General features: G+C 40.8%; 121 protein-coding genes (1 of these 121 only partly in view). 90 read left to right on the top strand and 31 right to left on the bottom strand.

Annotated features, from left to right (window positions below):
• The 4 genes from NST59_RS06685 to NST59_RS06700 all read left to right on the top strand — a co-directional run.
• Positions 1–285, top strand: partial view of a polysaccharide biosynthesis protein gene (locus NST59_RS06685; protein WP_039178095.1) — the 3' end only. The gene continues 1032 nt to the left of window position 1, outside the view; 285 of the gene's 1317 nt are visible here — the last part of the coding sequence; its start codon lies beyond the left edge, outside the window; the stop codon is at positions 283–285.
• 54 nt (positions 286–339) lie between these two features.
• On the top strand, positions 340–828 hold the full coding sequence (stoA, locus tag NST59_RS06690) for an endospore biogenesis thiol-disulfide oxidoreductase StoA (protein WP_039178098.1): 489 nt from the start codon (positions 340–342) through the stop codon (positions 826–828).
• A 289-nt stretch (positions 829–1117) separates the two neighbouring features.
• Positions 1118–3037, top strand: coding sequence for a heavy metal translocating P-type ATPase (locus NST59_RS06695; RefSeq protein ID WP_341040539.1), 1920 nt, complete (start codon positions 1118–1120; stop codon positions 3035–3037).
• Between the two features lie 103 nt (positions 3038–3140).
• Entirely contained in the window at positions 3141–4235 is a 1095-nt protein-coding gene (locus NST59_RS06700) for a M24 family metallopeptidase (RefSeq protein WP_341040540.1), read from the top strand.
• A gap of 54 nt (positions 4236–4289) precedes the next feature.
• Here NST59_RS06700 and NST59_RS06705 read toward each other — a convergent pair whose 3' ends face one another.
• Positions 4290–4433, bottom strand: a complete 144-nt coding sequence (locus NST59_RS06705) for a hypothetical protein (protein ID WP_162842493.1) — start codon at positions 4431–4433, stop codon at positions 4290–4292.
• 93 nt (positions 4434–4526) lie between these two features.
• Between NST59_RS06705 and NST59_RS06710 the strand changes: the two genes are divergently transcribed.
• The 10 genes from NST59_RS06710 to NST59_RS06755 all read left to right on the top strand — a co-directional run bounded on the left by NST59_RS06710 (position 4527) and on the right by NST59_RS06755 (position 16082).
• Positions 4527–5516: a LacI family DNA-binding transcriptional regulator gene (locus tag NST59_RS06710; RefSeq protein WP_247544242.1), complete on the top strand. Its 990-nt coding sequence runs from the start codon at positions 4527–4529 to the stop codon at positions 5514–5516.
• Positions 5517–5571: 55 nt separating this feature from the next.
• Positions 5572–6426 (top strand): glucose PTS transporter transcription antiterminator GlcT, encoded by an 855-nt coding sequence (glcT, locus tag NST59_RS06715; protein ID WP_039178106.1) that lies wholly within the window; start codon positions 5572–5574, stop codon positions 6424–6426.
• Between the two features lie 201 nt (positions 6427–6627).
• Complete coding sequence (gene ptsG / locus NST59_RS06720; RefSeq protein ID WP_341040541.1) at positions 6628–8727, top strand: glucose-specific PTS transporter subunit IIBC; 2100 nt, start codon at positions 6628–6630, stop codon at positions 8725–8727.
• Between the two features lie 93 nt (positions 8728–8820).
• Complete coding sequence (locus NST59_RS06725; RefSeq protein ID WP_003211078.1) at positions 8821–9087, top strand: phosphocarrier protein HPr; 267 nt, start codon at positions 8821–8823, stop codon at positions 9085–9087.
• Positions 9087–10805, top strand: coding sequence for a phosphoenolpyruvate--protein phosphotransferase (gene ptsP, locus NST59_RS06730; protein WP_039178109.1), 1719 nt, complete (start codon positions 9087–9089; stop codon positions 10803–10805). The genes NST59_RS06725 and ptsP overlap by 1 nt, the downstream gene beginning before the upstream one ends.
• Positions 10806–10905: 100 nt before the next feature.
• The gene (locus NST59_RS06735) at positions 10906–11148 is read left to right on the top strand and encodes a transcriptional regulator SplA domain-containing protein (RefSeq protein WP_044331928.1); all 243 of its coding nucleotides are present in this window, start codon (positions 10906–10908) and stop codon (positions 11146–11148) included.
• 82 nt (positions 11149–11230) lie between these two features.
• Entirely contained in the window at positions 11231–12259 is a 1029-nt protein-coding gene (gene splB / locus NST59_RS06740; protein ID WP_047203061.1) for a spore photoproduct lyase, read from the top strand.
• Between the two features lie 116 nt (positions 12260–12375).
• Positions 12376–14337: a methyl-accepting chemotaxis protein gene (locus NST59_RS06745; RefSeq protein WP_039178114.1), complete on the top strand. Its 1962-nt coding sequence runs from the start codon at positions 12376–12378 to the stop codon at positions 14335–14337.
• A gap of 73 nt (positions 14338–14410) precedes the next feature.
• Positions 14411–15196, top strand: coding sequence for an SDR family oxidoreductase (locus NST59_RS06750; protein ID WP_341040542.1), 786 nt, complete (start codon positions 14411–14413; stop codon positions 15194–15196).
• Between the two features lie 13 nt (positions 15197–15209).
• On the top strand, positions 15210–16082 hold the full coding sequence (locus tag NST59_RS06755; protein ID WP_341040543.1) for an NAD(P)-dependent oxidoreductase: 873 nt from the start codon (positions 15210–15212) through the stop codon (positions 16080–16082).
• 106 nt (positions 16083–16188) lie between these two features.
• Here the strand turns inward: NST59_RS06755 and NST59_RS06760 are convergent, their stop codons facing one another.
• Positions 16189–16989 (bottom strand): CAP domain-containing protein, encoded by an 801-nt coding sequence (locus NST59_RS06760; protein ID WP_039178119.1) that lies wholly within the window; start codon positions 16987–16989, stop codon positions 16189–16191.
• 337 nt (positions 16990–17326) lie between these two features.
• Here NST59_RS06760 and NST59_RS06765 point away from each other — a divergent pair, with 337 nt between their 5' ends.
• Positions 17327–19453 carry a peptidoglycan D,D-transpeptidase FtsI family protein gene (locus NST59_RS06765; protein WP_126681757.1) on the top strand — a complete coding sequence of 709 codons (2127 nt, stop codon included), beginning with the start codon at positions 17327–17329 and terminating at the stop codon, positions 19451–19453.
• A 156-nt stretch (positions 19454–19609) separates the two neighbouring features.
• Positions 19610–21439, top strand: coding sequence for a PAS domain-containing sensor histidine kinase (locus tag NST59_RS06770; protein WP_059376958.1), 1830 nt, complete (start codon positions 19610–19612; stop codon positions 21437–21439).
• A gap of 25 nt (positions 21440–21464) precedes the next feature.
• Here the strand turns inward: NST59_RS06770 and NST59_RS06775 are convergent, their stop codons facing one another.
• Complete coding sequence (locus tag NST59_RS06775; protein WP_024426854.1) at positions 21465–22634, bottom strand: aminotransferase A; 1170 nt, start codon at positions 22632–22634, stop codon at positions 21465–21467.
• A 293-nt stretch (positions 22635–22927) separates the two neighbouring features.
• Between NST59_RS06775 and NST59_RS06780 the strand changes: the two genes are divergently transcribed.
• Positions 22928–23812 (top strand): cation diffusion facilitator family transporter, encoded by an 885-nt coding sequence (locus tag NST59_RS06780; RefSeq protein ID WP_106025229.1) that lies wholly within the window; start codon positions 22928–22930, stop codon positions 23810–23812.
• Between the two features lie 64 nt (positions 23813–23876).
• On the opposite strand, the gene NST59_RS06785 is transcribed toward NST59_RS06780, so the two are convergent.
• Positions 23877–24029: a hypothetical protein gene (locus NST59_RS06785; protein WP_185847125.1), complete on the bottom strand. Its 153-nt coding sequence runs from the start codon at positions 24027–24029 to the stop codon at positions 23877–23879.
• 301 nt (positions 24030–24330) lie between these two features.
• Between NST59_RS06785 and NST59_RS06790 the strand changes: the two genes are divergently transcribed.
• The 3 genes from NST59_RS06790 to NST59_RS06800 all read left to right on the top strand — a co-directional run bounded on the left by NST59_RS06790 (position 24331) and on the right by NST59_RS06800 (position 27286).
• Entirely contained in the window at positions 24331–24870 is a 540-nt protein-coding gene (locus tag NST59_RS06790) for an RDD family protein (RefSeq protein WP_039178127.1), read from the top strand.
• Positions 24871–24993: 123 nt separating this feature from the next.
• Positions 24994–26304, top strand: a complete 1311-nt coding sequence (locus NST59_RS06795) for an MFS transporter (protein WP_039178128.1) — start codon at positions 24994–24996, stop codon at positions 26302–26304.
• 73 nt (positions 26305–26377) lie between these two features.
• Positions 26378–27286 carry a chemotaxis protein gene (locus tag NST59_RS06800; RefSeq protein WP_024424709.1) on the top strand — a complete coding sequence of 303 codons (909 nt, stop codon included), beginning with the start codon at positions 26378–26380 and terminating at the stop codon, positions 27284–27286.
• 36 nt (positions 27287–27322) lie between these two features.
• Here NST59_RS06800 and NST59_RS06805 read toward each other — a convergent pair whose 3' ends face one another.
• A complete protein-coding gene (locus NST59_RS06805; protein ID WP_327841964.1) occupies positions 27323–27784 on the bottom strand; it encodes a YkyB family protein in 462 nt (153 codons plus the stop codon).
• 235 nt (positions 27785–28019) lie between these two features.
• Between NST59_RS06805 and NST59_RS06810 the strand changes: the two genes are divergently transcribed.
• Positions 28020–28196, top strand: coding sequence for a hypothetical protein (locus tag NST59_RS06810; RefSeq protein WP_180272404.1), 177 nt, complete (start codon positions 28020–28022; stop codon positions 28194–28196).
• A gap of 92 nt (positions 28197–28288) precedes the next feature.
• Here the strand turns inward: NST59_RS06810 and NST59_RS06815 are convergent, their stop codons facing one another.
• Positions 28289–29206, bottom strand: a complete 918-nt coding sequence (locus NST59_RS06815) for an AraC family transcriptional regulator (protein WP_064498384.1) — start codon at positions 29204–29206, stop codon at positions 28289–28291.
• Positions 29207–29319: 113 nt separating this feature from the next.
• On the opposite strand from NST59_RS06815, the gene NST59_RS06820 reads away from it, so the two are divergent.
• A complete protein-coding gene (locus NST59_RS06820; RefSeq protein ID WP_064498385.1) occupies positions 29320–30216 on the top strand; it encodes a DMT family transporter in 897 nt (298 codons plus the stop codon).
• Positions 30217–30397: 181 nt separating this feature from the next.
• Here the strand turns inward: NST59_RS06820 and NST59_RS06825 are convergent, their stop codons facing one another.
• The 4 genes from NST59_RS06825 to NST59_RS06840 form a co-directional block, all read right to left on the bottom strand.
• Positions 30398–30613: a hypothetical protein gene (locus NST59_RS06825; RefSeq protein WP_039178134.1), complete on the bottom strand. Its 216-nt coding sequence runs from the start codon at positions 30611–30613 to the stop codon at positions 30398–30400.
• A 196-nt stretch (positions 30614–30809) separates the two neighbouring features.
• Positions 30810–32087 carry an MFS transporter gene (locus NST59_RS06830; RefSeq protein WP_039178137.1) on the bottom strand — a complete coding sequence of 426 codons (1278 nt, stop codon included), beginning with the start codon at positions 32085–32087 and terminating at the stop codon, positions 30810–30812.
• Between the two features lie 73 nt (positions 32088–32160).
• Positions 32161–32658, bottom strand: coding sequence for a L,D-transpeptidase family protein (locus NST59_RS06835; protein WP_058837781.1), 498 nt, complete (start codon positions 32656–32658; stop codon positions 32161–32163).
• A 156-nt stretch (positions 32659–32814) separates the two neighbouring features.
• Complete coding sequence (locus NST59_RS06840; RefSeq protein ID WP_047203677.1) at positions 32815–33672, bottom strand: metallophosphoesterase; 858 nt, start codon at positions 33670–33672, stop codon at positions 32815–32817.
• Positions 33673–33810: 138 nt separating this feature from the next.
• Between NST59_RS06840 and fadH the strand changes: the two genes are divergently transcribed.
• The 14 genes from fadH to NST59_RS06910 all read left to right on the top strand — a co-directional run bounded on the left by fadH (position 33811) and on the right by NST59_RS06910 (position 44461).
• Positions 33811–34575, top strand: a complete 765-nt coding sequence (gene fadH / locus NST59_RS06845) for a 2,4-dienoyl-CoA reductase (RefSeq protein ID WP_039178144.1) — start codon at positions 33811–33813, stop codon at positions 34573–34575.
• 64 nt (positions 34576–34639) lie between these two features.
• Complete coding sequence (locus tag NST59_RS06850) at positions 34640–35860, top strand: EAL domain-containing protein (protein WP_024426863.1); 1221 nt, start codon at positions 34640–34642, stop codon at positions 35858–35860.
• A gap of 423 nt (positions 35861–36283) precedes the next feature.
• Positions 36284–37180: a manganese catalase family protein gene (locus NST59_RS06855; RefSeq protein ID WP_024424718.1), complete on the top strand. Its 897-nt coding sequence runs from the start codon at positions 36284–36286 to the stop codon at positions 37178–37180.
• A gap of 184 nt (positions 37181–37364) precedes the next feature.
• Complete coding sequence (locus NST59_RS06860) at positions 37365–37607, top strand: YkuJ family protein (RefSeq protein ID WP_003212254.1); 243 nt, start codon at positions 37365–37367, stop codon at positions 37605–37607.
• Positions 37608–37753: 146 nt separating this feature from the next.
• Positions 37754–38269, top strand: coding sequence for a ribonuclease H-like YkuK family protein (locus NST59_RS06865; RefSeq protein WP_039178147.1), 516 nt, complete (start codon positions 37754–37756; stop codon positions 38267–38269).
• A gap of 149 nt (positions 38270–38418) precedes the next feature.
• Positions 38419–38610, top strand: coding sequence for an antirepressor AbbA (gene abbA, locus NST59_RS06870; RefSeq protein ID WP_003210802.1), 192 nt, complete (start codon positions 38419–38421; stop codon positions 38608–38610).
• A gap of 146 nt (positions 38611–38756) precedes the next feature.
• Entirely contained in the window at positions 38757–39200 is a 444-nt protein-coding gene (gene cbpB, locus NST59_RS06875) for a cyclic-di-AMP-binding protein CbpB (protein ID WP_327841965.1), read from the top strand.
• A 97-nt stretch (positions 39201–39297) separates the two neighbouring features.
• Positions 39298–40179, top strand: coding sequence for a LysR family transcriptional regulator (locus NST59_RS06880; RefSeq protein WP_024424721.1), 882 nt, complete (start codon positions 39298–39300; stop codon positions 40177–40179).
• Positions 40180–40301: 122 nt separating this feature from the next.
• Entirely contained in the window at positions 40302–40778 is a 477-nt protein-coding gene (locus NST59_RS06885) for a flavodoxin (protein ID WP_039178153.1), read from the top strand.
• Positions 40768–41661, top strand: coding sequence for a WD40/YVTN/BNR-like repeat-containing protein (locus tag NST59_RS06890; RefSeq protein WP_034281596.1), 894 nt, complete (start codon positions 40768–40770; stop codon positions 41659–41661). Before NST59_RS06885 ends, NST59_RS06890 begins: the two co-directional genes overlap by 11 nt.
• Before the next feature lie 16 nt (positions 41662–41677).
• Positions 41678–42136 carry a flavodoxin gene (locus NST59_RS06895; RefSeq protein ID WP_039178158.1) on the top strand — a complete coding sequence of 153 codons (459 nt, stop codon included), beginning with the start codon at positions 41678–41680 and terminating at the stop codon, positions 42134–42136.
• 109 nt (positions 42137–42245) lie between these two features.
• Positions 42246–42956: a 2,3,4,5-tetrahydropyridine-2,6-dicarboxylate N-acetyltransferase gene (gene dapD / locus NST59_RS06900; protein WP_060699234.1), complete on the top strand. Its 711-nt coding sequence runs from the start codon at positions 42246–42248 to the stop codon at positions 42954–42956.
• Between the two features lie 33 nt (positions 42957–42989).
• Entirely contained in the window at positions 42990–44168 is a 1179-nt protein-coding gene (locus tag NST59_RS06905) for an N-acetyldiaminopimelate deacetylase (RefSeq protein WP_144490623.1), read from the top strand.
• Positions 44169–44218: 50 nt separating this feature from the next.
• Entirely contained in the window at positions 44219–44461 is a 243-nt protein-coding gene (locus tag NST59_RS06910; protein ID WP_024424725.1) for a YkuS family protein, read from the top strand.
• A gap of 22 nt (positions 44462–44483) precedes the next feature.
• Here the strand turns inward: NST59_RS06910 and NST59_RS06915 are convergent, their stop codons facing one another.
• Complete coding sequence (locus NST59_RS06915) at positions 44484–45293, bottom strand: mechanosensitive ion channel family protein (protein WP_268456187.1); 810 nt, start codon at positions 45291–45293, stop codon at positions 44484–44486.
• Positions 45294–45564: 271 nt separating this feature from the next.
• Between NST59_RS06915 and ahpA the strand changes: the two genes are divergently transcribed.
• The 3 genes from ahpA to rok all read left to right on the top strand — a co-directional run bounded on the left by ahpA (position 45565) and on the right by rok (position 47691).
• Positions 45565–46107, top strand: coding sequence for a biofilm-specific peroxidase AhpA (gene ahpA, locus NST59_RS06920; RefSeq protein ID WP_003211758.1), 543 nt, complete (start codon positions 45565–45567; stop codon positions 46105–46107).
• A gap of 82 nt (positions 46108–46189) precedes the next feature.
• Entirely contained in the window at positions 46190–46648 is a 459-nt protein-coding gene (locus NST59_RS06925; protein WP_024424727.1) for a TlpA family protein disulfide reductase, read from the top strand.
• 470 nt (positions 46649–47118) lie between these two features.
• Entirely contained in the window at positions 47119–47691 is a 573-nt protein-coding gene (gene rok, locus NST59_RS06930; RefSeq protein ID WP_024426871.1) for a transcriptional regulator Rok, read from the top strand.
• A 47-nt stretch (positions 47692–47738) separates the two neighbouring features.
• Here the strand turns inward: rok and NST59_RS06935 are convergent, their stop codons facing one another.
• A complete protein-coding gene (locus tag NST59_RS06935) occupies positions 47739–48653 on the bottom strand; it encodes a sigmaE regulated sporulation protein (protein WP_260775893.1) in 915 nt (304 codons plus the stop codon).
• Positions 48654–48737: 84 nt separating this feature from the next.
• Between NST59_RS06935 and NST59_RS06940 the strand changes: the two genes are divergently transcribed.
• Genes NST59_RS06940 through moaD form a run of 6 tightly spaced genes read left to right on the top strand, consistent with a single transcriptional unit; the run spans position 48738 to position 52874 of the window.
• Positions 48738–49319: a molybdenum cofactor guanylyltransferase gene (locus tag NST59_RS06940; RefSeq protein WP_126681759.1), complete on the top strand. Its 582-nt coding sequence runs from the start codon at positions 48738–48740 to the stop codon at positions 49317–49319.
• Positions 49320–49350: 31 nt separating this feature from the next.
• Positions 49351–50367, top strand: coding sequence for a thiazole biosynthesis adenylyltransferase ThiF (locus NST59_RS06945; RefSeq protein WP_126681760.1), 1017 nt, complete (start codon positions 49351–49353; stop codon positions 50365–50367).
• A 9-nt stretch (positions 50368–50376) separates the two neighbouring features.
• Positions 50377–51654 (top strand): molybdopterin molybdotransferase MoeA, encoded by a 1278-nt coding sequence (locus tag NST59_RS06950; RefSeq protein WP_341040544.1) that lies wholly within the window; start codon positions 50377–50379, stop codon positions 51652–51654.
• A complete protein-coding gene (gene mobB, locus NST59_RS06955) occupies positions 51636–52160 on the top strand; it encodes a molybdopterin-guanine dinucleotide biosynthesis protein B (RefSeq protein ID WP_058837773.1) in 525 nt (174 codons plus the stop codon). Before NST59_RS06950 ends, mobB begins: the two co-directional genes overlap by 19 nt.
• Complete coding sequence (locus NST59_RS06960) at positions 52157–52648, top strand: molybdenum cofactor biosynthesis protein MoaE (RefSeq protein ID WP_151284253.1); 492 nt, start codon at positions 52157–52159, stop codon at positions 52646–52648. The genes mobB and NST59_RS06960 overlap by 4 nt, the downstream gene beginning before the upstream one ends.
• Positions 52641–52874, top strand: coding sequence for a molybdopterin converting factor subunit 1 (gene moaD, locus NST59_RS06965; protein WP_039178180.1), 234 nt, complete (start codon positions 52641–52643; stop codon positions 52872–52874). Before NST59_RS06960 ends, moaD begins: the two co-directional genes overlap by 8 nt.
• Positions 52875–52921: 47 nt before the next feature.
• On the opposite strand, the gene NST59_RS06970 is transcribed toward moaD, so the two are convergent.
• Entirely contained in the window at positions 52922–53299 is a 378-nt protein-coding gene (locus tag NST59_RS06970; protein WP_034281609.1) for a Rok-like winged helix domain-containing protein, read from the bottom strand.
• 517 nt (positions 53300–53816) lie between these two features.
• Here NST59_RS06970 and NST59_RS06975 point away from each other — a divergent pair.
• The 8 genes from NST59_RS06975 to lepB all read left to right on the top strand — a co-directional run bounded on the left by NST59_RS06975 (position 53817) and on the right by lepB (position 62100).
• A complete protein-coding gene (locus NST59_RS06975; protein WP_144490617.1) occupies positions 53817–54443 on the top strand; it encodes a YIP1 family protein in 627 nt (208 codons plus the stop codon).
• A gap of 9 nt (positions 54444–54452) precedes the next feature.
• Positions 54453–55550, top strand: a complete 1098-nt coding sequence (locus tag NST59_RS06980) for an efflux RND transporter periplasmic adaptor subunit (protein ID WP_126681763.1) — start codon at positions 54453–54455, stop codon at positions 55548–55550.
• Positions 55547–56248, top strand: coding sequence for an ABC transporter ATP-binding protein (locus NST59_RS06985; protein ID WP_058837769.1), 702 nt, complete (start codon positions 55547–55549; stop codon positions 56246–56248). Before NST59_RS06980 ends, NST59_RS06985 begins: the two co-directional genes overlap by 4 nt.
• Positions 56235–57428: an ABC transporter permease gene (locus NST59_RS06990; RefSeq protein WP_126681764.1), complete on the top strand. Its 1194-nt coding sequence runs from the start codon at positions 56235–56237 to the stop codon at positions 57426–57428. The genes NST59_RS06985 and NST59_RS06990 overlap by 14 nt, the downstream gene beginning before the upstream one ends.
• 318 nt (positions 57429–57746) lie before the next feature.
• Positions 57747–58502 (top strand): DeoR/GlpR family DNA-binding transcription regulator, encoded by a 756-nt coding sequence (locus NST59_RS06995; RefSeq protein WP_039178192.1) that lies wholly within the window; start codon positions 57747–57749, stop codon positions 58500–58502.
• Complete coding sequence (gene pfkB / locus NST59_RS07000) at positions 58499–59410, top strand: 1-phosphofructokinase (RefSeq protein ID WP_039178195.1); 912 nt, start codon at positions 58499–58501, stop codon at positions 59408–59410. Before NST59_RS06995 ends, pfkB begins: the two co-directional genes overlap by 4 nt.
• Before the next feature lie 13 nt (positions 59411–59423).
• Complete coding sequence (locus NST59_RS07005; RefSeq protein ID WP_058837767.1) at positions 59424–61316, top strand: PTS fructose transporter subunit IIABC; 1893 nt, start codon at positions 59424–59426, stop codon at positions 61314–61316.
• A gap of 211 nt (positions 61317–61527) precedes the next feature.
• A complete protein-coding gene (gene lepB / locus NST59_RS07010) occupies positions 61528–62100 on the top strand; it encodes a signal peptidase I (RefSeq protein WP_029706712.1) in 573 nt (190 codons plus the stop codon).
• A 63-nt stretch (positions 62101–62163) separates the two neighbouring features.
• On the opposite strand, the gene NST59_RS07015 is transcribed toward lepB, so the two are convergent.
• Positions 62164–62439: a hypothetical protein gene (locus NST59_RS07015; protein ID WP_041084975.1), complete on the bottom strand. Its 276-nt coding sequence runs from the start codon at positions 62437–62439 to the stop codon at positions 62164–62166.
• A 143-nt stretch (positions 62440–62582) separates the two neighbouring features.
• Between NST59_RS07015 and NST59_RS07020 the strand changes: the two genes are divergently transcribed.
• Entirely contained in the window at positions 62583–64202 is a 1620-nt protein-coding gene (locus NST59_RS07020) for an ABC-F family ATP-binding cassette domain-containing protein (RefSeq protein WP_041084974.1), read from the top strand.
• A gap of 35 nt (positions 64203–64237) precedes the next feature.
• Here NST59_RS07020 and NST59_RS07025 read toward each other — a convergent pair whose 3' ends face one another.
• From NST59_RS07025 to mreBH, 3 genes are all read right to left on the bottom strand, one after another.
• On the bottom strand, positions 64238–65470 hold the full coding sequence (locus NST59_RS07025; RefSeq protein WP_058837765.1) for an aminopeptidase: 1233 nt from the start codon (positions 65468–65470) through the stop codon (positions 64238–64240).
• Positions 65471–65577: 107 nt separating this feature from the next.
• Positions 65578–65709 (bottom strand): protein YkpC, encoded by a 132-nt coding sequence (locus NST59_RS07030; RefSeq protein ID WP_003210922.1) that lies wholly within the window; start codon positions 65707–65709, stop codon positions 65578–65580.
• A 74-nt stretch (positions 65710–65783) separates the two neighbouring features.
• The gene (mreBH, locus tag NST59_RS07035; RefSeq protein WP_024424745.1) at positions 65784–66791 is read right to left on the bottom strand and encodes a rod-share determining protein MreBH; all 1008 of its coding nucleotides are present in this window, start codon (positions 66789–66791) and stop codon (positions 65784–65786) included.
• A 276-nt stretch (positions 66792–67067) separates the two neighbouring features.
• Here mreBH and NST59_RS07040 point away from each other — a divergent pair, with 276 nt between their 5' ends.
• From NST59_RS07040 to ade, 5 genes are all read left to right on the top strand, one after another.
• Positions 67068–67346 (top strand): AbrB/MazE/SpoVT family DNA-binding domain-containing protein, encoded by a 279-nt coding sequence (locus NST59_RS07040; RefSeq protein ID WP_017359400.1) that lies wholly within the window; start codon positions 67068–67070, stop codon positions 67344–67346.
• A 144-nt stretch (positions 67347–67490) separates the two neighbouring features.
• The gene (locus tag NST59_RS07045; RefSeq protein ID WP_058837764.1) at positions 67491–68801 is read left to right on the top strand and encodes an ATP-binding protein; all 1311 of its coding nucleotides are present in this window, start codon (positions 67491–67493) and stop codon (positions 68799–68801) included.
• A gap of 4 nt (positions 68802–68805) precedes the next feature.
• Positions 68806–69642 carry a gamma-glutamylcyclotransferase gene (locus tag NST59_RS07050; protein ID WP_144490616.1) on the top strand — a complete coding sequence of 279 codons (837 nt, stop codon included), beginning with the start codon at positions 68806–68808 and terminating at the stop codon, positions 69640–69642.
• Between the two features lie 37 nt (positions 69643–69679).
• Positions 69680–70348: a potassium channel family protein gene (locus NST59_RS07055; RefSeq protein WP_008345123.1), complete on the top strand. Its 669-nt coding sequence runs from the start codon at positions 69680–69682 to the stop codon at positions 70346–70348.
• A 263-nt stretch (positions 70349–70611) separates the two neighbouring features.
• Positions 70612–72342 carry an adenine deaminase gene (ade, locus tag NST59_RS07060; protein WP_144490615.1) on the top strand — a complete coding sequence of 577 codons (1731 nt, stop codon included), beginning with the start codon at positions 70612–70614 and terminating at the stop codon, positions 72340–72342.
• 92 nt (positions 72343–72434) lie between these two features.
• Here the strand turns inward: ade and rnjA are convergent, their stop codons facing one another.
• A complete protein-coding gene (rnjA, locus tag NST59_RS07065; RefSeq protein ID WP_012009818.1) occupies positions 72435–74102 on the bottom strand; it encodes a ribonuclease J1 in 1668 nt (555 codons plus the stop codon).
• A gap of 5 nt (positions 74103–74107) precedes the next feature.
• Entirely contained in the window at positions 74108–74317 is a 210-nt protein-coding gene (locus tag NST59_RS07070; protein WP_008345114.1) for a DNA-dependent RNA polymerase subunit epsilon, read from the bottom strand.
• 398 nt (positions 74318–74715) lie between these two features.
• Between NST59_RS07070 and NST59_RS07075 the strand changes: the two genes are divergently transcribed.
• Positions 74716–75495 carry a Cof-type HAD-IIB family hydrolase gene (locus tag NST59_RS07075; RefSeq protein WP_059377010.1) on the top strand — a complete coding sequence of 260 codons (780 nt, stop codon included), beginning with the start codon at positions 74716–74718 and terminating at the stop codon, positions 75493–75495.
• Positions 75496–75533: 38 nt separating this feature from the next.
• Here the strand turns inward: NST59_RS07075 and def are convergent, their stop codons facing one another.
• A complete protein-coding gene (gene def, locus NST59_RS07080; protein ID WP_024424751.1) occupies positions 75534–76091 on the bottom strand; it encodes a peptide deformylase in 558 nt (185 codons plus the stop codon).
• Between the two features lie 111 nt (positions 76092–76202).
• A complete protein-coding gene (locus NST59_RS07085) occupies positions 76203–76382 on the bottom strand; it encodes a YjcZ family sporulation protein (RefSeq protein WP_026050085.1) in 180 nt (59 codons plus the stop codon).
• A gap of 233 nt (positions 76383–76615) precedes the next feature.
• Between NST59_RS07085 and NST59_RS07090 the strand changes: the two genes are divergently transcribed.
• The 5 genes from NST59_RS07090 (at position 76616) to lpdA (ending at position 82655) form a co-directional block, all read left to right on the top strand.
• Complete coding sequence (locus NST59_RS07090) at positions 76616–77284, top strand: YkyA family protein (protein WP_144490614.1); 669 nt, start codon at positions 76616–76618, stop codon at positions 77282–77284.
• A gap of 409 nt (positions 77285–77693) precedes the next feature.
• The gene (gene pdhA / locus NST59_RS07095) at positions 77694–78809 is read left to right on the top strand and encodes a pyruvate dehydrogenase (acetyl-transferring) E1 component subunit alpha (RefSeq protein WP_039178223.1); all 1116 of its coding nucleotides are present in this window, start codon (positions 77694–77696) and stop codon (positions 78807–78809) included.
• A gap of 3 nt (positions 78810–78812) precedes the next feature.
• Positions 78813–79790 carry a pyruvate dehydrogenase complex E1 component subunit beta gene (gene pdhB, locus NST59_RS07100; protein ID WP_039178226.1) on the top strand — a complete coding sequence of 326 codons (978 nt, stop codon included), beginning with the start codon at positions 78813–78815 and terminating at the stop codon, positions 79788–79790.
• A 107-nt stretch (positions 79791–79897) separates the two neighbouring features.
• A complete protein-coding gene (locus NST59_RS07105; RefSeq protein ID WP_039178229.1) occupies positions 79898–81238 on the top strand; it encodes a dihydrolipoamide acetyltransferase family protein in 1341 nt (446 codons plus the stop codon).
• 4 nt (positions 81239–81242) lie between these two features.
• Positions 81243–82655, top strand: coding sequence for a dihydrolipoyl dehydrogenase (gene lpdA, locus NST59_RS07110; protein WP_039178233.1), 1413 nt, complete (start codon positions 81243–81245; stop codon positions 82653–82655).
• A gap of 124 nt (positions 82656–82779) precedes the next feature.
• Here the strand turns inward: lpdA and NST59_RS07115 are convergent, their stop codons facing one another.
• Positions 82780–83160 carry a hypothetical protein gene (locus NST59_RS07115; RefSeq protein WP_224929246.1) on the bottom strand — a complete coding sequence of 127 codons (381 nt, stop codon included), beginning with the start codon at positions 83158–83160 and terminating at the stop codon, positions 82780–82782.
• Positions 83161–83476: 316 nt separating this feature from the next.
• Between NST59_RS07115 and NST59_RS07120 the strand changes: the two genes are divergently transcribed.
• Complete coding sequence (locus NST59_RS07120) at positions 83477–83596, top strand: GapA-binding peptide SR1P (RefSeq protein WP_003212464.1); 120 nt, start codon at positions 83477–83479, stop codon at positions 83594–83596.
• Positions 83597–83640: 44 nt separating this feature from the next.
• Here NST59_RS07120 and NST59_RS07125 read toward each other — a convergent pair whose 3' ends face one another.
• A complete protein-coding gene (locus tag NST59_RS07125) occupies positions 83641–85113 on the bottom strand; it encodes an aminotransferase class I/II-fold pyridoxal phosphate-dependent enzyme (protein WP_144490613.1) in 1473 nt (490 codons plus the stop codon).
• A 190-nt stretch (positions 85114–85303) separates the two neighbouring features.
• On the opposite strand from NST59_RS07125, the gene NST59_RS07130 reads away from it, so the two are divergent.
• Entirely contained in the window at positions 85304–85573 is a 270-nt protein-coding gene (locus tag NST59_RS07130; RefSeq protein ID WP_039178240.1) for a UPF0223 family protein, read from the top strand.
• A gap of 27 nt (positions 85574–85600) precedes the next feature.
• Here the strand turns inward: NST59_RS07130 and NST59_RS07135 are convergent, their stop codons facing one another.
• Entirely contained in the window at positions 85601–86236 is a 636-nt protein-coding gene (locus NST59_RS07135; protein ID WP_024426894.1) for a DUF1054 domain-containing protein, read from the bottom strand.
• 287 nt (positions 86237–86523) lie between these two features.
• On the opposite strand from NST59_RS07135, the gene NST59_RS07140 reads away from it, so the two are divergent.
• From NST59_RS07140 to NST59_RS07165, 6 genes are all read left to right on the top strand, one after another.
• Complete coding sequence (locus tag NST59_RS07140; RefSeq protein WP_039178243.1) at positions 86524–86712, top strand: hypothetical protein; 189 nt, start codon at positions 86524–86526, stop codon at positions 86710–86712.
• 133 nt (positions 86713–86845) lie between these two features.
• Entirely contained in the window at positions 86846–87652 is an 807-nt protein-coding gene (locus tag NST59_RS07145; RefSeq protein WP_039178252.1) for an inositol monophosphatase family protein, read from the top strand.
• A 111-nt stretch (positions 87653–87763) separates the two neighbouring features.
• Complete coding sequence (locus NST59_RS07150) at positions 87764–89689, top strand: hypothetical protein (protein ID WP_341040545.1); 1926 nt, start codon at positions 87764–87766, stop codon at positions 89687–89689.
• Positions 89679–89942, top strand: a complete 264-nt coding sequence (locus NST59_RS07155) for a hypothetical protein (protein WP_058837754.1) — start codon at positions 89679–89681, stop codon at positions 89940–89942. Before NST59_RS07150 ends, NST59_RS07155 begins: the two co-directional genes overlap by 11 nt.
• Positions 89942–90460, top strand: coding sequence for a sigma-70 family RNA polymerase sigma factor (locus tag NST59_RS07160; RefSeq protein ID WP_058837801.1), 519 nt, complete (start codon positions 89942–89944; stop codon positions 90458–90460). The genes NST59_RS07155 and NST59_RS07160 overlap by 1 nt, the downstream gene beginning before the upstream one ends.
• A complete protein-coding gene (locus NST59_RS07165) occupies positions 90457–90753 on the top strand; it encodes an anti-sigma factor family protein (RefSeq protein ID WP_058837753.1) in 297 nt (98 codons plus the stop codon). Before NST59_RS07160 ends, NST59_RS07165 begins: the two co-directional genes overlap by 4 nt.
• 41 nt (positions 90754–90794) lie before the next feature.
• On the opposite strand, the gene NST59_RS07170 is transcribed toward NST59_RS07165, so the two are convergent.
• Positions 90795–91430, bottom strand: coding sequence for a hypothetical protein (locus tag NST59_RS07170; protein ID WP_024424766.1), 636 nt, complete (start codon positions 91428–91430; stop codon positions 90795–90797).
• A 275-nt stretch (positions 91431–91705) separates the two neighbouring features.
• Positions 91706–91885: a DUF5325 family protein gene (locus NST59_RS07175; RefSeq protein WP_024426900.1), complete on the bottom strand. Its 180-nt coding sequence runs from the start codon at positions 91883–91885 to the stop codon at positions 91706–91708.
• A 113-nt stretch (positions 91886–91998) separates the two neighbouring features.
• On the opposite strand from NST59_RS07175, the gene typA reads away from it, so the two are divergent.
• On the top strand, positions 91999–93837 hold the full coding sequence (typA, locus tag NST59_RS07180) for a translational GTPase TypA (protein ID WP_024424768.1): 1839 nt from the start codon (positions 91999–92001) through the stop codon (positions 93835–93837).
• A gap of 96 nt (positions 93838–93933) precedes the next feature.
• Positions 93934–94215, top strand: a complete 282-nt coding sequence (locus NST59_RS07185) for a YlaH-like family protein (RefSeq protein WP_044334035.1) — start codon at positions 93934–93936, stop codon at positions 94213–94215.
• Positions 94216–94246: 31 nt separating this feature from the next.
• On the opposite strand, the gene NST59_RS07190 is transcribed toward NST59_RS07185, so the two are convergent.
• Together NST59_RS07190 and NST59_RS07195 are read right to left on the bottom strand one after the other, a co-directional pair.
• Complete coding sequence (locus NST59_RS07190) at positions 94247–94477, bottom strand: YlaI family protein (protein ID WP_341040546.1); 231 nt, start codon at positions 94475–94477, stop codon at positions 94247–94249.
• Between the two features lie 102 nt (positions 94478–94579).
• Positions 94580–95197 carry a YhcN/YlaJ family sporulation lipoprotein gene (locus NST59_RS07195; RefSeq protein ID WP_039178268.1) on the bottom strand — a complete coding sequence of 206 codons (618 nt, stop codon included), beginning with the start codon at positions 95195–95197 and terminating at the stop codon, positions 94580–94582.
• Positions 95198–95337: 140 nt separating this feature from the next.
• On the opposite strand from NST59_RS07195, the gene NST59_RS07200 reads away from it, so the two are divergent.
• Positions 95338–96660, top strand: a complete 1323-nt coding sequence (locus NST59_RS07200) for a PhoH family protein (protein WP_341041010.1) — start codon at positions 95338–95340, stop codon at positions 96658–96660.
• A gap of 15 nt (positions 96661–96675) precedes the next feature.
• On the opposite strand, the gene NST59_RS07205 is transcribed toward NST59_RS07200, so the two are convergent.
• Positions 96676–97158: a hypothetical protein gene (locus NST59_RS07205; protein ID WP_039183087.1), complete on the bottom strand. Its 483-nt coding sequence runs from the start codon at positions 97156–97158 to the stop codon at positions 96676–96678.
• Positions 97159–97278: 120 nt separating this feature from the next.
• Here NST59_RS07205 and glsA point away from each other — a divergent pair, with 120 nt between their 5' ends.
• The 5 genes from glsA to NST59_RS07230 all read left to right on the top strand — a co-directional run bounded on the left by glsA (position 97279) and on the right by NST59_RS07230 (position 105096).
• Positions 97279–98208, top strand: a complete 930-nt coding sequence (gene glsA / locus NST59_RS07210; protein ID WP_034281651.1) for a glutaminase A — start codon at positions 97279–97281, stop codon at positions 98206–98208.
• 122 nt (positions 98209–98330) lie between these two features.
• Positions 98331–98612 carry a YlaN family protein gene (locus NST59_RS07215; RefSeq protein ID WP_003212509.1) on the top strand — a complete coding sequence of 94 codons (282 nt, stop codon included), beginning with the start codon at positions 98331–98333 and terminating at the stop codon, positions 98610–98612.
• A 209-nt stretch (positions 98613–98821) separates the two neighbouring features.
• Entirely contained in the window at positions 98822–100033 is a 1212-nt protein-coding gene (ftsW, locus tag NST59_RS07220) for a putative lipid II flippase FtsW (protein ID WP_039178273.1), read from the top strand.
• A gap of 79 nt (positions 100034–100112) precedes the next feature.
• A complete protein-coding gene (pyc, locus tag NST59_RS07225) occupies positions 100113–103559 on the top strand; it encodes a pyruvate carboxylase (protein ID WP_247544227.1) in 3447 nt (1148 codons plus the stop codon).
• A 100-nt stretch (positions 103560–103659) separates the two neighbouring features.
• The gene (locus NST59_RS07230; RefSeq protein ID WP_341040547.1) at positions 103660–105096 is read left to right on the top strand and encodes a cryptochrome/photolyase family protein; all 1437 of its coding nucleotides are present in this window, start codon (positions 103660–103662) and stop codon (positions 105094–105096) included.
• Positions 105097–105134: 38 nt separating this feature from the next.
• On the opposite strand, the gene NST59_RS07235 is transcribed toward NST59_RS07230, so the two are convergent.
• Positions 105135–106058, bottom strand: coding sequence for a COX15/CtaA family protein (locus tag NST59_RS07235; RefSeq protein ID WP_341040548.1), 924 nt, complete (start codon positions 106056–106058; stop codon positions 105135–105137).
• A gap of 393 nt (positions 106059–106451) precedes the next feature.
• Here NST59_RS07235 and cyoE point away from each other — a divergent pair, with 393 nt between their 5' ends.
• The 6 genes from cyoE (at position 106452) to ctaG (ending at position 112625) form a co-directional block, all read left to right on the top strand.
• A complete protein-coding gene (cyoE, locus tag NST59_RS07240; protein WP_003211774.1) occupies positions 106452–107369 on the top strand; it encodes a heme o synthase in 918 nt (305 codons plus the stop codon).
• Between the two features lie 279 nt (positions 107370–107648).
• Positions 107649–108716 (top strand): cytochrome c oxidase subunit II, encoded by a 1068-nt coding sequence (gene coxB / locus NST59_RS07245; RefSeq protein ID WP_039178282.1) that lies wholly within the window; start codon positions 107649–107651, stop codon positions 108714–108716.
• A gap of 176 nt (positions 108717–108892) precedes the next feature.
• Positions 108893–110764 carry a cytochrome c oxidase subunit I gene (ctaD, locus tag NST59_RS07250; protein WP_039178285.1) on the top strand — a complete coding sequence of 624 codons (1872 nt, stop codon included), beginning with the start codon at positions 108893–108895 and terminating at the stop codon, positions 110762–110764.
• Positions 110764–111384, top strand: a complete 621-nt coding sequence (gene ctaE, locus NST59_RS07255) for a cytochrome c oxidase subunit III (protein WP_024424780.1) — start codon at positions 110764–110766, stop codon at positions 111382–111384. Before ctaD ends, ctaE begins: the two co-directional genes overlap by 1 nt.
• Positions 111385–111386: 2 nt before the next feature.
• The gene (ctaF, locus tag NST59_RS07260; protein ID WP_024426910.1) at positions 111387–111716 is read left to right on the top strand and encodes a cytochrome c oxidase subunit IVB; all 330 of its coding nucleotides are present in this window, start codon (positions 111387–111389) and stop codon (positions 111714–111716) included.
• Positions 111717–111746: 30 nt separating this feature from the next.
• Entirely contained in the window at positions 111747–112625 is an 879-nt protein-coding gene (gene ctaG / locus NST59_RS07265; protein ID WP_144491175.1) for a cytochrome c oxidase assembly factor CtaG, read from the top strand.
• A gap of 68 nt (positions 112626–112693) precedes the next feature.
• Here ctaG and NST59_RS07270 read toward each other — a convergent pair whose 3' ends face one another.
• Positions 112694–113059: a YugN family protein gene (locus NST59_RS07270; RefSeq protein WP_039178290.1), complete on the bottom strand. Its 366-nt coding sequence runs from the start codon at positions 113057–113059 to the stop codon at positions 112694–112696.
• 161 nt (positions 113060–113220) lie between these two features.
• Here NST59_RS07270 and NST59_RS07275 point away from each other — a divergent pair, with 161 nt between their 5' ends.
• The 3 genes from NST59_RS07275 (at position 113221) to NST59_RS07285 (ending at position 115334) form a co-directional block, all read left to right on the top strand.
• Complete coding sequence (locus tag NST59_RS07275) at positions 113221–113643, top strand: CBS domain-containing protein (RefSeq protein ID WP_034663862.1); 423 nt, start codon at positions 113221–113223, stop codon at positions 113641–113643.
• A 122-nt stretch (positions 113644–113765) separates the two neighbouring features.
• Positions 113766–114809, top strand: a complete 1044-nt coding sequence (locus NST59_RS07280) for a CAP domain-containing protein (protein ID WP_058837749.1) — start codon at positions 113766–113768, stop codon at positions 114807–114809.
• Between the two features lie 111 nt (positions 114810–114920).
• Positions 114921–115334, top strand: a complete 414-nt coding sequence (locus tag NST59_RS07285; protein WP_024424279.1) for a YlbD family protein — start codon at positions 114921–114923, stop codon at positions 115332–115334.
• The last annotated feature ends 9 nt before the right edge of the window (positions 115335–115343 follow it).

The raw sequence follows: 115343 nt of genomic DNA on the forward strand, positions 1-115343 counted from the left end.
TATTTACAGCTGCTTTGGCCATACTTTTTATGCCACCTGTTTGTGATGCCGTTTCAAGCGTGTTTAATCGGTATGGGGCTCATCAAAGATGTGTTCCTACATAATATATGGGTGCATGTCGTTTCTTTTTCTATGGTGTATTTCCTCGGTTCAATGGAAAGCTTGAATATGATGGGGGTCATTTTAGGGATGAACACAGGCATGCTGCTTTTGACTGCCCTGCATTATGCGACGATTTGTAAGGAGCTCGGCGTTTCAATGTTTCTTACATTGAAAAAAGCTTGAATGTCATCGCCATCGAGAGGGCAAGCTATAAGAAAACTGGGAAGGAAGATCCTGATGAATCGTAAACATCTACCCGCCAGTCTTCTAATGATGACCATGCTGCTATTTCTAATGAGCGCAGCAGCGGAAGCAAAAGAGCCTGTGATGGCGCCAAGAATAGAGGCACCGACATTAACTGGTGAAATGCAGATGGTTCCCGCAAAAGGGAAAAAGACCATTTTGCATTTTTGGACAACATGGTGTCCGTCCTGCAAAATGGAGCTGCCCGAATTTGAACAGATTGTGAAAGAAAATCAGAGTGATGTTGACATATTGACCGTGAATTTACTAGGTGCTGAACAAAGTAAACATGCTGTTGCCCAATTTGTGAAAGACAGAAGGTTTACATTCCCGATCATACTAGATGAACACGGAGAAATGATGAAGAAGTATCAAATTATCACCATTCCAACGACCTTTTTGATTAATGAAAAAGGAGAAGTGGTGAAAAATCATGTAGGTCCACTGACGAAAAAACAAATTAAAGAGTGGACGAATTCTTAGAAAGAATCCTTTCTGTGAAAGAACCAATTCTGTTGGTTCTTTTTTGTGTTCATTTGCTTTTCATCTGAATACACTGTGCTCAGAAGAAGAAGGAACGGTCTATATCAATAATGATAATTATTATCAAAAAGAAATTATAATAATTATTAATTGAAAATTGTTCAGAACCTGTTATAATGAGTTACAGACCAATAAAAAGCTTGAAACAGCAGAAAATATAGATGGAATAAGAAACGGGCAACGATTGATAATGTGAAAACGATTATCAATTAGAGAGGAGAAAACAATCATGAATGAGAATACAGTACTTTACCAAACGACAAATCAAAAGGAATCGAAATGGTCCTTACATAAATGGGCACAGCACGGAGAATTAATTGCAGCAGGAATATCGGGGATTCTCATTTTAATTGGATGGTTTCTAAAAGATGAGAGCATGTGGAGCATTCCTCTTTTCATCCTGGCATTTGTCATTGGTGGTTTTGCAAAGGCGAAAGAAGGAATTGAAGAAACGATTTCGTCTAAGACCTTGAATGTGGAACTTTTAATGATTTTCGCAGCAATAGGCTCAGCTCTGATCGGCTATTGGGCAGAAGGCGCTATTTTAATTTTTATTTTCTCACTGAGTGGTGCGCTAGAAACGTATACGTCAAATAAAAGCAAGAAAGATTTAACAGCTTTAATGAGCATTGCACCAGATGAAGCAACTTTAATTGAAGAAGATGGTACGACCATTCAAATCGCCGCTTCATCATTAACACCTGGTGACCGTATTATGATCAAAGCTGGGGAACGCATTGCAGCAGATGGTGTGATTTTAAGCGGGAGAACAAGTGTGGACGAATCTGCACTTACAGGCGAATCTGTTCCACAGGAAAAGGGGCAGGGGGAAGACGTATTTGCAGGAACAGTGAACTTAAATGGTTCCTTAACAGTGGAAGTCACTAAACATAATGAAGAAACGCTTTTCCATAAAATTATTAAACTTGTCGAATCTGCTCAAGAAAGTGTTTCGCCAAGCCAAGCATTTATTGAAAAATTTGAGGGTGCCTATGTAAAAGGTGTGCTGATCACCGTCGCAATTTTAATGGTTCTGCCTCATTTTGTACTCGGCTGGAGCATGAGTGAAACCTTCTACCGGGCAATGGTGTTTATGGTCGTTGCTTCACCTTGTGCTCTAGTCGCATCCATAATGCCAGCAGCACTGTCATTGATCTCAAATGGCGCGAGAAATGGAATGCTTGTCAAAGGTAGTGTCTTTTTAGAAAAACTAGGCACAAGTAGCATGATTGCTTTTGATAAAACGGGGACGATTACAAACGGGAAGCCAGCCGTAGAGCAAGTCGTCATCGCTAAAGGACAGGATGAATCTGCTTTTTATCAGGCGCTCTATCAAATTGAGAGTCAATCAAACCATCCATTAGCGAAAGCAATTTCTGATATGGCAAAGGAGCACCAAACAGATAAATCAGTCCATGTCACCATTGAAGAAACCTCTGGATTTGGTGTGAAAGCACAATTAAATGGGGAAACGTGGCGGATTGGGAAGAAAGACTTCGCTGGTAAGGCGTCAATCAACCGCGAGATGGAAGAGACAGGTGATGACCTTTCGGCGCAAGGATACACAGTGGTCTACGTTCAAAAGGGTGAAGAAGTTGTTGGCTGTCTTGGCCTTAAGGATCAAATCAGACCTGAAGCTAAAAAAATGATTCGAGAACTAAATGATTTAGGCATCCAAACCGTCATGCTGACAGGAGATCAGCAAAAAACGGCTGAAGCTATTGCGCAGGAAGCTGGTATCCAAACTGTCGTGGCTGAATGTCTTCCAGATGAAAAGGTACATGAGGTCAATCAATTAAAAAAACAAGGTAATTCAATCATCATGGTAGGAGACGGAATCAATGATGCGCCAGCACTCGCTACAGCAGATGTTGGGGTTGCGATGGGCGGAGGCACAGACGTTGCTTTAGAAACAGCGGATCTCATCTTAATGAAGAACAATTTAAATAACCTAACAAAGATGATCCGTCTTTCAAGAAAAATGAATCGAATCATTAAGCAAAACATTGTTTTCTCATTAACGGTGATCTGTCTGTTAATTTGTGCGAATTTCTTACAAGTGCTTGATTTGCCTTTTGGCGTCATCGGGCATGAAGGAAGTACGATTTTGGTCATTTTAAATGGTCTGCGTCTACTTCGTGCATCTTAATTAATCATCAAGGCGCACTGGATATATGCCAGTGCGCTTTTGTGCGAAATACAGCAAAAACTGATACAATAGACCAGTAGTAAAACGTGTGAGGAGGATCATGATGAACCGAATGAAGAGCTTGTCTTCTTGGCTTAAGAAAGAAGACATTCAAGGTGCATTTATACATACAAAGGAAAATGTGTTTTATCTATCTGGATACTTCACAGAGCCGCATGAAAGAGTGATGGGGCTGTTTGTGTTTCAAGAGGCAGAACCATTTTTTATTTTGCCTAAAATGGAAGTCGAGCAGGCAAAAAATGCAGGATGGTCCGGCGATATCATTGGATATGAAGATCATGAGAATCCATTTGATTTCATTCAATCAGCGATAGAAAAACGAGGTGTTCATGCCGCGCGTCTTGCGATTGAAAAAGAATCGATACCGCTTCAAAGAGCAGAGCAGCTCCAAGCTGTCACGGGGGCAGAAATGTTCGTCCGGGCTGAAGGTGAGCTCAATCAGCTCAGACTGATTAAAGATGCATCTGAAATTGCTACACTCAAAAAAGCGGCACAATTAGCAGATGAAGGTGTAAAAATTGGAGTTAACGCCTTAAAAGAAGGAATCACGGAAACAGAAGTTCTCGCTGTCATTGAATATGAACTAAAGAAAAAAGGCATTCAAGGCATGTCCTTTTCAACCATGGTTCTCTTTGGTGAAAAATCAGGCGAGCCTCATGGAAATCCTGGGCAGGCAGCCTTAAAAAAAGGCGATTTTGTGTTATTTGACCTTGGTGTCATTGTGGATGGATATTGCTCAGACATCACAAGAACATTCATCTATCAGGAAGCTTCTGAAAAACAAAAGGACATTTATCAAACCGTCTTAAATGCAGAAATGGCAGCACTTGAAATGAGTAAGCCTGGCGTTAGAATCGGTGATCTTGACTTAAAAGCCCGCGGGCTCATCACAGAAGCGGGATATGATGAATATTTCCCGCATCGCCTCGGACATGGGTTGGGGGTTTCTGTTCATGAGTTTCCTTCAATGAGTCAGGCAAATGACGACCTTCTGCAAGAAGGTATGGTGTATACGATTGAACCAGGAATTTATGTCCCGGGAGTCGGCGGCGTAAGAATTGAAGATGATGTTCTCATTACGGCAGATGGTCCAGTCACTTTAACCAATTATCCGAAAGAGCTGACAATCATTAAGTAATGAAAAAAATCACGATGAACGTCCAGGTCTTGGAAGCGTCATCGTGATTTTTTATCACTCTTCTCGATCCTTATCAACAAAAAAATCATCAATTGATTGAAACGGTTTGATTTTATGTTCTTTTCCTAAAGGATGTAATGCAAAACGAGCAGAAAACAAAACAGTCATACATAATATAATCCATATGATGAAACCCATCTTGAATTCCCCTTTCCATCCAGTGATTTGTTCAGCTCACATACATCTTAAAGTATGAAACGCTTACCATATCAAGAGAAAGTAGGAGAAAAAATGGCAAACATAAGGGAGATTGCGAAAAGAGCGGGCGTATCTGTGACAACCGTATCACGTGTGTTGAATGAGCATCCTTATGTTAAAGAAGAAAAAAGGGAACGTGTTCTACAAGCGATGGAGGAGCTCAAGTATACGAGAAACATCCAGGCGGTCCATTTAGCGAAGGGCTATTCGAATATGCTTGGCATCGTCCTTCCAAACATTGAACACTCTTATTTCAGCGCACTCGTCACAGGTATTGCAGAAAAAGCACAGGCGCGCGGCATGCATTTTGCTTTATTTCAAACAGGATATGATCCATTAAAAGAAAAAGAAGCGTTAATGAGTTTAAAAGAGCGCCGTGTGGATGGTTTAATATTTTGTTCAAATGCGTTAAGTGATAGGCATATTTTAAAGTGGCAGGAATCAGGACCGATTATATTTTGTCATCCTGCGCCGCACGATCAATGCTCAACCGTGTCGATTGCACATGATCAAGCATTTAAGGAGGGCCTGCATCATTTGGCGGCATGCGGACATCAACGAATTGCGATCGTTCTTGCGAGAACAGAAGGAGCGAATAGCGAGTCGCGCCTTCAGGCCTATCAAGACATGATGCAATCCCTCGGGCAGACCATTGATGAGGAATGGATCATCGAAGGGAAGCTATCCCTGCTTGATGGGAAGCACTTATTTGCAGAATGGCAGAAAATGAAAAATCGCCCTACAGCTTTATTCATTACAAATGACGAAGTCTCTGCAGGCTTTTTATTAGAGGCGCAGCGTCATGACATAAAAGTAGGCGAATCACCAGCCATACTCAGCTTTCAAAATAACCAATTGAGTGAGGCGCTAGGAATTTCCAGCATTCATATTCCCCTCAAACAAATGGGGCAGGAAGCGTTTGACTTGTTTGACCGTGCATTAAAGGGAGGGAAATCAGAGAAAAGAATGTTGCCATTTCGTCTGATTGAGCGAACAACTACCGTTTTGAAAAACAATCGTTGACGCACGTTTCATCTGTTTTGTACGATAAGAGGGATTGAAAAAGAAGGAGGTGGGGATGTTCATGGAATCCTTCACCGTTGATAAAGCGTTAAATAATAATGTCATCATCGCAAGGCACCCTTCTTTGGGCGAAGTAGTTCTGATTGGGAAAGGGATTGGCTTCGGTAAAAAATCGGGGGATGTTCTCGATCAAGACGTGTTTGAAAAAATGTTTGTGTTAAAAAACACGAAAGAACAAACAGAATATAAACAACTGCTTCATCATATTGATGAGAACATGATCGAGCTTGCCAATGACGTCATTTATCATATACGAGAAAAAATGGGACAACGCTTGAATGAGCATATTCATGTTGCACTGACCGACCATATTGCGTTTAGTTTTAAACGGGTGCAGCAAGGCTATGATATCACGAACCCTTTTATGCTTGAGACGCAATCGCTATACCCGAAAGAATACGAGGTCGCAAAGGAAGTCGTTGAACTGATTAACGAGCGGCCAGATGTTAAAACGAAGCTGCCAGAAGGAGAAATTGGCTTTATAGCGCTCCATATCCATTCAGCTTTGACGAATCGGCCTTTATCTGAGGTGAACCGTCATTCGCAGCTGATTACACAAATGGTCCAAGTCATAGAAGATTCATTTCATATGAAAGTGGACAGAGAAAGTATTCATTATTTACGCTTATTACGCCATATTACGTTTTCAATTGAGCGTATTAAACGGGGAGAATCTTTAGAGGAGCCAGAAAAATTGCTTCATCTATTGAAAAATGAATATCCTTTATGCTACAATACTGCTTGGAAAATGATCAAAATTTTGCAACATGCATTGAAAAAGCCTGTACAGGATGCTGAGGCTGTCTACTTGACACTTCATCTGTACAGATTGACAAATAAAATTTCATAGTTTCCTTGAAACGTGTAACTGATTCGATCAGGCATGAGTGACTTAAGGTAAATACAGGATAAGATCCTGTTATTTGCGCAACCTTATATCACCATGCCTTTTTTGCATTTGAAAGTGAAATGTAAACGGTTAATTATGAAATGTACGTCAGGGAGCAGCCCAAATGTATGTTGTAAGCGAAAACAAAAGGAGGTTCAACCAGTGTTTAAATCACTTTTTGGTGTGTTGCAAAAAATTGGACGAGCTCTTATGCTTCCAGTTGCGATCCTTCCTGCTGCCGGTATTTTACTAGCACTTGGGAATGCGATGCAAAATCCGCAGCTGATTGATGTAGCTCAATTTTTAAGCAATGATACAATTCAGCTTGTTGCAAGTGTCATGGAGAATGCGGGGAACATCGTCTTCTCGAATCTTCCGCTATTATTTGCTGTAGGGGTTGCCATCGGTCTTGCTAATGGAGACGGAGTGGCAGGGATTGCCGCTATCATCGGTTACCTTGTCATGAACGTAACGATGAGTGCCGTATTAATGGCTAACGGATCTATTCCATCCGATTCGATCAAATTGGCTAAGTTCTTTAAGGAAAGCCATCCAGCATATGTGAATATGCTCGGTATACCGACCTTGTCTACCGGCGTTTTTGGCGGGATTATCGTCGGGGTATTAGCCGCTTATATGTTTAATAAATTTTACAAGATTGAGCTTCCGCAATACCTTGGCTTCTTTGCAGGTAAGCGTTTTGTTCCAATCGTCACTTCTATTTCAGCACTTATTTTAGGGCTTTTGATGCTAGTCATTTGGCCGCCAATCCAAGGTGCATTGAACTCATTTTCAACAGGACTGCTTGCAGCAAATGAGCCGCTGGCTGCCTTTGTATTCGGAGTCATTGAACGCTCATTAATTCCGTTTGGTCTACACCACATATTCTACGCACCATTCTGGTATGAATTTTTTAGCTATAAGAGCTTATCAGGAGATATTATCCGTGGTGACCAGCGTATTTTCATGGCGCAAATCAAAGATGGTGTTCAGCTGACAGCTGGTACATTCATGACAGGGAAATATCCGTTCATGATGTTCGGTCTTCCAGCAGCAGCTCTTGCGATTTACCATGAAGCAAAACCAAAGAATAAAAAGCTTGTAGCAGGAATTATGGGATCAGCAGCCCTTACTTCTTTCCTAACAGGGATCACTGAACCGCTTGAATTCTCATTCTTGTTTGTAGCACCGATATTATTTGCGATTCACTGTGTATTTGCTGGATTATCCTTTATGATAATGGATATTCTAAATGTGAAAATCGGGATGACCTTCTCAGGAGGGTTAATCGACTTCTTCCTATTTGGTATCCTGCCGAATAGAACCGCTTGGTGGCTTGTCATTCCAGTAGGTCTCGTACTTGCTGTCATTTACTACTTCGGATTTAGATTCGCCATTCGCAAATTTAATCTGAAAACGCCAGGCCGCGAGGATGAAGCAGCAGACGGAGCAATTGAGGCGAAGTCTGAAAAAGGGAATGACTTGCCTTATGAAATCCTTGAAGCAATGGGTGATCAAGAAAACATTAAGCACCTTGATGCTTGTATCACGCGTTTACGTGTTACTGTCAATGATCAGAAGAAAGTGGACAAAGACCGCTTGAAAAAGCTTGGCGCTTCTGGTGTTCTCGAAGTAGGGAACAACATCCAGGCAATTTTCGGCCCGCGTTCTGATAATTTAAAAACACAAATGCAGGACATCATTGCAGGCCGCACGCCTCGTCCAGCGAAAGACCCTTCTGCAAAAGAAGAAGTCAGCCAGCAGGTCGAAGAAGTCATTGCAAAGCCGCTTCAAAATGAACAAGGGGAAGAAATTTTTGCTTCACCAATTACAGGGGAGCTTCATCCAATTACAGATGTACCAGATCAAGTATTCTCAGGGAAAATGATGGGTGACGGTTTCGCTATCTTGCCAACAGATGGAACGGTTGTTTCACCGGTAAGAGGGAAGATCTTAAATGTGTTTCCGACGAAACACGCCATTGGCCTGCAATCTGACGGTGGACTTGAAATTTTAATCCACTTCGGAATTGATACGGTCGGCCTCAAAGGAGAAGGATTTGAAGCATTTGTACAAGAGGGAGATCAAGTAGAAATCGGTCAAAAACTTTTAGAGGTTGATATTGATAAAATTAAGTCTGAAGTACCATCTTTGATGACACCAATTGTATTTACCAACTTAAGTGAAGGACAATTTATTGACCTTCTAGAATCCGGTGAAATCAAAGCTGGACAAGAAAACATCATGAAAATTTCAAAATAATTTTCATAACTGCCGTTCTTGTTAGATGACAAGCTCGGCAGTATGATATAATATTGTGGATGTATTAATTGTATAAAAAGGAGATTGATAAAAATGGCTCAACAAACATTCAAAGTAACTGCAGATTCTGGAATTCACGCACGTCCTGCAACAGTTCTTGTACAAACTGCTAGTAAATATGATGCTGATATCAACTTAGAATATAATGGTAAAACAGTGAACCTGAAATCTATTATGGGTGTAATGTCTCTAGGAATTGCGAAAGGTGCTACAATCACAATCTCTGCTTCTGGTTCTGATGAAAATGATGCACTTGCTGCGCTTAAAGACACAATGAAAAGTGAAGGCCTAGGCGAGTAATGCAACAACTGAAAGGAATCGGTGCTTCAGCAGGCGTTGCAATTGCAAAAGCATATCGTCTGGAAGAACCAGATTTAACAGTTCACCAAAAAGACATCAACGATCCAGAGACAGAAGTGAAGCGTTTTGAAGAAGCAATTCATGTTTCTAAACAAGAACTTGAAGCAATTAAAGAACATGCGCTAAAAGAACTTGGCCAAGACAAAGCAGATATCTTTTCTGCCCACCTTCTTGTGTTAAGTGATCCTGAACTGCTTAACCCAGTAAAGGATAAAATTAGTGCTGACAAAGTAAATGCTGAATTTGCTTTAAAAGAAACAGCGACAATGTTTGTCACAATGTTCGAAGCAATGGACAATGAATACATGAAGGAACGTGCAGCGGATATTCGCGACGTCACAAAACGTGTTATTGGGCATTTGCTAGGCGTTGACATTCCAAATCCAAGCATGATTTCTGAAGAAGTCATCATCATAGCTGAAGATTTAACACCTTCTGATACTGCTCAGCTGAACAGACAATTTGTTAAAGGCTTTGCGACAGATATCGGCGGTCGTACTTCTCACTCAGCGATCATGGCGAGATCTATGGAGATTCCAGCAGTTGTTGGGACAAAAGAAGCAACAAAAACGGTGAAAAACGATGATCTGATCATTGTGGATGGTATTACTGGAGACGTCATCATTCAGCCTTCTGAAGATGAAGTGAAAGCGTATCAAAAAAAGCATGAAGACTACTTAGCTCAAAAAGCGGAATGGGCGAAACTTGTTGACCAGCCAACGGTAACAAAAGACGGCGTTCACGTAGAGCTAGCTGCAAATATCGGAACACCTGAAGATGTAAAAGGTGTACTTGAAAATGGCGGCGAAGCAGTCGGATTGTACCGTACTGAATTTTTATACATGGGCAGAGACCAGCTTCCTACAGAAGAAGAGCAGTTCGATGCGTATAAAACCGTTTTAGAGAAGATGGAAGGGAAAGCAGTGGTTGTTCGCACACTAGATATTGGTGGCGATAAAGAACTTCCTTACTTGCAGCTTCCAAAAGAAATGAACCCGTTCCTTGGCTATAGAGCTATTCGTCTTTGCCTGGAAGAGCAGGAGATTTTCAGAACTCAACTACGCGCCTTACTTCGTGCAAGTACATATGGAAACTTGAAAATCATGTTCCCTATGATCGCGACATTATCAGAATTTAGAGAAGCAAAAGCCATTTTACTTGAAGAAAAAGAAGCATTGGTTGCCGCTGGTACAGACGTTTCTGATTCCATTGAAATCGGAATGATGGTAGAAATTCCATCAACGGCTGTCATCGCAGACCAATTTGCAAAAGAAGTAGATTTCTTCAGTATTGGAACGAATGATTTGATTCAATACACAATGGCTGCTGATCGAATGAACGAACGAGTGTCTTATCTTTACCAGCCTTACAACCCAGCGATTTTACGTCTCATTACGCTTGTGATTGAAGCAGCGCATAAAGAGGGTAAATGGGTCGGCATGTGCGGTGAGATGGCAGGAGATGAAATCGCAATCCCGCTTCTACTCGGATTAGGATTAGATGAATTCTCAATGAGTGCAACATCCATTCTTCCAGCTAGAACACAGCTAAGCAAGCTATCTAAGGAAGAAGCTGCATCATTTAAAGAGCATATTTTATCACTTAGCACAACAGAAGAAGTGGTTGATTTCGTCAAGAAAACATTTCAACAGAACTAAGTGAATGAAAACCAGACAGGTGAAACTGTCTGGTTTTTTTGTCGAATTTTATCATATTGAGTCATATTGGGCAGTGAGAAGGGCACCCTATTATTAAAAAATGGAGGTGACCAGATTGCCTTTCTCAGACTATAAACCAGGTGATCAAGTATATGTCATTTATCGAAATCCACATGCTGCAAACGTAGCACAAATTAAAGAAGCAGAAATTGTTTCACATCCATACAACGAAGAAGAGCTTGCCCTCTTTTTACTTGAAACGTATCATCCACTAGCACCTGATGATGCTGTTTTTCCAACATATGAAGAAGCAGAAGCACTTTATCAAGACTTATTTGAATAAGGGAGATTTTAGAAAGGATAAAAGCCATCCTGTGCGGTTAAAGTAACGGTATAAAAACGTTAAAGGTAAGGATGTGCTTAATATGATCAAACCTTTCGTCCCCCAGCTAGTTTACATTGAACCCCGGGCGTTAGAGTACCCGTTAGGACGAGAGCTGAAGGAAAAGTTCGAGGGTATGGGAATCGAAATAAGAGAAACGACTTCACACAACCAGGTAAGAAATATTCCGGGGAAAAATGACCTGCAAAAGTATCGTAACGCGAAGTCAACGCTTGTCATTGGTGTGAGAAAGACATTGAAGTTTGACTCGTCTAAACCATCTGCAGAGTATGCGATCCCATTTGCAACAGGATGTATGGGACATTGTCATTATTGCTATTTGCAAACAACAATGGGAAGTAAGCCCTACATTCGAACGTACGTCAATGTAGAAGAAATATTAGATCAAGCTGAGCAGTACATGAACGAGCGAGCGCCAGATATCACGAGATTTGAAGCATCATGTACTTCAGACATCGTAGGAATTGACCATTTGACACATACACTCAAACGAGCGATTGAATACTTCGGGCAAACCGACTTAGGAAAGCTTCGATTTGTCACGAAATTCCATCATGTTGATCATCTGTTAGATGCAAAGCATAATGGTCGGACAAGATTCCGTTTTAGTATTAATGCCGATTATGTCATTAAATATTTCGAGCCTGGCACATCACCGCTTGATCAGCGGATTGAAGCGGCTGTTAAGGTCGCAAAGGCAGGCTATCCTCTTGGCTTTATTATTGCTCCCATCTACATCCATGAAGGCTGGCAGGAAGGATATAAAGTTTTATTTGAAAAGCTCGATGCAGCTCTTCCTGATGATGTGAGAGATGATATTACTTTTGAGATGATTCAGCATCGCTTTACAAAACCAGCAAAGCGTGTGATTCAAAAAAACTACCCGAAATCTAAATTAGAATTAGATGAAGAAAAAAGACGATACAAGTGGGGGAGATATGGGATTGGGAAATATATCTACCAAAAAGATGAGGAACAAGAACTAAGAGAGACGTTAGAATCATATATTGATCAGTACTTTCCGTCTGCAAAGATTGAATATTTTACTTAAAGCAAGCCTATAGGGCTTGTTTTTTCTATTTAAATTTTCTTACAACTATTGAATGCTTTACCCATTTTGCCGATATATAAAATAAGGTGTGAAAGTAGATGTAGGGGTGTGAGGAGATGTTTAAGAAACTTCAAGTGAGAATAGCTGTTTTCATCTCAGTTATTTTAATTTTAACCGTCGTGGCTGTTCAAGTGGGTTCTAACTTAGTGTTAAGACCACTTATTGAACGAGATGCAAAAACCACCGCAGCAGCAACGGCAGAAAGCCTGAAAGACATTATTACAGAAAAGCTTGATAATTACGGCAATACCATTAACAAAGTGGCAACAAGTACAATGACTGAAGAATTTGCGCAAAAACAAACAAAACAAACATTAGCTTATGAAACAGATGCACTAAAAAAATTGCAGGAACAGGATAAACTCATTTCGTTTACCTATATTGGAACAATTGATGGCAAAATGCTCGGCTTCCCAGAGTTCGATCTTGGCGAAGGCTATGATCCATCTAAACAAGGCTGGTTTAAACAAGCAGCCGAAAAGCCTGATCAGGTCGTTTGGACAGATCCATATGTAGATGAAGCAACGAAAAAAGTGATTGTCTCAGCCACGAAGGCGATTGTCAAAGATGGAAAGGTCATTGGGGTCGCTGGACTTGATTTGAAGCTGTCCTCGATTCAGTCCTATATCAATGAACAAGAGATTCCTTATAAGGGGACCGCTTTCTTAGTTGATGGCACAGGCACCCTTTTGGCGCATCCAACAGAGCAAGGAAAAAATATATCAAAGGTCGCTTCTGTGAAAAAAGCGATCGACAACTCAGGTATTGATGACAGTAAAGAACTGACGGTCACATCTAAAATCAAAGAAGCCGATTGGACGGTTGGTGTCAGCTTTGAGAAAAAGCAACTGCTTTGGATTACAGAAAAAATGAATCAGACAAGCATCATTATATCCGTCATTGCCATTATTCTTGCGATGATCCTCAGCTTCTTATTGGCAAGAAGCATAACTACGCCAATCAAGCGTCTAATAGAGCACGCTCGTAAGGTGTCAGAAGGCGATTTAACAAGCACGCTTGAAACGAAGTCTCAAGATGAAATTGGTTTCCTTACGAAAAGCTTTAATCAAATGACCGAGGACATCAGGGAGTTAATTGAAAAAGTGAAAGGGGCTTCAGATCAAGTTGTGGAATCAGCGGATGAAGTGACCCAAATTTCAAATGAGACCTTGCTGTCTAGCGAACAGATTGCAACCGCGATTCAAGAGGTGGCAACAGGGGCGACTAAGCAGGCGTCGGATGCAGAAACGATTAATGAGAAATCAGAGCAATTGTATGAGAAAGTGCGCCATATGGGTGAACTCGCCACACAAATGCAAACCAACTCAAAATCATCTGAAGATGCAAGCTATAAAGGGCTTGATGCACTTGGTGTGCTCGTCCAAAAATCAACACAAGCGAGCGATGAATCGAAAAAGGTTGAGCAAATGCTGCTAGATCTTGAGCATAAAACGAAAAATATTGAAAACGTCGTGACTGCTATCTCTGAAATCTCTGATCAAACGAATTTACTTGCACTGAATGCAAGTATTGAAGCGGCGAGAGCTGGAGAAAGTGGACGAGGATTTGCTGTAGTTGCAGAAGAAGTCAGAAAGCTTGCTGAACAATCTGCGCAGTCAACAAAACACATTAGTGAAACCGTCAAACTCATTCAAGATGAATCGAAGAAAGCGGCGGAAGCGATGACAGCAGCAAGTAGAATGAATGAGGAACAAGGTGATGCCATTAATGCAACAGGTGAGGCACTCAGCAGCATCACAATGGAAATGCAGGCACTTGTCGGTTCAATCGACAGCATTCATACACAGATCAATGAAATGACAGAAGAACAGCAGAAGATGAGTGAATCCATTCAAAGTATTGCTGCTATTTCAGAAGAATCTGCTGCCTCAGCTGAGGAAGTGCATGCGTCTACAGATGAACAAGTTCAAGCGTTAGAAAGAACGAAAACCTCAACTGAAATGCTAAACGAATCAAGCCAGGCACTGCGTCAGGCGGTTGACCGATTTAAGGTGTGATTCGCGGAAAGGAACCTTGCGACGTGAGCAAGGTTCTTTTTGTATGATAAAATGAACGAGAGGAGGTGCTTACATGGATGTCAAACTAACTGGAAAAAAAGCATTGGTCGCTGCAAGCAGTCAAGGTATCGGAAAAGCGATTGCCTTTGCTCTAGCAAAAGAGGGAGCGGATGTAATGCTCTCGGGAAGACATGAACAAACGCTGAAAGAAACAGTCAACGAGCTGTCTCCATTTGCCAAAGGACAGCTGACTTATCAAGTATGTGACGTATCTGACGCCAGGCAAATTAAGGCGCTTGTTCAAGCGGCGGCTGGCGATGAGCAACGTCTAGACATTCTTGTGAACAATACAGGCGGACCTAAAACAGGAACGCTTGACACCTTAACAGATGAAGATTGGATCGAATCATTTCAGCTTCATTTACTCAGCTATATTCGGTTATTAAAAGAGGCATTACCTTATTTGAAAAAACGTGGTGCACGTGTGTTAAACATTGCGTCAATGTCAGTGAAAGAACCGATCCCAGGCTTGATGCTGTCGAATACATTTAGACCAGCTATAGCCGGCTGGACAAAAACAGTCGCTCAGGAGCTGGAAAAGGATGGTGTTTTGATCAATACGTTAGCACCCGGAAAAATTGAAACAGACCGCGTCAAACAGCTGGAAAAGCACCGCGCACAAAGAGAGAATCGAACGGTTGAAGAAATCAAAGCACAGGCTGAACAAGCGATCCCGCTTGGCCGCTATGGACAGCCAGAGGAATTTGCAGCATATGCAGCTTTTCTTTTATCTGAAGCCAATACATATATGACAGGTCAAACACTGATCATCGATGGTGGCTTGACAAAGTCTCTTTAAGGAGGAACAAGTGATGGCACAAATCAAAACAGTTGGTTTTATAGGAATCGGTGTAATGGGGCGCAGTATGGCAGGACATTTAATGGATGCAGGCTATGAAGTTCTCGTTTATACAAGAACGAAAGCAAAAGCAGATGCATTGATTCAAAAAGGGGCGTCATGGAAGCCGGCAGTAAAGGACATTGCAGAGAGTGCAGATGCTGTCATCACAATGGTGGGATATCCATCGGATGTAGAAGAGATCTATTTAGGTGAAGATGGGCTTGTGGCACATGCGGCGCCTGGAACATATCTCATTGATATGACGACCTCGAAGCCTCAGCTTGCAAAAGAAATTGAGTTGAAAGCGAAGGAAAGAGGTGTATTTGCATTAGATGCACCTGTATCAGGGGGAGATATAGGAGCCCAAAATGGCACGCTGGCCATTATGATCGGCGGAGAAAGGTCTGCCTATGAAGCCTGCCTGCCGGTATTTGAGCAAATGGGTGAAAACATTCAATATCAAGGACCGGCAGGAAGCGGTCAGCATACAAAAATGTGTAACCAAATTGCCATCGCAGCGGGGATGGTCGGTGTCGCAGAGGCAATGGCTTATGCCGAAAAATCAGGGCTTGATCCAGAGCAGGTGCTCAAAAGCATCACAACAGGTGCAGCCGGCAGCTGGTCTTTGTCAAACCTTGCACCAAGAATGCTGAAAGGCGATTTCGAGCCAGGGTTTTATGTGAAGCATTTTATCAAGGATATGGGCATTGCACTTGAAGAAGCAGAGCTGATGGGAGAAGAAATGCCAGGGCTCTCACTTGCGAAATCACTTTATGAAAAGCTGAGTGAACAGGGCGAAGAAAACAGCGGGACACAGAGCATCTATAAATTATGGGTCAAATAAAAAACTGCCCCGCCTATGTGGATTGCAGCGTGTAAACAAGCCCTCGCATTGCTGAAAAAGTAGAAAATTAAAAACCTGTCCCAAATAAGGACAGGTTTTTTTGATATTATTTTCCGATGAATTGCTGCGTCCAGTAGTTTCCAGATTTCACATAACCAACACCGATATGTGTATAGCTTTTGTTTAAGATGTTCGCTCTGTGGCCTTCACTGTTCATCCATGCTGTCACAACTTCTTGAGGAGATCTTTGACCTTGGGCAATGTTTTCACCTGCTGATTTGTAAGTGATACCGAATTGCTTCATTTGATCAAATGGAGATCCATAAGTTGGGCTTGTATGAGAGAAATAGTTTTTATCTTTCATATCTTGAGATTTTGCGCGAGCAGATTTGCTTAATTTAGAATCCACAGAAAGTGCCTTTAAGCCTTGCTTTGCACGCTCTTTATTTGTAAGCTCAACCACTTCTTTTTCAAATGCATTTAAGCTGCTGTCTGCTTTTGATGCATTTGTGTCTTTTTGGTCAGCTTTTGTGTTGCTATTGCTGTTTGTGTTTTCTTTTGCTGGGGTGCTTGGTTTAGAAGCAGTTGGTTTTTTCACTGATTCTTGTTTTTGTTCTTGTTTTGCTTTGTTTACTTCTTTCACTACTTTTGTTCCAGTAACAGGTTGACCGCTCTTGATCAGCTTGTTTAATAGAGCTTCGATCTCTTTTTGATTTGACTTGCTTAGCTTGTTTACATCTGAAGAGATATGTAATTTTGCTGCTAATGTATGAAGATCAATGGCTTGATGCTGTACGTTTATCACTTGTTTCAGGTTAAGCTCCTTCGCATCAGCCGAATGTCCCCCAGTGAATGTGATGAGTGCAGCAGCTGTCAGCGCTGAAAAAAAGAATGATTTCTTCTTCATATTGTAACTCCTCCTAAAATCTTTGTTTTGTTTTCTCACAAAAAATCATACCATGGACTTTTTGTTATAAACGTACCAGCATCCTCCATTGACAATACCAGTTTGTCATTTTTGTTAAAGTCATAGTAAGAGCCGCTTCATATCAAAGGATGGGGCATCCTTCCATTTAAAGAAAACGACATAAACATACCAATATTTTAAAGTGTTAGTATATTTTTTTGCAGATTAGGGATTGACAGCTTTTTTTCACTCGTTTCGCTGTAACAACTATTACAAAAGTGTTACAATAATGAGTGGTAATTGTAAAAGATTGAAAAGGATGAGAGGAGCTACATAAGTGGGAGAGAAACAGCATCAAGGTGCTGCCGAGCAGAAAAAAATGAAGCGCCGGAACGCCTGGAGGATTAATCTCTTTTTCTTCGCTGTATTTAGTTTATTTGCTGGACTTGTGATCAAGCTTGGTGTGCTGCAAATCGTCAATGGTGAAGATTATAAAAAGCAAGCCAACCGAACAGAGGTCAAAACGGCATCATACCCGTCTCCAAGAGGAAAAATGTATGACGCGAGAGGAAGAGTCGTCGTTGATAACGAAAGTGTACCTGCCATCGTTTATACATCAGAAAGCGGTGTGAAAGCGAAGGATAAGATTAAGGTAGCAAGAAAGCTTGCGACTTATATAAAAATGGATACTGATTTTTTGAGAGAGCGTGACATTCGGGATTTTTGGCTGGCGAGCCATCCAAAAGAAGCGGATAAGCTCATTTCAAAAACGGAGAAAAAGGATATCGATGCAAAGGATGTCTATCCGCTTCAAGTAGAGCGTGTCCCAAAGAAAGAAGTCAAAGCGATTGAAAAGGATGCGGAGGAAAAAGCTGTTGCAGCGATCTACCGTAGATTTACAGGTGGATATGCCTTTGAGCCTCAAATCGTGAAGGCAATGGACCCAAACGAAGAGAAAAAAGGTGACGAAAAAGTTGCTTTACTCGATGAAACGAAAGAATCAAAACAGACTTCATCCGTGAGCTTGACATATGAAGAGATTTCACTTGTCTCAGAGCATCTTGATGAACTGCCAGGTGTGAACGTCATCAACGACTGGACAAGAAAATATCCGTATGAAAAGACCCTTTATAATGTACTTGGCGGTGTGACCACACCAGAGCAAGGAATCATTAAAGAGCGCGAAGATTACTATATGGCAAGAGGCTACTCGCGAAATGACCGTGTAGGGAAGAGCTATTTAGAATATCAATACGAGGATTTTCTAAACCCAGAGAAAGCGACCGTTCAATATACACAGGTTGGCGGGAAGCTGCTTGATGAGATCAAGCGGACAGAAGGACGAAGAGGACTTGATCTTGCGCTGACATTTGATATGGAGCTGCAAAAGGAAGTCGACAAAATCGTCGAATCAGAGCTTAGATCGGCCAGTGCGAGAAACTATATGATGGATCGTGCCTTTGTCGTCATGATGGATCCTCACACAGGGGATGTTCTCGCCATGTCGGGCAAGAAAATGGACGGCAGAGACGTCACAGATTATGCGATCGGAACATTTACCACCCAGTACGAAATGGGCTCTGTTGTCAAAGGAGCCACAGTACTTGGCGGTTATCAGGACGGGATGTCACACAATCAGGCCTATATGGATACACCGCTCTTTTTTGCAGGAAGTAATGGAAAGCCGAAACAGTCTTACAAAGTTCTTGGATGGGTTAACGACATTCAGGCACTCCAAAAAAGTTCCAACGTCTACATGTTCCAAGTAGCGATGAGAATGGCGGGCATCACCTATCAAAAGGATGGTCCGTTACCTGCAAGGCCTGAGCACTTACAAAAAATGAGAAACTACTATGCGCAATTCGGTCTTGGCGTAAAAACAGGGATCGACCTGCCGCAGGAATCAAGCGGGATGCAGACGCATCCTAAGACGGTCGGCGGACTTTTGCTTGATGAAGCAATTGGTCAGTATGACACGTATACACCGCTCCAAGTGGCACAATACATGTCGACAATTGCCAATGGAGGCAGCCGTATTCAGCCAAGAGTAGTGAAAAGTGTTCATCTTCCAACGAAGAAGGATGAAGTAGGCCCAGTCGTAAAAAAATATGAGCCGAAGGTGCTGAATACGATTAACAACTCGAAAGCAGATATTGACCGCGTAAAAACGGGACTGAAAATGGTCACATCAACAGGCGGAACTGCCGCTGGCCGATTTGGTCAGCATGATGTCGCGGGAAAAACGGGTACAGCGCAAACCTTCTACTATGGCGCCAACCGCAGCTGGTGGGGAAATGCCACGTACAATTTAACCTTTGGAGGATATTATCCTTCTTCTAATCCAGAGGTAGCGTTTAGTGTCGTGACACCTTATGTCTCAGATAAAGATCCTGTCATTAAAAATATCCCAAGTAAAATTGTGGATAAGTACGTTGAATTACAAAAGAAATATGAAAAACAATAAACCGCAGGGAGCACAGCAGCAGAAAGTGCTCCCTTTTTGCTGAAAATATGGACGTTTCCCTCGATGACAGAAGGAAAATACGGGTTTTCTAGCGAATCTTTTTTATACATCAATCTAAGGACAACCCTAAAAAATGAAAAGGAGGGTCGGACGACGATGGAACAACAAATGAAAGATTCGAATCAATTGTATTCGAACATCGATTTACATGCCGTTCTTTCTTCTAATGGCCGCTTTCTCTACATTTCTTCCAACTGTAAGCAGCTTTTGCTCTATGAACAAAAGGATTTACTAGGGTGTTTTTTGAAAGACTTTGTTCATACCGAAGATCAATTTCTCGTCGAAAGTTATTTTTACAATCAGCACATGCTAGAGGTTTGCCACTTTAGACTGCTAAGAAGTGATCTGACAGCTGTATGGGTCGAAGCAAGCATTGATTTTGTTGCTTGTGATGGGTTAGACAACGAAGTAAGTAGAGAAATGATCCTGAAAATGAGGGTGCTGGATACTAAGCCCCAAAAAGCAGCATTTCAAGAAGCATCAAAAGTAGCAGAACAGTCGCTAGGCAGTCTGCCGGCTTTCCAAAATGTCGGTGAAGCTGAACAATTGATTGCCATGCTGCCAAATCCGTTATGTATTACGACTTTAGGGAAAATTGTGTATGCGAATGATGCGATGCTGCAATTAATGGGGGTAAGTGCAAGAGATGACATGATCGGCAAGTCCGCGTTTGATTTTATTGCTGAAGAGTACCATGATATTGTCAGAAGCCGCATAACAAGGCTGCAGCAAGGCCTTCCAGTCGGAATGATTGAACAGATATGGAAGCGTCAGGATGGGAGCAGTATTCATATTGAGGTAAAGTCATCACCGACGATTTATCAAAATCAGCGGGCAGAGCTTTTGCTGCTAGTGGACATCTCATCCCGTAAAAAATTCCAAACTGTTCTTCAAAAAAGCCGGGAAAGGTATCAGCTGCTCATTCAAAACTCCATTGACACGATTGCGGTCATCCATGATCACAAATGGGTGTTTATGAATGAATCAGGCATTAAATTATTTGAAGCCGAGCATTACGATAAATTAATAGGAAAGGATATCTTTCATCAAATTCATTCCTGTGATCAGCAGAAGGTCAAAAAGAGTTTATCTCGTATTATTGAAAGAGCATCAGATTCCGAGATTGTCACGATGAGCTGTCATACGTTTAAGCATAAGCTGATTTATACAGAAATGGTATGTATCCCAACTACATTCTTTGGAGAAACAGCGGTTCAAATTATTTTAAGAGATATATCCGAACGTAAGCAGACAGAAGAGCTCATGCTCCGCTCAGAAAAATTATCGATCGCAGGTCAATTGGCGGCTGGCATTGCACATGAAATCAGAAACCCATTAACCGCCATCAAAGGCTTTTTACAGCTCATTAAACCGAAAACAAAAGATCGCGATCAATACTTCGAGATTGTTTTCTCTGAACTGAGCCGAATAGAAATTATTTTGAGTGAGCTGCTAATGCTGGCGAAACCGCAGCAAACATCCTCAATGCAGACGCTTGATTTGAAAAAAATCATCAGCGAAGTTACGGCTTTGTTAGAAACACAAGCGAACTTAAATGGCATTTTAATGAACACAAGTGAGATAGAGGAAGGTCTCCTGATGAACGGGGATCAAAATCAGCTCAAGCAAGTGTTTATCAATTTAATCAAAAATGCCGTAGAATCCATGCCGGACGGAGGAAAGGTAGACATCACGGCCAAAGCAGAAAGTGATGGAATACTTGTCACCATTCGTGATGAAGGGGTCGGCATTCCAGAAGCGGTGATGAAACGGATTGGAGAGCCCTTTTTAACCACAAAGGAAAAAGGAACTGGGCTTGGCCTTATGGTCACATTTAATATTTTAGAAAATCATAATGGGACGATCCGTGTGGATAGTCAGCCTGAAAAGGGCACCGTATTTCACATCATGTTTCCTGCAAAATAAAAACAACGGCAAGAGAGCCGTTGTTTCAATCTAGCGAATGAATGGAACGTTTTTCAAGTACAAATTGTTCTAGCCGGTCAAGTCCTTCTTTCAGCGTTTCAAGTGAATAAGCATAAGACAGGCGCACATACCCTTCGCCGAGTGGAGAGAAAGCAGAGCCTGGAACGACCGCAAGTCTTGTACTTTCTAACAGCTCCATGCAAAAATCAAAGGAACTCATCCCAAACGATTCAATGGATGGAAAAATATAAAAAGCGCCAGAAGGTTTAATCACCGGAAGCCCCATAGAAATGAGCCGATCATATACATAATCGAGTCTTTTCTTATATTGCTCTCTCATGATCAGTGCATCATCCACACCATTTGTCACAGCTTCAAGTGCCGCCTTTTGTGAGACAGCCGAGGCACAAGACACGTTATATTGATGTACTTTTAATACATGTTTAGCAATTGGAGCTGAAGCAAATAAAAAGCCAATTCTCCATCCAGTCATGCTATGAGATTTAGACAGTCCATTGATGACAATGGTCTGTTCTTTTAAGAAAGAGGCAATTGAATGATGCGGCCGGTCAAATGTCAGCTCACTGTAAATTTCATCGGATAAAATAAAGATGTCTTTTCCTTCAAGGAGCTGGGCAATTTCTTTCAATTCTTCTTCTGAAAGCGTGACACCAGTCGGGTTTGAAGGGTAAGGAAGAACCACACACTTTGTCTTTTCCGTTAACGCATCCTCAATCAGCTTGGCATTCAATTTAAAGCCGGCATTCGTTGTGTCGATATGTACGGGCATGGCACCGCACATTCGAATGATCGGTTCATATCCGGGGTATACAGGTCCAGGTAAAATGACCTCGTCGCCTTCTGTTAAAATGGTTCGAAACGCAGCATCAATTGCTTGACTTGCACCTGTTGTCACAATGATTTCTGACTCTGCATCATAATCAAGATTCACTTTCTTCTTGATATAATGCTGGATCGCTTGTCTTAGCTCTAAGAAACCAGCATTGTGAGTGTATGAGGTGAAATTCTCGTCAATGGCTGCTTTGGCAGCTGTTTTGACATGATGCGGCGTATAAAAATCGGGCTGGCCTATCGTCAATGAAACGACATCCTCATATGACGATACGAGATTTGAAAATGTTCGAATGCCTGAAATTTCAATATCCTTTACTCTTGGATTCAGCAAATGCTCCATTTCTCATCACCTTAAAAATTTATGTTTTTATCCTATTTTACCATTCACTGCATAAATGTCACCTGCGAAAGGCACTGGATAGCGTTATATGTAGTCTATTCTCCTATCCATCACCGCATGAGTGATATATTGAAGAAAGAGCAACATTTATTATAGCGTAACCTCAAGAGAAAATACAGGCTGTGATGAGAATGATTAGAAAACGGCAAAACTGCGTAAACTGAAAGAACGTGAGAATCATGGTCATGGGAATGGCTTTCATAGACATACGATCTCCTAAAGGAGGACGATAGATGGAACAATCAGCGAAGACATCGAAAATCGCGTTTCTATCCGTGCTGAGCAACACATTTGTTGTCATCTTAAAAATCATTGTAGGTCTCTTAACCGGATCTGTTGCGGTTTTATCAGAAGCCATTCATTCGTTTCTCGATTTAATGGCGTCGTTTATTGCATTTATTTCTGTTCGTATTTCAAGAAAGCCAGCAGATTCTAAACATCCTTATGGACATGGAAAAGTCGAAAATATTTCTGGAACGATTGAGACCCTGCTGATATTCGTTGCTGGCATTTGGATTATATACGAATGTGTTCACAAATTAATGCATCCAGAGCCAGTTAAGCTACCCGTGCTTGGCATTGTGGTCATGCTGCTAGGCGCGCTCATCAATTTTGTTGTATCGAGGATTGTGAACAAAGAGGCTGAGCGAGTACATTCAGTCGCCATGAAATCAAATGCATTGCACCTTTTAACGGATGTGTATACGTCACTAGGGGTGGCATTCAGTTTATTGCTTGTGGCATTAACCGACTGGTATTTCCTAGATCCGATCATTGGAATGATTCTGGCCCTCTTTATTATGCGTGAAGCGTTTAAACTCATGAAGGAAGCCTTCCCGCCGCTTGTTGATGCTCGTTTAACACCAGAGGAAGAACAATCAATTGAAGCGATCATTCAAGGATTCAGTCAAGAATTCATTGAATATCATGACTTTCGAACAAGGCGGTCTGGTGCAGAGGAATATATTGATTTCCATTTGATTGTAGATGGAAAGACAACCATTGAAGATGTTCACCAATTATGTGATCGAATTGAAGAGAAGATTCAGCTCGAATTTACGCATGCGCAAATCTTTATTCATGTGGAACCTGAAAGTGAAAGAAGCTCACAAACGTAAAAAAGGCGATCAACCTATTCTCAGGTTGTATCGCCTTTTTTTACGCTTCATCTATGAAATGAAATCAATATCCATAAGCAGTATCGTAGTCTTCGTACCAAGAGATATAAGCTGTGTCATCTTTTGACAAACCATGCTTCATATCTAAATAATCAGCTTCGCAAATATCTTCAATTACAGTCATTTCGTTGTTCTTTAATAATACGACAGTTCCCATCATGAACACCTTTCTTTAAAAAATCCTTGACTATTGTACCATTTGAAGAATCATTGTCAACAGAAGAATGGAAACAAGACGAAAATATCACAAAATGTTAAAAAATCAGGAGGTAAAAGAACTAGAAGTGCCATGATTTTCACAAATTTTCAGTATTTATTCACATAAATCATTTAGATCAAACTGATCTAAAATGTATGTAAAAGTGTAAAGCTGCATTGATCTTGCTATATTCATAGGATATAATAACGAATGATTATAAGAAATTTATAGAAAACATACATAATAAAGGAGAAATAGGATGGAAACCAACATAACAGAACCACACATTCAAGAAAAGAAGCATCCTGAGCTAGCAGGCGTAGGCTATCGTTTTCTTGCACATCTTTTGGACGGTATCATTATTAGTGTACCATTTTCATTCATTGTATTTATTCTGGCAACACTCTTTTTTGTCTCAAGCCCTGAGGCGGCATTTTTAATGTATGATGATAGCTATTACTATTCTTCAACGGTGATTACGGATGAAGAATGGGCAGTCATTATGGGCCTTATCTTTTTCTATGGCGTAACGATCTTAGTCGGTATCGCGGTGACTTGGCTGTATTATGCGATCATGGAATCATCAAAGTTGCAAGGAACTCTTGGCAAGATGGCTCTTGGAATTAAAGTGACAAAAGTAACGGGTGAAAAAATAACATTCGGGCGCGCGACAGGCCGATTTTTTGCAAAAGGCTTTTTGTCTCCAATCTTATGTATTGGCTACATCATTGCGTTTTTCACAGAAAAAAAACAAGCACTTCACGATTTGATTGCAAGTACCATTGTTGTAAAGAAATAATGAAAAGAAGCACCTCTGCTATATAGTAAGGGGTGCTTTTTGTATAGATGCTTGTATGGAAGAGGGAAACGTCACATAAAGTAGAATGATAGTGAAAATAAAGCAGAGAAGGGAGTCAATCTATTGAAAAGAGGGAAAATGACTGTTCAGAAAAAAGGGGCAGGCTTCGGGCTGTTTTTGACAGCACCTGTGCTGGCCTGGGCTTTGTATGATTTTGCAAATACGATCTTTTCATCAAATATGATCACCATTTTCTTCCCGTTTTACTTGCAGGAAACGATCGGGGACAGTGCGAGAATGGACCAGATCGCAAGTACCTTTATTTCTTATGCAAACGCATTAGCCAGCTTTTTTCTCGTCATTTTTACACCTTTATACGGAGTGCTGATTGATCGTACAGGAAAAAAGAAACGCTACATTACGGTGTTTACGTTCATATGTATTGCTTGTACGGTGTTGATGGGGATTTTTGCTGGGATTGATTTCTCAAGTGAATGGTTTGGGCTGCCTGTTTCTTTATTGGTCGTGGTTACCTTGTTTGTGATCGCAAAGTTTTTCTATCATTCTAGTCTTGTTTTCTATGACACCATTTTGCCCGATCTTGGGACAAAGGATGAAATCCCGCTTATTTCTGGATTTGGTATCGCCGTTGGCTATTTAGGAACACTTGTGGGTCTCTCTGTTTATTTACTTGTCGGCAATGACCAGTTTCATGAAGCATTTATCCCAACAGCCCTTTTATTCCTTCTCTTTTTCCTACCTTTTCTCTTTTTTGTAAAAGATCCTCATCCGCTGCCTCAGCAAGAGAAAAAGGCATCTTTTTTCAGCGGGTATAAAGAGATTGTTCACACGTTTAAAGAGATGAAAAGGTACAAGCCAGCTTTTATTTTTATGATCGCCTTCTTTTTTATGAATGATGCCTTACAAACAGCAATTGCGATGATGGCTGTTTATGCCAAAATCATTATTGGCTTTACAGCTGGGCAATTTATTTTACTCTATCTTGTGTCGACCATTTCAAGTATCATTGGCTCCTTTCTGTTTGGTTATATCACAAAAGCGATAGGGGCAAAACGCTCGATTACCGTCGTGTATGTCATTTTAATTGTGGCGCTCATTCTAGCTGTGACAGCGACAACCGAATGGGTCTTCTGGGTAGCTGGCAGTTTATTTGGGATTTCACTTGGCGCAAGCTGGGGGGCATCACGAATCTTGATTATTGAACTAACCCCGAAGGAAAAGCGAGGACAGTTTTTTGGCCTCTTTGCCTTCTCAGGAAAGGTGTCTTCCATTATTGGGCCCATTATTTATGGCTCAGTTACCCTGCTGTTTGCAGAGCACGGAAATCTCGCAAGCCGCCTTGCACTAGGGTCTTTGCTCATCCTTGCATCGATAGGACTTGTGATTCATCAATTCGTTCGAGAGAAAGCGTAAAGAAACGTCAACTTTTTACCTATGCTGCCGATATAAAAAGTACAATCTAATATTGAAGAATAGAGGGATTTCCGTGGCTTTAAATAAACAAGAAATTTTACTTGACTCTGGTACCAATGAATTGGAAATTGTGAAGTTTGAAATTGGTGCAAATCAATTCGGCATTAACGTCATGAAAGTAAGAGAAATCATTCAGCCGGTTGAGGTGACGGTTGTACCGCACTCTCACCAAGATGTAGAAGGGATGATTAGTTTACGAGGCGAGATTTTACCAGTCATCAATCTATTTTCCTTTTTTAATGTCGAGTCAGATCAGTCGGAACAAGAGAAATATATTGTGACTGAATTCAACCAACGGAAATTTGTGTTCCACACAGGAACAGTATCACAAATTCACCGCGTCAGCTGGGAAGAGATTGAGAAGCCGACTGCACTGAATCAAGGGATGGACCGTCATTTAACGGGCATCATTAAGCTTGATGAAAAAATGATTTTCCTTCCAGATTACGAAAAAATCATTTATGATATTGAATCCGCTTCAGGTGTTGATACGTATCATATGTTTGACGGTGAGAAAGACGAGAGAAGAACAGGGAAGAAGCTGTATGTCGTTGAAGATTCTCCGCTTCTCATGCGTTTATTAACAAATGAATTAACCGAAGCAGGCTATAAAAACATTGTGACCTTTGAAGATGGCAAACAGGCATATGATCATGTCATGGATCTTGTCAGCAAAGGAATCAGTGTGACAGAAGAAATTGATATGATCATTACGGATATTGAAATGCCTAAAATGGATGGCCACCGGCTAACAAAATTGCTCAAGGACAATCCTTTAACAAATTCCATCCCGATTCTTATCTTCTCTTCATTAATCACTGAAGATTTGCGTCATAAAGGGGAAACAATCGGGGCAGATGATCAAATCAGTAAACCAGAAATTCATCAGCTGATTGAAAAAGTCGATCATTTTATTATCTAAACAAAAAACCACTCGGCATGAGTGGTTTTTTTCTGTTTAAAAATAACTTTCCCCGAGTCGTTTGAAGACGGGCTTTGTGTAATGTGATTTTTGTTTTGTGGCGGTAGGTTTTTCTTTTAAACCGACATACGTTTGAAGTATTTGCTTTGCTCGGTTTAATGACATATTCGCTTTCGGGTTGCGATATGATTGATTTAAATTTCCTAAGTGTGGCAAAAATTCGAAGTCTTCTTTCGTTGGTGGCAGGTGAAAATAATAATCTCCAATTTCAATCAGCACGTCGGACTGTTGTTGACTATACTTGGGATTGTTAGAGAAATGTAGGCCCACTTTTCTTCCTTTACCTTCTTGCAATAGTTTTTGCAGCGCGCGTTTTTTCAAAAGATAAAGAAACTTGGGGTTTGGTGCGGTTTTAGCATGGCGGTTAACAGTATAAATGGCTTTTGCGATGTTTTCTGCTGTAGGTTCTATGTCTTTAGTATGAGCATAATCGTCCATTTTTTCTCTCCTTTGTCTTTCGTCTTCCTGTGCTTAGTATAAATTATACGTTTTTATTAGTAAATTGCAAATAGAGATATTGTAAAAAGAAAACCTTTGGTATAAAGGGATTATGGAGGGTTAAAAATTTTGTGTGTTCGAATCCCCCCATTCTCCCCCAAAAAAACTTCAACTGATTCTATTTCTGTTGATTATATAGTATGTATAGAAGTTATTAATGAAAGGAGGTAATATCATGACATTCAAAAAAGCGTTCAATATAGGTTATCTTGTGTTGCTTTTATCTTTTGTTGTCGTATATTTCTTGCTTCCAGCCGATCAATTATTTACAGCAATTATGATCCTCACCGTACTATTCGGAGTATATCAATTTGTGATTTTTAAGAAACTAAAAGAACAAAAACAACAATAAAAAACGCCCTTGTCTGCATTAGGCGAGGGCGATTTAAATGTAGCCATTCTCATCGTTTGTATTTACAAAAGCCATTTAAGACGCCTTCTGCATTATTTTTCTTCTATCCATTTTATCTGGAGAGAATCCAGCTGTTTTAATTTTCTATATGCTAAAGGTGTCGTATTTTTTATTCTTTTAAACAAATTGATAAAATAACTTGTGCTGTTAAAGCCTACTTGGTAGGCGATTTCTGTAATATTGAAATCTGTTTCTTGGAGCAGGACGAGGCTTTGCTGAATTCTATATTCATTTACATAATGCATGGGTGATTTCTTTAAAATGTCTTTGAAGGATCTGCAGCATTCTGAGCGACTTAACTGTCCTGCACGAGCAATATCTTCGAGAAGGATCTTTTCATAATAATGCTGGTGAATCCAATTCAGCATAAGTTTCATCCGTTCATTTTTATCGTGTTTACGCGCATCATGTTTCATTTGGAAGCCGTTTTGTAATAAGCATTTCCAAATGGTGATGAGCTGAATATTGAGTTCAAGTTCATAATATACCGGAGTTTCATCAATTAATTGTTGAATGATTTGAATGCATTGATAGATCTGCTTTGGCCAATGATCTTTTCGGTTGAATAAAATATAAGGTGTCTGGCTCGCACGCATATATGGATGGACAAATGTGGTGAATAATTCATTCGCTGTGATGAAATAGGGAGAGACATTTAAACAAACATAAGTACATGCCGTCCCATTCGCATCTTTTGCCATGTGCAGGCAGCCACTATTGATGAAAATGCCATCTCCTTGCTTTAAACATAATGTTTCTTCATTGATATGAAATTCAGCTTCACCCTCTAAAATAAAGACAAATTGAAACTCGTCATGCCAGTGAAGAGGGATATAGCCGCTTCTATGATGACGAATTTTTGTATGATAAATAGCAATAGGCCATGTTGTCGTAGAATGCTCCGTCAATTCTTTCAGGTTGTAGTCAATCAGAAAATGATGGTTGTGCATAATTCTCCTCAATATTCTTTTATTTTTATGTTCAATTGATATATCAATATGTAACAAAGTGAACTACTATCAACTATATTATCATGATTTGTTGAGAATTGAGGAGAATGAAAATGAATAGGAGAAAGGGAATTTTACTTGTACTCATAGGCGCTATCTGCTGGGGAGTAGGAGGAACAATTTCACAAAAATTGTTTCAGCAATATGGGATTGATGTCAATTGGCTTGTGACGGTTCGGCTGCTCATTTCAGGGGGATTGCTTTTATTTGTTCATGTGATGACAAAAGAAAAAACACATTTGTTCGGTGTGTGGCAAAAGAAGAGGACAGCGATGCAAATCCTTCTATTTGGGCTAATGGGTATGCTGGCTGTTCAATATACTTATATGGCATCCATTCAACATGGAAATGCTGCTGTGGCAACGCTGCTGCAGTATACAGCCCCTGTCATGATTATCGTGTATTTGGTCATTCGCAGGCAATCAACCTTCACTAGAAGAGATTTGGTTACAGTGGTATTGGCTTTAGCGGGCATGTTTTTCTTATTGACGAATGGTTCTATTTCAACATTAACCGTTCCATTTGTGGCAGTGATTTGGGGAATACTATCGGCTGTGGCGCTCTCGTTTTATACGTTATATCCGATCAGCCTGTTAAAACAATTCGACTCTCTAGTGGTTGTCGGCTGGGCGATGCTTATAGGAGGAGGCGCCCTTAGCTTGATCCATCCTCCATGGAAGGTCAATCTCACTCATTTACCTTTTGAAGCGTATGTCTATTTATTGTTTGTGGTCATATTTGGAACGATGATCGCTTTTTGGTTTTACATAGAAAGTTTGCAATACTTATCACCAAAAGAGTCGAGCTTAATTGGAAGTGTTGAGCCCCTTGCAGCAGTCGTCACGACTGTTTTCTGGTTAAAAGAGCCATTCGGACTTTTCCAATGGATAGGGACAGCTTGTATTGTCTATATGATTTTATTCTTGGCATTGTATCAGCCGAAAAAATGAGCGGGATGGGTGATGAACAATAGAAGGAATGATAAGAAGAATTGACTGTATGAAATATAAACAAAGTGAACTATTAGTTCGTGATAACTACCTATTTATCAAAATGGGTAGTTTCTCAAATAATATTTTTTTATATATGCAGTCCACCATATGCGCGTATATGTGATGCATACAGGATAAATTATTTTGTATGAATAGAATAAGCGCAATAAAAACAACCATTAAAGTCAGTTTCATTCGTCATTTGTTTGGCTTCATCCATGGCGCTTTCACCATTCATGTGCAGGCCAATCAACGTACGGCTTGCAGCATCGCCTAAAAATGCACAATCTTCTGTATGTACAACAAACTGTCCCTGTTCATTTTTAGTATGAATAAAATAGTAACTTTTTAGCATTTCTTTCACCTCCAACCTGACTATCCTACTATAAAACGTTTAAAGATGTAAAGGAATTTAATTGTGAAAAACAAGAAAAAATGGATCAATAAAGCAAGCCTTCAAGCAGATTCTCTCAACAGAGGAAATGCATGAAGGACGTTTCATCCATGAAAAAAGGACTTTCCTGAAAAAGAAAGTCCTTTTTGTTATTTACTTATTGAACTCCCTGCCCTTTTAGTTCACGCTGCACGTCTAAGTCGTCAGCTTCTCTGCTAAACTTTGGCAGTGTAATGAAGTAAAAAAGGAAGACAAGTAAAATAATAAAGCCCATTCCGTAATAAATATAAGAAACATTTGTGATGAGTTTTGGAAATAATACAGCAATCAGACCTAATGTCATCGATTGAGCAAACATAGTGAGCGGGTCAACCCATCCTGACACACGGCCCATCAGTCGAGGATGGACGATTCTAGGCAGCCAGCCGCCAATGACAATGTTGACTGGGCCAATGCATGTACCAATGACAAATGACGTGACGTAAAACAACCATAATGTATGGGTAGAACCAAGGACAAAAATCAAAATACCTGCGACCAAAATTGGAATCGACATGAGATATTGCATCTTTACCTTTTTAGCGAGGACAGAGCCCATTAAGCTTCCAACGAGCAAGCCTGCACCGATCGCAATGGTAAAGAAGGATGTATGCAGTTCAAAATGGTCTGGTGAAAGTCCATATTTCATTGTAAACATCGGAAGAACGGCAAATGCGCCATTGACTAGACCGAAAACAAAAAAGCCAAAAATTAAAGAAGCCAATAATTTATTTTTTAAAATATATAGGATGCCTTCTTTAAAATCTTTCAGAGACGTTTTGATGGTCATGCCTCTCCAGCCAGCTTGTCCATTTGGCTGACGCGCTTCAATTGGAATGTTACATGAACGAATCAGGATGCCTGAAATAATAAAGCTGACCAAATCAATTGTAATGGCACCGTGAAGTCCAATCGTCTTATACATAATGGCACCGAGCCCAACGCCAAATACCATAAATAAACTAAACAGCATTTGATTTAAGCCAGCGGCTTTTGCATATTGATCTTTATTTAAAATCGCCTGAACGAGAGAAGCTTCAGCTGGATAGAAGAACTTCGTAATAGCACTTCGAATAAACAAGATCAAGAAAATAAGTGGCAGTGAATTAAAATAAATAACGATGAATAATACAATCGTCAGCCCAGCTCGTATCCAATCACAATTCTCTGCGACTTTTTTACGATCAAAACGGTCTGCGACCACACCGACCATAAAAAAGACAAAGACGGTAGGAAGAGAATACATAAGTTCAGCCAATGTGGCGTATGCGGGCTGATGACTAAAATGGTCGAGCAAATAAAAGGCAAACGCCATATTGCCTACTGTTGTCCCCATTTGCGAAGCAAGTGCCGCAAAAAAGAGACGAACAAAATTTCTGTTTTTAAAAATATCCATAAATACGCTCCTTAACCTGAAGATCCCACTTTATATCATATAAAATTTTAACCATTCGTACAATTGATTTCATCTACTGGCTAATGGTCACAGGTGTTCCGTTTGGAACGAGTGAAGCAAGCTCGATGACATTCTGATTATACATGCGAATGCATCCTCTAGAAACAGCTTTACCAATTGAAGACGGGTTATTCGTACCGTGAATGCCGTAATGAATTTTTGAGAGGCTCAGCCAATAAGCGCCAAAGGGACCTCCTGGGTTTGGCTGTCTGTTGACAATATAATAAGAACCTGTCGGTGTCATATTTAAAATTTTCCCTGTTGCAATCGGATACGAACGAATAAGTTGTGATCCAGAAAACAAAACGAGGCGTTTCGTTGAAATCGAAACAAAGATGCGGTATGGGATCGCATTAGGATCTGGCAAACCAGGTATGATGATGACCTCATTTTGTTCGGGCTCGCGAGCTTGAAGTGACGGATTTGCAGCCTTTAAGGCATCTGTTGTTGTTCGAAAATCAAGCGCTATAGAAGCAAGAGTTTCTCCTCTTTTCACCGTATATCGCAGCACCAAAGTACACTCCTTTTACTCAAATAAAAGAAGCCATGATGCCGTCACTTGACATACTATATGGACGGAATCAGGCCCAGTAAGGTTTCTCCTAACATTTGTCATGAGAAAGAACTTTGATTATACATATGCAGGAGAGGGCGGTTTGGCTTCTATTTATACACGAGATGTAAAGGTAAAAAAGGTTAACTCTGGCTTGGCTAAAAACCGAAGCGGGAGCCGTGTTGTCCCAAGTCCACGGTTGACATAGATGCGTTGCTGATCGCTTTCGTATAAACCTTCTACATATTTACGGCCGTAAGGTGCTGTGAGAATCGGTCCATAGAAAGGCAGCTGCACTTGACCGCCATGCGTATGCCCGGAAAGCTGCAAGTTAATAGGTGTTGTTTTCAGCTCTAATGCTGCATCAGGCTCATGGACGAGCAGCAACGTAAATAAATCAGATGATACTTCCCGTTTGATCAAATCGTAATCAGGCACGCTCATCATAAGATCATCCAGTGCAGCAATCTGAATATGTGCATGATCTTTTTCTAATAGAAACACATCATTTTTACATAATGTAAATCCACAAGCCTCCATTGTTTTCTCATAAAGCTCCACGCCAAATGGTCCGTAGTCATGATTTCCGTAGATGGCGAGTTTACCGAACGGAGCATGAAGCTTATTCAAATAAGTCTTCGCTTTTTCATGCTCTTGGGTGGATGCTTGAAAATCAACGAGATCACCTGTGAACACAATGAGATCTGGAGATGCAGCATTGATTTTCTGAACGATGGCTTCTAGGTCCTTCGCAGGAAATGTATCACTCAAATGAACGTCACTAAATTGAGCTATTTTAAACTGGTCAAATGAAGCTGGAAGCTGAGCATCTTGAATCGTCAGTGACACCGTATCGATCATGCGCGGCTCAATGTACCTGGCATATCCATATCCACAACTTGTAGCCAAAAACCCGAGAATACTCGCACCAGCTGCTCCTTTTAAAAATTGTCTGCGGGAAAGCTGCTTCATATAAGACTCCTTTATAAATAAAATTAAGTATAGCATCATATTTGGATAATCTCCCATATGGTGCACCGAGGGTCAATCATGATATGATAGACAATAATGAATGAATAGTCATTCAAATCATACAAAGGGGGAGAACAAATGACGAAGCAAACAGTGATTGTGACAGGGGGATCAAGCGGTATGGGGAAGGCAATGGCTGCCCATTTGGCAGCTGAAGGCTGGAATGTTGTGATTACTGGTAGAACGGAAGAGACGCTGGAAAAGACGGCAAAAGAAATGAAGCAGAAGGGCGGAGCAGTCGCTTACTTCCAAATGGATGTGCGAAACCCAGAGGATGCTGACCAAATGGTCAAGTTTGCGGTGGATACATTTGGTGATGTCGATGCCCTCATTAACAACGCAGCAGGAAATTTTTTAGTGCCAGCAGAAAAGCTGTCTCCTAACGGCTGGAAAGCTGTGATTGATATTGTGTTAAATGGTACATTCTTTTGCAGCCATGCAGTGGGCAATTACTGGATTCGGCAAAAGAAAAGGGGAAGTATCCTTAACATGGTGGCTACCTATGCATGGGGTGCTGGTGTAGGCGTGGCGCATTCGGCGGCAGCAAAGGCCGGCGTGTTGTCCCTGACTCGAACGCTTGCTGTTGAATGGGGGAGGCAATATCGAATTCGCGTCAATGCCATCGCACCAGGCCCAATCGAGAGAACAGGCGGAGCAGATAAACTATGGGAATCAGAAGAAGCAGCGCAAAGAACATTAGATAGCGTTCCTCTTGGCAGACTGGGCACACCAGAGGAAATTGCAGCGCTTGCGAGCTTTTTATTATCGGAGCATGCGTCTTATATAAATGGAGATTGTATTACGATGGATGGGGGACAATGGCTCAACCAATCACCATTTTGATTGACGATGTAAGACCTGCTTTTGATGTGGTATAATCACACAAAGAGAGAAGCAGGTGATGAAAATGGTCGATCCATTGGATATTTTAACGAATATTGAAGATGTTTTCCCGCACTATCAAGCAATATTCAGTGCGGAAGAGCAAAAAGTGATAGGCTATGAGATTCTAGGAAGAATGAAGCTTGAGTCAGAAACGGTCAGCCTAGGCTCCTTCTTTACGGATTCATCTATTCCTGACGAATATAAATTGGAAGTAGATCACAAAGTACTGACTCAAGCACTTGATCTCTTCACAACAGCAGATGACGATTTGCTCATTTTTATTAATCATGATGCCAATATCCTCATGCTGGATCACGGGGAAAGCTTTTTAGAACTCTTAAAGGAATATGAAGCAAGGGGCATTCAGCTTAACCGGTTTGTTATTGAGTTTGCAGAGCATACGTTTAGCGGCGACATTGAACAGCTATACCATACGTTAACGTATTATCGTACATATGGGATTAAAATCGCTGTCTCAAATATAGGAAAAGAAAGCAGTAATCTGGACCGGATTGCCTTGCTTTCACCTGATTTATTAAAAATAGATTTACAGGCATTAAAGGCATCGGCTCCATCTCCTTCCTATGAATATGTCTTGTACAGCATTTCATTGCTTGCAAGAAAAATAGGAGCTGCTTTAATTTATGAGGACATTGAAGCAAATTTCCAGCTACAGTATGCTTGGAGAAATGGCGGGAGATATTTTCAAGGGTTCTATCTTCATGAGCCTGCAGGAGAATTAATCGATCGAAGCCACCGAAAAGATCAGCTTAGAGAAGAATTCCAGCAATTTATTGCCCATGAGAAAAAGAAGCTGCAAGCTGTCTACGAACATTCTGAAACATTTTATAAACGAATTCATCAAGCTGTTACGACTTTAAAGAAATCGTGCAGCACAAATGATGAGCTCATTCAAAAACTGGCACTTGAACTAACAGATTGCAGCTTTCGGATTTATATGTGTAATGAAGAAGGCTTTCAAATCACTGGAAATGTGTTCAAAAAAGAAGAAGAATGGTTGTTTCAGCCGGAGTATATAGAAAAAAACTGGAGCTGGCGTCCTTATTTCCTAGCAAATATTCTTCAAATGAGAATTAGCGGAAAAGGATTTTTCAGCGATATTTATAGTGATTTAGAAACAGGTGAGAGGATACGTACGTTTTCTTATCCTTTAGAGGGAGATATGTATTTGTTTATAGACCTTCCATATGCCTATTTATATGAGCAAGATGGATTAATTTGAAGACGCGGCGTGAAGACTAATCCTCGCATTCTTTGTCAGTCCTGCGTGGCAGTGCTCACGAATGTATAATTCGCTCCGGTACTCGTCCTTCCTAGACTTCAAAGGTTTTCTATCACACTGAAATGTAAACAAAAGGAATTTCAGCTTTTTGTCATCAATCTGAGCAGCCTCGTAGGCTGCTTTTTTTGATAGAAAAAAGAAAATAAAAAATGGTTGACAATGAAACTGATAATCATTATCATTTAGTTATAGAGAGAAGCTACTCTCTGTTCCCCAACCCCTCTATCAGATCAAGATCCAAAAAACTTGGCGCTACCCCCGCCAAGTTTTTTTTGTGCTTCAATCTTTCCCTTCATGCATAGGACAGCCCAAACCCTCCATACATCTTAAGTGATGATAGTTAGACAGTAGGAGGGAAACATCATGATCAAACGTGACACGCGGCTGCTCATTGATTTGCCAAGACCAGATCACCCAGATGCAAATGGTGCCGCTGCTGTGCAAGAATTACTCGGCGGAAAATTCGGTGAAATGTCCACATTAAATAATTACATGTTTCAATCCTTTAACTTTAGAGGGAAACGAAAACTCAAACCGTTTTATGACCTCGTATCCAGTATTACAGCTGAAGAATTCGGTCATGTTGAGCTTGTGACCACAGCCATCAATCTCATGATTACAGGAACTACCCATGGAGGAGATCCAGATACGACGCCGATGAAGGCAGCTGTCGATAAACGAAATACACAGCATTTTATTCAAACAGCCCAAACAGGCTATCCGTTTGATTCAATGGCAAAACCTTGGACAGGAGAGAATGTGTTCTCAAGCGGCAACCTGATTCTTGACCTCCTTCATAATTTCTTCCTTGAATGCGGAGCACGTACGCACAAAATGCGTGTATATGAAATGACGGACCACCCTACAGCAAGAGAGATGATCGGTTATTTACTTGTCAGGGGCGGCGTGCATATTGTGGCATATGCAAAGGCACTAGAAGTCGCTACAGGAGTAGATGTAGGGAAGATGCTCCCAATCCCAAATCTCGATAATAAATACTTTGATTCAGCGAGAAAATTTGAAGACCAGAATGTTCATACAAAGCTGTATACATTTAGTGATACGGACTACAAGGATATCAATAAAATTTGGAAAGGGAGCCACCCGATTGATGGAAAACCGCTCACAGTCATTGAAGGCACCCCGCAAGGTGCACCTGTGCCAGATTATAGAGAATTACCGGAAGAGTTTGCTCCAGGCATTTCAAAAGAGGATTTTGATGAAATTGCGAAACGGCTGATGAGATCTGCTGGTTTATAAAAATCATGGTGCATGAGATTAGAAAAAAGACTCAAACTAAAAAAACAGATTCTTTTTCTTTTTTTGAATTCAAGAGGAAAAATATCATCTGAGAACACTTTATGGTATGATGCTTTGTAGGACTTGTGTATAATCAATACGGGTTCATCTTGAGTTGTTTTTTTGAAAGGAGTCTTTTTTTAGAATGTCACAATTAATGGGTATCATTACAAGGCTGCAAAGTCTTCAAGAGACAGCAGAAGCTGCAAACGAGCCGGCACAGCGTTATTTCGAAGTGAACGGTGAGAAAATCTGTAGTGTTAAGTATTTCGAAAAGAATCAAACGTTTGAATTGACTGTTTTTCAACAAGGGGATAAGCCAAACACTTTCCCATTTGACAACATTGATATGATTTCGATTGAGATTTTTGAGCTTCTACAATCCTAAGCTGAATCGTATGAAATGTTTTTTCTGAGGATTCCTTCGTTTATTGCGGCATCATACATGGATCATCATAGATGATATGTACAAATGGAAGATGATCAATCAGCGCATTTTTCGGATAAGAGACCATTAAAAAGGAGTTCCTTTCTGTGAGTGATTCTTTTTTCTACAATCTTTCTGAAGATCGTTTAGCGTTTTCTGATGTCGTCATGAGAATGAAAGACTTTATTCGAAAAGACCCTAGGTCCGCCTATGTGTTATCAATTGGTACGGATTCTCAGGTCAATCAAAATGTCACAACATTTATGACTGCAATTCATCTCCACCGGATTGGCAAAGGAGCTTGGGGCTGCCTCACACAACAAGTGATTGAAAGACCCGTGCAAAGTCTTAGAGAAAAAATTTCATTAGAGACAGCGTTTAGCCAAAAGGTATGTGCAGACATCCTTGAGGGGCCTTTAACAGAACTGATGGATTTGCTTCTTCCGTTTGCTGAGGAAGGGGCAGACCTTCGTTTTGAAGCCCATCTGGATATTGGCAAAAAAGGAAGTACAAAAGAGCTGATCCAGGAAATGACCGGAATGATCACAGCTATGGGAATTGAAGCAAAAATAAAACCCGACTCATATGCAGCATTTTGCTATGCCAATCGATACACAAAATAAATTCCGTCATTTTTCTCCAAACCTTGTCGAAACGTGCGGTTGACGATTCGATTCTAGTTCCTTATTCTAGCTGTATAGAGAGGAAGCAGACATTCAAAAGCCTGCTAATCAATATAAAAGCATATATGAAACAGGGGGCCTGATGTTGAATGAGCGTCATCGAAAATCGTTTTAATGAAGAAGAGAAAAAGCTATTATTAAACGTATTGCTGAATCAGGAATATGCTGTCGAATTACTAAGCAGTGAGATCAATGATATAGAATGTGGAACAAAAAATGTCGACGACAATACGTATAAGCAATTGATCACATTGTATGACAGAGTAAGGTTTGAGAATTAATATTGGTTTAACATTCTATTAGATACTCGGGGGCTGAGTATCTTTTTTATGCAGAAAAAATCTTTCGACAAAATTCGTTTTAGTTTATGCTTAATCGTAATGGGGAATGTATGATTGATGATTGAGAGAAAAGGGGTCGAAGAAACATGATAGAGATAGAGCCGACTCAATTGCTTGAGTCCACAGTAGCCGAGCATATGATTGATGCAGATAAAGTCGCACATGTTCAAATTGGCAATAACCTTGAGCATGCCCTATTGGTCCTAACCAAAACAGGATATACAGCCATTCCGGTATTAGACGCTTCTTATCATTTACACGGGTTAATTGGAACGAATATGATTATGGATAAAATCTTCGGTTTAGAACGAATCGAATTTGAGAAGCTCGACCAGTTGAAGGTCGAAGAGGTTATGCTGAAGGATATTCCGAGACTCAAAACGACAGATCCTGTAATAAAAGGCGTTCACGCTGTGACGAATAATGGATTTGTTTGTGTAGTAAATGAGGAGCAAGTCTTTGAAGGCATTTTTACTCGACGAGTTGTATTAAAGCGCTTAAATGAGGTCATTCATTCCGTGAAAAAATGAGCTGCAGCCCAGCTTATTTTTTTTTGCCTTCATAAGTTAAAATTTATATAATGAGCATATGAAATAAGAAAAACTTATAGAGAGAAAGGGGACGCCCATGCAGCTTCAGGAGTTACATATGCTTGTTGTGCTAAGTGAAGAATTGAATATGAGGAAGGCTTCGGAACGGCTCTTTGTCTCTCAGCCTGCATTATCGCAAAGATTGCAGACGATCGAAAAGGAATGGGGAACGAAAATCTTTTTTCGTTCACAAAAGGGGCTGACCGTGACTTCAGCAGGTGAACAGATTATCCAATTTGCAAAAGAAGTAACGGTTGAACAGGATCGAGTGAGAGAACGAATTGATGAACTTGAGGGTGACATTCACGGTACACTCAAGCTTGCGGTGGCGTCGATTATTGGACAGCACTGGCTGCCAAAGGTGTTAAAACGGTATGTCGAAAAATATCCAAATGCCAAGGTGTCACTCGTTACCGGCTGGAGCAGTGAAATGCTCAAAAGCTTGTATGAAGACCATGTGCACATAGGAATCATTCGCGGAAACCCTGATTGGAAGGGGACAAAGGAATACTTGATGACAGATCATTTATACTTAGTCGATTCCGTGATCAAGGACGTAGATGAATTAATCAAGACTGAGCGGCCATTTATCCAATTTAAAAGCGACAGCACGTATTATCAGGAAATCCAGCACTGGTGGCATCAAAAATTTAAAGTATCTCCAAAGCAGACGATTTTAGTAGACCAAATTGAAACATGTAAACAAATGGCCTACCACGGCATCGGCTACGCCATTTTGCCTTCTGTTACTCTATATGACCACGAAAAAAGTGTTTATAAAACACCGCTTGTTGATGTGAACGGAGAGCAAATCGGCCGTGACACATGGCTGCTAGGCTATGAAGCGTCTTTTCAGTTAAAACAGGTACAAGCATTTGTTGGTGTGGTTAAAGAAATGCTTGAAAATGATGCCGTGTAAGTACCTTCTTGGAATAGGGAGGTGCTTTTTTTATGAAATCATTTGACAATGAAAATCATTATCATTTAAAGTGTACATATAATAATTGAAAATGATTATCATTTAGATGAGGTGACCGATAGATGAAAGCACTAATTGCATTTGCGAGTATGTCTGGAAATACGGAAGATATGGCAGCGATCTTAAAGCAAACTCTTGAAGGAAAAGGCATAGATACAGAGATGATGGAATTTGATGATACGAACGCAGAGGACCTTTCCTCATACGATTACGTATTCATTGGTTCTTATACTTGGGGTGATGGAGATTTGCCATATGAAGCAGAGGATTTTTATGAAGAGGTCTCTACTCTTGAACTTAGTCACATAAAAGCAGCTGTCTTTGGATCGGGTGATTACAGCTATCCAAAGTTTTGCGAGGCTGTCCATACATTCCATGACATGCTGAAATCAACGGGTGCATCTGTTTTTCCTGAAACATTAAAAATGGAGCTTGCACCGGATACAGATGAAGATGTGGCGTGCTGTCAGGAATTTGCTGTGAGCTTTTTAACGTGGGCCGCTTTGTCTGAGAAACGAGTTGAAAATCATGTTTCATAAAGGAGCAACAGCCGTTGCAGCATCTAAAAGTGGTGGATACTTTGTTGCTGTAAAACGTGAAGGTATTTTTCACTATAGTGTGGAGAGCGGATGGCAGCAGCTATTTAAGCTCAAGCATAAAATTCATGCGATCAGCTATATTGGCCCTTATTTATTCGGTGTTGGTGAAAATGGCACAGTGATTAGATCAGGAGATGAAGGCAATACATGGGCGTTATCTTCATTTCCAACAAACGCAGTCGTCTGGTCTATTACAGGACGTAAAGATGGGTTTGTATGTGCGCATGGAAAACATAGTATCTATGTGTCAAATGATTTCGGAATTTCCTGGGAAATTATGAAGCCATTTGCTCATGTGAATCATCCGCCGGTCATTCGTTCTTTATGTGCTGCAGGTGACCACCTTTATATTGGAACACAGATTCATGAGGTTCACGGAGGAATATGGGTGTATGACTTGCAGAGTGAACAGATTTTTCTTTTAAACAGAGAGGAGCACCGAATGACAGCTTCTATGCTGCTCTGTCATGAACATCTTCTTGTTTGTGCATTAGGTTCAAAAAAAGGCAAAAAAGGATCTGTTCAAATTTTAGATTTACATACAAATATTCTGCATGATATTCAATCACAGGCCTTTGCTAGAGAAGAATCATTTTTGGATGTATCAGAGGATAATGGCATTGTGTATGTGACCACCTCACAAGACGAACACGGATTTTCTAAAGTGTATCAGCTTGATATTGAGCAAAAAGAGCTCAAATGGTTTGATACGATCAAAGGACACGGTTTTCGTGTAGCCAATCAAAACGAAAACTTTTTCTGTGCGGGTTTATATGAAAGTAAGTTTGTCAGGCCGTATGAGGAGCCAGCGTTGATTCATTGATAAGGAGGAAGAAAAAGTGACAGAAAAGGTTTTATTGGTGTATGCCACGATGTCTGGAAATACAGAAGCGATGGCAGATTTAATTGAAAAAGGTATAACGGAAGCAGGAGCCAGCGTGGACCGGCATGAAGCGATGGATATTGATGCCGAGCTGCTTAATGATTACTCGCACATTATGTTAGGTGCGTATACATGGGGAGATGGCGATCTTCCGGATGATTTTATTGATTTATATGAAGAAATGGAAGAGCTTGATTTAACGGGAAAAGCATTTGCAGTATTCGGTTCTGGCGATACATCTTACGAACATTTTTGCGGAGCTGTTGACCTAATCGAAGAAAAAGTGAAGGAGCTTGGCGGTGACATTGTCCTCCCATCAGTTAAAATTGAGCTGAATCCAGAAGGAGAGGAAGAAGACGAATTAATTTCTTTTGGTAAACAATTTGTTCAGCTTCACCAGCAAGAAGCGGGATAATCGGTCCCGCTTGTTTTATTTTCCATTGAGGAGATGACTCTTTCACTTGTCATTAAAACACTCCTTTGGTACAGTAATGAAGTATAAATTAAGAGGAGGACATACATACATGAAACAAATGGACGCTAATGAAATTATTTCATTTATTCAAAATAGTACAAAATCAACACCTGTCAAAGTCTATATTAAAGGTGACTTAGAAGGTATTGAGTTTGGTGAACATGCAAAAACATTCATCACAGGAAACACTGGAGTTGTTTTCGGTGAGTGGAGTGAAATTCAAGATGTGCTAGCATCAAACAAAGACAAAATTGAAGATGTTGTCGTGGAAAATGACCGCCGCAACTCTGCAATTCCGATGTTAGATTTGAAAAACATTAAAGCCCGTATTGAGCCAGGGGCAATCATCCGTGACCAAGTTGAAATCGGTGATAATGCAGTCATTATGATGGGTGCTTCTATTAATATCGGTTCTGTGATCGGCGAAGGTACGATGATTGACATGAACGTGGTGCTTGGCGGCCGTGCGACAGTAGGTAAGAACTGTCATATCGGTGCTGGATCTGTTCTTGCAGGTGTTATTGAGCCGCCGTCTGCTAAACCAGTTGTGGTAGAAGATGACGTTGTCATCGGTGCGAACGCTGTTGTTCTAGAAGGCGTGACAATTGGTAAAGGTGCAGTAGTAGCTGCTGGTGCAATCGTTGTGAACGATGTAGAGCCTTACACAGTTGTAGCAGGTACACCTGCTAAGAAAATCAAAGACATCGATGAAAAAACAAAAGGTAAGACTGAAATCAAACAAGAACTGCGTCAGCTTTAATCATATAATTCGCAGCTGAAGACAAAGACGTGGATGAGATATCCACGTCTTATTCGTATAGAAGAAAGGAAGCGAGTTCACTTGTTAAATCGTGAGCAATTAATATCCATTCGAAGAGATTTACACCAAATCCCTGAGCTTGGTTTCCAAGAATTTAAAACACAAGCGTATCTTATTCAGCATTTGGACACCTATTCAAAAGATCGAGTTGAGATTGAAACATGGCGAACTGGGCTTTTTGTAAAAGTGAAAGGGACAAATCCAACGCGCGTATTTGCTTATCGTGCAGATATGGACGGCCTGTCTATACCCGAGGAAACAGGGTATCCATTTGAATCTGTGCATGAAGGGAAGATGCATGCATGTGGACATGACCTTCATATGACCATTGCACTTGGTATCATCGATCATTTCGTTCATGAACCGATTAAAGAAGACGTGTTATTTATCTTCCAGCCGGCAGAAGAAGGTCCAGGCGGTGCCGAACCAATGCTTGCAAGTGATGTTCTCAAAAAATGGACACCAGACTTTATTACAGCGCTGCATATCGCACCTGAATATCCTGTTGGAACAATTGCTACAAAGCCGGGTTTGTTATTTGCCAATACGAGTGAGCTTGTGATTGAGCTTGAAGGAAAAGGCGGACACGCTGCATATCCTCATTTAGCAAATGATATGGTTGTTGCTGCAAGTGCTCTTGTAGGTCAGCTGCAATCGGTGATTTCGCGTAATGTTGATCCCCTTGATAGTGCGGTCATTACAGTGGGCACGATTACCGGCGGAACGGCTCAAAATATTATTGCGCAGCATGCAAAGCTTGACGGTACCATTCGCACACTTTCGCCAGAGTCTATGGACAAGGTAAGAAAGCGAATTGAAGCATTGGCAAAAGGAATTGAAATTGGCTACGAATGCAAAGCAACTGTTCGTTATCCTTCGTCTTATTACGAAGTGGACAATTCAAAGGATTTGACAGAGGAATTTATGTCATATGTAGCCGAAGAAGGGCTTGCGAATGTGATTGAATGCAGGGAAGCCATGACAGGAGAAGATTTTGGCTACATGCTGAAAAAATATCCCGGCTTCATGTTTTGGTTAGGGGTCGATTCAGAATACGGCCTGCATCATGCAAAGCTCCAGCCGGATGAAAACGCGATTGAAACAGCTGTGAATGTCATGACGGCTTATTTTAAAAAGCAAGCTGGTGAATGAATAATCGAGCTGCCTCCTGTACACCTTATGAACAGGAGGTGTTCTTGATTATGACAAGAATTGGTGTAGAACAATCTTTATCCGATGTAGAAGAACTATTGAAGCAAAAAGGGTATGATGTCGTACGTATTCAAAATGAACAGCAAATGGATCAGTGTGACTGTTATGTCGTCACAGGATTAGATTCAAATGTTCTTGGCATTTCAGACACAACAACAAAGGCATCTGTTATTACAGCATCAGGTATGACGGCTGATGAAATTTGCCAAGAAGTAGAACAGCGTGTTCAATAAAACAAGAAAAAGAACCGGTAGATTATGATCCCGGTTCTTTTTGCTCTTTTTCTATATCGAGTACTTCTTTCATTTTTTTGCGCAAGATTCGTTCTACCCGCCATTGCTCCATTGTTTCGGTTTTCGCTATGATGCGCAGCACAAGAGAGGAAGAACCGAACGCCTCCACGCCGACAACTTGAGGACCTTCGATAATTTGAGGAGTTTCCTCCCGCACCTCATCACAGGCAGCTTGAAGGGCTGTGATCATCTGATCCACATTTTCATCCGGAGACAGCTCAATATCAACGAGTGCCTGCATCGTCCCTCTTGAATGATTGCTCACATTCAGTATGCTGCGATTAGGAATAAAATGAAGGGTGCCGTCAAAGCTTCGAAGCTGTGTGGTTCTTAGTCCAATTTGTTCAACAATCCCATCAAAGCCGGCGACCGTTATATATTCTCCTACATCAAATTGTTTTTCCAATAGTATAAAGAATCCGGTCACAATATCACTCACTAACCCTTGAGCGCCAAAACCGATCGCAAGTCCTACAACGCCTGCACCTGCCAGCAAAGCAGTCGGGTTATAATGAAATAAGTCGAGGATCATCACAACTAGAATAAAAATCAATAAGTAGGCGAAAATATTTAACGTCAGACTTTGAAGCGTCTGTGCTCTTGATAAAGAGACTTCATGCTTTTCAGCGAATGTGGAATAGGCTCGCTTAATCATCTTGTTTCCTATGGCTCTGATGATAAAGTAAATGGCAAAAATGGCGACTAGTTTTAGCAAAATCATACTGATATTGAGGATAATGGAAACCCAATCTACTTGTTGAAATGCTCTCATGATCTTCAAAACCTTTCTATGTATGCTCTAAAAGAGAAGCTAATCATTTGTTCCCTTATGCAAGTCATGTTAAACTTTTGATAGGTGAAGCAGGAATTGTGACAAATCGTTAATTAAATTTATTATTAATTAATATTGACTAAAAATCGCATAAGTATTATAATTGTAATTGTGAAGTTATTAACTAAATGAGAATTTTAAGTTTTGATTCTCATTTTATATACAGCTAAGAAGACTGTATAAAGATATTATTTTTTGGAGGGATTTACATATGGCAGAGCGTTTTGTAGGAAAACAAGCTCCACGTTTTGAAATGGAAGCAGTACTTGCTAACAAGGAATTTGGTAAAGTAAGTTTAGAGGAAAACATGAAGAATGACAAATGGACAGTTCTTTTCTTCTATCCAATGGATTTCACATTTGTTTGCCCAACTGAAATTACAGCAATGAGCGATCGTTATGACGAGTTCGAAGATTTAGATGCAGAAATCATCGGTGTATCTACTGATACAATCCACACGCATCTTGCTTGGATCAATACAGACCGTAAAGACAATGGTCTAGGTGAATTAAAATACCCGTTAGCTGCTGATACTAACCACACAGTGTCTAGAGAATACGGCGTTTTAATTGAAGAAGAAGGAATTGCTCTTCGCGGTTTATTCATCATTAACCCAGAAGGCGAACTTCAATACCAAACAGTATTCCACAACAATATCGGTCGTGATGTAGATGAGACATTACGTGTTCTTCAAGCATTACAAACTGGTGGACTTTGCCCAGCGAACTGGAAACCTGGTCAAAAAACACTTTAATTGATAACTGAAGAAACAGGAGGGTCTAACTGATGTTAGACCTTTTTGTTTCGACACATACAATGGATGGAGGCGCTTCATAATGAAATTACGTCAACCAATGCCAGAACTAACTGGTGCAAAAGAGTGGTTAAATGGAGAAGTAACAAAAGAAGATTTGATTGGTGACAAACCAACATTGATTCATTTCTGGTCAGTCAGCTGTCATCTTTGTAAAGAGGCAATGCCTCAAGTCAATCAATTCCGTGATGAGTACAAGGATCAACTAAACGTTGTAGCAGTTCATATGCCTCGTTCAGAAGATGACCTAGATCTAGAAAAAATCAAAGAAGTTGCGAAAGAGCATGAAATTACGCAGCCAATCTTTGTGGACAGTGATCATCACCTAACAGAAGCCTTTGAAAACGAATATGTACCTGCATATTATGTATTTGATAAAACAGGTGCTTTGCGTCACTTCCAAGCCGGCGGAAGCGGAATGAAAATGCTTGAAAAACGTGTCAATCGAGTGCTTTCTGAGTCTGAAAAGGCTGCAGAATAGGCTTTCCCCCATAAATGGGGGTTTTTTCATGGGCAAAAACAGGCGGCGTATTGCACTGGACGAGTTTATTATTCCTAAGAAAAGAGAAAATGAGGGAGTTTATTAAAAAATATCCCTGAAACAAAAAGGTATAACGACCTATTTACATTTTTGTTTTGAAATGAAATTGTAAAGATTTTAACTTTTTACTATTCAGAACGTTTTTGCACAAAAGAAATTTCAGTTAGGTAAATAACTATGTAAATCAAGTAGTATAAGCGTTTATTCAATTTTTTTACAATATTTTAAGGTTTGTCAAAAGCCTATAGTGGCAATGAAATGAGTGCCGATTTTTCCTCCTTGGCAAAATTTTAGTTGAAAATACCTATCTGTTAGCAAACTGTAAAATGATAAAAAAATAGTTGATAAAATTAGTTTTCTAATCTAATATTTACTATAGAATATTTTTTATATGATGAGGGGGAAATCCATTGTTTAATGAGAGGGAAGCGTTACGTTTACGATTGGAACAATTAAACGAGGCAGAAGTAAAGGTCATCCGTGAATATCAAATTGAGCGCGATGCGATTTATGCAAAATTAAGAGAATTAGACCGTCAAGGAACAGGTCTAGTGTCAGATACAAAAAAAGAAGTACGTACAGAAAGAAAGACAGATTCACTGCCTGTATTAGCTGAGCTTGCTGCGCAAGAAATGAGAAGCTACCAGCAGCCGGCACAACCACAATCATCATCTTTAGGAACAGGACAGCTAAACGGTGCACCTGTAGGTATTCCTGAAGGATCGACAAGACGCAGAAGAGGCACAGCTCGTCCTGGCTCAAAGGCAGCGAAGCTTCGTGAAGCTGCGATTAAAACGTTAAAACGTCATAATGCAGCGATTAAAAGCTCAGAGCTTCAAAAAGAGATCGAAAAAGAGAGCGGTCTTGAAATCCCAAATATGACAACGTTTATGCAAAGCTTAATTAAAATGTATCCTGAAGTGAAGAAGCCTTATCGCGGACAGTATATTTTAGAAGGCGACATTCAAACAGAAGACGAATAAATAAAAAAACTGCTGGGCGTCAAGCCAGCAGTTTTTTTATTCGAGAATTACTTCTTTTGATCAACTGTATAGACAATTTTGCGTTCCTTAGGCAGGTGATCACGCTGTTTTTTAAAGCCGTCGATTTTGACTGTCATGACTTCTCCATTACGCTGCACAGCATCGACTTGTTCCTGAAGTGTTTGAACTTGTTCGTTGAGTTTCTTCAAAATCGGTTCGATTTCTTCTGTCGTTTGCAGGATGTCTCGTGAGAATGGCTGTGAATTTGTTTGTGCTGACTGGTCAATATCAGCAAAATGAGATGCGATCCATTCCTCGCTTTCTGCTAACTGTTTTTGATAGCTCGTGAGCGTTTCATAAAAAATCGCTTCTTTTGCTTTTTCAATTTGCAGTAATTTCTCCTGCGTTTCATGAAAACGCTCTTGAAGGTGTCTGACGCCTTCCTGTAATACATGGAGCTCTGCGTTTTTATCGCCCAAATTTTGCTGCAGCTTTTCAATCACTGCGGATAAAGTATTTCCTTTTTTCTCCTCTTTTGCAAGTCGTTTATCTTGATCTTCTATCCGTTCATTTAATTGTTGCGAGATTTCCTTATATTTGACAACTTTCAAATGCAGCCTGTGTTTTTCTTCGGTTTCTTTTCTTCTATGATAGGTTTCCTTTTGCAGCATCTCATGGAGAAGGACCATTTTATGTAACAATTCTGTTTTGCTGTAGGAGAGATCCTGTATTTTTGAGGCAGCATCATGTTGATCATTGGTTATTTCATCCAGTTGTTGTTTTAATTGTGTGTAATCCTTTTTCATCTCATGATATTCTTGAGTTAGCTTCTTATTTTTAGAATACGTATATGAGGACTGTAAATCAGAGATCATTTGTTGATATTTGGCAGTTTCAGCTTTTAAGTATAAATTTTCTTGAGATAGATCATGGAATAGGGGAGAAGCATGGCGCCTGTTCATCGATAGACCCTCCTTATTCATGTTACCAATAAAGTATGCGAAAGGAGTGCGATTAGAACAACCATATCAAAGGGGGATGAGAGGATGCACGTAGTGAATGTGATTTTAGCTGGAGGAGCTTCCAGACGTTTTGGAGAGCCAAAGGCAAGTCATATGTATCAAGGGAAACCATTATATGAGCATGTGAAAGAGCAGCTTTTAGACGGGCAGACTGTCATCATCAGCCATCCATCGCTTCTTCCTTTTTTCAAAGCAAGAGGGGAACAAAGTGTGTGTTTAGATGATGAAGAGGTGCGCGGATGCGGACCGCTTGCCGGCATATATACAGCGATGCAAAAGCAAGAAGCAGAATGGTATTTAGTGACGGCATGTGACATGCCTTTCATACGGAAAAAAACGGCGGAAGTATTATCGTCCTATTGCAGTGAGCACGCAGATGCCATCATCCCGCTTGTTCAGGGCAGATTACAGCCTTTATTTGCACTTTATCACCGCCGCTCTCTGCCGTTTATTCGCGCGTGTTTAAAAGAGAATCAATTAGCCATTAAAGCTTTGCTTCAAAAGCTTCAGGTGCGCATCGTTTCAGAGGAAGAACTGAACGTGACATCAAACGAATTTCGTAATATCAATAAAAGAAGCGATTTACCTGAAAACGGTATGATATGATACATAAAAAAACGGTGAGGAGAGAACAGCATTGAATGACCGATATTCAAGACAAATCTTGTTCCCTCCGGTTGGGGAAAAAGGGCAGCATGCGCTGGCTGAAAGTCATGTTCTGATCGTTGGAGCCGGTGCACTTGGTACCGCTTCTGCGGAAGGGCTTGTCCGGTCTGGCATCGGTACGCTTACGATTGTCGATCGTGATTATGTGGAATTTTCAAATTTACAGCGGCAGCAGCTCTACACGGAACATGATGCAAAGGCACATGTACCAAAAGCAGCTGCGGCAAAAAAACGTCTCGAGCAGATCAATCATGAAGTGACCATACACGCTCTGATTGAAGATGCAGGGGCGGAGCTGTTAAGGCCGTTATTCCAGAGAGCAGATATCGTCATTGATGCAACAGATAATTTTGAGACAAGAATGGTGATGAATGACTTATCACTAGAAACGAAGACGCCGTGGATATATGGTGCTTGTGTGAGCAGTCAGGGGATGTATATGACCATATTACCGGATAAAACGCCATGTTTATCATGTGTGTTCACGGCAATGCCTGTTGGCGGCTTGACGTGTGATACAGCGGGGATTATTTCACCTGCTGTTCAAATGGTTTCTGCTTATCAGCAAACAGAGGCACTAAAATATTTAACAGGGCATGAAGATCAAATCGAGCGGAAATTTGTCACGTTTGATCTTTGGCAGTCCACATCATTTAAAATGGATTTATCTCGCACTAAAGAGAAGAACTGTCCAACTTGCGGCATTGCAAGAACCTATCCTTATTTACATGATCAGCGTAAAAAATCGACGGTCCTTTGCGGACGTGACACCGTTCAAATTGTTTCAAAAGATTTAGCAAAACTCTCATTTCAGCATATGAAAGAGCGGCTCTCATCTATTTGTGAGGTGGAAGTAAACGACTTCTTAATCCATGTACGCTACGAAAATTACCGGATGGTCTGTTTCAAAGGAGGACGTGCATTAATCCATGGAACAAATGATGAAAAAGAAGCCAATTCATTACTAGCAAGACTGCTAGGGATATAGGAGTGAAGTGTGATGGAAAGACGGCAGCCAATACCAGTAGAAGAGGCCATAAAGAAAGTTCACCAATACGAAAAACATGGAGAAATAGAATGGGTCCCTTTAAAGGATAGCCTTGGAAGGTTTATTGCAGAAGATATTTTGGCAGACCATGATGTTCCGGCATTTGATCGTTCTCCGTATGATGGATTTGCGCTTCGGGCAGAAGATACAAAAGAAGCGTCAAGTGCGCATCCAGTTGAATTCGAGGTCATTGATCATATTGGTGCAGGAATGGTCTCAGCAAAAACCATCGGTCCCTTTCAGGCCATCCGTATAATGACAGGGGCAAAAATTCCAAATGGAGCAAATGTCGTCATCATGATCGAGCTGACGAAGACTTTCGAAAAAGACGGCAAATCATTCATGTCACTGAAAAGACCGCTGAAAAAGGGAGACAATATTTCTCGTCAAGGAGAAGAGGTTCTCAAAGGAAACGTGATGGTCAAAAAAGGAACAGCTGTCACTTCTGGCGTCACGGCTCTTTTGGCGACATTTGGATATGCGGTAGTGCCAGTTGTCAAAAAACCGGTGATTGGCATTATTTCAACGGGCACAGAGCTTCTTCAAATAAGTGATGCCATGGTAGACGGCAAGATTAGAAATAGTAATCTGAGTATGGTCTATGCGCAGGTACTTGAGGCCGGAGCTGATCCGCTAGATTTAGGCGGAGTCTCCGATGATTTTGACAAAAGTTATCATGCAGTAAAAGCAGCCATGAGCAAGGTAGACATTCTGATTACAACAGGCGGTGTGTCTGTGGGTGATTTTGACTTTCTGCCTGCCATTTATGAAAAGCTGGGAGCCAAGGTACTGTTTAATAAAGTAGCCATGAGACCTGGAAGTGTGACGACTGTGGCTGCAATGCCGAATGGTCAATTGCTGTTTGGGCTGTCTGGAAACCCTGCTGCCTGTTTTGTGGGCTTTGAATTATTTGTGAAACCGATCATTTATAAGTGGTATATGAAAGACAATCTGTTTCCCGCTTTTGCTGAGGCGAAACTCACACATGATTTTCCAAAAGCCAATCCGTTTACTCGTTTTGTCAGGGCGGCTCTTCAATTCACTGGGAGTCAGATCAGTGTAACTCCGACAGGTCTTGATAAATCAAGTGCAGTGACCTCTATTGCAGAGGCTGACTGTTTCATCATGCTGCCTGGGGGAACAAGAGGTTTTCAAGCAGGTGATCAAGTTGATGTTCTGCTGTTTCAGCACAAAGGCGGTGGGTCTCCATGCTGGATGACAAATTAAGCATATTACAGGTGGTCGGTTTTCAAAATAGCGGCAAGACCACATTGATTGAAAAGCTCTGTCAGCTGGCCGAACGTGAAGGACTGAAGCTGGGTTGCTTTAAACACCATGGACATGGCGGGACACCAGATCGTCTTTTCAAAGAAAAAGATACTGATCGATATATTCAGGCAGGTGCCTATGCCGCAGGTGTGGAAGGAGAAGGTGAGTTTCACTTTTCGATGCAGGACTTCACGTTAGAACAGCTGCTCAACATGTGTCAGCATCTTCCGTTAGACGCTGTTCTCATAGAGGGGTACAAACAGGCGCCTTATCGCAAAATCGTTTGTGTAAAGAATGAAGAGGAGCTTATTGACCTTTCCGCTCTTTCCAATATACAAGCAGCTATTTATTTTTCTCAAGAAGATCAATTAACCGAAAATTACCCGTTTCCTGTGTTTTCAGCTTTTGATAAGCGCGGGATGACATTTGCTTTTCACTTATTGAAGGGAGGCGGCACGTTTTGAGCGAACTTTTTAAAATAACAAAAACGCCGATTGAGGTAAACGAATTGATTCAGCATGTGACAAGACGAAAGGCAGGGGCGATTACGACGTTTATTGGGACGGTCAGAGAATGGACAAACGGCAAGAAAACATTGCGTTTAACCTACGAAGCATACATACCAATGGCGGAAAGCATGCTAATGCAGATTGGACAAGAAATCAAGAATCGATGGCCTGACACTGAAGCAGCGATTGTGCACCGGATTGGAACACTTGAGATAACGGATATTGCTGTTGCGATCGCCGTTTCGTCTCCTCATAGGAAGGCTGCCTACGAAGCAAATGAATATGCCATTGAACGCATCAAGGAAATCGTTCCCATTTGGAAAAAAGAATATTGGGAAGACGGAGAGGCCTGGATAGGTGATCAGCTTGAAACGGTTTCATATCCAGAAGGTAAACCTAGCAATCTTCAACTTGCAGAGAAAGAAGGTGATCAGCATGATTAATGTATTATTGTTCGCCGGCCTTGCTGAGAAGGCCGGTAAACAACAAATCATCATTCAAAAAGATCAAACAACGGTTGATGAGATTAAAATAGAATTACAGGAGGTATATGGTGTTGATGCTGCACAAAACGTAATGGTTGCAGTCAACGAAATATATACGAGGGAAAATGCTGAAGTGCGTAGCGGGGACACTGTTGCACTCATTCCTCCTGTAAGTGGTGGATAATAGATATTAGAGGATTTGGTTATGGCCACCCGGCTGTAACCAATTTTTTATGTGTGAAAAGTTTGTAGAGGTACTTGGGTGTGATCTTCGTAAATAAAACATCCCCTTCTTGCTTTAGAAATGTGAGGATCGAGCTGCTGAATGAGATCATACAATTCGCTGATTCGTCTCACATTGAAATCTGTTTGGGCTTGAAGCTGTTCCTTTAATTCTTTTGTGCTCACAATGCTTCCCTTTTTCTCTTTGATAATATCTACACATCTTGCAGCGTAGTATATTTTGTCATTAGAAGGTCTGCTTTCTTTCATATCAAGTAATTTGAGCTCATGATAAATCGATTCTCTTTCCTTTCGAAAGTATTGCCATGCTTCTTGTTCCTTTTCATACAGTAAAATCAATTGCATTTTCAATTTTTCTCTTAACATTCACTTGACTCCATTTCCACTATCATTTAACCTACCTCTATTTTACATTATATGAAAAAATAACTTTTGATCAAGTAAAATCCCTTTATTTTTAATTTTTTAATATGAAAGTATTGATACTAAAGACTTATTTGTTCTGTAAAAGAAACCAATCATAGTCCTATAAAGCCGGGATTTGTCGAAATTACTAGGATTATTTTAACAAAAAATTGTTGTGTCTATCTAAGACCATGCGAATCCAAAAGAAAAGGATATTTATTCCGAAAGACATATTGTTTACTTAATAAAATGTTTTTAGGTCAGTAAAAGCACGATTCTTGGTATGAATATGGTCGGATCATGAGGTCATTTGAAGGGTTTCTTTCGTGAAAATAGAATAATAGATAAAATTTTTTCTCAACGAAAATAAGAAAATCAAATGTTCGATCACTTATTGGCAATCTTTTGATAAAATAGAAAGAAAAAGAGCGTTATTGTGCGTTTGCATACTTGCTTGACATAGAGAGGATGACATTTGATGAAAGAAAACATGGACAAACCTACAATCATTGGAGTGAGTACAAGACCATCAGAGCACCTGAAAAGAGTATGGGAAAATCCAGTTGTTTGGTGGCCTTTATCTTGTGTGCTTATTTTAACAGTCGTTGTGACTTATTTGTCTGAGCTTGTAAATAAGGGAATGTGGGCAGATTTAAGTTTGCCGGTACCTGTTGTTTATGTGGTGACGCTCATTGGTCTCGTATTTGGGATTGTCATCAATGCGGCAATATATAAGCTCATCGTTTTTTTAGCGAAAGGTGATGCATCATTTCGGCAGCTTTTTTCAGCGGTCCTGTTCATTACACCCGTTACGATCATTGGGACAATTATTTCTCATTTGGCAGTCATCCTTTTTCATGTTCCAAAAGACATCACGGTTACCTCGTTAAACGCGCTCATTCGAATTTCTGGTCCATGGCAGGCGGTGTTAGCCAATATTGATCTATTTGTGATCTGGAATCTTGTTTTAACTGGCTTTTTATTCATCCAAGTTGGGCGTATATCACCGAGAATTTCTTGGGTGATTATAGGCGTTTTTTATATCTTATCGTTAATTTTTCAATATGTAGGAACAGCAATTAACATATCAGTAAGCTGGGGGTAGAAGGTTTTTATGAGAAAGAAAATCATCATCGGATCTATTTTAATTATTGTGATTGGACTATTTATTGGATTTAATATTGCGAAAAACCAAGCAAAGCCTGCTTCTACAGCAGCGATTAAAACAGTCAAACTCACGCCAAAAGAAATCACATCTACCGTGATGACACCAGGGACACTTTCATTCTCTGAAGAGCAGTTCATCTATGAAGAAGAGGAAAAGGGGAAATTGAAGGGAATTGCTGTGAAAGAAGGGGAAAAGGTAAAGACTGGAACGCCGATTCTTACATATGAAAATAAGGAACTGGAGCTTGAGGAGCAGCAGCAAGCACTAGCCGTTGAATCAAGTACATTAAAACTGGAACAATTGCAAAATCGGCTGAGTGAATTAGATGAGAAAAAAGCAGGCGCTAATATCAAAAGCGAGCGAGATCAGCTTCAATTAGAACTGAAAGCGGCTGAATTAGAACAAAAGCAAGCAGAGATCAGCCAAGAAAAAGTAAAGGCGCAAATAGAAGATTTAACCGTACATAGTAAAATTGATGGAACAGTGATTTCCATTGAGCAAGAGGCAGGGGCAGGGGGGCCGGAAGAAAGGCAGCCGATCATCCATATTGGTCATGAGAAAAAAATGATCGTGCGGGGTTTGATCTCAGAGTATGATGCCATAAAAATCAAACAGAAACAAAAAGTGAAGGTAACGTCTGATGTCATTCGCGGGAAGAGCTGGCAAGGAGTCGTGAAAAAAGTAGGCGCTGTTCCTGTCCAGACAGCAGTCGAAACAACTTCGAGCGACCAAACGGTTCAATATCCTGTTGAGGTAGAAATAAAGGGAAAGAAACCTGAGGCGAAGCCTGGTTTTAAAATGATCATGGAAATTCAAACAGATAAGCGCCAAGCGCAAACAATTCCTGAAACAGCGGTAAAAAAAGAGACTGATGGACAATACGTTTATGTTGTTCGAAAAAATGTACTGAAAAAAGTAAAAGTGGTCATAGGGGAAACGTCAGGTCATGATCTTGAAGTGACAAAAGGTGTCAAGGCAGAGGATCAAATCATTGCTCATCCAACAGATGACATGTATGACGGAATGGAAGTGAATGCTGAATGATTCAGCTTTCCAACGTGACAAAAAGCTATGAGGTCGCACACGAAACATTTGATGTATTAAGTGATATGAATCTTGTCATTGAAAAAGGCGAGTATATGTCCATTATGGGCCCGTCCGGCTCTGGAAAATCAACATTAATGAATATTATTGGCTGTTTAGACCGCCCAACGACAGGACAATATCATTTTCAAGGTACAGAGCTGTCAGCAGCAAAGGACCAGGAGCTTGCGGTCATTCGAAATCAATCCATTGGATTTGTTTTTCAGCAATTTCATCTGCTGCCAAGGTTAAATGCGAGGCGCAATGTGGAACTGCCGATGATTTACGCTGGGATCAGTCAAAAGGAAAGAAAAGAACGTGCGGAATTGGCACTGGAAAAGGTTGGTTTGGCAGATCGAATGAAACATATGCCAAGTGAGTTGTCAGGAGGACAAAAGCAAAGGGTGGCAATTGCACGAGCGATTGTCAATAAGCCTCAGCTGATTTTAGCAGATGAACCGACTGGTGCTCTCGACTCAAAAACAAGCATCTCAATTATGGAACAGTTTACACAGCTGAATGAGGAAGGGACAACGATTGTGCTTGTCACCCATGAAGAAGAAATAGCTGCGTATACAAATCGGACTGTCGTTGTGAGAGATGGACGGCTTGTTGAAGATAGATGGATACAAGGGGACGCTATGAATGAAACTCTTTGAAAATATCAAAATAGCGCTGAATTCGGTTTTAGCTCATAAATTACGTTCTATTTTAACGATGCTTGGAATTATTATTGGTGTTGGATCAGTCATTGCAGTCGTGGCGATCGGTCAAGGCGGTGAGCAAATGTTAAAAGGATCGATTTCAGGTCCAAACAATACCATTGATATGACATATACGCCTTCTGACGAAGAATTAAATGCAAATCCAAATGCCTTATTCGAAGCATCATTTACTGAGGAAGACATAAAAAGCATTAGGACAATCAACGGGGTGAAGCAGGTCGCCTCCTCGACTGCACAAGGAATGCAGCTGAGGTTTCAAGATACGACAGTTGATGCGACAGTTAACGGTATAAATGAAGGGTATACAAATGTACATTCATTACAAATCGCAGAAGGACAGGATTTAAGAGATATTGATTTTAGAAGCGGCAGAAGAGCTGCTCTTATCTCAGATGGCTTACAAAAAGAACTATTCAACGGACAAAAGGCATTAGGCGAACTGATTTGGATGAACGGACAGCCAGTTGAAGTCATCGGTGTGTTAGCAAAACAGAAAGGGATGTTTTCATTTGATATGAATGAAATCTATGTCCCATTTGCGATGCTCACCTCCACATTTGGTATGAGTGAATATGATAAGTTGTCTATTCAAGTCGCACATGCTGATCAAATGAAGGAAGTAGGAAAGAGCGCGGCTGCCATATTAAATGAAAATCATCATACAGAAGATGCTTACGAAATGATCAATATGGAAGAAATCGCAGAAGGGATTGGTCAAATAACATCCGTTATGACAACGATCATTGGCTCAATAGCCGGGATCTCTTTACTTGTTGGCGGAATCGGTGTGATGAATATTATGCTCGTTTCTGTGACAGAGAGGACAAGAGAAATCGGTATTCGAAAGGCGATGGGAGCAACAAGGGCTCAAATCCTCGTCCAGTTTTTAATTGAGTCTGTCGTTTTAACACTCATCGGCGGGTTGATGGGGATTGCACTTGGTTTAGGCGGAGCTTCGTTAGTATCACTATTTGCCGGCTGGCCGTCTCTTGTATCTTGGCAAGTAGTATGTGGAGGCGTACTGTTTAGTATGCTCATTGGTATTGTTTTTGGGTTAATTCCTGCGAATAAAGCAGCGAGACTAGACCCTATTGAATCGCTCAGGTATGAATAAATCGAAGAGGAAAGAAGCATACAAACAGTTTACATTCGCCTTCATTACCCATCAAAAGCTTTTATGCAAATCGCATAAAAGCTTTTTTTAGTTCCATTGAATGAAATAAAAAATGATAGAAATGCTAATATCATGACTTTCATCTTATTGTCACATATTTTTCAGTTTACAAATGGTACATATAAAGGTAAGATGACCATGGTGAAAGATTTTGATAGTTATTGAATGTATTTGATTGTTTTGTATTGATAATGTTGAAAAAAGCGATTACAATAAAGGTGCGCGCAAAATGAATACGTTTTCAAAAGGGGTGTTTGCATGTTAACACCGGAAAGACATCAACTCATTATCGACAGCTTGGAAGAAAATGATGTCATTAAAATACAGGACTTAACGATGATGACGGATGCGTCTGAATCTACAATTAGAAGAGATTTATCAGCCCTTGAAGAAAAAGGATTTCTTAAAAGGGTTCATGGAGGAGCAGCCAAGATTTCGAGTATTCGCCTTGAACCAGATGTATTTGAGAAATCTGCCAAAAACCTTCAAGAAAAGTCATTGGTAGCAGAGGCAGCGGCATCTCTTTTAAAACAGGGCGACTGTATTTATTTAGATGCTGGTACAACCACACAGCAAATGATTGAATATATCGATCCAGATCAAGATATTGTCGTGGTGACAAACGGTGTGATGCACATTGAAGCCCTCATGAGAAAAGGTATTACCTTTTACTTGATAGGCGGATCAGTGAAACATCGAACAGGAGCCATGGTTGGAGCCGCAGCTTTGACAGCGATGGAGAATTATCGTTTTGACAAAAGCTTTGTTGGGACAAATGGCATTCATCCCGAGGCGGGTTTTACAACACCTGATCCAGAGGAAGCACTCATGAAAAAAAGAGCCATGAAACAGGCGAAAAAAACCTATATCTTATCAGATGCCTCGAAGTTTGGCGAAATATCGTTTTCAACCTTTGCTAGTTTACAGGAAGCCACCATTATCACAAACGACGCAAAAGAAGATTCATTCGATAATTACCATGAAAAAACGGTTATAAAGGTAGTGAAAACATGATTTATACAGTTACTTTAAACCCATCAGTTGATTACATCGTACACGTGGAGGATTTTGCAGTCGGCGGTTTAAATCGTTCAACCTATGATCAAAAATATCCAGGTGGTAAAGGAATCAATGTCTCAAGGCTATTAAAACGTCACGGTGTTGAATCGAAAGCACTTGGATTCATTGGTGGATTTACAGGCAAATATATTCAAAATTTTTTACAGAACGAACAATTACAAACAGCCTTTCACGAGGTGTCAGAAGATACAAGGATCAATGTGAAACTAAAAACAGGTGAAGAGACAGAAATCAACGGACTCGGCCCATCTATTACTGAAGCGCAATTTGAGTCGTTTCTATCTCAATTTTCTTCATTGACTGAAGGAGATGTCGTTGTTTTAGCTGGCAGCATTCCTTCATCATTACCTCATAACACATATGAGCGTATTGCTGAAGTTTGCCGAGAGCAAGGTGTAAGAGTTGTTCTTGATATTTCTGGCGAAGCGTTAAAAAAAGCAGCAGACATGAAACCGTTCTTAATGAAGCCAAATCATCATGAACTGGGTGAAATGTTTGAGACGAGTATTTCATCAGCAGCAGAAGCCATTCCTTATGGGAAAAAGCTGTTAGAACAAGGTGCTGAGCATGTCATCGTCTCCATGGCTGGTGATGGCGCCCTCTTATTCAGTAAAGAAGGAATCTATCAGTCCAATGTTCCAAAAGGAACGCTCGTTAATTCAGTTGGAGCAGGGGATTCAGTCGTTGCAGGGTTTTTAGCCGGCGTTTCAAAAGGCCTTTCAATTGAAGAGTCATTTAAGCTTGGTGTCACTTCAGGAAGCGCTACAGCCTTTTCTGAGGAGCTTGGCACAAAAGAGCTTGTCGACACACTATTACCACAAGTAAAAGTCACACGCATTTAAAGGAGGAGTCATCATGAAAATTACAGAACTACTCACGAAGCATACCATTAAGCTTCAATTAGACAGCCAGCAGAAAGAAGCAGTCATTGAAGAGCTTGTCACTGTTTTAGATACAGCAGGCAAGTTAAATGATAAAGAGGGCTATAAAGAAGCTGTGATTAATCGTGAAAAACAGAGCTCTACTGGTATTGGTGAAGGAATTGCCATCCCGCACGCTAAAACAGCAAGTGTAAAAGAGCCTGCCATTGCATTTGGCCGCTCCACTGCTGGTGTAGATTATGAATCACTGGACGCTCAGCCGAGTCATCTTGTCTTTATGATTGCCGCAACTGAAGGCGCAAACAACACGCACTTAGAGGCACTTTCTCGTTTATCTACACTTCTTATGCGTGAAGAAATTCGAAAGCAGCTTCTTGAAGCGGCGACTGAAGATGAAATCATTGAGATCATCAATACACATGATCAAGATGATGAAGAAGAAGAGGAAGTTCAAGAAGAGCCGGCTGCAGAAGGAAAACCTGCTAAAATTTTAGCGGTAACAGCTTGCCCGACCGGCATTGCACATACATTTATGGCAGCAGATGCTTTGAAAGAAAAAGCAAAAGAAATGGGCGTTGACATTAAAGTTGAAACAAACGGCTCTGGCGGTATTAAACATGCCCTTACAGCAAAAGAAATTGAAGAAGCACCAGCCATCATTGTGGCAGCGGACAAGCAAGTTGAAATGGAACGCTTTAAAGGCAAACATGTCATTGAAGTCCCTGTAACAGCTGGTATTCGCCGTCCGCAGGAATTAATTGAAAAAGCCATCAATCAAGATGCGCCGATTTATAAAGGTTCAGGCGGCAGTTCTTCTAAAGACGAAACTGAATCATCTGGCAAAGGAAGAAGCGGATTTTACAAGCACTTAATGAGTGGTGTAAGTAACATGCTTCCATTTGTTGTCGGAGGCGGTATCTTAGTTGCGATTTCATTCTTCTGGGGTATTAACTCAGCAGATCCTAAGGATCCTTCATTTAATTCATTTGCAGCTGTCTTAAAAGGAATTGGCGGCGATAATGCGCTTGCCTTGATCGTTGCGGTATTAGCTGGATTTATTGCCATGAGTATTGCAGATCGTCCAGGTTTTGCGCCAGGTATGGTCGGTGGATTTATGGCGTCAGCAGCAGGTGCAGGGTTCTTAGGTGGACTGATTGCTGGTTTCCTAGCAGGTTACATTGTTGTACTGCTCAAAAAAGTATTCACATTCGTACCGCAGACACTCGACGGGATTAAACCGGTTCTGCTGTATCCATTGTTCGGTATTTTCTTTACAGGCATTATCATGCATTATATTGTCAACACACCAGTGAAAATGGTGATGGACGGATTAACACATTGGCTTGAATCATTAGGTACTGGAAACCTTGTTTTAATGGGTATTATTTTAGCTGGTATGATGGCAATTGATATGGGTGGCCCAATTAACAAAGCGGCTTACACATTTGGTCTTGCAATGATTGCTGCTGGCAACTATGCACCGCATGCTGCAATTATGGCAGGCGGAATGGTTCCACCACTAGGTATTGCACTTGCAACAACGATCTTTAGAAATAAGTTCTCAAAACGTGACCGTGAAGCAGGGATTACATGCTACTTCATGGGAGCAGCCTTCATCACTGAAGGGGCGATCCCATTTGCGGCGGCAGATCCTCTTCGTGTGATTCCTTCAGCTGTTATTGGTGCAGCAGTTGCTGGTGGATTAACGGAATTCTTTAGAGTGACGCTTCCTGCACCGCATGGCGGACTATTTGTTTTCTGGGTAACAAATCATCCAGTTCTTTACATCATCAGCATCTTAATCGGTGCTGTTGTGACAGCGATTTTACTGGGTATTTTGAAAAAACCGGTTCAACAAGAAGCGTAATGCAGAAGAGAAGCATCGTGAAAAACGGTGCTTCTTTTTGTTTAATCATCAGTGAATTAGGAAAAAATATCTAATTAGATGGTTGTCTTGTGAATTTTTAAATGACATATGATAAAGTAAAGTTATTCAATTCACGTTTCAAGTCTTTTAGCAGAAAGTCTTAGGAGGAAGCAGTATTTTGAACGAAGAAAACAAACAAAACGAAAATGAAATTCAATCTGATGCGAAGCAAGCCAAAACAGAGAAGAAAAGTTCACTGTTTGAATGGATCAAAGCCATTTTAATTGCACTTGCGCTCGTCTTGCTCATCCGTACATTTATATTTGAACCTTATGTGGTGGAAGGAGAGTCAATGGAACCGACACTTCATGACGGGGAAAAGCTGTTTGTTAACAAAACCATTAACTATCTCGGTGGTGTCAAACGCGGTGACATCGTGATTATTAATGGAAAAGATGGTCAGAAGATTCATTATGTCAAACGATTGATCGGCCTTCCAGGTGATACGATTGAAATGAAGGATGATACGCTTTACATTAATGGTAAAAAAGTAGATGAGCCTTATTTAAAAGAGAACAAGGCGCATGCGAAAGAGTATGAAGTGCATTTAACTGGAGATTTTGGTCCAGTGAAAGTACCGAAAAACGATTACTTTGTGATGGGGGACAATAGACTCAATTCCATGGACAGCAGAAATGGACTTGGCCTCATTGAAAAGGATCGGGTTGTCGGGACATCAGAATTTGTTTTCTTCCCGTTTGGCGACATTCGACAGACAAAATAAAAGCACCTTCTCAGAGGCAAGAGAAAGGTGCTTGAACGAGCGACCCTTACAGAAGGGTCGTTTTTAATTTGGCGTGAGCACTGTAACAATGATCACAATGGCTAGTACCGAAGCGAACACAGATCCGGTAATGGCTAATACGGATCGAAACAATCCGATTTTTTGGTTTTCTTTTCCCCGCTTTTGTAAAAAGCGTTTGGAAAAGATGTGGACCAGTGTGTAAATGAGGACAAGCCCAATATAAAGGCCAAAGTCCTTCGCATTAAAGCCTGTTGCAGATAAATAAATGCCCATAAAGAAAATCAATAAACAGTATTCCATCAGTGTGAGTAATCTCAAATCGCCCGAACTCCTTCAATCAATCATTCCCGTTTATTATACCATAATGGACAAAAAGCCTTCGTTCTTAGCGAGAGACGTTTCTATCAAACGTTATTCATGTTATACTTCATAATGATGAATGAGTGATGGAGGATTAATAAATGATTGCAGTAAATAATGTTAGTTTGCGCTTTGCTGATCGTAAACTATTTGAAGAAGTAAATATTAAATTCACTCCTGGCAACTGCTACGGATTAATTGGTGCCAATGGAGCTGGTAAATCAACGTTCCTAAAGATTCTTTCTGGAGAAATTGAGGCTCAAACGGGTGATGTTCATATGAGCCCTGGTGAGCGTTTAGCGATTTTAAAACAGAACCACTTTGAATACGAAGAGTTTGAAGTGCTGAAAGTCGTCATCATGGGTCACAAACGTTTATATGACGTGATGCAGGAGAAAGATGCGATCTATATGAAACCTGATTTCTCAGATGAAGACGGGATTCGTGCAGCCGAGCTTGAAGGTGAGTTTGCTGAATTAAACGGATGGGAAGCTGAAAGTGAAGCAGCGATTCTACTAAAGGGTCTTGGCATTCCAGAAAGCCTTCAATCGAAGAAAATGTCTGAGCTTGGCGGTTCTGAAAAGGTAAAAGTACTTTTAGCTCAAGCTTTATTTGGCAAGCCTGACGTTCTTCTTCTCGATGAGCCAACGAACCACTTGGACTTACAAGCGATCCAGTGGCTCGAAGAGTTCCTCATTAACTTTGAAAATACCGTCATCGTCGTTTCGCATGATCGTCATTTCTTAAACAAAGTATGTACACATATTGCGGACCTTGATTTCGGAAAAATCCAAGTATACGTCGGTAACTATGACTTTTGGTATGAGTCCAGCCAGTTAGCGCTGAAACTAAGCCAAGAAGCAAATAAGAAAAAAGAAGAACAAATTAAGCAGCTTCAAGAATTCGTTGCCCGGTTTAGTGCGAACGCTTCTAAATCGAAGCAAGCGACATCAAGAAAGAAATTGCTTGATAAAATCTCTTTAGACGATATTAAGCCGTCTTCACGTAAATATCCATATGTTCATTTTGCGCCAGAGCGCGAAATCGGAAATGATGTCCTTCAAGTAGAAGGTCTATCAAAAACAATTGACGGTGTGAAAGTACTTGATAATGTCAGCTTTATTATGAACCGTGAAGATAAAATTGCGTTCTTAAGTCGTAATGAGCTTGCTGTGTCCACTTTATTTAAGATCCTTGCTGGTGAAATGGAGCCAGACAGCGGATCATTTAAATGGGGTGTCACAACGTCACAAGCCTTTTTCCCGAAAGACAATAGTGAATATTTTGAAGGAAACGATGTTGATCTCGTTGATTGGCTTCGTCAATATTCTCCGAACGATCAAAGTGAGAGCTTCCTGCGTGGTTTCTTAGGACGTATGCTTTTCTCTGGGGAAGAAGTGAAGAAAAAAGCAAGTGTCTTATCAGGAGGAGAAAAGGTTCGTTGTATGTTATCAAAAATGATGCTGTCTGGAGCGAATATTTTGCTGCTGGATGAGCCAACGAACCACTTAGACCTAGAATCCATTACAGCGCTGAATAACGGCCTCATGAGCTTTAAAGGAGCAATGCTCTTCTCATCTCATGACCATCAGTTTGTTGAAACAGTCGCAAACCGAATTATCGAAGTGACGCCAAATGGCATCGTCGATAAACAAACAACATATGATGAGTTCTTATCAGATCAAGACATCCAAAAAAGACTTGAAGAGCTTTACGCATAACAAAGAAAAGACATCCATAGGATGTCTTTTTTTGATTAAATCGCCCAGTTTCCATTTCGGAAGATCGGTTCGCGTTTCCCGTCTTTTGTAATCCCGTCAATATTCATTTCCTTTGAACCAATCATGAAATCAACGTGTGTAATACTGCTGTTCACACCCGCTGCATCCAATTCTTCTCGTTTCATTTCTTTTCCGCCTTCGATATTAAACGCATATCCGCTGCCGATCGCAAGGTGATTTGATGCATTTTCATCGTAAAGTGTATTGTAATAAAGAATATTGGAGTTAGAAATTGGTGAATCATCTGGTACGAGGGCAACCTCACCTAGATAATGAGAGCCTTCATCTGTTTCAACGAGAGATTTTAAAATATCTTCGCCTTCTTTTGCTTTCACATCCACAATCCGGCCATTTTCAAAGGTTAATGAAAATTCATCAATGATGTTTCCGGCATAGCTGAGCGGCTTAGTGCTTGAGACGGTCCCATTTACACCGTCTTTTTTCGGTACGGTAAAGACTTCTTCTGTCGGCATGTTGGCCATGAACGAGACGCCGCGTTCACTTACGCTGCCAGCACCTACCCAAATATGCTGCACTGGAAGCTCAATCGTTAGGTCTGTGCCCGGTGCTTCATAATGAAGCTTATGGTAGTGACGTTCATTGAGTATTTTGACCTTTTCATTTAATGACGCATCATGCTTTTTCCAAGCCTCAACAGGATCTGCTTGATCAGCGCGTGCGACTTTAAAGATTTGATCCCACAATAAAGTGACAGCTTCTTCATCTGTATGATCAGGGAAAATCTTTTTCGCCCATTCTTTTGATGCAGCACCTACGACCGTCCAAGCGACTTTGTCAGATTGAACGTATTGACGATATGTATGTAGTGCTGAACCAGCAGCTTTTTGCTGTGCAGCGATTTTTTTCGAATCAATGCCTCGCAGAAGGTCAGGGCTTTCTGACAGGATGGTAATAAAAGCACCGCCGCGTTTTGCGATGGTTTCCATCATCTGTGCTTCCCATTCTGGGAATTGCTCAAAGACATCCTGTGGCGCATGTTCAAATTTTAAACGGGTGAGAACACCATCACTCCAGCGGATATGTACGTTTTTCGCCCCGCGCTCATACGCGTGTTTCGCGACAAGACGAACAAGGTGTGCAGATTCAGTAAATGCGGATACAACTACTTCCTGCCCCTTTTGTACATTCACACCGACTTCAACGATGGTCTTGGCATATTGATCAAGTTGTTTTTCAAATGAACTCATAAAAAACCCTCCTTTAGTCATGTTCATCATATCAGATTTATGACCGAAAAGGAAAATGGGGAGCACGCTTAAAGCCAAAATAAAAAAGCCGCTTTCGTGCGGCTTTTTTAGCGGTTCAGTTGTTTCACAGGCTGTGCATTAGAAGGCGGCATATGTGAAAACGACAGGCTCATTCCTCCTAAAATAATACCCGTTAAAATGACTGTGACAACGACCCGTTTACCTAAATCAAGCAACATGTTCTTCCTCCTTCACGTTTATCCATTTCTCACGATATGATCGAAATGACGAAAAAAGAAGTAGAACATGAAGATTATTTTAATGTTTTTTGCAATTTGTCGATGACTTCTAATGAACGACCTGTTCCAATGGCAACAGACTCAAGTGGATTAGCTGCAATATGAACTGGAACAACAATCTCTTGAGAGAGCCATTCTTGAATTCCATTTAACAGAGCGCCTCCGCCAGTTAAAATGACGCCGCGGTCTACAATATCTCCGCTTAGCTCTGGAGGGCTGTCCTCTAATGTGGCACGAATCGCTTCTAAAATATGAAGAAGTGATTCTCGCATAGCGCCTTGAATTTCATGAGAGACAAGTGTGATCGTTTTTGGCAGACCTGTCACAAGGTCGCGCCCGCGCACTTCTAATGATTCAGGCTCATGCTCAATAAGACCATACCCAATTTCCATTTTCACCTGCTCGGCAGTCCGTTCGCCGATTAATAGGTTATATTTCTTTCTGACAAACGTAATGATATCTTCATCCAGCTGATCGCCGCCAATTCGGATCGAATGACAAGAGACAACACCGCCAAATGAAATAATCGCAACTTCTGTTGTTCCGCCGCCAATATCGACTACGACGTTCGCAACAGGCTCGTCTACCGGAAGATCAGCACCGATTGCAGCTGCAACAGGTTCTTCAATTAAATGCACATGTTTTGCTCCACAGTTTTTCACAGCATCGCTGATGGCGCGGCGCTCAACAGCTGTTGATCCAGAAGGTGTACATACAACGACAGTTGGTTTTCTAAAGGTAAACCCGATATTTTTTCCTGCTTTTTTCATGATCTGTTTAAGTAAATCTGTTGTCATATCATAATCAGCGATAACACCGTCTTTCATCGGACGGATCGCAACAATTTTCCCAGGTGTTTTCCCGATCATTTCTTTTGCTTCTGATCCGACGGCAAGTACAGTCTTTGTTTCTGTATCGACTGCCACGACGGACGGTTCATTTAAAATAATTCCCTTATTTTTACTATAAACCAATATGTTAGCTGTTCCTAAATCAATTCCAATTTCGGCATTTTGAAACATGTTTTCACCCAATCTCTATTTTTGCTGTTTTAAACAATTTTACATTTAAAAGTTCAGAGGGTTGATGTCATTTGTGGGGGTTTGTGATCACCTTGAAATGAATCTGTAAAATTCAAGTATCATTTTGACAATCACAATAAATTTTCCCTTTGTTTTTTCTTTTATGAAAAAAATTTTTATAGAGGAGAAACCTTTTAAGAATCTCTTACGTCTACGATATATCAATTGGTGAAAAACAGATTGATCTTGAGCTAATGAAAGAAAGAGGGAACGAAATTGAAATCTATCGGAGTCGTAAGAAAAGTAGACGAACTAGGGCGTATTGTCATGCCAATCGAATTGAGAAGAGCACTTGATATCGCTATTAAAGACAGTATGGAATTTTTTATAGATGGAGATAAAATCGTCTTGAAAAAATATCAGCCAGAGGGTGTTTGTCTCATGACTGGTGAGATTACATCAGAGAACCATGAATACGGAAATGGTCAAATTACATTAAGCGCTGAAGGCGCAGAACTGCTGTTAAAAGAGCTGCAAGAAGCTCTTCAGCAGTAATCGAAATAGCCTGCTCTCTTCCTTTGTGCTGAGAACAGGCTATTTTTCTTTAAAAAAGTTCCTTAAAAATGCCCCATCTCCCTCAAAAAATAAGTGGAAAATGGTACAATTGACAAAGAATCTCAGGGCGGCAGGTGGAATTATTTGAACAAAACATATCAAGTGCGGATCGTGTTATCTGTTCTTGCATTTATCTTAATCATAAGCTGGGATTTCTTTTATTATCTAGGCGGCTATCAAATTAATTGGCCGCTCGATTTAGCCTTTACAGTCGTTGTGTTAGCAGGGATCTGGGTTGTCTCAGGGTATGTAGACCGCTTGACTTTGCTTGTGTCAGATCTAAATAAAAGAGAAAAAGAAGCACACGAACTGACAGAGCGGCTGAATCGAATTACAGATAACTTGCAGGAAATCGTCTTTGAAACAGATGAAAAAGGGCACATCATTTTCTTAAATCAAGCATGGAAACAAATGACCGGCTATGACATAGATGAATGTCTAGGTACGATGTACAATCAGTACTTTGATCAAGAAGAAAGAGTTATTCAGCATTTGTCATCTGTCATCAAAGAGCATAAAGATTCAGGACGGATCGAGCTCCAGCTTCTTCATAAAGAGGGAAAGAAAGTATGGGGAGACGTTCATTATAAGCTCTACTTTGATGAAGAGCACCAGTTTACTGGAGGTATAGGAACAGTTGCAGATATTACAAAACAAAAGCTGGCAAAGCTTGAGCTTGAAAGGTCAAATCAACAATTGCAAATGCAGGCGCAAAAGCTGGCCGTTGCAGGACAAATCGCCGCTGGAATCGCCCATGAAGTCAGAAATCCGCTGACCTCAGTAAACGGCTTTTTGCAGCTAATGAAAACTCAATATCCTGAAAGAACCGATTATTTTGACATTATCTTTTCCGAAATTAAACGGATTGATTTTGTTTTAAGTGAACTGCTTGTGCTGGCAAAGCCGCAGTCGGTCCATTTTCAAGAAGTTCAGCTTCATGGACTGTTAGAGCAGGTCATTACATTGCTAAAAACCAATGCAGTCCTTTCGAATATTGATCTCAAACAGCCATTTAAAAAGCAGGATGCCGGCGCTATTTTAGCAGACGCTAATCAAATGAAGCAGCTGTTCATTAATTTAATCAAAAATGCCATTGAGGCAATGCCTGAAGGCGGCAGCATATACATATCAACAGAAAAAGTGATGAACGAATGGAAAATTACCATTCAAGATGAAGGAAAAGGGATGTCTGAAGAGGATATTCAGAAAATATATGATCCTTTCTTCTCCACGAAAACAGAAGGGACGGGTCTTGGCCTCACCATCTGTGCAACGATTTTAAAAGATCATCACGGTAGGATGGATGTGGTCAGTGAGCTGGGAAAAGGTACAACTTTTCATATCTATTTACCTGTGTGTCAAAAAAGCAGACAGCAGCAAGGCGAGAGGACGTGATTTCATGAAGGCGAAAGCTTTATTTGTATATGGGACGCTTCTGCAGCATGAAGAACACCACGAGACATATATGAAAGAAAGCAGACTATTAGCTAAATCAGCTTGGATCAGCGGCAAAATCTATGATACAGGTCAAGGATACCCTGCGTGCGTTCCAGAAGAAACAAGCACAGTATATGGAGAATTGTACGAGGTAACCGCAAGCACGCTGAATAAGATAGATTTACTTGAGGAAGGGTATGACAAGCAGGTGGTCGATGTCATGACAGACCGGGGGCTGGTGGCGGCTATTACATACACTTTACCAAAACAGAAGGCATCAGCGCTGAAGGAAATCGAGACTGGCTGCTGGAAGGAATATAGACTATGGCAGCAGAGGCCGGCATCCTTCTATTATTTTGCCTATGGCTCTTGTATGGATGATGCAAGATTTAAACTGGCAGAAGTCGATCATTATTTTAAACAAATCATCGGCGGTGGTGCTCTGAACGGCTTTACAACTAGATTTACATTGGTGAGGCCTGATGGGTCAAGAGCCGATATGGTAGAAGACGGCGGAGAAACAGAGGGCGTTTTATATGAGGTTCCTTTTGAGGCCATTCGATATTTGTACAAACGAGAAGGCGTATATGAGGGCACATATCGTCCAGCTTTTGTCGATGTCAAAATAGGTGATCAAATATATGAGGACTGTTTAACCTTTCTTGTTCTTCAAAAGAGCGAAGAAATTGCTCCACCAGGTCATTACCGCAGTGAAATTGAAAAAGGAGCAGACCTCTACTTAAGTGAAGCGTTCCGTAAAAAAATTCGCTCGCATATGGATTCATTAATCAAACCGTAGTAAAATGCATGGTAAGTGAGATAAAAGGAGTCTGAACATGAAAAAGGAATATGCAGTCATTGGTCTTGGACGCTTTGGCGGAAGTATTTGCAAAGCGCTGAGCGAAGAAGGACTTGAAGTCATGGCCATGGATATGAATGAAGATCGAGTGAACGAATACGCGAAAATTGCTTCACATGCGGTCATTGGCGATTCGACAGACGAATCGGTTTTAAAAAATCTCGGTATTCGTAATTTTGATCATGTCATCGTTGCGATTGGTGAAAACATTCAGGCCAGTATTTTGACGACGATTATGCTGAAAGAGCTTGGCGTCAAAATGGTCACAGTAAAGGCGCAAAACGACTATCACGAAAAGGTACTAAATAAAATTGGGGCTGATCGCATCGTTCATCCAGAGCGAGACATGGGCAGACGAATTGCACATAAAATCATCTCCAACAACGTATTAGATTATCTTGAGCTGTCAGATGAGTACAGCCTCATTGAAATCGTTGCCAACAGCAGGCTTGCAGGGCATTCTCTTTTAGATCTCGATATTAGAGCGAGATATGGCATTAATATTGTGGCGATAAAGCGTGGGAAAGAAGTGATTGTTTCACCACTCGCAGATGAAATGATTCAAAAAGAAGATATTCTCATTGTCATCGGGGCAGTAGCCGATATTGGACGCTTTGAAAAACGAGAAATGCAGAACGATTATTAAACACTCCGGAGCGGGGTGTTTTTTTATATTGTTGTGTACACACAGGACGGACAGTGAGGAGAGAAGAAGACACTAAAAAAGGGCTATTTTGTTCTGCATTAACAGCAAAAGCTAATCATCATATTTTTCGTGCAATTATCACTATTCAGAAATAAAAATCAGCCTTTTTATCTGGATGATTTTCTCTAAATGTCATTGACTGGGCAAACAGATTCGTTTACGATAAGAAACATTATATTGTTTACTTGGAGGAGGCAGTGTCGTTGGATAAGGAGCTTTTCAGACATCAAATTGAAGTAGCTGCAAAGAGAAAAAAAGCAGCCCTAGTGATTAAACATGCGAAGGTTATGGACGTGTTTAACCAGGAATGGATAGACGCTGATGTCGCTGTTGAAAATGGACAAATAGTAGGGATTGGAGAGTACGAGGGAGAACAGGAGCTGGATGCAGCAGGTCAAATGCTTGTACCCGGTTTTATTGATGGCCACGTTCATATCGAGTCCTCTATGGTGACCCCTGCTGAATTCTCCAAAGCTGTCGTCCCGCACGGTGTGACAACTGTCGTAACAGACCCGCATGAAATTGCCAATGTGTCAGGGATCTCAGGCATCCGTTTTATGCTGGAAGAAGCGAGAAAAGCTGCCTTAAATATTTATTTCATGCTGCCATCCTGCGTACCGGCAGTCAGTTTTGAACGATCAGGTGCTGTCTTAAAAGCGAAAGATTTAAAGCCTTTGTATCAAGAGAAAGATGTTCTTGGTCTTGCTGAGGTGATGGATTACGTCGGTGTAGAGCAGGCAGAAGAAGATATGCTTCAAAAGCTGCTTGATGCACAAAACGAACATAAACTGATTGATGGCCATCTAGCAGGCTTAACAGACCGATTAATAAACGTTTACCGCACAGCGAGTGTCCAAACAGATCATGAGGTAACAACAGCCAGCGAAGCCCTTGAACGTGTAAAACGAGGCATGTATGTCATGCTAAGAGAAGGCTCTGTTGCCAAAAACGTGAAAAACGTTTTACCAGCTGTGAATGAAAAGAATGCGAGACGCTTTTTCTTTTGTACCGATGATAAACATTTAGATGATTTAATGTCGGAGGGAAGTATTGACGAACAAGTACGTATGTCTATAAAAGAAGGGTTAGACCCATTTTTAGCGTATCAAATGGGAAGTTTAAATGCAGCAGAGTGTTTTGGCCTCAAAACAAAGGGAGCCATTGCGCCAGGCTTTGATGCTGATTTTATGCTCGTCTCTGATCTTCATCAAGTCGACATCACCAGCGTATTTATTGCAGGAGAATTGGTGGCGCAGCATGGAGAGTACAAGCCAGGTGTCGAAAAAATTGTACCGAGTCCAGCATTATTACAATCTGTTCATACTATAGACGTTCAAGAGCAAGATCTGGCACTGCCTATCACAGCTCATCAAAAAATGAATGTGATCCGCATTATTCCGAATCAGCTAGAAACAAAATTAGAACAAGTCTCTCCTTCAGAAACGAACGGACAATTCACTAGTGATACAGAAAGAGATGTATTAAAAATGGTGCTTGTCGAACGCCATCAAGGCTTATCTGAAATGGGGATAGGGGTTGTCAGCGGCTTTGGATTAGAAAAGGGCGCAATTGCAACAACGGTTGCGCATGATTCTCACAATTTAATTGCGGTTGGCACAAATGATGCTGATATCGTAAAAGCCATTGACGTGTTAAAAGAAGCAGGCGGCGGTTTGACTGTTGTCAAAAATGGCGAGTCTCTTCATACGCTGCCATTACCGATCTCTGGTTTACTTTCAGATCAGCCGGCACATCTTGTAAATGAAAGCCTTCATGCACTCCATGAAGCGTTAAAAGAAACAGGCTTTACTTTAGATTTTAACCCATTTTTGACGCTGTCCTTCTTGGCACTCCCAGTCATTCCTGATGTGAAAATGACGACAAAGGGTTTGTTTGATGTCAGAAGCTTTCAGCATCTCCCAATTCAATCATAAAAAAGAGAAACCGCATATGTATATATGCGGTTTTTTCAATGAATGGTGAAAAAAAGAGACACAGCCAAGCGGCTTGTGTCTCTTTTTTGTGATTACACTTCCATAATAATCGGTAAGATCATTGGACGGCGTCTTGTTTTTTCATAAAGGAAAGGTGCAAGAGTGTCAGTAATTTCGTTCTTGATTTCAGACCACTGAGTTGTCTTACGTTCCATTACTTTTTCAAGATGCTTTGAAATTAAATCCTGTGCATCGTTGATAAGGTCTCCAGATTCTCTCATGTAGACAAAACCTCTTGAGATCAAATCAGGTCCAGCAGAGATTTTGAATTCTTTCATGTCCATGCTGACGACTACAATGACAAGACCCTCTTCAGAAAGAATGCGGCGGTCTCTTAAAACGATGTTTCCGATATCGCCAATACCGCTTCCATCGATATACACGTTGCCTGATGGAATTTTGCCAGCGACACTTGCTTCGTCACCTTTCAGTGCAAGAACTTCACCGTTATCCATGATAAAGCAGTTTTCCTCAGGGATGCCGCAGTCATTCGCAAGCTTGATATGCGTTTTTTGCATGCGGTATTCACCGTGAATCGGCATAAAGAATTTTGGTTTAATTAAACGGAGCATCAGTTTTTGTTCTTCTTGTCCGCCGTGACCAGATGTATGAATATTATTAAGCGAGCCATGAATGACCTCAGCGCCTGCACGATAAAGCTGGTTAATGGTGCGGCTTACGCTAATATTGTTACCTGGAATTGGTGAAGATGAGAAGACAACAGTGTCTCCAGGGTTAATCGAAATCTGGCGGTGAGTACCGTTCGCAATACGAGAAAGAGCTGCCATCGGTTCACCCTGGCTACCAGTACAAAGAATGGTTACTTTGTTTGCTGGAAGGCGGTTGATTTCATTATGTTCGATAAACGTGTTTTTTGGACATTTAATATAGCCAAGATCTTGTCCAATATCAATAGCAGACTCCATACTGCGTCCAAATACAGCGACTTTTCTGCCGTTGGCAACAGCAGACTCAATCACTTGCTGAAGTCTGTGAATGTTTGAAGCAAACGTGGCAAAGATGATACGTCCGTCGACTTTTCTAAAGATGTCATCAATGCTTTCACCTACACGTCTTTCAGACATCGTAAATTCTGGGATTTCACTGTTTGTACTATCAGATAAAAGACAAAGTACGCCTTCTTTTCCGATCTCAGCCATTTTGGTTAAATTGGCAGGCTCGCCAACAGGAGTAAAGTCAAACTTGAAATCACCTGTATGTACGATGTTCCCAGGAGGTGTCTTGACGACAATTCCATAAGAATCTGGAATACTGTGTGTCGTTCTAAAGAAAGACACAGCTGTTTTTCTAAATTTAATGGTATCTTCTTCTTCAAAAATGTGAAGTTTTGTTTGTCTCAAGAGACCATGCTCTTCCAATTTATTACGAAGTAGGCCGATTGCGAGTTTGCCGCCGTAAACTGGAATATTCACTTGCTTGAGAAGGTAAGGGATACCGCCGATGTGATCTTCATGTCCGTGAGTGATGAAAAGACCTTTGATTTTATCTTCGTTTTTAACTAAGTACGTATAGTCAGGGATGACGTAGTCAATTCCAAGAAGCTCATCTTCAGGAAACTTAATACCAGCATCAATTAAAATGATTTCATCTTGAAATTGAACGCCATACGTGTTTTTACCGATCTCGCCTAAACCGCCGAGCGCAAAAACTGCCGCCTGATCGTTTTTTACAAATTTCATTCCTCTCATAGCTCCAATACTTTAAAATTTTCACTTTCTCGTTCATAGTCTAAAAAAGCACCGTCTACAGGCTGAATGAATTCAATGTTGTAGTTATGTTTTTTCAACTTATCGCGTACGTCTCTTTCAGAAACCGCTTCAACGTATAGTGAATCTGTGTGTTCTCTTACAGGTACCTCAGTAGTACTTGCCTGAAAAAATACCTTATATATCATCCAAATCTCTCCTTAAATACCGTATGTTACACTCGCTTATTCTATTATATTAAAAAAACGCGCATAAGAAAAGTCTCTGAGAAAAAAGGACCTTCGGCAAATGTGCGAAAGATCCCTTTAAGCAATCGATTTTTTACGAAGCATGTCCTTCCATTGTCTTCGAATTTTCTTGCGCAGACGACGAAGCATCACAGGCCGCCTCCTTTCGGTTTAAAGTAAGCTTAAACAGCGTATTCCGCTCTCTCTATATACTTGTATTATATGATGTTTCCAATGAATGTTACATGGATATATGTGGGAAAATAGGCGTTTTCAAAAGGATTTGGTTTCGAAAGCGGAAATCTTTCTGTATGATGAAAGGGAGTGTGTATACATAACAAAGGACAGGAGGGCGAGATATGAATAAAAAAGTCATCTTCTTTGATATCGACGGTACTTTATATGACCATGATAAAAATATACCTGAGTCAACGAAGCGAGCGGTTCATTTATTAAAAGAAAAAGGTCATCATCTCTTTATTGCATCTGGGCGTTCTCCTTTTCTGATTCAGCCCATTTTAGAAGAATTAGGGCTTGACTCATTCATTGCTTATAACGGTCAGTATGTCATGTATGAGGGAGATGTTATTTACGGTAATCCGCTGAAGCAGGAGCTGATGGAGCGGATTTATGAGACAGCGGATCGTCATGATCATCCGCTTGTTTTTATGGGAGAAGAAACGATGAAGGCGTCTGTGCCGAACCATCCGTTTATCCATGAAGGAATCGGTACTTTAAAAACAGAGCATCCTGAGCACGATTTGTCTTTCTTTAAAGAAAACGACATTTTTCAAATGCTGTTATTTTGTAAGGCAGAAGAGGAAGAGCAATATAAGGCATTCTACAATGAGATTGACCTTGTCAGATGGCATGAGCTGTCAACAGATGTTCTGCCAAAAGGCGGATCAAAAGCTGAAGGCATCAAACGAGTCATCGAAAGACTTCCTTACGATCAAAAGGATACCATTGCCTTTGGAGACGGACTGAACGATAGAGAAATGATTTCGTTTGCTGGAACAGGCGTTGCGATGGGAAATGCTGTGAGTGAACTGAAAGCATTGGCTGATTTTGTGACAAAGCCAGTAGATGAGGACGGCATATTCCATGCAGTGACCCATCTTGGCCTTATTGAAGAATAAAAAAGAAGACCCTTAGATGTGGGGTCTTCTTTTTTATGTTATGATCTGCCGATCGCAACAGAGTTTTCTGGCTCAGCGAAAGGCTGATCCTTTTGAATATGATCATAAAACATAATGCCATTTAAATGGTCAATTTCATGCTGAAAGACAATAGCAGGGAATCCTTTTAGACGGATATCAATGTCCTCTCCTTCAAGCGTTGTGGCCTTGACCCTGATTTTTTGATATCGAGGAACAAATCCAGGGATGGCTTCATCAACTGATAAGCAGCCTTCACCAGTAGCTAAATAAGCTCTTTTGACTGAATGACTGACAATACGCGGGTTGAACAGAGCATAGCTGTATTCTTCTCCGTCTTCATCCTCACAATGAACTGCGATCATCCGTTTACTAATATTGATCTGCGGAGCAGCTAATCCAACGCCGGGTCTTAGTCCGTATTTTTCAGCAATATCAGCATCCTGACTGTTTTTGACGAATTCGATCATGTCAGCTAATTGCTGTTTTTCCTCCTCTGTCGGCGGGAGCTCGACCGCTTCAGCTGTTTGTCTTAAGACGGGATGTCCGTCCCTTACGATATCATCCATGGTAATCACAAAACTTCACTCCTATTTCCTTTGTATGTAAAGTATATAAAATGATACACAACATATGCAATGAAATAAAGAAGACCGGTCCTTTGAGACCGGTCAGAGGCTTAAACAGCCTTAGCAGCAGCCACCGCCGCCTAAGAATGCTGCGCCAACGATGATTAATAGGATGAAAAGCACAACGATTAAAGCGAATGTACGTCCGCCGCCGTATCCGCATCCGTATCCACCGCCATAACTTGGGTAACAACAGCCGCCGCCGTATCCATACCCGTAACCGCCGTATCCACCATACATACTTCCATGACTATAATTAGACATACTTTTGACCTCCTTTGGAAATACACTCGGCCTTTCATAAGTGAAGGCGAAGCGTGTAATATAAACTATGTATGAATGCACTATTTGTATAGTCATGAGCCTATTGCTTGAAAAAAATCTTCTCCGTCTCATCAGATTTATCTCTTTCCTTGTCACAAACGCCTATAAAAATTATAGTGGTATGTGGAGATGTAAAGGGGGACCTTGTGATGAGACAGATGAAAAGAAGCATGAAAGCAGGTGCTGCTTTAGCGGGGATATGTACCCTTTTGCTGACAGGATGCGGAGGTCAAAATCCATTCAATGACATGCAGGATGCGATGACGAAAATGAGTGAAAAAGAAGCTTCCTTCGAAAAAGAGCAAGGTACACTGCAAAGCTATGAGAAAAAAGAGCAGAAGCTGTATACAAAAATGATTCAAACAACAAAGGACCATACAAAAACAGTGTCAAGCCTTTCTGATCAGGCATTAGCATCGGCAGCGAAACGAGAAGAACATTTAAAAACAGAAAAAGACAGCATGGATGAATCGAAAAAAGAATTGAATACGGTAAAGGAATCTGCCGCACGATTGCAAGATGCCGAGTTAAAAGAGAAAGCAGATCAAACAGTCAAATCGATCGAGAAACGATATGCATCATATGATCAGCTATACAAGGAGTATCAAAAGGCGCTGAAACAAGATCAGCATTTGTATCAATCTTTAAAGAAAAAGGATCTAGGATATGAAGAGCTGAAGTCTAAGCTGAAGACCGTCAATCGTTCATATAGCAAAGTCAGAAAAGAAAGTAAGAAGTTCAATCGATATACAGATCAATTGAATGATCATAAAAAGGCTTTGTATAGAGCAGCAGAACAAGAGTCAAAAAAGAGCTGAAAAACAGCTCTTTTTTTATTTTTCGACAAAAACAAACATTTTCTATTGTAGTACAGTAGTACACTCTATACTAGTACAGATTAGGTTGTTTGTTAAACAGATTGATACAGTTCACCATAAAAAGTAAAGCGAATACATTTATTTAAATAAAGCCGTTAAATCAATTGACGGACTATTTTTCTTGTTGTAAACTATTCCTTGTTAACAGAAGTTGTATTAGTTTTTTGTGAACTATCGTTAATACAGTTAGAAGGACTCAAAAAAGAGTGGTCAACCTATGTTTCGACAACGATCTTAGTGGCTATTATATACAGGAGTCATATGAGTATTTTGGGTTATCCTATATCTGTATGTATAAATGGATTCACGACAAATGGACTGTTAAAAGAAAGGAAGAGGTGACTTTAGAATGGCTGCAAAAACAAAAAAAGCAATTGTTGATAGCAAAAAGCAATTTGATGCCATCAAAAAGCAGTTTGAAACGTTTCAAATTTTAAACGAAAAAGGCGAAGTCGTAAACGAAGCGGCAATGCCGGATCTTTCAGATGACCAATTAAAAGAATTAATGCGCCGTATGGTGTTTACACGTGTATTAGATCAACGTTCAATTTCATTGAACCGTCAAGGACGTCTTGGCTTCTATGCGCCAACAGCTGGACAAGAGGCTTCTCAGCTTGCAACTCACTTTGCACTTGAGAAAGAAGATTTCATTCTTCCAGGATATCGTGATGTACCACAATTAATCTGGCATGGTCTTCCGCTAACAAAAGCATTCTTGTTCTCTCGCGGACACTTTGTTGGTAACCAAATGCCTGATGATGTGAATGCACTTTCACCGCAAATCATTATCGGTGCACAAATCATTCAAGCTGCTGGTGTAGCTCTTGGTTTGAAAAAGCGCGGTAAAAAAGCTGTTGCAATCACTTACACTGGTGACGGTGGAGCTTCACAAGGTGATTTCTACGAAGGTATTAACTTTGCAGGGGCTTACAAAGCGCCAGCGATTTTTGTTGTCCAAAACAACAGATATGCGATCTCTACACCTGTTGAAAAGCAGTCTGCTGCACAAACAATTGCACAAAAAGCAGCTGCAGCTGGTATCGTAGGCGTACAAGTTGACGGTATGGATGCATTAGCTGTTTATGCAGCAACTGCTGAAGCTCGTGAGCGCGCTGTAAATGGTGAAGGTCCAACATTAATCGAAACTCTTACATTCCGTTACGGCCCACATACAATGGCTGGTGACGATCCAACAAGATATCGTACAAAAGAAGATGAAAACGAGTGGGAGCAAAAAGATCCATTGGTACGCTACCGCAAATTCTTGGAAAACAAAGGCCTATGGTCTGAAGAAGAAGAGAATAAAGTGATCGAAGATGCAAAAGAACAAATCAAACAAGCGATCAAAGAAGCTGACGAACAGCCTAAGCAAAAAGTCACTGACTTGATTGAAAACATGTACGATGTGAAACCATTCAACTTAGTTGAACAGCTTGAAATTTACAAACAGAAGGAGTCGAAGTAAGCCATGGCGCAAATGACAATGATTCAAGCGATCACTGATGCGTTACGCACAGAACTGAAAAATGACGAAAACGTTCTCGTTTTCGGAGAAGACGTTGGTAAAAACGGCGGCGTATTCCGTGCGACTGAAGGATTGCAAAAAGAGTTTGGTGAGGATCGTGTATTCGATACTCCACTTGCTGAATCTGGTATTGGCGGTCTTGCAATTGGCCTTGGACTACAAGAATTCCGCCCAGTAATGGAAATTCAATTCTTCGGATTCGTTTACGAAGTATTAGATTCTGTTTCTGGACAAATGGCTCGTATGCGTTACCGTTCTGGCGGACGCTGGCATTCTCCAGTGACAATCCGTTCTCCATTCGGTGGGGGAGTTCACACACCTGAGCTTCACGCTGACAGCTTAGAAGGTCTTATCGCACAACAGCCTGGTATCAAGGTTGTCATTCCTTCAACACCTTATGATGCAAAAGGACTTTTAATTTCTGCAATTCGTGACAACGATCCTGTAGTGTTCCTTGAGCATATGAAACTTTATCGTTCTTTCCGTCAGGAAGTTCCTGAAGAAGAGTACACAATTGAAATCGGTAAAGCTGACGTGAAACGTGAAGGTACTGACCTTTCAATCATCACTTACGGTGCAATGGTTCACGAATCACTAAAAGCTGCTGAAGAGCTAGAAAAAGAAGGCGTTTCTGCTGAAGTTATCGACCTTCGCACAGTAAGCCCGCTTGATATTGAAACAATCATCGCTTCTGTTGAAAAAACAGGACGTGCGATCGTTGTTCAAGAAGCACAAAAACAAGCTGGTATTGCTGCAAACGTAGTAGCTGAAATCAATGACAGAGCGATCCTTAGCCTGGAAGCACCAGTACTTCGTGTAGCTGCACCTGATACTGTATTTGCTTTCTCTCAAGCTGAGAGCGTATGGCTTCCAAACCATAAAGATGTACTTGAAACAGCGAAAAAAGTTCTTGAATTTTAATTAAATGACAGAGGGGAACAGAATTTATTTCTCTTCCCCTTTATCAATTACATGACCGTGTAAACATACACAACAAGGGTTCAACAAAATCTAGGAGGCGAAAAACAGTGGCATTTGAATTTAAACTTCCGGACATCGGAGAAGGTATCCACGAAGGTGAGATCGTTAAGTGGTTTGTTAAACCAAACGACGAAATCAATGAAGATGACGTTTTAGCAGAGGTACAAAATGATAAAGCAGTTGTAGAAATTCCTTCACCTGTTAAAGGAAAAGTATTAGAATTAAAAGTTGAAGAGGGAACAGTTGCAACTGTAGGACAAACAATCATTACGTTTGATGCACCTGGTTACGAAAATCTTCAATTTAAAGGCAGCGAAGAAGAAGGCGAAGCAAAAACTGAAGCTCAAGTACAAGGTACTGCTGAAGCTGGTAACGAGCCAGAGAAGAAAGAAGTAGCACAAGAAGAAGCGGCAGCAGCAACTGGTGCAGGCGCACAAGAGCAAGTAGATGCTGATCCAAACAAACGCGTGATCGCTATGCCATCTGTACGTAAATATGCTCGTGAAAAAGGCGTTGAAATTTACAAAGTTGCAGGTTCTGGTAAAAACGGACGTGTGTTAAAAGAAGATATCGACAGCTTCGTTAATGGTGGTTCTGCAGCCCCAGCAGCAGCACCTCAAGCAGCTGAAAGTGCGAAAGAAGAAGCAGCTCCTAAAGCGGCAGCAGCTCCAGTTCTTGAAGGAGAATTCCCAGAAACTCGCGAGAAAATGAGCGGAATCCGCAAAGCAATCGCGAAAGCAATGGTGAACTCTAAGCATACAGCTCCTCACGTAACATTAATGGATGAAGTTGATGTAACAAACCTTGTTGCTCATCGTAAACAATTCAAACAAGTTGCAGCTGATCAAGGAATCAAGTTAACTTACTTGCCTTACGTTGTAAAAGCTCTAACTTCTGCTTTGAAAAAGTACCCAGTACTTAACACTTCTATCGATGATAAAACGGATGAAGTTGTTCAAAAGCATTACTACAACATCGGAATTGCAGCTGATACTGAAAAAGGCTTGCTCGTTCCAGTTGTGAAAAATGCAGATCGCAAAGCAATTTTCGAAGTGTCTAACGAAATCAACGAGCTTGCAACAAAAGCACGTGATGGTAAATTGGCTCCAGCTGAAATGAAAGGTGCATCTTGCACAATCACAAACATCGGTTCTGCTGGTGGACAATGGTTTACTCCAGTCATCAACCACCCAGAAGTAGCGATCCTTGGTATTGGCCGTATCGCTGAGAAAGCGGTTGTTCGTGATGGCGAAATCGTTGCAGCTCCAGTCTTAGCTCTTTCCCTAAGCTTTGACCACCGTATGATTGACGGAGCTACTGCGCAAAATGCCCTTAACCACATCAAGCGTTTATTGAATGATCCACAATTAATTTTAATGGAGGCGTAATGTCATGGTAGTAGGAGATTTCCCAATCGAAACAGATACTCTTGTCATCGGTGCAGGTCCTGGTGGATATGTAGCTGCTATTCGTGCTGCACAGCTTGGACAAAAAGTAACAATCGTTGAAAAAGGAACACTTGGCGGTGTATGTCTAAACGTTGGTTGTATTCCTTCAAAAGCATTAATCAATGCTGGCCATCGTTTCGAAAATGCTAAGCATTCTGAAGACATGGGTATCAAAGCTGAAAACGTAACAGTTGATTTCACAAAAGTTCAAGAGTGGAAAGCTTCTGTTGTAAACAAATTAACAGGTGGAGTTCAAGGTCTTCTTAAAGGAAATAAAGTAGACATCGTTAAAGGTGAAGCTTATTTCGTAGACAGCAACTCTGTACGTGTAATGGATGAAAATTCAGCACAGACTTACACTTTCAAAAATGCAATTCTTGCTACTGGATCTCGTCCAATCGAATTGCCTACTTTTAAATACACAGACCGCGTGATCAACTCAACTGGTGCTTTAGCGCTTAAAGAAGTACCTAAAAAGTTAGTTGTTATCGGTGGTGGATACATCGGTACTGAGCTTGGTACTGCTTATGCAAACTTTGGAACAGAAGTTGTGATCCTTGAAGGTGGAGACGAAATCCTTCCAGGTTTCGAAAAGCAAATGAGCTCATTGGTTAAACGTAACCTGAAGAAAAAAGGAAACGTTGAAATCCATACAAACGCTCTTGCAAAAGGCGTTGAAGAAAAATCTGATGGTGTCACTGTTACATTCGAAGTAAAAGGTGAAGAAAAAACAGTTGATGCTGATTACGTACTTGTGACTGTTGGTCGTCGTCCAAACACTGATGAGCTTGGTCTTGAGCAAGTTGGTGTTGAATTGACTGACCGCGGAGTTGTCAAAACAGACAAACAATGCCGTACAAGCGTATCTAACATCTATGCAATTGGTGACATCGTTGATGGACCACCACTTGCACACAAGGCTTCTTACGAAGGTAAAATTGCAGCTGAAGCAATCGCTGGAGAGCCAGCTGAAATTGATTACCTTGGTATTCCTGCTGTTGTATTCTCTGAGCCAGAACTTGCAACTGTTGGATACACTGAAGCAGAAGCAAAAGCAGAAGGAATCGAAATCGTTGCAGCGAAATTCCCATTCGCAGCAAACGGACGTGCACTTTCTCTTGATGCAACTGATGGCTTCATGAAAATGATCACTCGTAAAGAGGATGGTCTAGTTATCGGTGCACAAATCGCAGGTGTTGGCGCTTCTGATATGATTTCAGAGCTTAGCCTTGCAATTGAAGCTGGAGTGACTGCTGAAGACATCGCTATGACAATTCATGCTCACCCAACATTAGGTGAAATTACAATGGAAACGGCTGAAGTAGCAATTGGAAGCCCAATCCACATCGTAAAATAATGAACCTATGAAACCCTCTCCTTGATGGAGAGGGTTTTTTTGCGCCCTGAACACCATATGAAAAACCCCTCATGAGGTGAGGGGTTTTTTCATATGGTTATATATAAGTGCAAGGAAAATATCATTAGTTTGTATTGACGCGGTCTAAAGCATGGCATAAGGGCGATAAGATCTCCTGTTTACTGCGAACATTTCCTTCAACCTTCACGATGACTTTTTCATCATTGACAAGTAAAATAGCCGGCAGTTCATCAACTTCATTTTTCCAGCCTTTACGATCTTCTTTCACAATCATTTTTGACATTTCCTTAGGGTATTCATTCTTTAAATCGAGGACTGCATCATAATAAGGGCTTTCTTTATCAAGGTTTTCTGCATCAGTAAAAAAGAGAATTCTCGGTTTTTGAATATGACTGACTTGGTCGGTCTGAGTCGGTATGATATACGCAAATGAGCATGAACTAAGTACAAAGAGCATGGGGAATATAATGAGAAGTGTCCTCATAAAATTCAATCTATTCACCTCAAAATCATTTGGGGTTGTCCCAACATTTTTAGGAGCTTGTTCCCTGTTAGTCACTCTAGTGTATCATGTCCCTTTTGACAATTTTCGATTGTTACTCAATTGTTACAGAATTGATATGAAGCAAAATACAATTGAAACGTTCCCTCAATATGATGAGAAAAAAGCACATATTTATAAAAAATGATTAAATGTGTCATACAATTAACCGTTGACAACTTAAATGTGACATCATATTATAGAGATAAGAAATAGATCAAACGCTTTCAAACTATGAATGAAGAAAAGGGGAATGTACGTGGGTACAATTATTTGTCAAGATTGCAATGAAACCATTGATCAATTTGAAAATGAAAAAGTGACAACGCTATACGGAACGTGCGGTCACTGTCATTGCTGTGATGAAGCCTCTGAATAAATAAAAAAAGCATGCAGCTCCATTTGGGGCTGCATGTTTCTTTTTTATAAAATTGGTTTTTGTTCCTTAATCACACGGATCATTTCAAGCGTTGAATCTTCAGGTCCTTGGACAGGGAGGCCAATTTCAATATTTTTAAAGATATACGATATATTTTCTTCTGTGATAATTTCACCTGGTATAAAAATTGGAATACCTGGCGGATATACCATCACAAACTCTGCGGTGATGCGGCCGACTGCTTCCTTAAAAGGAACGACTTCTGTTGTGGCATAAAAGGCGTCACGCGGCGTCATAGCAAGCGATGGGATATCAGGCAGCAGTACCTCTGTTACCGCTTGTTTGCCGCCATCACGAGTAGAGACTGCGGCAATTTCCTGCATCGCCGTCACGAGCGTATCAATTGTCTCATCTGAATCGCCAGGGGTTACGATACATAAGATATTGTAAAGGTCAGAGAGCTCTACTTCAATTCGATAGCTTTCTCTCAGCCATTTTTCGACATCATGTCCGTTTAACCCAAGGTCTTTAATGGAGATAATTAATTTCGTTGGGTCATAATCGTAAGTAGAAGCTGAACCGAGTATTTCCTTGCCAATGCAGCTAATGCCGTCAATTTGATTCAAGCGGTTTCTAGCTGATTCAGCCAAACGAATGGCTTCATCAGCTAGTGCCTTTCCTTCAGTGGCTAATCGTTTTCGAGCGACATCCAGTGATGCTAAGAGCAAATAAGAAGTGGACGTTGTCGTCAGCATACTCAAAATTGATTGCACACGGTCTTTTGAAACAAGCCCTTCCTTCATATTTAAAATAGAGCTTTGCGTAAGAGAGCCGCCAAGTTTATGGACACTTGTTGCTGCCATGTCGGCACCTGCCTGCATCGCAGAGAGGGGAAGGTCATCATGAAAATGGATATGCACACCGTGTGCTTCATCGACAAGGACAGGCACAGCAAATGAATGGGCAATGTCTACGATTGATTTTAAGTCTGCTGAAATACCAAAATACGTTGGATTAATGACAAGTAAACCTTTCGCATCTGGATGCTCAGTGAGCGCCTTTTTGGCTGATTCAGGTGTAATACCGTGAGAGATGCCAAGCTCTTTGTCTATTTCTGGGTGAATAAAAACAGGAATGGCGCCAGAAAATACAATCGCGGACATAATTGATTTATGAACGTTACGAGGAACGATAATTTTATCTCCAGGTCCGCATACCGTCATCACCATTGTCATGATGGCGCCGCTTGTTCCTTGAATAGAGAAAAACGTATGATCAGCACCGAAGGCTTCAGCAGCAAGCTCCTGTGCTTCTTTTATCATCCCTCGAGGTGAATGTAAATCATCGAGAGGTTCTATATTAATGAGGTCAATGCTTAATGCATTGTCGCCAATGAATGCTCTAAATTCAGGATCCATTCCGGCTCCTTTTTTATGGCCTGGAATGTGAAATTGGACTGGATTGGTTGCTGCGTGTTTTTTTAGTCCAGTGTATAAGGGTGTATCATGTTGTGACAATTGCTTTCCCACCTTCATCGAAATACCTGCTATTATTGTGCCAATTACAGCAGATTTCATTGCATAAAACAAAAGAATTATATTATGAACTGATCGGAATGTAAAGCATAAAATCAATCGGTTTCTGATCAAACAGATGCTATAATAAAAGTTCAAATCAGAAATGAGTATTAAAGTGAGGGACAAGTAAATGGAATATCAATATCCAATGGATGTCGACTGGACGACAGAGGAAAAGATTGCGGTCATTTCATTTTTTCAGGCTGTTGAAAAAGCCTACGAAAAAGGAATTGCGAAGCAGGAGTTATTAGACGCTTATAAACGATTTAAAGAGGTTGTGCCATCAAAAGCAGAGGAAAAAACGCATTGTGCGGCGTTTGAAAAGGGAAGCGGGTATTCCCCTTATCATGCAGTAAAAACCGCAAGAGAGGCAGAAGAGACTGCTATTATACGCATGTAAAAAACGAGCCTAAAAGGGCTCGTTTTTTCATACAGATTCTTTCTGTGTAAAACGGTATAGATACGTCAATGTGCGGAAGGCATTTTCGATTTTCGAGAGGAATTCTTCATTATTCATTTGCACGACTTCTTCTCTAGGCAGCTGAATGCCGCAAAGAAGCTCGGCTTTCTTGACTGTTTGAACACGTTCAAACAGCGTTTTCAGCTGTTCGGAATCTAGTTCGCTGTGACGCATGACATCTGGTTTCATATGATCTTTAGACCAAACAAAATCTTGCGGTATTTTCTGCTGGATGGTGTCTAGCTCCTTTTCAAATAGCTGGCCGTACTCACCTTTTACTGGAGATTCATAAATGAGTGCAAACCAGACAAAGACATGTGTTTTCCAAAGCCCGATTTGAAAATGAGGGAGTTTTTTGTATCCGCGCTTACTGTTTGCAAAAGCAACCCACGTATCATTTGGCGGGTTAACAGATCTTCTAGCATGCTTTGCAACGTGTACAAACATTTCGTCTCCTGTAATAGAAGAAAGAAGTGGTGCAAAATGTTCGCCAAGTGCCTCAAGCTTTGGACGGACTCTTTCTTTTAATACAGTCATTCGTTCATCTAAACCATCAACTGTGAATGTTTCAAAATCTTCATCTCTAAAACGCATTTCACTCATGTTATGCCTCCTGTATCTTTTCGCTGATCATATTTTATCATAGCTTGGGTCAAGCTCAAAAAAAGATGCACCGTTAGATCAAAGTTTATGAAGGTCGTGGCGCAGCGTTTAAAATCATCAATTTTGTGGTACATAATAAATAGGTAAAGACACAATTTTCAGAATGTCGTTGCGGTTATGCGATCGCTTCATACGATATAAGCAAGAACCATTTCTCTTATCGATTGAATTTTTTATCAATGAAAACTGACAAGGAATGAATCATTCTCTGGAAGGGGCGTTGACCAATGAAGCAAATCGTGAAGCAGGGGTATAGGCAGGAGAAGAAGAATCGCATCGCTGTGTGGAGATTAGAGGTTGATTATGAGCTTTCTACGCTTCATGAAGCCATCGAGCATAAAGATGACATCCAAATCGAACGCAGCAAACGAAAGCTTGAGCGCCTAAGAAAAGAATGGGAGCAGCTTCAAGGGTAAAACAGCGTGAGGTAAAAACGAACCAATTCATCGGTTCGTTTTTGTATGAAGCTGCTTTTTTCTTGCTTTTACGTACATAATATCAGTATGCTATTACAAATAGGTCCTACATAGAAAAGAGGTTTACAATCTGATGACAAACTGGGTGGAAATTGACCGTCTTGCAAAGCTCTGGGTAAAAGAAGCAGGGAGCCGTATTAAAGCGTCCATGCAGGAAGGTCTATCAATTGAAACAAAATCAAATCCAAATGATCTTGTCACGAATATCGATAAAGAAACAGAGCGTTTTTTTATTGAAAAAATACAGTCGACATTTTCAGACCATCACATTTTAGGAGAAGAGGGACAAGGGGAAGAGGTGACCTCACTCGATGGGATTGTGTGGATTATTGATCCGATCGATGGCACAATGAACTTTGTCCATCAAAAACGCAACTTTGCCATTTCAATCGGGATATTTGAAAATGGTGTTGGGAAAATCGGTCTTATTTATGACGTTATTCATGACGAGCTCTACCATGCCATCAAAGGAGAAGGAGCTTATATGAACGATACCCTGCTCCCTCGATTAAAAGATGTGGAAATTGAAAAAGCCATTGTGGGGATTAATCCGACATGGGCGATCGAAAGCCCTTATTTTGACGCCAAACCATTTGCCCGTCTTGTGCGTGATGTGAGAGGGACACGAACGATTGGATCCGCTGCCCTTGAGCTTGCTTATATTGCAAGCGGCAGAAGTGACGCATATGTCACGTTAAGGCTTGCGCCATGGGATTATGCAGCGGGCTGCGTACTGCTTGATGAAGTAGGGGCTGTTTACTCAAATATTCACGGAGAACGTCTTACGTTCCTAGATAAAAACAGCATAGTCGCCGGAAATCGATCCATTTGTGAAAAAATCTTGCATGATTACATAAAAGGAAGCGGAAATAAAAAATAAACAGAATCACTTCATGAGAATGAAGTGATTTTTTGTTTTTCCTGAAACTTTTTGGTAAGGCGAATGTCTATACGAATGAGGCCTTAATTTTATGTAAAGGATTGTGTATCAATGTTTGATTTGTTTAGTGATTTATCGCTCCATTTTGAAAGGTATTTTATTTTAAATGAGTATAGTATCCGCATCATTCAATGGTGTGTACTTGGACTATTTGTTCTTTTCATGACACTTCCGCTATGGAAAGAAAAGAAGAGTGGTTATGTATTTTATGGTGGAATCGTATTAAGAGTTGTTCTGCTTGGCGGAATGACAGTTGAAATGATCCACCAAGTCCTAGCTAGACAGTATACGATCGAAACATTTGAAGTGCTGACAGATTTCATGCAATTTCTCATTTATGGGTATGTTTTGCTCGCATCACTTTACTATGTCATTTCTCTTCCTTATTTAAAAAATAAAGGTATGTTTTTTGCTTTTGATTTATCTGTGTTACTTCTGCCTTTATGTCAAACCGTGTTTATTGTGTTTGCTGAAAGCAAAAAGTTCTTTCTTAGTGGTGATATGGATCTAGTATGGAGAGATCTGATTACTATTTTGCTTATGGCTGGCTTTGCCGCTTTGGTGCTGCACCTTTTCTTTCGCTTGTTTTGGCACTGGAAGTGGAAGGAATTGCTTTTATTCTATGGTTTGATTTTTGCAGCCTTGCTTTATATATTTTATCCTTCTATTTCGAAGTATGAACTTCAATCTACATTTAAATCGATTGTCATTTTAGCGGCAGCAGCAGGAAGCTTTATGACGATTTATTTGTTATCTGCTTTACTGCGGGACAAAGTGAGATTAAGGCAGTGGGGCGCCGGTTGTATAGCTGTCTTTTTTCTGCTATTACTCAATCCGATTATTAATATCCCTCATACCATGTTCCAATTCACCAAAACGGAATTGGTAGATACTTTCTCGGAAGAATATCGCCCTTTATCAGCAGCAAGTGCAAAAGCATTCGCTTCAAAGTTTGTACCGGAGAATCAATCGCTGTATTTAAATGCTAGTCATCAGCCTATCCCTTATCATTACGTGTTTGCAGATGATCAGTATGAAGTGAATATTTCTCCGTTTACAGGTGAATTAAGCGAATATTCTTATCGAGGTCGTGTAGAGGGAAAGGAACTGACCGATAAAGAATATAGGCAAAAGACCATTGAATTTTTCGAAAGAAGCGGAAGGTCAATAGATCTCAATCGCATTCAATTGACTGTACAAAAAGAGGATGGAGAGACGAACGTTCTTCTTCTGCCAAAAATGTCTCAGAATGAAGAGGACAGTTTAGCGTCTGCCACCTGGGAAAAAGGGACGCTTCGACAAGCGCAATACGTAAACGCCATCTTTCAATTAAAGGATATTGACGGAATCCATTTAACAGAAACGGAGATAAAAAACAGGATCAACAGTATTTATAAACATTTAAACCTCAAGCCGCCAGCTTATCAAATCACAGGCATTGATGAATTTTATTTTGATTGGCAGCATGAAGTGAGGGTCACAACAAAAGATCAATCGGAGTTTCTGTTTAATGGCTCATTAAATGAAGTCATCAGCTTCAAGCTGTCAAAAGCGTTTCTTCAACAGAAAAAAGGGAACGTCAGCGATGAAGATTTGTTAAAGATCATAGGGAAAACACCAAAAGACATAAGGAAAGAAATAGGCACTAGTGAAAGTAAACAATATACATTTAAACGCTCCTCTCATGTCGTCAATCTGTTTAAAGGGGATGATGGAATTGAGTTGAGAGTGCAAGTTGCTTCTTCTATCCCGCACGCAGTATCTAATCAAGATCGTGAGGACGTCTATCAGCAAGTACTTAAAAGGTATAAACCATATACGATCTATAAAAAGCAAATAAAACCTGTGAGAATGATCGACAAAGAAGGGAACATCGACATTTCATGGCTTGTCATCATACAAACCTTCGGATCAAATGAGCATAAAATCTATGAAGTGAATGGACGAACAAAAGAGGTGCATCGTTTTGACAGATAAAGAAAAACAAGCCATCTTTCAAGACTTATATGAACTGTATCAAGAAGGGGATCTGGGAGACGAGGCAGCTAGCTGGATGAAGGCACACGAACAGCAATTTCAGCATGCGGTCACGGGTGAAAAGCAGCCCTCAGCGCCGATGGAAGGTCAGAAGGACTATGACGAGTTAAAACGCATGAAAGGGTTTATTTACTCGTTATACTTCTTTTTTATCGTTTTATCGATTTGGATGACTGTGTGGTTTTATTTTTGATGTCCAAACCAGCAGAGCAAATTGAAAAAATCTATCAAGAATATTTTCAGGAAATCACTAAATATTTATATCGCCGGACGGGAAATATGGAAACAGCCAAGGACCTTGCACAGGACGTATTTATGAAGGCACTGCATGGGTTGTCCTCCTTTAAGGGACATTCAAGTATGAAAACATGGCTTTATACCATTGCGTATCACACATTTGTGAATGATTATCGCCGAAAAGTAAAATGGACTTTTACGAACGTAGAGGAAATGGATTTCTTAGAGCAGCAGTCGTTCACGACACCAGAAGATCACATTGAAAAACAAGCTGATATAGAAAGGCTGTGGCATCATATTTATCAGCTGAAGGATTCCTACCGGGAGGTCCTCATTTTAAGAGATATTCAAGAATTGTCATATGAAGAAGTAGCTGAAATTTTGAATTGGACTTTATCTAAAGTCAAAACAACCCTTCATCGAGCCAGATTAGAGCTGAAGCGAATGCTACATTGTGAGGAGTTCAATAAATGAGCTGTTATTTGATTGAAGAAATGTTACCACTTTATATAGAGGGGGACACAAGTGCAGAAACAAATAAAATTGTTGCAGAGCACTTACAATCCTGCGAGAGATGCCAACACCTTTATCACGAAATGAAAGAGCCAATAACCCTTATACAAACTCCTGATCTCATGCCATATATAGATGAAAAGGAAGAAAGAAGAAAATTTGAAAAGCGCTACTATGGCAAGCTGTTATATCGAGCAAGTATCGCATTTGGTATAGGATACGCCATGATGATTATTCTTTATTGGCTGAAATAAAAAACCCCCATCTGGATAAACCAGGTGGGGGTTTTTCTAGCTTAGCTTAATTTTTCTTTCGCAATTTGAACTGCATCATAAAACGTTTTTAATTGCTCTTGAGGAATTTTCTTAAGCATTTGGTTGAAAACAAGTAATTCAGTAGAGCTGAATCCAAGACCTTTTGCGATTTTTGAATCAATCACAACGTTTCCTTTTTTGTCTAGAACAAGGGCATCACCAGCAAGATCAGCAATTCTGATCACTGATTTGAAAAGCTTTTCGAATTTAGCCGCTTCTTCTTTTGTAAGACCAAGTTCAACAGCTTTTGCTGCATCAAAAACCAATTTCCCTTTTTCGTTTTTAGTTATGCTTTCACTGAAAACGATTGTAAGAACAGCTGCGCGATCTAAGAATTTCTCAGCAGTCGCCGCTTCTTCTTCAGTTAGTCCGAGCTCAACAGCTTTTTTCACATCAAATGTGTAGTTGTTGTCTTCCTCAACAAATGAATTGATGAGAATGTTGATGACACGCTCGTTTTTCTCCAATAATTCTTTAATGATTTGCTGCTGTTCAAAAGGAATGCCTTTGAAAGTTGCAGCGCTTGCTTGCCCAGGAGCTACTGTTGTGAAAGTAAGAATAATAGCTAAAGCGAAAAATACAACAGAGCTGAGCGATTTGCTCAAAAACTTCTTCATGCTTCTTTTCTCTCCCTTTTCTGTTAAATTTTGTTGCAAGAAAAGCATACCATGAGAAACTTTGTGGAAGAATAGGAAAATTGTAACTTTATGTTTGATTTTGGAGAACTATAAAAGTTCTTGTCGAAAAATGGAGGGGTTCAGATTACTTATTTTTGTCAAGCCTTCAATATACGTTTCGTCTGATGAATGGAGCTTTCATAGGTGAATTGTCTTGTTTTTACTCAAAATAAAAAGCCTTCTACATGTAGAATGTAAAAGGCTTTTACCTAATTTTATGATTGCACGTTTAATTTTCTTTTTAATGTAAATCCTGTACCCATGAAAATCATGGCGAATACAATGCTTAGACATATGCCCAGTATGTTTTTTTCTGCAAGAGTTACCCCAATAAACGCCATACTGACAACTGCAAGTAATGCACATAATAATAGAAGCCATTTGATTTGTTTCATATGTCCCCATCCCTTTTTTTAGAGTTAATATAAGTTTACAGAAAAACGATCGGCATTTAAAGGGGATTGTGATATAATATGAAAGTTATCTAATTATTTTAGGAGATGAAAATGTGAAACTTCGAAAAGACCTTCGCAACATCGCAATTATTGCCCACGTTGACCATGGTAAAACGACGCTTGTTGACCAATTGCTCCATCAAGCTGGTACTTTCCGTGCGAATGAAAATATCGCTGAGAGAGCCATGGATTCAAATGATTTAGAGCGAGAGCGCGGTATTACAATTTTAGCTAAAAATACTGCGATAAATTATAAAGATACACGCATTAATATTTTAGATACACCAGGACACGCCGATTTCGGTGGTGAAGTTGAGCGTATCATGAAAATGGTAGATGGTGTACTCCTTGTTGTGGATGCTTATGAAGGCTGTATGCCTCAAACACGCTTTGTGCTGAAAAAAGCACTTGAGCAAAACTTAACACCAATCGTTGTCGTCAATAAAATTGACCGTGACTTTGCTCGTCCGGCTGAAGTAGTCGATGAAGTGATTGACTTGTTCATTGAATTGGATGCAACAGAAGAACAGCTTGAGTTCCCAGTTGTCTATGCATCAGCAATCAATGGTACAGCAAGTAACGATGCGAGCAAACAAGATGAAAACATGGAATCTTTGTTTGAAGCTATTGTGAACCATATTCCTTGTCCGGTTGATAACCATGAAGAGCCGCTTCAATTCCAAGTGGCGCTACTTGATTACAATGATTATGTTGGCAGAATTGGAATTGGCCGTGTATTCAGAGGAACAATGCAAGTAGGACAGCAGGTAGCCTTGATGAAAGTCGACGGCACTGTGAAACAATTCCGTGTAACAAAGATCTTTGGTTTCCAAGGGTTAAAACGAGTGGAAATCAACGAAGCGAAAGCGGGAGATCTTGTCGCTGTATCTGGAATGGAAGACATCAACGTAGGTGAAACGGTTTGTCCGGTAGAACACCAAGAGGCACTTCCAATCCTTCGTATTGATGAGCCGACACTTCAAATGACGTTTGTTGTAAACAACAGCCCATTTGCAGGCCGTGAAGGAAAATACGTGACATCACGTAAAATCGAAGAGCGTTTAGAGCAGCAGCTTCAAACAGACGTCAGTCTTCGTGTGGATCCAACTGATTCACCTGATGCTTGGGTTGTTTCTGGACGCGGAGAGCTTCACTTATCCATTCTCATTGAGAATATGAGACGTGAAGGATTTGAATTACAAGTATCGAAGCCAGAAGTTATTGTAAAAGAAGTTGATGGTGTTCGATGTGAGCCTGTAGAGCGCGTTCAAATTGATGTACCAGAAGAGCATACTGGCTCTGTTATGGAATCAATGGGTGCAAGAAAAGGTGAAATGATTGACATGATCAACAATGGTAACGGTCAAGTTCGCCTGATCTTTACAGTGCCATCACGTGGTTTAATTGGATACACAACTGAATTTCTTTCATTAACTCGTGGTTTTGGTATTTTGAACCATACGTTTGACAGCTACCAGCCAATGCAGTCTGGTCAAGTCGGCGGACGCCGTCAAGGTGTACTTGTTTCAATGGAAACAGGTAAAGCGACTGCTTACGGAATCCAAGGTGTTGAAGAGCGCGGTGTGATCTTCGTTGAGCCAGGTACTGAAGTATACCAAGGCATGATTGTTGGGGAGCATAACCGTGAGAACGACCTTGTTGTAAACGTAAGCCGTATGAAACAACAAACAAACGTACGTTCAGCGACGAAAGATCAAACGGTTAGCATGAAAAAACCTCGTATTATGTCACTTGAGGAATCTCTTGAGTACTTGAATGAAGACGAATACTGTGAGGTTACACCTGAATCCATTCGTCTTAGAAAGAAAATTTTAGACAAAAACGAACGTGAGAAAGCAGCGAAGAAGAAAAAGCTAGCAGGATTATCTTAATTCCATGAAGAATTAAAAAGATAGAACCCTGAAAGATAAGGGGAGGGAATCTTTTTGAATGATCAGGAAGTAAGTGAAAATCTATCCTTTTTCGCGATGCTGTTTCGTGTCGATGAAAATCCGCAAACAGGGATGTGGCTCCTATATGGCACCATCCTTGTTTTAGCGATTATTGTTTTTAAGCTCGGCTTTGCAAGACGTTTACCGATTTTAAAAGCGCTCGTGATTTATTTGTTTTTGATTTTTGGCTGCACGTTTCTCACATTTCTAGGAATCTTCCTGCCAGTAGCGGAAGGCCTTGTTGTGGCAGCTGCCATTTTGATTATTTATAAAATACGGCTGCATCGTGCGAAAAAAGAAGGAACAGTCAATACGTAAAAAAAGACCTGAACATGTGTCAGGTCTTTTTTTATGTCTTTTGTTCTTTCTTTCCTTTTTTCTTCTTTTTCTCTTTTGTCGCAGGATCCTGATAAAGAGAGAATCTGCCGGTTTTGATGCGAGCTTCTGTCTTTATTTTAATGCGTTCTTGGCAGTCATCGCACAAATATGTATGAATTGGCCGGTTTCTTAACCGTTTCGCAACGAGTGTATCATCATCAATGGTTTCAAGCTTTTCACATAATGAGCACTTCACTCTCATCATTTTCACCTCACTTTATTGCATTTATTATAGCATGTTTTCCAGCCACTTAAAATCAGCGTAGAAAAAGGCTTATATCACAGGAGATATAAGCCGTTCTCATTATTTCTTTTGATTCATATGATGATTTGATTGGTCGTTTTGATTTTTTTCTAACTGTTTTTGATCTTGTTCTTTGAGCTGATTATTCGGATCATTTGTCGGATCCTTTTCGTTACGGTCGATCTCATTTTTCGGCATCTCTGGCATCACGCGGCCGACAATGGCAGCCAGTTCATCCATAATACCGCTTACAGGACGGCCTGCTTGAATTTCTTTGCCCATTTCTTTTAAACGGCTGACTGTATCCGGATCAGCAACCACAACAGCATTTGCACCTTCCGGGTCATTTCTCAGCGCTTTTGCAACTGAATATTTAATGGTTTCTACTTTGCTTCTATCTAAATCATCTTTTACATCAATACCAACAACAGCATAGCGGCCGATGACGATTGCTGTTGCATCATTGACATCTGCTACGTGCTCTGTCACATTGACAAGATGCTGCGCAACATCTGTGGATGGGCGGGCTTGATCTGTCTTTTTCTTCGATGAGTCAGACACCCTTACTAAGTGCTGGCGTCCATCTTGCTTGTCCAGCGCCTCTGGCTTTTCCTGCTGCTGGCAAGCTCCTAACAGAATGATCGTTTGAATCATGAATAATGTTAAAAATAGTCGCATCTAAATTCCCTCCTTCACAAACTGCATGATTTATTTTATTGTTGAATTAACCTTCTAACTTTATTCATGAAAACATATATTTTAACAATCGTTTTGGGAAAGACAAGGATGAATGAAACCCCGATCAGGAGGCGAAGGACCTGAGTAAAATTTATGTATTAGACACAAATGTGTTATTACAGGATCCGAATTCAATCTTTTCATTTGAAGACAACGAGGTCGTCATTCCGGCCGTTGTGTTAGAAGAAGTAGACTCGAAAAAGAGATACATGGACGAGGTTGGGCAAAACGCTCGGCGCGTCTCACGTTTAATCGACGGTTTGAGATCGAAAGGGAAACTCCATGAAAAAATTACGCTAGAGTCAAAAGGAACGCTGCGCATCGAGCTGAATCATCGCTCTTTCCATGAACTTCAAGAAATTTTCATTGAAAAAACGAACGATAATCGGATTTTGGCTGTCGCGAAAAATTTGAGCTTAGAGGAAGAAACAAAGCCTCACGGCCGGCCAGTTATTTTGGTCAGTAAAGATGTCTTAGTCCGGGTAAAGGCAGATGCTATAGGCCTCCAAGCTGAAGACTTCTTAAGTGACCGTGTGCTGCAAAACGAAGACATTGATAACGGCTATCATGAGCTCTATATTCCGACGGAGCAATTGAATACATTTTATAAACAAAGCCAATTGCCGATAAAAGAAGTCACGAGTGTAGCATTAAACCCTCATCAGTTTGTCATTATGAAGGGGAATGAAGGCGGTTCTGCTTTAGGAATGCTTGATCAAAAAGCAGAGAATGTGAAACGGCTCATTTATGATCAAGAGCATGTTTGGGGAATTCGTCCGAAAAATGTTCAGCAGACGATGGCACTAGAGCTGCTATTGCGCCGTGATATTCCCCTCGTGACATTGATCGGAAAAGCGGGAACTGGTAAAACACTCCTTGCACTGGCTGCCGGATTAATGCAGACAGAGGACCTCGGGATGTTTAAAAAACTGATCGTCGCCCGTTCAATTGTTCCTGTCGGCAAGGACTTAGGCTACTTGCCAGGTGAAAAGGAAGAGAAACTCAGACCATGGATGCAGCCGATCTATGACAATCTAGAATTTTTATTTAATACAAAAAAACCTGGTGAACTTGATGCGATTTTGGCGGGCATTGGTTCGATTCAAGTGGAAGCTTTAACGTATATACGCGGAAGAAGTATCCCTGATCAATTTATTATCATTGATGAGGCGCAGAATTTAACGAAACACGAGGTGAAAACATTATTAACGCGAGTCGGAGAGGGAAGTAAAATTGTGCTTATGGGGGACCCAGAGCAGATCGATCATCCTTATTTAGACAGCTTAAATAATGGGCTTACGTATGTCATTGAGCGGTTCAAAGGACAGCAAATATCTGGACATGTCAAGCTTGTCAAAGGAGAAAGGTCTGGACTTGCACAGCTTGCAGCTGATTTGCTGTAGTCCAGACCCTCTGTCTTATGTAATGATGAGCTCTTTGACACCTTTTATCGGCTGAGTGAGGTTGGACTGATCCGCGAAATAAACGTGGATTGGTCCTTCTTCAGTTATAGGCTTCCCATTTTGGCTGAAGTGTGCAATGCTTTCCATTGCCTGAGAAAGCGGAACAGAAATTGTTCCTGTTTCTGTGACAAATTCGCATGTATCTGCATGTTCAAGCGGTTCTGCATTTTTCAGCATATCACCCAGCTTCATTCCGAAGCTGCCTGTGACGAGTCTTTCCTTTTCGTACTTCTTCTCTGTTTTTAAAGTGGGTGGAAGTGTTTGTCCTTCTCTGATCACCCGCTCTTGGTCAAGCTCCTGATCCAGCTGACTTTCTTCATTTGCTGCACTTTTTTCAAAAAATGAATCCATTAAAAATTTGCGGTCATCAAAAATCCATACACTTGGATCAATGGTGATCTTGTACTTTACGTTCCCCTTAATTTGAATGATGCTCATGTTCAAGACAACCCCTTTCCACCATAAATTATAGAAGTTTTCGCCTGCTTTGTCACTTTCATAAACATGCATCTCCTTGTACACACTAATCTTACATGAAAGATAGGGAGGATATTGGGCATGGCATGTCGCGACAATGAAGAGCTTCAGCGATTTGTAGAAGAAGCAAAAAAAGTGGCCAAAGATGGCAAAGTAGCATCCTATATTCCCGCTCTCGCCAAAGCGGATCAGACGGATTTATCTGTGGCTGTGTATCATGTGAGTAATACTTGCCACTCGGCAGGAGATGTAGATAAACGCTTTACTCTGCAAAGTATTTCAAAAGTATTAGCCCTTGCGCTCGTACTCTCAGAAGAAGGGCCAAAAAAAGTTTTTCAATTTGTTGGCCAAGAGCCTACAGGTGACCCGTTTAATTCAATGATTAAGCTGGAAACAGCAAGTCCGAATAAGCCGCTGAATCCAATGATTAATGCAGGAGCGCTTGCAGTCACAAGCTTAATAAGAGGTGCGACGCCGCAAGATCAGCTAAACCGCCTGCTTGGCTTTATTAGAGAGCTTGCAAATGATAAAAGCATTACATACTGCAAGGAAACAGCCGCATCCGAATTCGAGACATCTATGATTAACCGGGCTATGTGCTATTATATGAAGCAATATCATATTATTAGAGGGAATGTAGAAGAGGTCATGGACGTGTATACGAAACAATGTGCCATCATGATGAACAGCTTAGATTTGGCGAAAATTGCTTGTGTTTTTTCATTAGATGGCAGACATCCAGAGACGGGGCAGCAAATTCTTTCAAAAGATGTCGCTAGAATTTGTAAAACCTTTATGGTGACGTGCGGCATGTACAATGCAAGCGGGGAGTTTGCCATTAATATCGGCATACCCGCTAAAAGCGGTGTTTCAGGCGGGATTATGGGAGCGGCTCCATATGATTTTGGGATCGGAATTTTTGGTCCTGCACTGGATGAAAAAGGGAATAGTATTGCTGGGATTAAGCTGCTTGAGCTCATGAGTGAAAAATATGAGATGAGTATCTTTTAATGATGAATGTCTTCTTTTTATTTTTACAAAGCGAACTGTACAAATCTGCTTGCAATTTTGGGCGTTTCGCTTTATGATAAATAGAAGAATTAGGTACTCGCCTGGGGAACGGAGGGATACTTTTGGCGTCAGAAATTTTAGTCGATCATCGGCAAAAAGCACTGGCTTTATTAAAATTGGATGCAGATAAAATTTTAAAATTGATCCAAGTGCAAATGGACAACTTAACGATGCCGCAATGTCCTCTTTATGAAGAGGTTTTAGATACTCAAATGTTCGGATTATCGAGAGAAATTGATTTCGCTGTCCGGCTTGGATTAGTTGATCAACATGAAGGTAAGAAACTACTCGATAAACTTGAGAGAGAGCTTTCCGCACTTCATGATGCGTTCACAAAAAAATAATGATTGAAAACTCAAACTTCCACAACTAAGTTTGAGTTTTTTTGTCCTCTATTTTCTTTTGATGGATTAACGGCAAACGGACTTGATTCTTTCATGAATGACGAACAATATAAAAGAGGTAAAACGGGATCAAACGGAGAAAATGTAGTAGAATAAGAACAGCTAAGAAGATATCAAGCAGTAGAAACAGACGTTAGGAAGAGGATTATATGTTAAAGAGAATGCTAAAATCGTATGACTACTCATTATTGTTCGCCATTATCTTAATCAGCGCATTCGGTTTGGTTATGGTGTATAGCTCAAGTATGATTACATCTGTTATCAGATACGATGCCGCGCCAGATAACTTTTTTAAGAAACAGCTCTTATTTATGATTGTTGGAGCAGCCATCTTGATCTTTACAGCATTAGTTCCATATCAGCTGTTTTCAAATAAGAAATTCCAGATTGGTATGCTGCTGCTTTCAGTTTTTTCCCTCATCTATGTGTATTTTGGCGGTCATATTGCAGGGAACGCAAGAAGCTGGATCAAATTAGGACCTTTTAGTCTTCAGCCAGCTGAATTTGTGAAGATTGTCGTCATCATCTATCTTGCTGCGGTGTATGCCAAAAAGCAGCATTATATTGATCATATTTTAAGAGGTGTTACGCCTCCGATCGTGATTGTCTCTATCCTGTGCGGATTTATCATTTTGCAGCCAGACTATGGGACAGCCTTTATCATTGGCATGATTGCCCTTGCGATGATTTTATGCTCAGGTTTTAGCGGCAAAACGCTAGCGAAGCTGCTCGCGCTATTTAGTGCAGTAATGGTCGTCGTGACCCCATTTATTATTCTTTTTTGGGATAAAATTTTCACGCAAAATCGTCTCGGACGTTTTGAGAGTTTCCAAGATCCATTTAAAGATGCAGGGGCTACTGGGCATCAATTGATTAATTCATATTATGCCATTGGATCAGGCGGCTTTTTTGGACTCGGTCTAGGAGAAAGCGTTCAAAAGTACGGATATCTGCCAGAACCGCACACAGACTTTATCATGGCAATTATCTCAGAAGAGCTTGGTTTTTTCGGCGTGTTTTTCGTTATCGCTCTTCTTGGTTTCATCGTCGTGAAAGGTTTTTATATTGCGAGAAAGTGTGAAGATCCGTTTGGAAGTTTGCTTGCAATAGGAATTTCCTCCATGATTGCGATCCAAACTTGTATCAATTTAGGCGGTGTTTCAGGTCTTATTCCAATCACTGGGGTGACACTTCCGTTTATCAGCTACGGGGGATCGTCCATCATTTTACTTAGCATCTGTATGGGCATGCTGCTGAATATCAGCATGTTTACTGAATATAAAGAGCGTTACAAAAAGAAAAAATCAATGAGCAAACCATCGGTTGAAAAAAATGGATTGCAGAAAACTTTGAATCTTTAGAAAACAAAAGTGTACAGTTTTCATTTCTTCCTTTATTATAGAGTACATATAAAATTTTAAGGGATATGGAGGAGTGAGAATGTCACAGAGAACAATTCAAAAGGTTCTAGTTGCAAACAGAGGGGAAATCGCTATCAGAGTCTTCAGGGCCTGTACGGAGCTCAACTTACGTACAGTGGCCATTTATTCCAAAGAAGACTCTGGCTCTTATCATCGCTATAAAGCAGATGAAGCATATCTAGTTGGAGAAGGAAAGAAACCGATTGATGCCTACCTTGATATCGAGGGGATCATCGAAATTGCAAAACGAAATGACGTGGATGCGATTCATCCAGGCTACGGATTTTTATCCGAAAACATTCATTTTGCAAGACGATGCGAAGAGGAAGGCATTCAATTTATCGGTCCAACTTCTCAGCATTTAGATATGTTTGGAGATAAAGTAAAGGCGAGAGAAGAAGCGAAAAAAGCTGGTATTCCAGTCATTCCAGGAAGTGACGGACCAGTTGATTCGGTCGAAGAAGTCGAAAAATTCGGTGAAGAATACGGTTACCCGTTTATTATTAAAGCTTCACTAGGCGGCGGCGGCCGGGGTATGCGGATTGTCAGATCAAAAGAAGAGCTGAAGGAAGCCTATGACCGTGCGAAGTCAGAGGCAAAAGCTGCTTTTGGAAATGATGAAGTATACGTTGAAAAGCTGATTGAGAATCCAAAACATATTGAAGTGCAGGTGATTGGTGACAATCACGGCAATATCATTCATTTATATGAGCGTGACTGCTCAGTTCAAAGGCGGCATCAAAAGGTCATTGAAGTGGCGCCAAGTGTGTCTCTAACAGATCAATTGCGTGAAGATATTTGCGAAGCAGCTGTCAAGCTGGCCCAGAATGTATCGTACATTAATGCTGGGACTGTAGAATTCCTTGTTGCAAATGGAGAGTTTTACTTTATTGAAGTTAATCCAAGGGTGCAGGTAGAACACACGATCACAGAAATGATCACAGGTGTCGATATCGTCCAAACCCAAATTCTTGTTGCAAAGGGGCATAACCTTCACAGCAAAGAAGTTGGTATTCCAAAGCAGGAAGATATCTTTACACACGGCTTTGCCATTCAATCAAGGGTCACAACAGAAGATCCGCTCAATGACTTTATGCCAGACACAGGAAAAATTATGGCCTACCGTTCAGGTGGGGGATTTGGTGTACGTCTTGATACAGGGAACAGTTTCCAAGGTGCGGTCATTACACCTTATTACGATTCACTATTGGTCAAGCTGTCCACATGGGCGCTCACATTTGATCAAGCGGCTGCTAAAATGGTCCGAAATTTACAAGAATTCAGGATTCGCGGGATTAAAACAAACATCCCATTTCTTGAAAACGTAGCTAAGCATGAGAAATTCTTAAAAGGAGAATACGATACATCGTTTATCGACTCAACGCCAGAGCTATTTAATTTCCCTAAGCAAAAAGACCGCGGAACGAAGATGTTAACTTATATTGGTAACGTTACCATTAATGGGTTCCCTGGTATTGCGGAGAAAAAGAAGCCTCATTTTGACAAGCCAGACGTACCGAAGCTTCCTCTCAATCAAGAGATCCCGTCTGGGACAAAACAATTGTTAGATACGCATGGACCTGAAGGACTTGCCAACTGGGTGAAAGAACAAAATAACGTCCTTTTAACTGATACAACCTTTAGAGATGCGCATCAGTCTTTGCTTGCGACACGCTTTAGAACTCATGATTTAAAGAAAGTTGCCCAGCCAACAGCAGGTTTATGGCCGGAGCTGTTTAGTATGGAAATGTGGGGCGGTGCTACATTTGATGTCGCGTACCGTTTCTTAAAAGAAGATCCGTGGGAACGATTGAAAGAGCTTCGTCAAGAAGTGCCAAACACACTGTTCCAAATGCTATTAAGATCATCAAACGCTGTCGGATATACAAACTATCCGGATAATGTGATCAAAGCATTTGTAAAAGAATCTGCCGAGGCAGGCATTGACGTGTTCCGTATTTTCGATAGCTTAAACTGGGTCAAAGGCATGACGCTTGCCATTGATTCTGTTCGGGAATCAGGCAAAGTGGCAGAGGCGGCCATTTGTTATACGGGGGACATCCTTGATCCGTCTCGTCCAAAATATGATCTTGGGTACTATGTATCTCTTGCGAAGGAGCTTGAATCTGCCGGCGCACATATTTTAGGTATTAAAGATATGGCGGGGTTATTAAAACCGCAGGCAGCCTATGAGCTAGTCTCTGCTTTAAAAGATGAGCTTACAATCCCTATCCATCTTCATACGCATGACACGAGTGGAAATGGACTGTTCACCTATGCAAGGGCGATTGATGCAGGTGTTGATATTGTGGATGTTGCCGTCAGCTCTATGGCAGGACTCACATCGCAGCCAAGTGCAAGCTCACTTTATTATGCTTTAGATGGACATGAAAGAAAGCCAGACATGAACGTCCAATCTGTCGAACGCCTTTCTCAATACTGGGATTCCGTCAGAAAATACTATCATGAATTCGAAAGCGGCATGAATTCGCCTCATACAGAAATTTATGAGCATGAAATGCCTGGCGGTCAATATAGTAACTTGCAGCAGCAGGCGAAAGGTGTCGGGCTTGGCGAACGCTGGAATGAAGTAAAGGAAATGTATAGACGTGTGAATGACATGTTTGGTGATATTGTAAAGGTAACACCATCCTCTAAAGTAGTTGGAGATATGGCACTTTATATGGTGCAAAATGATCTAACAGAAGAAGATGTCTATGAAAAAGGAGCAACACTAGACTTCCCGGATTCTGTTGTGGAATTATTTAAAGGCTATTTAGGCCAGCCGCATGGCGGATTCCCAGAAAAACTGCAAAAGCTGATTTTAAAAGGGGAAGAGCCTCTTACTGTCAGACCTGGTGAGAAGCTGAAGCCAGTGGACTTTGAAGACATTAAGAAGCAGTTCAAAGAATCTCATGACCTGACATTAACAGAGAAAGACGCAATTGCGTATGCCTTATATCCGAAAGTCTTTTCTGAATTTGTCCAAACAGCAGAAAGCTATGGTGACATATCTGTTCTTGATACACCAACGTTCTTCTACGGGATGAGACTTGGAGAAGAGATTGAGGTAGAAATTGAAAAAGGAAAAACCCTTATTGTCAAACTCGTATCAATTGGCGAACCGAATCCAGATGCCACAAGAGTTCTTTACTTTGAGTTAAATGGCCAGCCGCGTGAAGTGGTGATTAAAGATGAAAGCATCAAATCCTCCGTTCAAGAAAAAATGAAGGCGGACCGCTCGAATCCAAATCACATCGCCGCGTCGATGCCAGGCACTGTCATTAAAGTACTCGTGGAAAAAGGGCAAAAAATTTCACAAGGCGAGCATTTGATGATCAATGAAGCCATGAAAATGGAAACGACTGTACAAGCCCCATTTTCTGCGGTCGTAGATGAAATACATGTGACGAATGGAGAACCGATTCAAACAGGTGATCTGCTCATTGTATTAAAGCCTGAATAAGAAGTGAGACACATCCACCGTGATGTGTCTTTTTCTTGAGCGCATTAAAATGTGCAGCAGCAAGTGAGAGTGATTACACTATAGAGTGAGGTGAAGAAGGTTGGACAAAATTGTTGTGATTTGGTTTCGTCGGGATATGCGATTAGATGATCATATCGCCTTATCAAAAGCGATCACATATGCAAAAAAACAAGAGTACAAATTATTTGCTCTTTATCATCTAGATCCATTTTTTACTGAAATGGACCTCGATTTAAACAACGAACATTTTTTTCAAAACGTGGCGCATTTCGTCAAGGAAGCAAGAGAATCTCAAATGTATGTTCACCTTCTCTATGGAGATGTCTTGCGTGCCTTTCAGCAAGTTATCGATCTGTATGACATCAAAGCTGTTTTTTTTAATGAAGATCAAGTGGGAATCGGACAAAGGCGTGACCATCACGTAACCGATTTTTTAGAAAAGAAGGGCATTCATGTGTCAAAATGGCAAGATACACACCTTCACGGGGCGCAAGATATTTTAAAAGCGGATGGCACTCATTATCAAGTGTTTACTCCATACTATCAATCATGGCGAAAGCAAGAGAAGCAGCCTGTGATAAAAGTTGACAAATCATTTCTCAGCAGCGCTCATACGATTTGTGATGAGTCACTTTCGCATGAAGGGAATGACAAACTACGAAGCATGATCAAGAAATGCTCAAGGAAATTTGATCAAATCGGCTCACACAAAGCGATGAACACGCTGCATGACTTTATCCAAAAAAGATTAACACGTTACCATGAAAAACGAGATATTCCATCTGTTTTTGGAACGAGCAAGCTGTCACGTTTCTTGAAAACAGGGACAATCTCAATCCGAACGATCTTTCATGCGGTTCATGAGGAAGCGCTGTTTGAAGACGAGGGCAGAGAAACCTTTATCAAAGAGCTGGCGTGGCGAGATTTTTACCATATGATTTATGCTCATTATCCAGAGATGAAAGAAAAAGAAATTAATTCGGCGTTTCAAGGAATGAAATGGAATGAAGATGAGACGCTCTTTAACGCATGGTGTAAAGGTGAAACAGGCTTTCCCCTCGTTGATGCAGGGATGCGGCAGTTAAATGAGGAAGGCTGGATGCATAACCGTTTAAGAATGGTCACCGCCTCATTTTTAACAAAGGACTATTTGATTGATTGGAGAAAGGGAGAAGCGTATTTTGCAAAAAAGCTTGTGGATTATGATGAGGCTTCGAATATCGGAGGATTTCAGTGGGCAGCTTCTGTTGGGACAGATGCCGTTCCATACTTCCGTATTTTTAACCCAACGACTCAGTCAAAGCGATTTGATCCGAGCGGGGAATATATTAGAAGATATGTACCAGAGCTTAAGCATGTCGATGAAAAATGGATTCATGAACCAAGTAAAATGCCGATCGATGAACAACTGAAATCGAGCTGTGTACTAGGGGATACATACCCGCTGCCAACAGTTGATCACGGGGAAAGACGCAAAAAAGCCATCTCGCTATTCGAAGAAGCAAAACAACAATAAAAAAATCCCCCTCTCGGCATGAAAGGGGGATGTAAATCTTATTCAAATGGCTCTTTGCTTTCATATTTAAACCGGGCAATAAGTAAGCAGAAGTAGCATAGTACCCCAAACAAACAAGAAATAAAGAATGAGTGAGCCAACGCGTAACCAAGTGCAAGCTGAGAATAAACAGACATCACACCTGAAATGGCTTGAAGTGTAATCAGAATGGCTGAGATGATCCATCCATAATACAGCTGCTTCTGTTCTTTATAATGTTTCATGGCATGGAACATAGCGACAAATATCCAGACGAATAAAAGAAGTGCTGCTGCTCGGTGAGACATTTGAACCCACTGATTAAAATAAGTTGGAAGCGCACCGTCTTTTGAACAAAACGGGAAGACAGAGCAAGCAAGGCTTGACTTTGTATGTCTCACATAAGCACCCGTATAGACAACGATATACGTATACGTGATCAACCCATAAATATGGAACTGCATCTTTTTGCCGATATGAAGCGGCTTCACAAGTTTTGTTTCAGATCTGGTTGCTTCAAAGACAAGAAGGGCAAGCAGTAATACTGAAGCAAATGAAATGAGTGAAATACCGAAATGCAGTGCCATCACAAGTGCGTTAGAACCAAATACGACGGCAAGAGCTCCTAAAAGCGCTTGAAGCACTAAGAATATAATGGACATGATGACCAAAAATTTGGTTTCACGGAATACTGGACTAATTTTTTTCCAGCATAAGACCGCTAGTGCCAGAACAAGAATGGTGGAAACCCCTGTTGACATGCGGTGACTCCATTCGATGATGGAAGCGGGATTCATTTCAGGAAAGAAACGACCGTGGCAAAGGGGCCACTGTCTACCGCAGCCAAGACCCGAACCGGTTTTCGTAACAAGCGCACCGCCAATCAGTACGATCAGCATCACAAATGTTGTGATCACGCTCAATAGCCTTAAAGCAAATTTCATCAAATTATTTCACCTTCTCTAAAAAACTTCTGATGTAAATGAAAACCTCACATGCTCTCAAGTTTAAGCCAAATGCGTGTTCTGTTGCAATTCATAATGACCAAAGTTCACAAAAAAATGATATGTTAGTTCACAAAGTTTACAGATTTAGAGTGCTTGATCTTTCTTTGACAGTCTGATAGAAATAGAGGAGAGAATATTTCATTTTGCACCGCCTTCTGAAACACACATATATCCTAATAAATTCACGAAAAGTTCACAAATAACTTCAAGTTTGTCGTTTATTATTTAATAGGATGTTTTTTTACAGCTGTTTATCTTGTATGATAGAGTTGTAATGATTTTACGTGTCATTCGTTCGTTTGAAGGTTTGGGCAAGGGAGGTTATACACATTGGCAAATTCCAAAACAGCCGCGGAAGCAGCTATTCATGGACAAATAGAAGAAACAACAGCATGGAAAGATTTTCTTGCTCTGATTAAAATGGGCATCGTCAATTCCAATTTCATTACGACATTTACTGGAATGTGGCTTGCTTTTTATTTTACAGGTATGAGTTTTCTTGGAAATCTTGATATTGTGCTGTTAACAATGATTGGTTCTTCTCTTATTATTGCCGGTTCATGCGCGATTAATAATGCGTTTGACCGTGATATTGATATATTAATGGAAAGAACAAAAACAAGACCGACGGTTACAGGTAAAATTCAGCCGGGGCAAGCGTATGCATTTGGCATTCTGCTTGTTGTATTAGGACTCATTATGCTTCTGATGACAACCATTACATCAGCAGTGATTGGATTTATTGGAGTCTTTACTTATGCGGTTCTTTACACCATGTGGTCTAAACGCCATTACACCATCAATACAGTTATCGGAAGTGTATCTGGCGCGGTTCCGCCATTAATTGGCTGGACAGCTGTCACAGGTACAATCGACACAACGGCTTGGGTTTTGTTTATGATTATGTTCATTTGGCAAATCCCGCACTTCCTATCACTTGCGATTAAGAAAACAGAAGATTACCGTAAGGCTGGCATTCCAATGCTGCCAGTTGTTTACGGATTTGAAGTCACAAAACGCCAAATCATCATTTGGACAGCATGTCTTCTTCCACTTCCATTTTTCTTAGGTGGATTAGGATGGCCGATTGTTGCACTTGGTACACTGCTTAATATTGGATGGCTTGTTATTGGCCTTATGGGCTTTAAAATGAAAGACGTCATGAAGTGGTCAACGCTCATGTTCGTTTATTCATTAAACTACTTAACCATCTTTTTCGTAGCGATGATTATTATTACACTATTCTAGAGTGAAATACACTTTGATCACATCAAAACAATGGCTATATCTTATAACACAACATTTTCTAACAACTATGAAAGCCGCCTGATATTCAGTTCTATTTAGGCGGCTTTCTGTTTATACATAGATGGTATTTTGAGTAAAAACATCATTTTTTTATGAAAAGAGGAAATGTAAGTGCTTTTATAAGAGGCGGGGGTTATAGATGGGTGAGAAGTGATTTTATAAATAAGAGGTAAAAAGCGAAAGGCAAAGGAGATCAAGCAAAAGGGGTTGGGACAAATTATGATAAGAAAATGGCGTGTTTATTCACTGTTTCTCTTACTGACGCTCGTTTTGGCGGGCTGTGGTGAACCATACTTATCAACACTCAAGCCAGTTGGGGAAGTAGCAGATAAACAGTTTTTCCTAACGGTACTGAGTACACTTATTATGGTTCTTGTCGTCATTGTTGTATCGATCATTTTCTTTTACGTCATCATTAAATTCAAACGTTCTAAAGTGGGAGAAGATACGATTCCAAAGCAGGTGGAAGGGAACCGCAACTTGGAAATCACATGGACAGCGATTCCGATTCTTCTACTTATTATTCTCGTTGTACCTGTTGTGGCATACACGCTTGAACTAGGGGATACAAGCGCTATGGATAAGAAAAAACGAGATCCTGAAAAGACACTTGTTGTGAATGTAAGGGCCAGCTTATATTGGTGGGAATTTGAATACCCTGATTATGGGATTGTCACAAGTCAGGAATTGATCGTACCAACAGATCAAAAGGTGTACTTTAAGCTAAAAGCATCAGATGTCAAACACTCATTCTGGGTTCCATCGGCTGGCGGTAAAATTGATACAAACACAGATAATGAGAACAAATTTTATTTAATCTTTGACTCGAAACGAACGAAAGATGCAGGGGAATATTTCTACGGGAAATGTGCGGAGCTTTGCGGACCGTCACATGCTTTAATGGACTTTAAAGTTAAAACGCTTTCTCAAGATGAGTTCTTAGGATGGACGAAAAAAATGGCTGATTACAAGAAGCCTGAATCCACAAAAGATCTCGCTTTAGAGGGTGAAAAGCTATTTAAAGAGAAAAACTGTTTAAGCTGTCACGCAGTAGAGCCTGGTGACGAACGGCCGGAAGCAGCAAGGACAGCACCAAACCTTGCGACCTTCGGAGAACGGACGAAAGTAGCTGGAATCAAAGACATGAACAAAGAAAATGTGAAAGCGTGGCTGAAAGATCCAGAAAGCTTTAAACCAGGTAATAAGATGACAGGAACGTACCCTAAATTAAATGACTCAGAAGCAGATGCACTTTACGAGTATTTAAAAGGTCTTAAAGTCGAGTAACAACTAGAAGCAGATATGCAAGAGGGTATGTGATCGATGTGAAGTTTTTGTTAAGAGCTCCCGAATATGTCTCTACAACCGAGAAGTCGTCATCTGTCAGACATAGTCTGTTTAAAGGATCGTGAAGAAAGACATCTATATGAAAAGGGGCAAATGGGAGATAAGAGGGGGATTTCATGGTGAGTACAATAGCTAAAAAGCGGGGGTTTGGCGCTGTCTTATGGGATTACTTGACAACGGTTGACCACAAAAAAATTGCCATATTATATTTAGTGGCAGGGGGATTTTTCTTTTTGGTTGGCGGAATCGAAGCGATGTTTATCCGTATTCAGCTAGCCATCCCTGAAAGTGATTTTGTCAGTGCAGGGGTTTACAATGAAATCATGACGATGCATGGAACGACAATGATTTTCCTTGCAGCTATGCCGCTTTTATTTGCATTAATGAATGCGGTTGTACCAATTCAAATTGGTGCACGTGACGTAGCATTTCCGTTTGTGAATTCACTTGGTTTTTGGTTATTCTTTTTCGGAGGAATTTTCTTAAACCTTGGATGGTTTATGGGCGGAGCACCTGATGCAGGCTGGACTGCATACGCTTCGCTCACGCTGAATTCTGAAGGGCATGGAATGGATTTCTATATTTTAGGTTTGCAGATTGCGGGTATTGGTACGCTGATTGCCGGGATTAACTTTCTTGCAACGATTATAAATATGAGAGCGCCTGGTATGACGTATATGAGAATGCCGCTCTTTACTTGGACGACATTTGTCGCTTCCGCACTTATTTTATTCGCATTCCCGCCGCTGACAGCAGGGCTTGCGATGCTGATGCTTGATAGAATGTTTGACACGAGCTTTTTCAATCCAGAGCTTGGAGGAAATACAATCATCTGGGAGCATTTGTTCTGGATTTTCGGACACCCGGAAGTATATATCTTGATCCTGCCGGCATTTGGAATCTTCTCTGAGATCATTCCTGTGTTTGCAAGAAAAAGACTGTTTGGCTACTCGTCCATGGTGTTCGCTACTGTATTGATTGGTTTCCTTGGATTCATGGTGTGGGCGCATCACATGTTCACAACAGGGCTTGGACCTATCGCCAATGCGATCTTTGCCGTAGCGACCATGGCAATTGCGGTGCCAACAGGAATTAAAGTGTTCAACTGGCTGCTCACGATATGGGGCGGTAATGTGAAGTTTACAACGCCGATGCTTTATTCTGTTGCCTTTATTCCGTCGTTCTTACTTGGCGGGGTAACCGGGGTCATGCTTGCGGCAGCTGCAGCAGATTATCAGTTCCATGATACGTATTTTGTTGTGGCGCATTTCCATTACGTCATTATCGGCGGGGTTGTATTCGGTATTCTAGCAGGTGTGCATTACTGGTGGCCGAAGATGTTTGGAAAGATACTGAATGAGAAACTTGGAAAAATTGGCTTTGTGCTGTTTTTCATCGGTTTCCACTTAACTTTCTTTATCCAGCATTTTCTCGGTCTATGGGGCATGCCGCGCCGGGTCTTTACGTTCCTGCCAGGTCAGGGTCTCGAGCTTGGGAACTTGATCAGTACGATTGGGGCACTGTTTATGTTTGTAGCTGTTGTGATCATGCTGATTAACATCATCTGGACAACAGCAAAAGGGGAGCGTGTATCGAGCGATCCTTGGGGAGATGGAAGAACACTTGAATGGGCAGTGTCTTCGCCTCCACCAGAATACAACTTTAAACAGCTTCCGCTTGTGAGAGGACTAGATCCATTATGGATTGAAAAAATGGATGGTAAAAAAGGAATGACAGCATCTGAACCGCTCGATGATATTCACATGCCAAATAACTCCATTTTGCCTGTCATTATCTCATTCGGTCTATTTGTGTCAGCGTTTGGTTTCATGTATCGTCAAGAGCACGACTGGGGGCTTCCAGTGATCTTCATTGGTCTTGGTATTACGTTTGCGACCATGCTCGTTAGGTCTCTGAAAGATGATCATGGATACCATATTCACAAAGAAGATTTGACCGACGACGATGATAAAGGGGTGAAAGCATAATGGAACCACAAAAAATGACGGCGGAAACCTTTCCGGCTTCTCCTGAGAAAGCCACGTTAGAAGGGAAGAATAAGTTTGTCGGGTTCTGGCTGTTTCTTGGAGGAGAAACCGTTCTGTTTGCATCGCTTTTCGCCACGTATTTGGCGCTGAAAAACTCAAATGCAGGCGGAGCAAAAACAACTGATATGTTTGACCTCACACTTGTCTTTATTGCCACAATGCTTCTATTAACGAGCAGTTTAACGAGTGTGTATGCCATGTATCATATGAAAAACTTTGCCTTTAAAAAGATGCAGCTTTGGCTTGGTATCACGGTCCTTTTAGGTGCTGGATTTTTAGGGGTTGAGATTTATGAGTTTTATCACTACGTGCATGCGTATGAATTTACGATTACCAGCTCAGCTCTTGGTTCTTCCTTCTATACACTTGTAGGAACTCACGGAGCTCACGTCGCCTTCGGACTTTGCTGGATTACCGCTCTCATGATTCGAAATATGAGACGCGGACTCGATTTATACAATGCACCGAAATATTATGTGGCAAGTCTCTATTGGCACTTCATTGATGTTGTGTGGGTCTTCATCTTTACCGTTGTATATTTAATGGGAATGGTGGGATAAGAATGGGAAATAAAAACACAAATCAGTCCAAAGTCGACCTTGTATATCGTAAAAAGAAAAATGCCGAAGAAATGAAACATCAGCTCATTTCTTTCGGCTTGATGATTGGATTAACATTTGTTGCGTTTTTAACGATCGCCTCAGAAGACGTTGGAAATTGGTTCGCAGTACCATTTATTTTACTGCTTGCAGGCATTCAGGTGGCTTTTCAGCTTTATTATTTTATGCACATGAACCAAAAAGGGCATGAAACACCCGCCTTGTTTCTATACTCAGGTGTGTTTGTTGCGTTTATTACCGTATTAGCCTTTTTGACCATTATATGGTGGTAAACCCGCTTTGCCCTTGAAGGAGGCGCAGCAATGGAGAACTTAGAAATATTCGGATTTCGGGCATTATGGAGCCCTTATTATTTGACTTGTATTGTGATAGCAGCTGCTCTTTATCTGCTTCTTGTGACAAAGGGGAAGCACCGTGCGACGGTGAAAGAGAAAACGTTATTTCTGACTGGGCTTGTTCTGTTATATGCTGTGAAAGGGAGCCCAATTGATTTAATGGGGCATATTATGTTTAGTGCACATATGGCGCAAATGGCGGTGCTCTATTTAGTCATCCCGCCTCTCCTTATTACAGGATTGCCTGCAGCCATCTGGGAGCGGATCATTCAAACACCAGGTATTCAAGCCGTTTTCCGTTTGTTTTCCAAACCTTTAATTGCACTGCTTGGGTTTAACGGCTTGTTTTCGCTGTATCATATTCCACTTGTGTTTGATTTTGTGAAAACAGATCCGTTTTACCATGCATTGATGACGGTTGTTATTTTTATCGCTGCCTTTTTCATGTGGTGGCCGCTTGTCCATAAAGTTCAAAGTCTGCCGCAGATCACAGGCATTTTGAAGCTTGGATACATCATGGCAGACGGGATATTGATGACTCCAGCCTGTGCACTCATCATGTTTAGTGAGGCACCGATCTATGCAACCTATTCTGATGCAGGTGCATGGATACAAGCACTGCATTTATGTGTGCCAAGTGATATGCTTGCAGGCCTTGCTCTCACTGGCCCTGATATGTTCCACACCTTGCCGCTGCTAGAGGATCAGCAGCTAGGTGCCATTTTGATGAAAATTATTCAGGAGATTGTGTACGGCTCTATTCTTGCTGTTGTTTTCTTTGACTGGGCAAGAAAAGAAAGAGCAAAAGATGCTGTACCAGATGCGCTTATTCCGAAATATGAATAAAAAAAGCACAGCCGACTGGCTGTGCTTTCATCTTAGAAAAAGGGCTAAAAGATCATTTTAGCCTTGTTTTATGCTTCAGCCGTCATGGCTTCTAGTTTTTCCTTCAGCTGTGCAAGTGTTTTTTTGCTTGATTGGATGAGAGACTTAGGGAATTCTTCGCCTTCGCCATATTCAACGCCATGTGGATAATAGTGTTTTCCAAGTAATGGTGTTAGAAGCTGGATGTGTGCCTTTTTGGAACCGACATCTCCTTCAGTGGCGTAGCCGGAAATTCGTAAATAAAAGGTTCCCTCTACCATGCTGTACTTTCTGTCGTACGTCACACGCTCATAATCCCATTGATCGGCTCGTACAAATCCTTCACTTTCCATAATGAAATCTAATTTATTTAAGTCAGCTGATACCTCTTCAATCCCCGTACCTTCAAACTTCACCCAAAACCCCTCCTTATAAAATTTCCCTTTACTGACAATCATAGTATGAAAGCGTTAAACTTTCAACTGTGAAAGGTATGTTCTTTTATAAGCTGGTTACAGTAATAAAGAAAATAACGGATGGAGGAATCAACGTGAAAACGAAAAAAATCAAAGATATTATGACAAAAAAAGTAGTGACATGTCAGCAAGATGACAATACGTATGAAGCAGCAGTCAAAATGAGAGATGCTGACATCGGTGCCATTCCAGTAGTTGACGGAGATCAGCTCGTTGGAATAGTGACAGACCGTGACCTTGTGCTTAGAGGCATTGCAGAAAAAAAGCCAAATTCACAGGAAGTGGGCTCGCTGATGACAAAGGAAGTACTAACAGCTGAAGAAGATGCAACGCTTGAAGAAATTGTCCGACTCATGTCAGAGCATCAGCTCCGCCGCATTCCCGTTGTGAAAAACGGCGCATTAACAGGAATTGTCGCTCTTGGAGATTTATCTGTCGAAGATTTATCAAATGATCGCGCGGGAGATGCACTGACAGAAATCTCTCAACAGGATCAAGATCATGGACAAGGATTTCTTCATTAAGAGGGGCATATTTTAAATTCGTGTTAAATAGGCTGTATTGTCGTTGATAAATGGAGCAAGTTTTGTTTAAATGACAGTAGAAGGTACTTTTTGTACCTTGCCAATTTAACGGAGGTGTTTATTTGAAAACTGTGCTCAAAACACTCCTCATCCTCCTGATTATATCTGGAACGTACGTTCTGTTTATTCAATATGGATCTTCACCAGAAAAAGAAAACAGCAATGAACCGAAGGTGTCTAATGAAGAAACATCTAGCGATAAGCCGATCAATATCCCAAAGAAGGGGCTCATGTCCTTTATGGGGAAATCTTCAAACGAAGTGCTTAAACAGCTGGGAGAACCAGATCGCATTGATCCTTCCGCATATGATTATGACTGGTGGATTTACAACCAATCGAAGAAGCACTATATTCAAGTAGGGGTAAAGGATAGTAAAGTGGTGACCTTGTTTGCAACAGGAGACGGACTGAATGTAGAACCGTTTAAAATCGGTCAAGCCACGAGTGAAGTATTTAAGAAAACACAAATTGCACCTTACATTCATGTAGAGGATGAACAAAATTCATACCGCTTTGAATTCTCAGAAGATGATATGAATACAAGACCCACTGTGAAAGTGGGAGATGATGTGTATGTTCAGCTTTACATGGATAAGTTTGAAAGCACCCTTTCAAGTATCAGGGCCTTTAACGCAGATACATTTGTGAAACAAAAGCCGTATGAGGTCGTCTACCGAGGTCAATTGGTAGAACCTGAGCCGATATCGGGCGAAAAGTGGAAAGATATCGAAACATCCAGTCAAAAACAAATTTTTGATATGACCAATATTATCCGCCATAAGTACAACCTGCCGATCTTAAAGTGGGATGATGAAACCTCTGAAGTGGCCTTTATGCATAGTGAGGACATGAAAGAGAATCATTATTTCTCCCATGAATCTAAAAAATACGGTACGCTGAAAGACCGGTTAGAAAGAGGCGAGGTGGGCTTTCAGCTCGCAGGTGAAAACATTGCCTATAACTATGTCGATGGACCTGCAGCGGTAGAGGGCTGGCTCAATAGTGAAGGTCACAGGAAGGCGTTATTAAATAAAGATTACACGCATCTTGGCGTAGGGGTGAAAGAAAAATATTACACCCAGAATTTCATCAAGAAATCATCTTAAACGAAAGCAGCTGCATAAGTCGCAGCTGTTTTTTTGATGTTTAAAAAGAGGCTCACCAAAATAGATGCTGGTGTATATAGTATAGTAGGCATTTGTATGGGGGGTGAGGATATGACAAACAAGCAAAAACAAACATCCATTGATGAATTTAAACAATTCGTCAGACGCCATCCGAAGTTAATTCAAGAAGTGCAAACGCAAGAAAAAAGCTGGCAAAGTGTCTACGAGAATTGGGTCATGTTTGGTGAGGAAGATGAGATGTGGTCACCTTACCGGCAATCGAAATCTGAAGACGCTAAAGAAGAAAAAGCCTCTAAGCCAAGTGAAGCAGGAAAAGCAGATTTTATGTCTAAAATGGTTTCTGCTGTGAAAAAAATGGATGCTGATCAAATGAATGAACAGATTAACAAAATGAGCCAGTCTATTTCCTCTTTACAAAGCTTACTCGGCCAATTTTCATCCAATGGTTCAAAGAAAGGTTCATCTGGAGGCAGTCAGCACCCATTCTCCTTCAGGAAAGATTAAGTGAAAGGG

Origin of the sequence: Bacillus sp. FSL R5-0439 (assembly GCF_038008805.1) — a bacterium.
GTDB lineage: Bacteria > Bacillota > Bacilli > Bacillales > Bacillaceae > Bacillus > Bacillus safensis.

Bases quoted from the DNA above. Each gene is read 5' to 3' on its own strand.
- stoA (WP_039178098.1), top strand. From the start codon at position 340: ATGAATCGTAAACATCTACCCGCCAGTCTTCTAATGATGACCATGCTG.
- NST59_RS07140 (WP_039178243.1), top strand. From the start codon at position 86,524: ATGAAGCAAATCGTGAAGCAGGGGTATAGGCAGGAGAAGAAGAATCGC.
- NST59_RS06990 (WP_126681764.1), top strand. From the start codon at position 56,235: ATGAAACTCTTTGAAAATATCAAAATAGCGCTGAATTCGGTTTTAGCT.
- cbpB (WP_327841965.1), top strand. From the start codon at position 38,757: ATGATAGAGATAGAGCCGACTCAATTGCTTGAGTCCACAGTAGCCGAG.
- NST59_RS06700 (WP_341040540.1), top strand. From the start codon at position 3,141: ATGAACCGAATGAAGAGCTTGTCTTCTTGGCTTAAGAAAGAAGACATT.
- NST59_RS06695 (WP_341040539.1), top strand. From the start codon at position 1,118: ATGAATGAGAATACAGTACTTTACCAAACGACAAATCAAAAGGAATCG.
- NST59_RS06775 (WP_024426854.1), bottom strand. From the start codon at position 22,634: ATGGAGCATTTGCTGAATCCAAGAGTAAAGGATATTGAAATTTCAGGC.
- NST59_RS07115 (WP_224929246.1), bottom strand. From the start codon at position 83,160: ATGAGGACACTTCTCATTATATTCCCCATGCTCTTTGTACTTAGTTCA.
- abbA (WP_003210802.1), top strand. From the start codon at position 38,419: ATGAGCGTCATCGAAAATCGTTTTAATGAAGAAGAGAAAAAGCTATTA.
- NST59_RS06830 (WP_039178137.1), bottom strand. From the start codon at position 32,087: ATGGATATTTTTAAAAACAGAAATTTTGTTCGTCTCTTTTTTGCGGCA.
- NST59_RS06785 (WP_185847125.1), bottom strand. From the start codon at position 24,029: ATGGGAACTGTCGTATTATTAAAGAACAACGAAATGACTGTAATTGAA.
- NST59_RS06815 (WP_064498384.1), bottom strand. From the start codon at position 29,206: ATGCACAACCATCATTTTCTGATTGACTACAACCTGAAAGAATTGACG.
- NST59_RS06840 (WP_047203677.1), bottom strand. From the start codon at position 33,672: ATGAAGCAGCTTTCCCGCAGACAATTTTTAAAAGGAGCAGCTGGTGCG.
- NST59_RS07005 (WP_058837767.1), top strand. From the start codon at position 59,424: ATGAAAATTACAGAACTACTCACGAAGCATACCATTAAGCTTCAATTA.
- NST59_RS06745 (WP_039178114.1), top strand. From the start codon at position 12,376: ATGTTTAAGAAACTTCAAGTGAGAATAGCTGTTTTCATCTCAGTTATT.
- NST59_RS06885 (WP_039178153.1), top strand. From the start codon at position 40,302: ATGAAAGCACTAATTGCATTTGCGAGTATGTCTGGAAATACGGAAGAT.
- dapD (WP_060699234.1), top strand. From the start codon at position 42,246: ATGAAACAAATGGACGCTAATGAAATTATTTCATTTATTCAAAATAGT.
- NST59_RS07130 (WP_039178240.1), top strand. From the start codon at position 85,304: ATGGAATATCAATATCCAATGGATGTCGACTGGACGACAGAGGAAAAG.
- NST59_RS06790 (WP_039178127.1), top strand. From the start codon at position 24,331: ATGGAAACCAACATAACAGAACCACACATTCAAGAAAAGAAGCATCCT.
- NST59_RS07275 (WP_034663862.1), top strand. From the start codon at position 113,221: ATGACAAAAAAAGTAGTGACATGTCAGCAAGATGACAATACGTATGAA.
- NST59_RS06825 (WP_039178134.1), bottom strand. From the start codon at position 30,613: ATGCTAAAAAGTTACTATTTTATTCATACTAAAAATGAACAGGGACAG.
- NST59_RS06755 (WP_341040543.1), top strand. From the start codon at position 15,210: ATGGCACAAATCAAAACAGTTGGTTTTATAGGAATCGGTGTAATGGGG.
- ctaF (WP_024426910.1), top strand. From the start codon at position 111,387: ATGGGAAATAAAAACACAAATCAGTCCAAAGTCGACCTTGTATATCGT.
- NST59_RS07195 (WP_039178268.1), bottom strand. From the start codon at position 95,197: ATGCGACTATTTTTAACATTATTCATGATTCAAACGATCATTCTGTTA.
- NST59_RS07020 (WP_041084974.1), top strand. From the start codon at position 62,583: ATGATTGCAGTAAATAATGTTAGTTTGCGCTTTGCTGATCGTAAACTA.
- NST59_RS07205 (WP_039183087.1), bottom strand. From the start codon at position 97,158: ATGAGCATCATTCAAATTAAGGGGAACGTAAAGTACAAGATCACCATT.
- NST59_RS07075 (WP_059377010.1), top strand. From the start codon at position 74,716: ATGAATAAAAAAGTCATCTTCTTTGATATCGACGGTACTTTATATGAC.
- NST59_RS07070 (WP_008345114.1), bottom strand. From the start codon at position 74,317: ATGATATATAAGGTATTTTTTCAGGCAAGTACTACTGAGGTACCTGTA.
- NST59_RS06705 (WP_162842493.1), bottom strand. From the start codon at position 4,433: ATGGGTTTCATCATATGGATTATATTATGTATGACTGTTTTGTTTTCT.
- NST59_RS06760 (WP_039178119.1), bottom strand. From the start codon at position 16,989: ATGAAGAAGAAATCATTCTTTTTTTCAGCGCTGACAGCTGCTGCACTC.
- NST59_RS07025 (WP_058837765.1), bottom strand. From the start codon at position 65,470: ATGAGTTCATTTGAAAAACAACTTGATCAATATGCCAAGACCATCGTT.
- rnjA (WP_012009818.1), bottom strand. From the start codon at position 74,102: ATGAAATTTGTAAAAAACGATCAGGCGGCAGTTTTTGCGCTCGGCGGT.
- NST59_RS07150 (WP_341040545.1), top strand. From the start codon at position 87,764: ATGTTTGATTTGTTTAGTGATTTATCGCTCCATTTTGAAAGGTATTTT.
- NST59_RS06850 (WP_024426863.1), top strand. From the start codon at position 34,640: ATGGTCGATCCATTGGATATTTTAACGAATATTGAAGATGTTTTCCCG.
- NST59_RS07165 (WP_058837753.1), top strand. From the start codon at position 90,457: ATGAGCTGTTATTTGATTGAAGAAATGTTACCACTTTATATAGAGGGG.
- NST59_RS07030 (WP_003210922.1), bottom strand. From the start codon at position 65,709: ATGTTGCTTGATTTAGGTAAACGGGTCGTTGTCACAGTCATTTTAACG.
- NST59_RS07055 (WP_008345123.1), top strand. From the start codon at position 69,680: ATGAAAAAGGAATATGCAGTCATTGGTCTTGGACGCTTTGGCGGAAGT.
- NST59_RS06985 (WP_058837769.1), top strand. From the start codon at position 55,547: ATGATTCAGCTTTCCAACGTGACAAAAAGCTATGAGGTCGCACACGAA.
- lpdA (WP_039178233.1), top strand. From the start codon at position 81,243: ATGGTAGTAGGAGATTTCCCAATCGAAACAGATACTCTTGTCATCGGT.
- moaD (WP_039178180.1), top strand. From the start codon at position 52,641: ATGATTAATGTATTATTGTTCGCCGGCCTTGCTGAGAAGGCCGGTAAA.
- ahpA (WP_003211758.1), top strand. From the start codon at position 45,565: ATGGCAGAGCGTTTTGTAGGAAAACAAGCTCCACGTTTTGAAATGGAA.
- NST59_RS06980 (WP_126681763.1), top strand. From the start codon at position 54,453: ATGAGAAAGAAAATCATCATCGGATCTATTTTAATTATTGTGATTGGA.
- glsA (WP_034281651.1), top strand. From the start codon at position 97,279: ATGGCATGTCGCGACAATGAAGAGCTTCAGCGATTTGTAGAAGAAGCA.
- splB (WP_047203061.1), top strand. From the start codon at position 11,231: ATGATCAAACCTTTCGTCCCCCAGCTAGTTTACATTGAACCCCGGGCG.
- NST59_RS06860 (WP_003212254.1), top strand. From the start codon at position 37,365: ATGTCACAATTAATGGGTATCATTACAAGGCTGCAAAGTCTTCAAGAG.
- pdhB (WP_039178226.1), top strand. From the start codon at position 78,813: ATGGCGCAAATGACAATGATTCAAGCGATCACTGATGCGTTACGCACA.
- fadH (WP_039178144.1), top strand. From the start codon at position 33,811: ATGACGAAGCAAACAGTGATTGTGACAGGGGGATCAAGCGGTATGGGG.
- NST59_RS06880 (WP_024424721.1), top strand. From the start codon at position 39,298: ATGCAGCTTCAGGAGTTACATATGCTTGTTGTGCTAAGTGAAGAATTG.
- NST59_RS07090 (WP_144490614.1), top strand. From the start codon at position 76,616: ATGAGACAGATGAAAAGAAGCATGAAAGCAGGTGCTGCTTTAGCGGGG.
- mobB (WP_058837773.1), top strand. From the start codon at position 51,636: ATGCTGGATGACAAATTAAGCATATTACAGGTGGTCGGTTTTCAAAAT.
- mreBH (WP_024424745.1), bottom strand. From the start codon at position 66,791: ATGTTTCAAAATGCCGAAATTGGAATTGATTTAGGAACAGCTAACATA.
- NST59_RS06935 (WP_260775893.1), bottom strand. From the start codon at position 48,653: ATGAACAGGCGCCATGCTTCTCCCCTATTCCATGATCTATCTCAAGAA.
- NST59_RS06905 (WP_144490623.1), top strand. From the start codon at position 42,990: ATGAGATATCCACGTCTTATTCGTATAGAAGAAAGGAAGCGAGTTCAC.
- pdhA (WP_039178223.1), top strand. From the start codon at position 77,694: ATGGCTGCAAAAACAAAAAAAGCAATTGTTGATAGCAAAAAGCAATTT.
- ctaD (WP_039178285.1), top strand. From the start codon at position 108,893: ATGGTGAGTACAATAGCTAAAAAGCGGGGGTTTGGCGCTGTCTTATGG.
- NST59_RS06770 (WP_059376958.1), top strand. From the start codon at position 19,610: ATGGAACAACAAATGAAAGATTCGAATCAATTGTATTCGAACATCGAT.
- NST59_RS07175 (WP_024426900.1), bottom strand. From the start codon at position 91,885: ATGAAACAAATCAAATGGCTTCTATTATTATGTGCATTACTTGCAGTT.
- NST59_RS07285 (WP_024424279.1), top strand. From the start codon at position 114,921: ATGACAAACAAGCAAAAACAAACATCCATTGATGAATTTAAACAATTC.
- pfkB (WP_039178195.1), top strand. From the start codon at position 58,499: ATGATTTATACAGTTACTTTAAACCCATCAGTTGATTACATCGTACAC.
- NST59_RS07190 (WP_341040546.1), bottom strand. From the start codon at position 94,477: ATGAGAGTGAAGTGCTCATTATGTGAAAAGCTTGAAACCATTGATGAT.
- ftsW (WP_039178273.1), top strand. From the start codon at position 98,822: ATGTTAAAGAGAATGCTAAAATCGTATGACTACTCATTATTGTTCGCC.
- ctaG (WP_144491175.1), top strand. From the start codon at position 111,747: ATGGAGAACTTAGAAATATTCGGATTTCGGGCATTATGGAGCCCTTAT.
- NST59_RS06750 (WP_341040542.1), top strand. From the start codon at position 14,411: ATGGATGTCAAACTAACTGGAAAAAAAGCATTGGTCGCTGCAAGCAGT.
- NST59_RS07160 (WP_058837801.1), top strand. From the start codon at position 89,942: ATGTCCAAACCAGCAGAGCAAATTGAAAAAATCTATCAAGAATATTTT.
- NST59_RS07135 (WP_024426894.1), bottom strand. From the start codon at position 86,236: ATGAGTGAAATGCGTTTTAGAGATGAAGATTTTGAAACATTCACAGTT.
- NST59_RS07170 (WP_024424766.1), bottom strand. From the start codon at position 91,430: ATGAAGAAGTTTTTGAGCAAATCGCTCAGCTCTGTTGTATTTTTCGCT.
- NST59_RS06725 (WP_003211078.1), top strand. From the start codon at position 8,821: ATGGCTCAACAAACATTCAAAGTAACTGCAGATTCTGGAATTCACGCA.
- NST59_RS06855 (WP_024424718.1), top strand. From the start codon at position 36,284: ATGATCAAACGTGACACGCGGCTGCTCATTGATTTGCCAAGACCAGAT.
- NST59_RS07085 (WP_026050085.1), bottom strand. From the start codon at position 76,382: ATGTATGGTGGATACGGCGGTTACGGGTATGGATACGGCGGCGGCTGT.
- NST59_RS07235 (WP_341040548.1), bottom strand. From the start codon at position 106,058: ATGAAATTTGCTTTAAGGCTATTGAGCGTGATCACAACATTTGTGATG.
- ctaE (WP_024424780.1), top strand. From the start codon at position 110,764: ATGGAACCACAAAAAATGACGGCGGAAACCTTTCCGGCTTCTCCTGAG.
- NST59_RS06940 (WP_126681759.1), top strand. From the start codon at position 48,738: ATGCACGTAGTGAATGTGATTTTAGCTGGAGGAGCTTCCAGACGTTTT.
- NST59_RS06710 (WP_247544242.1), top strand. From the start codon at position 4,527: ATGGCAAACATAAGGGAGATTGCGAAAAGAGCGGGCGTATCTGTGACA.
- NST59_RS07050 (WP_144490616.1), top strand. From the start codon at position 68,806: ATGAAGGCGAAAGCTTTATTTGTATATGGGACGCTTCTGCAGCATGAA.
- pyc (WP_247544227.1), top strand. From the start codon at position 100,113: ATGTCACAGAGAACAATTCAAAAGGTTCTAGTTGCAAACAGAGGGGAA.
- NST59_RS07145 (WP_039178252.1), top strand. From the start codon at position 86,846: ATGACAAACTGGGTGGAAATTGACCGTCTTGCAAAGCTCTGGGTAAAA.
- glcT (WP_039178106.1), top strand. From the start codon at position 5,572: ATGTTCATGGAATCCTTCACCGTTGATAAAGCGTTAAATAATAATGTC.
- NST59_RS06890 (WP_034281596.1), top strand. From the start codon at position 40,768: ATGTTTCATAAAGGAGCAACAGCCGTTGCAGCATCTAAAAGTGGTGGA.
- NST59_RS06810 (WP_180272404.1), top strand. From the start codon at position 28,020: ATGACATTCAAAAAAGCGTTCAATATAGGTTATCTTGTGTTGCTTTTA.
- NST59_RS06975 (WP_144490617.1), top strand. From the start codon at position 53,817: ATGAAAGAAAACATGGACAAACCTACAATCATTGGAGTGAGTACAAGA.
- NST59_RS06970 (WP_034281609.1), bottom strand. From the start codon at position 53,299: ATGTTAAGAGAAAAATTGAAAATGCAATTGATTTTACTGTATGAAAAG.
- NST59_RS06995 (WP_039178192.1), top strand. From the start codon at position 57,747: ATGTTAACACCGGAAAGACATCAACTCATTATCGACAGCTTGGAAGAA.
- NST59_RS06805 (WP_327841964.1), bottom strand. From the start codon at position 27,784: ATGGACGATTATGCTCATACTAAAGACATAGAACCTACAGCAGAAAAC.
- NST59_RS06735 (WP_044331928.1), top strand. From the start codon at position 10,906: ATGGAGGTGACCAGATTGCCTTTCTCAGACTATAAACCAGGTGATCAA.
- coxB (WP_039178282.1), top strand. From the start codon at position 107,649: ATGATAAGAAAATGGCGTGTTTATTCACTGTTTCTCTTACTGACGCTC.
- NST59_RS06780 (WP_106025229.1), top strand. From the start codon at position 22,928: ATGGAACAATCAGCGAAGACATCGAAAATCGCGTTTCTATCCGTGCTG.
- NST59_RS06820 (WP_064498385.1), top strand. From the start codon at position 29,320: ATGAATAGGAGAAAGGGAATTTTACTTGTACTCATAGGCGCTATCTGC.
- NST59_RS06910 (WP_024424725.1), top strand. From the start codon at position 44,219: ATGACAAGAATTGGTGTAGAACAATCTTTATCCGATGTAGAAGAACTA.
- NST59_RS06925 (WP_024424727.1), top strand. From the start codon at position 46,190: ATGAAATTACGTCAACCAATGCCAGAACTAACTGGTGCAAAAGAGTGG.
- ptsP (WP_039178109.1), top strand. From the start codon at position 9,087: ATGCAACAACTGAAAGGAATCGGTGCTTCAGCAGGCGTTGCAATTGCA.
- NST59_RS07185 (WP_044334035.1), top strand. From the start codon at position 93,934: ATGCTGTTTCGTGTCGATGAAAATCCGCAAACAGGGATGTGGCTCCTA.
- NST59_RS06915 (WP_268456187.1), bottom strand. From the start codon at position 45,293: ATGAGAGCATTTCAACAAGTAGATTGGGTTTCCATTATCCTCAATATC.